The 115,343-nt window shown below is 35.6% G+C and carries 93 protein-coding genes, 16 tRNA genes, 3 rRNA genes, 3 pseudogenes and 2 riboswitches (2 of these 117 running past the window's edge); of the genes and pseudogenes, 20 read left to right on the forward strand and 95 right to left on the reverse strand.

Features of this window, described 5'->3' with window-relative positions; all coding sequences use genetic code 11:
- Positions 1-93, forward strand: the 3' portion of a protein-coding gene (locus AC5LWL_RS19600; RefSeq protein ID WP_493435886.1) for an RluA family pseudouridine synthase. It extends 828 nt beyond the left edge of the window; 93 of the gene's 921 nt are visible here — the last part of the coding sequence; its start codon lies off the left edge, out of view; the stop codon is at positions 91-93.
- A gap of 552 nt (positions 94-645) precedes the next feature.
- Here AC5LWL_RS19600 and AC5LWL_RS19605 read toward each other — a convergent pair.
- The 5 genes from AC5LWL_RS19605 to AC5LWL_RS19625 form a co-directional block, all read right to left on the reverse strand.
- Positions 646-900, reverse strand: coding sequence for a GlsB/YeaQ/YmgE family stress response membrane protein (locus AC5LWL_RS19605; protein WP_493435887.1), 255 nt, complete (start codon positions 898-900; stop codon positions 646-648).
- Between the two features lie 350 nt (positions 901-1,250).
- A complete protein-coding gene (locus tag AC5LWL_RS19610) occupies positions 1,251-1,658 on the reverse strand; it encodes a DoxX family protein (protein ID WP_493435888.1) in 408 nt (135 codons plus the stop codon).
- A 435-nt stretch (positions 1,659-2,093) separates the two neighbouring features.
- The gene (locus AC5LWL_RS19615) at positions 2,094-2,924 is read right to left on the reverse strand and encodes an aldo/keto reductase (protein ID WP_493435889.1); all 831 of its coding nucleotides are present in this window, start codon (positions 2,922-2,924) and stop codon (positions 2,094-2,096) included.
- 130 nt (positions 2,925-3,054) lie between these two features.
- Positions 3,055-3,894: an SDR family oxidoreductase gene (locus tag AC5LWL_RS19620; protein WP_493435890.1), complete on the reverse strand. Its 840-nt coding sequence runs from the start codon at positions 3,892-3,894 to the stop codon at positions 3,055-3,057.
- 18 nt (positions 3,895-3,912) lie between these two features.
- A complete protein-coding gene (locus AC5LWL_RS19625; RefSeq protein ID WP_493435891.1) occupies positions 3,913-4,416 on the reverse strand; it encodes a GNAT family N-acetyltransferase in 504 nt (167 codons plus the stop codon).
- A 299-nt stretch (positions 4,417-4,715) separates the two neighbouring features.
- Between AC5LWL_RS19625 and AC5LWL_RS19630 the strand changes: the two genes are divergently transcribed.
- Complete coding sequence (locus AC5LWL_RS19630) at positions 4,716-5,333, forward strand: DUF47 domain-containing protein (protein WP_493435892.1); 618 nt, start codon at positions 4,716-4,718, stop codon at positions 5,331-5,333.
- Positions 5,334-5,346: 13 nt separating this feature from the next.
- Entirely contained in the window at positions 5,347-6,348 is a 1,002-nt protein-coding gene (locus AC5LWL_RS19635) for an inorganic phosphate transporter (protein WP_493435893.1), read from the forward strand.
- Positions 6,349-6,445: 97 nt separating this feature from the next.
- Here AC5LWL_RS19635 and AC5LWL_RS19640 read toward each other — a convergent pair whose 3' ends face one another.
- A complete protein-coding gene (locus AC5LWL_RS19640) occupies positions 6,446-8,101 on the reverse strand; it encodes a M20/M25/M40 family metallo-hydrolase (RefSeq protein ID WP_493435894.1) in 1,656 nt (551 codons plus the stop codon).
- 238 nt (positions 8,102-8,339) lie between these two features.
- Between AC5LWL_RS19640 and AC5LWL_RS19645 the strand changes: the two genes are divergently transcribed.
- Positions 8,340-8,900 (forward strand): YitT family protein, encoded by a 561-nt coding sequence (locus AC5LWL_RS19645; protein ID WP_493436668.1) that lies wholly within the window; start codon positions 8,340-8,342, stop codon positions 8,898-8,900.
- Positions 8,901-9,006: 106 nt separating this feature from the next.
- On the opposite strand, the gene AC5LWL_RS19650 is transcribed toward AC5LWL_RS19645, so the two are convergent.
- The 7 genes from AC5LWL_RS19650 to AC5LWL_RS19680 form a co-directional block, all read right to left on the reverse strand.
- A complete protein-coding gene (locus AC5LWL_RS19650) occupies positions 9,007-11,877 on the reverse strand; it encodes an ATP-binding protein (RefSeq protein ID WP_493435895.1) in 2,871 nt (956 codons plus the stop codon).
- Complete coding sequence (locus tag AC5LWL_RS19655) at positions 11,867-12,235, reverse strand: response regulator transcription factor (protein ID WP_493435896.1); 369 nt, start codon at positions 12,233-12,235, stop codon at positions 11,867-11,869. The genes AC5LWL_RS19650 and AC5LWL_RS19655 overlap by 11 nt, the downstream gene beginning before the upstream one ends.
- Before the next feature lie 502 nt (positions 12,236-12,737).
- Positions 12,738-14,357 (reverse strand): GGDEF domain-containing response regulator, encoded by a 1,620-nt coding sequence (locus AC5LWL_RS19660; RefSeq protein WP_493435897.1) that lies wholly within the window; start codon positions 14,355-14,357, stop codon positions 12,738-12,740.
- 146 nt (positions 14,358-14,503) lie between these two features.
- Positions 14,504-15,793 carry a group II intron reverse transcriptase/maturase gene (gene ltrA / locus AC5LWL_RS19665; RefSeq protein WP_493433353.1) on the reverse strand — a complete coding sequence of 430 codons (1,290 nt, stop codon included), beginning with the start codon at positions 15,791-15,793 and terminating at the stop codon, positions 14,504-14,506.
- Positions 15,794-16,870: 1,077 nt separating this feature from the next.
- Entirely contained in the window at positions 16,871-17,680 is an 810-nt protein-coding gene (proC, locus tag AC5LWL_RS19670; RefSeq protein WP_493435898.1) for a pyrroline-5-carboxylate reductase, read from the reverse strand.
- Between the two features lie 117 nt (positions 17,681-17,797).
- A complete protein-coding gene (locus AC5LWL_RS19675; protein WP_493435899.1) occupies positions 17,798-18,943 on the reverse strand; it encodes a cation:proton antiporter in 1,146 nt (381 codons plus the stop codon).
- A gap of 127 nt (positions 18,944-19,070) precedes the next feature.
- On the reverse strand, positions 19,071-19,289 hold the full coding sequence (locus AC5LWL_RS19680) for a helix-turn-helix transcriptional regulator (protein ID WP_493435900.1): 219 nt from the start codon (positions 19,287-19,289) through the stop codon (positions 19,071-19,073).
- A gap of 325 nt (positions 19,290-19,614) precedes the next feature.
- Here AC5LWL_RS19680 and AC5LWL_RS19685 point away from each other — a divergent pair, with 325 nt between their 5' ends.
- Positions 19,615-20,001 carry a helix-turn-helix domain-containing protein gene (locus AC5LWL_RS19685; protein WP_493435901.1) on the forward strand — a complete coding sequence of 129 codons (387 nt, stop codon included), beginning with the start codon at positions 19,615-19,617 and terminating at the stop codon, positions 19,999-20,001.
- A 42-nt stretch (positions 20,002-20,043) separates the two neighbouring features.
- Here the strand turns inward: AC5LWL_RS19685 and AC5LWL_RS19690 are convergent, their stop codons facing one another.
- Both AC5LWL_RS19690 and AC5LWL_RS19695 read right to left on the reverse strand, forming a co-directional pair.
- Positions 20,044-20,397, reverse strand: a complete 354-nt coding sequence (locus AC5LWL_RS19690; protein ID WP_493435902.1) for a hypothetical protein — start codon at positions 20,395-20,397, stop codon at positions 20,044-20,046.
- A gap of 15 nt (positions 20,398-20,412) precedes the next feature.
- Positions 20,413-21,414, reverse strand: coding sequence for a 3-oxoacyl-[acyl-carrier-protein] synthase III C-terminal domain-containing protein (locus AC5LWL_RS19695; RefSeq protein WP_493435903.1), 1,002 nt, complete (start codon positions 21,412-21,414; stop codon positions 20,413-20,415).
- Between the two features lie 143 nt (positions 21,415-21,557).
- Positions 21,558-21,644, reverse strand: a riboswitch (cyclic di-GMP riboswitch).
- Between the two features lie 193 nt (positions 21,645-21,837).
- Between AC5LWL_RS19695 and AC5LWL_RS19700 the strand changes: the two genes are divergently transcribed.
- Entirely contained in the window at positions 21,838-22,263 is a 426-nt protein-coding gene (locus tag AC5LWL_RS19700; protein WP_493435904.1) for a DUF4395 domain-containing protein, read from the forward strand.
- Between the two features lie 110 nt (positions 22,264-22,373).
- On the opposite strand, the gene AC5LWL_RS19705 is transcribed toward AC5LWL_RS19700, so the two are convergent.
- Positions 22,374-22,817 carry a DUF6376 family protein gene (locus tag AC5LWL_RS19705; RefSeq protein ID WP_493435905.1) on the reverse strand — a complete coding sequence of 148 codons (444 nt, stop codon included), beginning with the start codon at positions 22,815-22,817 and terminating at the stop codon, positions 22,374-22,376.
- A gap of 1,022 nt (positions 22,818-23,839) precedes the next feature.
- Here AC5LWL_RS19705 and AC5LWL_RS19710 point away from each other — a divergent pair.
- Positions 23,840-24,211 carry a DUF5412 domain-containing protein gene (locus tag AC5LWL_RS19710; protein ID WP_493435906.1) on the forward strand — a complete coding sequence of 124 codons (372 nt, stop codon included), beginning with the start codon at positions 23,840-23,842 and terminating at the stop codon, positions 24,209-24,211.
- Positions 24,212-24,247: 36 nt separating this feature from the next.
- On the opposite strand, the gene AC5LWL_RS19715 is transcribed toward AC5LWL_RS19710, so the two are convergent.
- The 11 genes from AC5LWL_RS19715 to queG all read right to left on the reverse strand — a co-directional run bounded on the left by AC5LWL_RS19715 (position 24,248) and on the right by queG (position 38,769).
- A complete protein-coding gene (locus AC5LWL_RS19715) occupies positions 24,248-24,727 on the reverse strand; it encodes a VOC family protein (protein WP_493435907.1) in 480 nt (159 codons plus the stop codon).
- Between the two features lie 345 nt (positions 24,728-25,072).
- A complete protein-coding gene (locus tag AC5LWL_RS19720; protein ID WP_493435908.1) occupies positions 25,073-26,206 on the reverse strand; it encodes a zinc-dependent alcohol dehydrogenase in 1,134 nt (377 codons plus the stop codon).
- 249 nt (positions 26,207-26,455) lie between these two features.
- Complete coding sequence (locus AC5LWL_RS19725) at positions 26,456-26,824, reverse strand: YbaN family protein (protein WP_493435909.1); 369 nt, start codon at positions 26,822-26,824, stop codon at positions 26,456-26,458.
- Between the two features lie 175 nt (positions 26,825-26,999).
- Complete coding sequence (locus AC5LWL_RS19730; protein ID WP_493435910.1) at positions 27,000-28,124, reverse strand: IS4 family transposase; 1,125 nt, start codon at positions 28,122-28,124, stop codon at positions 27,000-27,002.
- A gap of 1,243 nt (positions 28,125-29,367) precedes the next feature.
- A complete protein-coding gene (locus AC5LWL_RS19735) occupies positions 29,368-30,015 on the reverse strand; it encodes a pentapeptide repeat-containing protein (RefSeq protein ID WP_493435911.1) in 648 nt (215 codons plus the stop codon).
- A gap of 409 nt (positions 30,016-30,424) precedes the next feature.
- A complete protein-coding gene (gene yhbH, locus AC5LWL_RS19740; RefSeq protein WP_493435912.1) occupies positions 30,425-31,600 on the reverse strand; it encodes a sporulation protein YhbH in 1,176 nt (391 codons plus the stop codon).
- A gap of 248 nt (positions 31,601-31,848) precedes the next feature.
- Positions 31,849-33,744, reverse strand: a complete 1,896-nt coding sequence (locus tag AC5LWL_RS19745; RefSeq protein WP_493435913.1) for a PrkA family serine protein kinase — start codon at positions 33,742-33,744, stop codon at positions 31,849-31,851.
- Positions 33,745-34,294: 550 nt separating this feature from the next.
- Positions 34,295-35,044 (reverse strand): oxygen-insensitive NADPH nitroreductase, encoded by a 750-nt coding sequence (gene nfsA, locus AC5LWL_RS19750; RefSeq protein WP_493435914.1) that lies wholly within the window; start codon positions 35,042-35,044, stop codon positions 34,295-34,297.
- A gap of 932 nt (positions 35,045-35,976) precedes the next feature.
- Positions 35,977-36,453, reverse strand: a complete 477-nt coding sequence (trmL, locus tag AC5LWL_RS19755; RefSeq protein WP_493435915.1) for a tRNA (uridine(34)/cytosine(34)/5-carboxymethylaminomethyluridine(34)-2'-O)-methyltransferase TrmL — start codon at positions 36,451-36,453, stop codon at positions 35,977-35,979.
- A gap of 91 nt (positions 36,454-36,544) precedes the next feature.
- Positions 36,545-37,420, reverse strand: coding sequence for an amidase domain-containing protein (locus AC5LWL_RS19760; protein WP_493435916.1), 876 nt, complete (start codon positions 37,418-37,420; stop codon positions 36,545-36,547).
- Between the two features lie 194 nt (positions 37,421-37,614).
- Positions 37,615-38,769: a tRNA epoxyqueuosine(34) reductase QueG gene (gene queG, locus AC5LWL_RS19765; protein ID WP_493435917.1), complete on the reverse strand. Its 1,155-nt coding sequence runs from the start codon at positions 38,767-38,769 to the stop codon at positions 37,615-37,617.
- Between the two features lie 120 nt (positions 38,770-38,889).
- Here queG and AC5LWL_RS19770 point away from each other — a divergent pair, with 120 nt between their 5' ends.
- Entirely contained in the window at positions 38,890-39,555 is a 666-nt protein-coding gene (locus AC5LWL_RS19770; protein WP_493435918.1) for a B3/B4 domain-containing protein, read from the forward strand.
- A 149-nt stretch (positions 39,556-39,704) separates the two neighbouring features.
- Here the strand turns inward: AC5LWL_RS19770 and AC5LWL_RS19775 are convergent.
- Positions 39,705-39,778 (reverse strand) — tRNA-Gly (locus AC5LWL_RS19775).
- A 481-nt stretch (positions 39,779-40,259) separates the two neighbouring features.
- A riboswitch (SAM riboswitch) is annotated at positions 40,260-40,369 on the forward strand.
- Positions 40,370-40,473: 104 nt separating this feature from the next.
- Here AC5LWL_RS19775 and AC5LWL_RS19780 point away from each other — a divergent pair.
- Genes AC5LWL_RS19780 through AC5LWL_RS19790 form a run of 3 tightly spaced genes read left to right on the forward strand, consistent with a single transcriptional unit; the run spans position 40,474 to position 42,982 of the window.
- Complete coding sequence (locus AC5LWL_RS19780; RefSeq protein ID WP_493435919.1) at positions 40,474-41,292, forward strand: MetQ/NlpA family ABC transporter substrate-binding protein; 819 nt, start codon at positions 40,474-40,476, stop codon at positions 41,290-41,292.
- Between the two features lie 12 nt (positions 41,293-41,304).
- Entirely contained in the window at positions 41,305-42,318 is a 1,014-nt protein-coding gene (locus AC5LWL_RS19785; protein WP_493435920.1) for a methionine ABC transporter ATP-binding protein, read from the forward strand.
- A 1-nt stretch (position 42,319) separates the two neighbouring features.
- Positions 42,320-42,982: a methionine ABC transporter permease gene (locus tag AC5LWL_RS19790; protein WP_493435921.1), complete on the forward strand. Its 663-nt coding sequence runs from the start codon at positions 42,320-42,322 to the stop codon at positions 42,980-42,982.
- A gap of 462 nt (positions 42,983-43,444) precedes the next feature.
- Here AC5LWL_RS19790 and AC5LWL_RS19795 read toward each other — a convergent pair whose 3' ends face one another.
- Positions 43,445-44,929: an MFS transporter gene (locus AC5LWL_RS19795; protein ID WP_493435922.1), complete on the reverse strand. Its 1,485-nt coding sequence runs from the start codon at positions 44,927-44,929 to the stop codon at positions 43,445-43,447.
- Between the two features lie 619 nt (positions 44,930-45,548).
- Between AC5LWL_RS19795 and AC5LWL_RS19800 the strand changes: the two genes are divergently transcribed.
- Positions 45,549-46,349, forward strand: a complete 801-nt coding sequence (locus AC5LWL_RS19800) for a formate/nitrite transporter family protein (RefSeq protein WP_493435923.1) — start codon at positions 45,549-45,551, stop codon at positions 46,347-46,349.
- Between the two features lie 611 nt (positions 46,350-46,960).
- Here AC5LWL_RS19800 and AC5LWL_RS19805 read toward each other — a convergent pair.
- Positions 46,961-48,994: pseudogene (locus AC5LWL_RS19805) on the reverse strand (glycoside hydrolase family 32 protein); the annotation flags it as partial.
- 649 nt (positions 48,995-49,643) lie between these two features.
- Here AC5LWL_RS19805 and AC5LWL_RS19810 point away from each other — a divergent pair.
- The gene (locus tag AC5LWL_RS19810; RefSeq protein WP_493435924.1) at positions 49,644-51,395 is read left to right on the forward strand and encodes a SulP family inorganic anion transporter; all 1,752 of its coding nucleotides are present in this window, start codon (positions 49,644-49,646) and stop codon (positions 51,393-51,395) included.
- 25 nt (positions 51,396-51,420) lie between these two features.
- Positions 51,421-51,777 (forward strand): ArsR/SmtB family transcription factor, encoded by a 357-nt coding sequence (locus AC5LWL_RS19815; protein ID WP_493435925.1) that lies wholly within the window; start codon positions 51,421-51,423, stop codon positions 51,775-51,777.
- 293 nt (positions 51,778-52,070) lie between these two features.
- On the opposite strand, the gene AC5LWL_RS19820 is transcribed toward AC5LWL_RS19815, so the two are convergent.
- The 9 genes and pseudogenes from AC5LWL_RS19820 to AC5LWL_RS19860 form a co-directional block, all read right to left on the reverse strand.
- The gene (locus tag AC5LWL_RS19820; protein ID WP_493435926.1) at positions 52,071-53,507 is read right to left on the reverse strand and encodes an aldehyde dehydrogenase family protein; all 1,437 of its coding nucleotides are present in this window, start codon (positions 53,505-53,507) and stop codon (positions 52,071-52,073) included.
- 9 nt (positions 53,508-53,516) lie between these two features.
- The gene (locus AC5LWL_RS19825) at positions 53,517-54,257 is read right to left on the reverse strand and encodes an amino acid ABC transporter ATP-binding protein (RefSeq protein ID WP_493436669.1); all 741 of its coding nucleotides are present in this window, start codon (positions 54,255-54,257) and stop codon (positions 53,517-53,519) included.
- A 4-nt stretch (positions 54,258-54,261) separates the two neighbouring features.
- Complete coding sequence (locus tag AC5LWL_RS19830) at positions 54,262-54,969, reverse strand: amino acid ABC transporter permease (protein ID WP_493435927.1); 708 nt, start codon at positions 54,967-54,969, stop codon at positions 54,262-54,264.
- A gap of 51 nt (positions 54,970-55,020) precedes the next feature.
- Positions 55,021-55,863: a substrate-binding periplasmic protein gene (locus AC5LWL_RS19835; RefSeq protein WP_493435928.1), complete on the reverse strand. Its 843-nt coding sequence runs from the start codon at positions 55,861-55,863 to the stop codon at positions 55,021-55,023.
- Positions 55,864-55,911: 48 nt separating this feature from the next.
- Positions 55,912-57,264, reverse strand: a complete 1,353-nt coding sequence (gabT, locus tag AC5LWL_RS19840) for a 4-aminobutyrate--2-oxoglutarate transaminase (RefSeq protein ID WP_493435929.1) — start codon at positions 57,262-57,264, stop codon at positions 55,912-55,914.
- Positions 57,265-57,331: 67 nt separating this feature from the next.
- Positions 57,332-58,018 (reverse strand): GntR family transcriptional regulator, encoded by a 687-nt coding sequence (locus AC5LWL_RS19845; RefSeq protein ID WP_493435930.1) that lies wholly within the window; start codon positions 58,016-58,018, stop codon positions 57,332-57,334.
- Positions 58,019-58,504: 486 nt separating this feature from the next.
- Positions 58,505-58,745 (reverse strand): annotated as a pseudogene (locus AC5LWL_RS19850) (hypothetical protein); the annotation flags it as partial.
- Between the two features lie 257 nt (positions 58,746-59,002).
- Positions 59,003-59,902, reverse strand: a complete 900-nt coding sequence (locus AC5LWL_RS19855) for an SH3 domain-containing protein (protein WP_493435931.1) — start codon at positions 59,900-59,902, stop codon at positions 59,003-59,005.
- 155 nt (positions 59,903-60,057) lie between these two features.
- Positions 60,058-60,966 (reverse strand): DMT family transporter, encoded by a 909-nt coding sequence (locus AC5LWL_RS19860; protein ID WP_493435932.1) that lies wholly within the window; start codon positions 60,964-60,966, stop codon positions 60,058-60,060.
- Positions 60,967-61,093: 127 nt separating this feature from the next.
- Between AC5LWL_RS19860 and AC5LWL_RS19865 the strand changes: the two genes are divergently transcribed.
- Positions 61,094-61,957, forward strand: a complete 864-nt coding sequence (locus tag AC5LWL_RS19865; protein WP_493435933.1) for a LysR family transcriptional regulator — start codon at positions 61,094-61,096, stop codon at positions 61,955-61,957.
- Positions 61,958-62,175: 218 nt separating this feature from the next.
- Here AC5LWL_RS19865 and AC5LWL_RS19870 read toward each other — a convergent pair whose 3' ends face one another.
- Together AC5LWL_RS19870 and AC5LWL_RS19875 are read right to left on the reverse strand one after the other, a co-directional pair.
- Positions 62,176-62,334 (reverse strand): hypothetical protein, encoded by a 159-nt coding sequence (locus AC5LWL_RS19870; RefSeq protein ID WP_493435934.1) that lies wholly within the window; start codon positions 62,332-62,334, stop codon positions 62,176-62,178.
- A gap of 58 nt (positions 62,335-62,392) precedes the next feature.
- A pseudogene (locus AC5LWL_RS19875) lies at positions 62,393-62,796 on the reverse strand (SMI1/KNR4 family protein).
- Positions 62,797-63,089: 293 nt separating this feature from the next.
- Here AC5LWL_RS19875 and AC5LWL_RS19880 point away from each other — a divergent pair.
- Complete coding sequence (locus tag AC5LWL_RS19880) at positions 63,090-63,725, forward strand: VOC family protein (protein ID WP_493436670.1); 636 nt, start codon at positions 63,090-63,092, stop codon at positions 63,723-63,725.
- A gap of 244 nt (positions 63,726-63,969) precedes the next feature.
- On the opposite strand, the gene AC5LWL_RS19885 is transcribed toward AC5LWL_RS19880, so the two are convergent.
- From AC5LWL_RS19885 to AC5LWL_RS20075, 39 genes are all read right to left on the reverse strand, one after another.
- Positions 63,970-64,092: a hypothetical protein gene (locus AC5LWL_RS19885; RefSeq protein WP_493435935.1), complete on the reverse strand. Its 123-nt coding sequence runs from the start codon at positions 64,090-64,092 to the stop codon at positions 63,970-63,972.
- A complete protein-coding gene (locus AC5LWL_RS19890; protein ID WP_493435936.1) occupies positions 64,093-64,533 on the reverse strand; it encodes a hypothetical protein in 441 nt (146 codons plus the stop codon).
- A gap of 1,378 nt (positions 64,534-65,911) precedes the next feature.
- Positions 65,912-66,163 (reverse strand): hypothetical protein, encoded by a 252-nt coding sequence (locus AC5LWL_RS19895; RefSeq protein ID WP_493435937.1) that lies wholly within the window; start codon positions 66,161-66,163, stop codon positions 65,912-65,914.
- 181 nt (positions 66,164-66,344) lie between these two features.
- Positions 66,345-67,544, reverse strand: a complete 1,200-nt coding sequence (locus AC5LWL_RS19900) for a GIY-YIG nuclease family protein (RefSeq protein WP_493435938.1) — start codon at positions 67,542-67,544, stop codon at positions 66,345-66,347.
- Complete coding sequence (locus AC5LWL_RS19905) at positions 67,541-69,466, reverse strand: DEAD/DEAH box helicase (protein ID WP_493435939.1); 1,926 nt, start codon at positions 69,464-69,466, stop codon at positions 67,541-67,543. Before AC5LWL_RS19905 ends, AC5LWL_RS19900 begins: the two co-directional genes overlap by 4 nt.
- 2 nt (positions 69,467-69,468) lie before the next feature.
- Entirely contained in the window at positions 69,469-72,093 is a 2,625-nt protein-coding gene (locus tag AC5LWL_RS19910; protein WP_493435940.1) for a DNA methyltransferase, read from the reverse strand.
- Positions 72,065-73,003 carry a DNA cytosine methyltransferase gene (locus tag AC5LWL_RS19915; RefSeq protein WP_493435941.1) on the reverse strand — a complete coding sequence of 313 codons (939 nt, stop codon included), beginning with the start codon at positions 73,001-73,003 and terminating at the stop codon, positions 72,065-72,067. The genes AC5LWL_RS19910 and AC5LWL_RS19915 overlap by 29 nt, the downstream gene beginning before the upstream one ends.
- Positions 73,000-73,944, reverse strand: coding sequence for a DNA cytosine methyltransferase (locus AC5LWL_RS19920; RefSeq protein ID WP_493435942.1), 945 nt, complete (start codon positions 73,942-73,944; stop codon positions 73,000-73,002). Before AC5LWL_RS19920 ends, AC5LWL_RS19915 begins: the two co-directional genes overlap by 4 nt.
- A gap of 478 nt (positions 73,945-74,422) precedes the next feature.
- Positions 74,423-74,548 (reverse strand): hypothetical protein, encoded by a 126-nt coding sequence (locus AC5LWL_RS19925; RefSeq protein WP_493435943.1) that lies wholly within the window; start codon positions 74,546-74,548, stop codon positions 74,423-74,425.
- A 146-nt stretch (positions 74,549-74,694) separates the two neighbouring features.
- The gene (locus AC5LWL_RS19930; RefSeq protein ID WP_493435944.1) at positions 74,695-74,883 is read right to left on the reverse strand and encodes a hypothetical protein; all 189 of its coding nucleotides are present in this window, start codon (positions 74,881-74,883) and stop codon (positions 74,695-74,697) included.
- A gap of 80 nt (positions 74,884-74,963) precedes the next feature.
- Positions 74,964-75,512, reverse strand: coding sequence for a hypothetical protein (locus AC5LWL_RS19935; RefSeq protein ID WP_493435945.1), 549 nt, complete (start codon positions 75,510-75,512; stop codon positions 74,964-74,966).
- 99 nt (positions 75,513-75,611) lie between these two features.
- Complete coding sequence (locus AC5LWL_RS19940) at positions 75,612-75,812, reverse strand: hypothetical protein (RefSeq protein WP_493435946.1); 201 nt, start codon at positions 75,810-75,812, stop codon at positions 75,612-75,614.
- 179 nt (positions 75,813-75,991) lie between these two features.
- Positions 75,992-76,438: a hypothetical protein gene (locus AC5LWL_RS19945; protein ID WP_493435947.1), complete on the reverse strand. Its 447-nt coding sequence runs from the start codon at positions 76,436-76,438 to the stop codon at positions 75,992-75,994.
- A 75-nt stretch (positions 76,439-76,513) separates the two neighbouring features.
- On the reverse strand, positions 76,514-77,065 hold the full coding sequence (locus tag AC5LWL_RS19950; RefSeq protein ID WP_493435948.1) for a PDDEXK family nuclease: 552 nt from the start codon (positions 77,063-77,065) through the stop codon (positions 76,514-76,516).
- A 51-nt stretch (positions 77,066-77,116) separates the two neighbouring features.
- Positions 77,117-78,985 carry a DnaB-like helicase C-terminal domain-containing protein gene (locus tag AC5LWL_RS19955; RefSeq protein ID WP_493435949.1) on the reverse strand — a complete coding sequence of 623 codons (1,869 nt, stop codon included), beginning with the start codon at positions 78,983-78,985 and terminating at the stop codon, positions 77,117-77,119.
- Positions 78,986-79,241: 256 nt separating this feature from the next.
- Positions 79,242-80,237 (reverse strand): hypothetical protein, encoded by a 996-nt coding sequence (locus AC5LWL_RS19960; protein ID WP_493435950.1) that lies wholly within the window; start codon positions 80,235-80,237, stop codon positions 79,242-79,244.
- 213 nt (positions 80,238-80,450) lie between these two features.
- Positions 80,451-81,404 (reverse strand): tyrosine-type recombinase/integrase, encoded by a 954-nt coding sequence (locus AC5LWL_RS19965; RefSeq protein WP_493435951.1) that lies wholly within the window; start codon positions 81,402-81,404, stop codon positions 80,451-80,453.
- Between the two features lie 161 nt (positions 81,405-81,565).
- Positions 81,566-81,647, reverse strand: a tRNA-Leu gene (locus AC5LWL_RS19970).
- A 21-nt stretch (positions 81,648-81,668) separates the two neighbouring features.
- Positions 81,669-81,754 (reverse strand) — tRNA-Leu (locus AC5LWL_RS19975).
- Between the two features lie 36 nt (positions 81,755-81,790).
- Positions 81,791-81,864 (reverse strand) — tRNA-Cys (locus tag AC5LWL_RS19980).
- 12 nt (positions 81,865-81,876) lie between these two features.
- Positions 81,877-81,951 (reverse strand) — tRNA-Gly (locus AC5LWL_RS19985).
- 4 nt (positions 81,952-81,955) lie between these two features.
- Positions 81,956-82,030, reverse strand: a tRNA-Gln gene (locus AC5LWL_RS19990).
- A gap of 41 nt (positions 82,031-82,071) precedes the next feature.
- Positions 82,072-82,147 (reverse strand) — tRNA-His (locus AC5LWL_RS19995).
- Positions 82,148-82,157: 10 nt separating this feature from the next.
- A tRNA-Trp gene (locus tag AC5LWL_RS20000) sits at positions 82,158-82,231 on the reverse strand.
- Between the two features lie 10 nt (positions 82,232-82,241).
- Positions 82,242-82,325: transfer RNA gene (locus AC5LWL_RS20005), tRNA-Tyr, on the reverse strand.
- Between the two features lie 12 nt (positions 82,326-82,337).
- Positions 82,338-82,410: transfer RNA gene (locus AC5LWL_RS20010), tRNA-Phe, on the reverse strand.
- Positions 82,411-82,568: 158 nt separating this feature from the next.
- Positions 82,569-82,645: transfer RNA gene (locus AC5LWL_RS20015), tRNA-Asp, on the reverse strand.
- 3 nt (positions 82,646-82,648) lie between these two features.
- A tRNA-Met gene (locus AC5LWL_RS20020) sits at positions 82,649-82,722 on the reverse strand.
- A gap of 25 nt (positions 82,723-82,747) precedes the next feature.
- Positions 82,748-82,823, reverse strand: a tRNA-Val gene (locus tag AC5LWL_RS20025).
- Positions 82,824-82,891: 68 nt separating this feature from the next.
- Positions 82,892-82,966, reverse strand: a tRNA-Glu gene (locus AC5LWL_RS20030).
- 25 nt (positions 82,967-82,991) lie between these two features.
- A tRNA-Ser gene (locus tag AC5LWL_RS20035) sits at positions 82,992-83,083 on the reverse strand.
- A 4-nt stretch (positions 83,084-83,087) separates the two neighbouring features.
- A tRNA-Asn gene (locus tag AC5LWL_RS20040) sits at positions 83,088-83,162 on the reverse strand.
- A gap of 10 nt (positions 83,163-83,172) precedes the next feature.
- A 5S ribosomal RNA gene (gene rrf / locus AC5LWL_RS20045) occupies positions 83,173-83,289 on the reverse strand.
- A 274-nt stretch (positions 83,290-83,563) separates the two neighbouring features.
- A 23S ribosomal RNA gene (locus AC5LWL_RS20050) occupies positions 83,564-86,500 on the reverse strand.
- A 476-nt stretch (positions 86,501-86,976) separates the two neighbouring features.
- Positions 86,977-88,527: ribosomal RNA gene (locus AC5LWL_RS20055) — 16S ribosomal RNA — on the reverse strand.
- The 16S, 23S and 5S rRNA genes sit together here with 15 tRNA genes alongside, the layout of an rRNA operon.
- A 287-nt stretch (positions 88,528-88,814) precedes the next feature.
- On the reverse strand, positions 88,815-89,690 hold the full coding sequence (locus AC5LWL_RS20060) for a nucleotidyltransferase-like protein (protein ID WP_493436671.1): 876 nt from the start codon (positions 89,688-89,690) through the stop codon (positions 88,815-88,817).
- 437 nt (positions 89,691-90,127) lie between these two features.
- On the reverse strand, positions 90,128-90,565 hold the full coding sequence (gene perR, locus AC5LWL_RS20065) for a peroxide-responsive transcriptional repressor PerR (protein ID WP_493435952.1): 438 nt from the start codon (positions 90,563-90,565) through the stop codon (positions 90,128-90,130).
- A gap of 385 nt (positions 90,566-90,950) precedes the next feature.
- On the reverse strand, positions 90,951-91,409 hold the full coding sequence (gene bcp / locus AC5LWL_RS20070) for a thioredoxin-dependent thiol peroxidase (protein WP_493435953.1): 459 nt from the start codon (positions 91,407-91,409) through the stop codon (positions 90,951-90,953).
- A 234-nt stretch (positions 91,410-91,643) separates the two neighbouring features.
- Positions 91,644-92,051 carry an ion channel gene (locus AC5LWL_RS20075; RefSeq protein ID WP_493435954.1) on the reverse strand — a complete coding sequence of 136 codons (408 nt, stop codon included), beginning with the start codon at positions 92,049-92,051 and terminating at the stop codon, positions 91,644-91,646.
- 433 nt (positions 92,052-92,484) lie between these two features.
- Here AC5LWL_RS20075 and AC5LWL_RS20080 point away from each other — a divergent pair, with 433 nt between their 5' ends.
- The gene (locus AC5LWL_RS20080; protein WP_493435955.1) at positions 92,485-93,786 is read left to right on the forward strand and encodes a glutamate-1-semialdehyde 2,1-aminomutase; all 1,302 of its coding nucleotides are present in this window, start codon (positions 92,485-92,487) and stop codon (positions 93,784-93,786) included.
- A gap of 156 nt (positions 93,787-93,942) precedes the next feature.
- Here the strand turns inward: AC5LWL_RS20080 and AC5LWL_RS20085 are convergent, their stop codons facing one another.
- Together AC5LWL_RS20085 and AC5LWL_RS20090 are read right to left on the reverse strand one after the other, a co-directional pair.
- Complete coding sequence (locus AC5LWL_RS20085) at positions 93,943-95,013, reverse strand: sensor histidine kinase (protein WP_493435956.1); 1,071 nt, start codon at positions 95,011-95,013, stop codon at positions 93,943-93,945.
- Entirely contained in the window at positions 95,010-95,690 is a 681-nt protein-coding gene (locus AC5LWL_RS20090) for a response regulator transcription factor (protein ID WP_493435957.1), read from the reverse strand. The genes AC5LWL_RS20085 and AC5LWL_RS20090 overlap by 4 nt, the downstream gene beginning before the upstream one ends.
- Before the next feature lie 447 nt (positions 95,691-96,137).
- Between AC5LWL_RS20090 and AC5LWL_RS20095 the strand changes: the two genes are divergently transcribed.
- Positions 96,138-97,208, forward strand: coding sequence for an FUSC family protein (locus AC5LWL_RS20095; RefSeq protein ID WP_493435958.1), 1,071 nt, complete (start codon positions 96,138-96,140; stop codon positions 97,206-97,208).
- A 102-nt stretch (positions 97,209-97,310) separates the two neighbouring features.
- Here AC5LWL_RS20095 and AC5LWL_RS20100 read toward each other — a convergent pair whose 3' ends face one another.
- From AC5LWL_RS20100 to fabL, 11 genes are all read right to left on the reverse strand, one after another.
- A complete protein-coding gene (locus AC5LWL_RS20100) occupies positions 97,311-99,254 on the reverse strand; it encodes an ABC transporter ATP-binding protein/permease (RefSeq protein ID WP_493435959.1) in 1,944 nt (647 codons plus the stop codon).
- 982 nt (positions 99,255-100,236) lie between these two features.
- Positions 100,237-101,130 carry an ABC transporter permease gene (locus AC5LWL_RS20105; protein WP_493435960.1) on the reverse strand — a complete coding sequence of 298 codons (894 nt, stop codon included), beginning with the start codon at positions 101,128-101,130 and terminating at the stop codon, positions 100,237-100,239.
- A 13-nt stretch (positions 101,131-101,143) separates the two neighbouring features.
- Positions 101,144-102,148: an ABC transporter permease gene (locus AC5LWL_RS20110; protein ID WP_493435961.1), complete on the reverse strand. Its 1,005-nt coding sequence runs from the start codon at positions 102,146-102,148 to the stop codon at positions 101,144-101,146.
- A 239-nt stretch (positions 102,149-102,387) separates the two neighbouring features.
- The gene (locus AC5LWL_RS20115) at positions 102,388-103,959 is read right to left on the reverse strand and encodes an ABC transporter substrate-binding protein (protein ID WP_493435962.1); all 1,572 of its coding nucleotides are present in this window, start codon (positions 103,957-103,959) and stop codon (positions 102,388-102,390) included.
- Positions 103,960-104,011: 52 nt separating this feature from the next.
- Entirely contained in the window at positions 104,012-104,992 is a 981-nt protein-coding gene (locus tag AC5LWL_RS20120; protein ID WP_493435963.1) for an ABC transporter ATP-binding protein, read from the reverse strand.
- Entirely contained in the window at positions 104,989-105,981 is a 993-nt protein-coding gene (locus AC5LWL_RS20125) for an ABC transporter ATP-binding protein (RefSeq protein WP_493435964.1), read from the reverse strand. The genes AC5LWL_RS20120 and AC5LWL_RS20125 overlap by 4 nt, the downstream gene beginning before the upstream one ends.
- A 347-nt stretch (positions 105,982-106,328) precedes the next feature.
- The gene (locus AC5LWL_RS20130; RefSeq protein ID WP_493435965.1) at positions 106,329-108,077 is read right to left on the reverse strand and encodes an ABC transporter ATP-binding protein; all 1,749 of its coding nucleotides are present in this window, start codon (positions 108,075-108,077) and stop codon (positions 106,329-106,331) included.
- Positions 108,078-108,439: 362 nt separating this feature from the next.
- Positions 108,440-108,970, reverse strand: a complete 531-nt coding sequence (ntdP, locus tag AC5LWL_RS20135; RefSeq protein WP_493435966.1) for a nucleoside tri-diphosphate phosphatase — start codon at positions 108,968-108,970, stop codon at positions 108,440-108,442.
- Between the two features lie 283 nt (positions 108,971-109,253).
- Positions 109,254-109,526 carry a YgaB family protein gene (locus AC5LWL_RS20140; RefSeq protein ID WP_493435967.1) on the reverse strand — a complete coding sequence of 91 codons (273 nt, stop codon included), beginning with the start codon at positions 109,524-109,526 and terminating at the stop codon, positions 109,254-109,256.
- Between the two features lie 488 nt (positions 109,527-110,014).
- Positions 110,015-110,197, reverse strand: coding sequence for a gamma-type small acid-soluble spore protein (locus tag AC5LWL_RS20145; protein ID WP_493435968.1), 183 nt, complete (start codon positions 110,195-110,197; stop codon positions 110,015-110,017).
- Between the two features lie 549 nt (positions 110,198-110,746).
- Positions 110,747-111,490 carry an enoyl-[acyl-carrier-protein] reductase FabL gene (gene fabL / locus AC5LWL_RS20150; protein WP_493435969.1) on the reverse strand — a complete coding sequence of 248 codons (744 nt, stop codon included), beginning with the start codon at positions 111,488-111,490 and terminating at the stop codon, positions 110,747-110,749.
- Between the two features lie 115 nt (positions 111,491-111,605).
- On the opposite strand from fabL, the gene yfhS reads away from it, so the two are divergent.
- Positions 111,606-111,830 (forward strand): mother cell protein YfhS, encoded by a 225-nt coding sequence (yfhS, locus tag AC5LWL_RS20155; protein ID WP_493435970.1) that lies wholly within the window; start codon positions 111,606-111,608, stop codon positions 111,828-111,830.
- Between the two features lie 174 nt (positions 111,831-112,004).
- Here the strand turns inward: yfhS and mutY are convergent, their stop codons facing one another.
- Positions 112,005-113,105, reverse strand: a complete 1,101-nt coding sequence (gene mutY, locus AC5LWL_RS20160; RefSeq protein WP_493435971.1) for an A/G-specific adenine glycosylase — start codon at positions 113,103-113,105, stop codon at positions 112,005-112,007.
- A 411-nt stretch (positions 113,106-113,516) separates the two neighbouring features.
- Here mutY and AC5LWL_RS20165 point away from each other — a divergent pair, with 411 nt between their 5' ends.
- A complete protein-coding gene (locus AC5LWL_RS20165; RefSeq protein WP_493435972.1) occupies positions 113,517-114,497 on the forward strand; it encodes a metal-dependent hydrolase in 981 nt (326 codons plus the stop codon).
- A gap of 808 nt (positions 114,498-115,305) precedes the next feature.
- On the opposite strand, the gene AC5LWL_RS20170 is transcribed toward AC5LWL_RS20165, so the two are convergent.
- A protein-coding gene (locus tag AC5LWL_RS20170) for a YfhJ family protein (protein ID WP_493436672.1) crosses the window boundary here: on the reverse strand, positions 115,306-115,343 show its end. 232 nt of this gene lie beyond the right edge of the window; the window shows 38 of its 270 coding nt (coding positions 233-270); its start codon lies beyond the right edge, outside the window; it ends in the stop codon at positions 115,306-115,308.

The following is a 115,343-nucleotide window of genomic DNA, read 5'->3' on the forward strand; positions in this document are numbered from 1 at the left end:
AAGCATCCAATAACAGAAGAAAATATAGAATGTTATGCTCCTTTTTTAGATGAACCGCCTATTTTTCCTTCTATTGATATATATTCCATATAAAAATTTTTGCAAAGTTACTTTTTTTCTATAGAAAAAGTGCAAGCACCTTGTTTAGCCCCGAAGAAAATGTTCTCCTGACTCAAAAAGTGAGAGGGAGGAGGCAAGACGCACTGGGGCTAGGCGCTGGCCGGCTAAATAAGCGTGAAAGAGGAAAACCGACTAAATACGCAACATCGATTGACTCGCATCCTGCGAGTCTTATGTCTTCGCCTCTGTTGTTTTGGTCCTGATTGCCCTTTTATCGGACAAAAAAATGACAGGATGATATTGGTGACTATTATAATTGAAGCTTTAAAAGACTATTTACAAAAGAATTTGGACAATAAACAAAAAACCCATTACATGTTGGGATAATAATGAGCAGTTCGTTATATTTAACGATTATGAATGAAGCGTCTATTTATAATCAAATTGGACTAAACACTACCACAGATGATGACGTAAACACAATTTTAAATGATAGTTTAAAAAAATCGACTTCAGAAAACTTATACTTTCTTACCTTATTAGAAAAGGACGAAGCAGATGCTTCGTCCTTTGATTGTATAATAATTATGTTGTTTTGCGCATGCCTCTCATGATTAAGCTTAATACAAACACAAGAATTACAGCACCAATGATACTTGGAATAATAGCAAAATCAGCAATCGATGGTCCCCAGTCTCCAAGAATCATGGATCCTAACCAAGCTCCCACAAATCCAGCAATAATATTACCAATTACTCCACCAGGAATATCTCTTCCAACAATTAATCCTGCAATCCAACCGATAATTCCACCAATAATTAATGACCATAAAAATCCCATATATAACACTCCTTTGTAATTTAAGTTCTATAAATATAACCTATAAGATAGTTCTAACCCATTAATGCTGCAGCATATCAATGTAAATCCGTACGGTTAGTTTTCCCTATCTGCTTGTACTTTATATTTACCACGATTTATTCTTTTTAAACCAAAGGGTGTAATTTGCTGATAAAGATTAAATATTCTTACAATGACACTAACAAAAAAGAAGCTGATTCCAATCTTTTTAACAGGAAGCAGCCGGAATACATAAAAACTCCTATGGGATTTGCGAGACAGCCGAGACCACAGAAAAACGAAGTATATTTTACTGCGCACTTATTCCAAATGAACAACATTTAATCTAATCAAAAGAATAACGCATCAAGACTATAAGCACCAGCGCCAGTAAATGCTCCAGCTAATGCAGCTACTAAATATAATAAATTTAATTCATATCCATTTGAAGTAGCCCAAAACCCATTTGATCCATGTACTTTTACAATTGCCATTACCATTGTGACAATTATCAATAAAGAACCTATTGGCGTTAACAAGCCTAATAAAAATAATAATCCACCAACAAATTCACTTAACCCCGCAATCAACGCCATTGTTTTTCCTGGTTTAATACCAATTGATTCAAAAAAACCTCCCGTTCCTTCTAAACCGTGACCACCAAAAGAACCAAATAATTTTTGTGCTCCATGCCCAATAAAGGACAATCCTATAAGAATACGAATAAGTAAAATTCCGATGCTTGCTAAAATACTCATTTCTTTTCATCCCCTTTATAATAATAGTTTGAATTCGAGATATATGAACAAAAAAATACTCGTAAATAAAATGTCTTGAATTCGAGATAATTATATAACAAATTGATTTCTCTCGTCAACCTCCTAATGGAAATTTTTTAGAAATAAACTGACTATGCTTCCCTTTCTTATTTTTTTGTTTTCAACGCATAATAGAATATATGTAAAAACAAAATCTAACATGCCTTTTTTAAGAAAAGCGCAAGCGCCCTTGCTCAGCCCCGAAGAAAAATGTTCTCCTGACTCAAAAAGTGTTCTTTACTTTTAGAGGCAGGAGGTTATCTTTCACAGGGGCTAGGCGCTGGAGCTAGACACTAATCTAGTTTGAAAACTTTATACTTTCTTACCTTTTAAATAAAAAAGCATGTTAGATTTTATTGCCGATTTGTTCATCATTTAAAACAAGACTTCGTCAGGATTCTTTCCTGTCCGCTCGTTCATATTTAATTGATCAATTTGATTCATTTCCTCCATGCTTAATTGAAAGTTAAAAATATCTGCATTTTCTTTTAACCTTTTAGGAGAAACAGATTTCGGAATTACGATGATATCATTCTGCAAATGCCATCTTAAGATGATTTGTGCAGCTGATTTACCATGTTTATTTGCAATATAGTTGATTGTTGGTTCATTTAGAATTCTCCCTCGTGCAAGCGGAGACCATGCTTCTACCTTTATATCATTCGTTTTACAGTACTCTCTTAACTCTTCTTGTGCTAGTCTAGGGTGCAGCTCTACCTGATTGACAGTTGGCTTCTCATTCGCATTCGCTAATAAACGGTCTAAGTGATGTTCGTGAAAATTGCTTACACCAATTGCCTTAACCAATCCTTCCTCATATAATCTTTCGAATGCTCTCCAAGATTCAAGATATTGGTCTTTTCCAGGCCAATGAATTAAATAGAGATCGATATAATCGGAGTCAAGCTTTTTTAAACTTGTTTCAAATGCTTTAAGAGTGGCATCATAACCATGGTCATCGTTCCAAAGCTTTGTTGTTATAAAAAGCTCTTCTCTTGAGATAACGCTTTCTTTTATTGCTTGACCAACGCCCTCTTCATTTGCATAAAAAGCCGCCGTATCAATTGCCCGATACCCTAAATTAATGGCTGCGTTTATCGTGTCCACTACTGTTTTTCCTTCGTCCACTTTATAAACGCCCAATCCAAATTGCGGGATTTCCACCCCATTATGTAGCTTAACTTTATTTTCGATGCTTTTAATCACAAAAAAACACCTCCAAATTTTGAATTATCTATATATTATCATCTTTTCATAAAGATAATCCAATAAAAAGCGCTATTAATACTGTAGACATATTGTTTTACTACAGCAACTATTCATTGCTTCTATATTATTAATTTTTCAGCAGAAATAGAACAGCTTTTTCCCACCATTTCCATGGAAGAATCGTTTTTAAAAATATGGTTTGCTTCACTCCTTTTCCAATGGCGTAACGAAAGGTGGGATTTCTTTTTTTAGCAATTTGCAATAATTTTTTTGCTACCTCCAATGGATTTCCATAATCTTTACTACTTTTTTCTAAATATCCTTCCAATTGCTTCATATTTATATAATAGGGTGAAAGATTTGATTGCGATTTTTCTGTTATCTTTTTTCCAGTGTTCCAAATATTTGTTTGATATGAACCCGGCTCCACTATGGAAACGTAAATAGAAAATGGGAGCAACTCTAATCGTAGTGACTCACTCCATCCTTCCAATGCAAATTTAGAAGAAACATATGGTGAAAGCCCGGGAAATCCAATTTTCCCACTAATGCTGCTCATCATAATAATTTTTCCAAATCCCTGCTCTCTCATGTATGGTAATACAGTTTGGGTAACCCCTATTGCTCCAAAATAATTTGTATCTAACTGATTTTTATATTCTTCAATCGGAATTTCCTCTGCAAACCCAGCTCCTGCATATCCAGCATTGTTGATAAGAACATCTACTCTTCCCAATCCTTGCACATATTTCTGGAAATTTTTTAAGCTTTCCTTGCAAGTAACATCAAGAGGAAATAGGGCTATAAAGGAATCTATTCCTTTTAATTTTGCATTTTCTACTAATAAGGAGCCCTTACTTACATTTCGCATTGTTGCAATCACTTGATAGCCATCTGCTGCAAATTCTAGGGCTGTTAATAAACCAAACCCGCTATTTGCTCCTGTTATGATTACTACTTTATTCACTTGATTTTTCTCCTTGCATTAATTTTTAAAGTATTCTCTTTTTAATATGGACATTAAATAAATGGATTCAAAATGATGATTAATTTTTACAGCTTCTCTTTGCAATCCTTCTTCTATAAATCCTTCTGATTCATACAAATTTTTTGCTCTTTTGTTATGATCTACTACATCCAACCAAAAACGATTTGCTTTTTTTTCTGTAAATACCCATTTTTTCATTAATTTTAGCATTTGACGGCCATAACCTTTTCCTTTATCAGAAAAAGCAGTTCTTTTTAGTTCAATGCTTTCATTGCTGTCATTTACTCCATTAATAAGCAAATAACCTACTGGCTTATTTTGTTTTTTTTCTATTACAATTAAATGAATTAAATTTTTATCATGATGAATTGCATGTAAATGTTCTTCCATTGACCATTGAATTATATATGGCAGGTTATCTTTATGTGATTCTGTGGTAATGATATAAGAAAGATCACTTTCCAACGTTTTTCTAATCAAAATGGAACTATTCTCGATCACTGCTTTCACCCCATATTAGCTTTTATTTCTAATTTATTCTATTATAGAAAAATAGTCACAACAACTTTTCTGACACATACACAAACAAAAAAAAGGCAGGCTAATTAAGAAAAGCGTGGGGCACGTTGAACAGTTCAGAAGGAAAATGTTCACATGGTTTAAAAACAAAATCAAGTTGTTTTTAAAGTTTGTAAACGAAATATTAATTTTTTGTAAATTTTTCGATAAAATACTATTAACTTCGACAATGTTCCGCTACAATATGAAAGGCTTAGTTTATAAAATGGGGGTAACAAAAAATGGTTTTTAAAAGACAAGATAAATTTGCAGTACTTTTAAATAATATTGCAACTAACTTAAAAGAAGGTGCAGATTATTTTGCTGATTTCAAAATTAAAAATGTCAGTGACTTAAAAACATTTTCTGAAACAATTAAGGAAATTGAAACAAAAGGCGATACATATGTTCATGATGTTATTACAGAATTGAATAAAGCCTTTATTACACCTATTGAAAGAGAAGACATTCTCGCTTTAACGATGAGCATGGATGATGTATTAGATGGAATAGAACATTGTTCTGCATTGCTTGAAATGTATAATATTATCAGCGCAGACGAGTTTATGCTTCGTTTTGTAGAAGCAATTAAAAGCTGTGCCATTGAAATTCAAAAATCGGTGGAGCTATTATCCACAAAAAAATTACCAAAAATCAGAGAATATGCGATTCGCATCAAAGATACTGAATCAAAATGCGATGGTATTCTTCGCCAATCCATCAAACATTTATTTTCTGTTGAAAAGGATCCTATTCGTATTATTCAATATAAAGAAATCTATGAAAATCTAGAAGAAATCGCCGATTACTGTCAAAGTGTTGCAAACACACTTGAAAGTATCATTATGAAAAACGCTTAAGGAGCATCTACTAATGAATACAATTCTAATCATTACTGTTTTGATTGTGGTTTGTGCCTTAGCATTCGATTTTATCAATGGTTTTCATGATACTGCCAATGCCATTGCAACTGCAGTCTCAACAAAAGCATTAAAACCTAGACATGCCATCATTATGGCAGCTATTATGAATTTTATAGGGGCAATGACTTTTACTGGTGTTGCTAAAGCAATCACAAAAGATATTGTTAATCCATTTAATTTAGATAACGGTTCACTTGTTATATTAGCAGCTCTTATTGCTGCGATTTTTTGGAATCTATTAACATGGTATTTTGGAATTCCAAGTAGTTCTTCCCATGCTATTATTGGTTCGATTGCTGGAGCGGCTATTGCCTCTTCAGGGTTCTCAGCATTAAACTACAATGGATTCACCAAAATAATTGAAGCACTTATTTTATCACCGATTATTGCTTTTGTTATTGGGTATCTTGTTTACACTATCTTTAAGTTGATTTTTAAAGATTTAAATTTAACCAAAACGAACCGACGATTTCGTATATTCCAAATTTTCACTGCAGCACTACAAGCCTATACACATGGTACGAATGATGCGCAAAAAGCAATGGGGATCATCACAATGGCTTTGATGGCAAATGGGTATGTTTCCCAAAATGCTGGTATTCCTTTTTGGGTTCAATTTTCCTGTGCGGCAGCAATGGGGCTTGGTACGTCTGTAGGCGGCTGGAAAATCATTAAAACCGTTGGGGGCAATATAATGAAAATTCGTCCTGTTAATGGTGTAGCTGCAGATATCACTGGTTCGATGATTATTTTCGGTGCAACATTTATTCATCTTCCAGTTAGTACAACACATGTTATTTCTTCTTCTATTTTAGGAGTAGGTGCTTCTCATCGTTTGAAAGGTGTAAAATGGGGAACAGCTCAAAGAATGTTAATTACTTGGGTTATTACCTTGCCTATTTCTGCAGCATGTGCAGCAATTTGTTATTATATATTAAACTTTTTCTTTTAAAAGAACTGCACGTAACATCCTGTTTCAACATCGACTCGGCAAAAAAAGCATTCCATATTTCCTATGGAATGCTTTTTTTATTCTAGCTGTAGGAAAATCAAGTTCTTTTTAATAAATTTTCTGTCACTTCTCTTATAATGAGAGGCAATGTATGAAACGTATATGGCTTATAAACTCGTTCTGTCCATTTATGTCCTCCTTTTCCATATACCCCAATATTGAATGCTGGAATATTTAGTTCTTTCATTTCTTCTAAGGCTAAAGGAAATAGTTGGTCCATGCCTGGAAAATTGGCTTTGACAGCTTCTATTTCTGCATTATTTCCATGAAAAGCTAAAAAACTTCCATCACATAAATAGGGGAAGTACTTTCTCAAAGAAAAATTTTCTTTGTATTTGTTGCCCATGTTTTGTAGTACCTCTGCAATAATCTGCTTCAATTGATTAGACTGTTTATCATTTTGTAATGTGTTAGATGGTAAAAAAGGTGGTGCAAAAAAGATAATAATTCTCGGCTTTTTTTCTGGGTCTAGATACTGCAGGGCTTCTACCATCTCAAACGTAATCAAACGATCATCCATTTTTTCATTTTTCGCTTGAATCAGTATTTCTTTCATCCTCTTTTCCGGATCCACTTTTTTCGCTTTTAACTGTATGATATATTCTTCTAAAGTAAGAACCTCTGTTTTCCAATTCAAGCTTTGTGTTGGGAGTTTATTAGCCAAACAGTATGCTTGATAATAATTCGTTAATTCTGTTTCAATTTTACCTGATGCCTCTACAGCTATCTCCTTCAGTTTCCTTAAAACCTCACTTGGAGATGCTTTATAGATAAAATAATTAAAATACATTCTTAAGCTTACTGGTGTCTGCACATCATAACTGCTTTTATTTTCTTTAAGATACAAACAGCTTGGCGGTAGTACAAGTTCATTCTCTAAGTGTTCAGCAAGGGAAAAGTTTTGGTTAATAGCACGATTTATTTCAGAGCCAATTAAGGTAGGATCTAATCCTACAAGACTCTCTCCAACATGAGCCTCTCTTCCAAATACTGAAAAGCATGGGAGAAGCTTGCCGGCACCACCGCAATAAATATATTTAGTTGAATCCCCTTCATATAGTGGGGATATAAAATCATTATTTATTGCTGCTATATACTGTAAATTTTTTTCTTTCTTTAATCTTGTTAATTCATTTAATGCACCTCTAATGCCTATATGCTGATTTTCCTCATCTGCATTAAAAAGTACTAATATATTCCCTTCCAATTGTTCCTTGTTATTAGAATAATATAAAAGATTAGCTAAATGAATGCTAATCCCACTTTGCATATCAAGGGCTCCCCTGCCAAACAGCCACTCTCCTGATAGAGCATCTTGCTGTACTTGGGGATCCGCTTCATAGGTGGAAAAATAGGCTTGTAGCTTTTCAGGATTATGTGCTATTGCTTTGATGCTTCCATAATCATCAATTCCTACTGTATCAATATGTGCATGAAAAATAACCGTTTTTTTCGCTTTTTTTTCACCTTCTATAAAAGCAAATACATTAATTCTTTTTCCCTCTTCCACTGTTTGTTTCCATATTTTTTCTGGGTTATTTTGAAAATAAGGAAATGACTGAATTGTTTTATATAAAAATTCGCCCTTTTCTCTTTCAGCTTCTGTTCCATTATAACTTTTCATTTGGACAAGTGTATTCGTTAAATAGTCAATCTGTTTATGTAATGCTAATTCCTTTAGATGTTCGTACATATCTCTTCATCCCCTGACTTAACGCGATTATCTTAAGTTTAGCGGTTCTGTAGCTGGTCTTACAATAGTTTTTCAGTTAATTCAAAAAAATAACGAAAAATGATGCATCGCTTGTGCACAAAAATAAATACACACTTATCCACTGTCTTTTTATATGCACTAAGTCTAATTTTTTTCATGTGAACATACATATAAACTAGCATGGACAAGTTAGGGTGATGCGGTTATCGTAGAAAAAATAGCAGTTGTTTTTATCGGAAGTATGCTTGTTGGAATCGGAGTCAATGGCTTTTTAGTTCCTCATCATCTTTTGGACGGCGGTATTATCGGAATTGGTTTAATACTCCATTATCATTATTCTATTCCTACAGGCATGACAATGATTCTAATTAGTATTCCTCTTTATTTATTTGTATGGTTTTATAATAAACAATATTTCTTCTTTGGAATATTCGGCTTCCTTACTTCTTCTTTTATGATAGATAGTTTATCCTTTTTAAGAGATTCCTTTTCTTTATCAATGGTTTTAAGTTCTATTATTGGAGGAATCATTATCGGAGTTGGCATTGGAATTATGCTACGATTTGAGACAAGTACAGGAGGCACAGATTTATTAGCACAAATCATTTCTAATTTTGCTTCTATTCATATTGGTGTGATTATTTTTGTTCTTGATGGACTTGTTTTAGTATGTGGAATTAGTATTGTAGGGGCTGATAAACTATCTGCTTCTTTTATAGCTATTGTATTTGTTGCTATTTTTACTACGTTGATGACTGGAAAAAAACAGGTGGAGTAGACTCTCCACCTTTGGGCTGCCTCAAAAACGTTCGCTCTCATCGTTGATGGACTCTCATCATACGACCTTGAAATTCCCAATCTTTCTTTTTTTCCTTCTATTAGGATTATGATTCTTTAAAATTTGGAATTAACACTTGTCCTTTCTTTCCTATTTTTAATAAAGTCTGCATGATGGTTCTTGATAATTCACTAGGTCGATATGGCTTAACTAAATAATCCATCGCTCCTAAAGAATACCCTTTTTCTCTTTCATCTAAGGCCGTTGAAACAACAATCGGTATATTTTTTATAGTCTCTTTCTTTTTTAACTGTTCTATGACATCCCAGCCATTCATATTCTCATCTTCTAACATAATATCAAGCACGATGGCATCAGGCATCTGTTGATCAATTTCTTGTAAAGCTTTTTTCCCGCTCTTATAGTATTGTACTTGAAAACCATACTCTTTAAGTTCATGAATAATCAATTCGGCTAAACTATAATCATCTTCAACTACCATAATTTTGTACGCTGTTTTTCTATCTGCATGAGCTTCCACATGGAAATCAGTTAATGGAATAGTCACTTTTGGAAAGGACAAAATAAAAGTACTTCCTTTTCCTAATTGTGATTGAACGGTTACTTCTCCTTCATGTGCAGTCATGATTTCTTGGACAATGGCCAACCCAAGACCTGTTCCGCCGATCTTCCGTCTATCTGTATTATCCACACGATAAAATTTAGTAAATAGCTTACTTATTTCTCCCTCTGGTATTCCCAAGCCTTTATCCATTACAGCAAGATTTAATTTATCATTTTCTTCATATATGTGTATATCAATAAGACCGCCTTCTGGAGAATATTTTATTGCATTACTTAAAATATTTGTAAATGCTTGCTCTAATTTTAATTTATCTCCAATTATATACGTATTGTCTAATGATGAATGCATGTTTATTACATGATTTGTTGCATTTATTCGTTGAACTTCTATTATTTTTTCCATAATCGGAGATATTTCAACATATTTTTTTTCATATGTCTGTTTACCAGCTTCCATTCTTTGAACATCTAAAAAGTCGTTAATTAATGCTGTTAACCTTTTCGCTTCCCCGTATATAGTAGATAAATATTTCTTCTGTTTATCAGGTTTTAAATCACGATTAATCATTAACTCAGTGAACCCTAATATACTCGCTAAAGGAGTTCGAAGTTCATGACTTACCGTACTTACGAATTCTGATTTCATTTTATCGACTTCAAACTCTTTTGTTATATCACGATAAACAAAAACTGTGCCAAACTTTGCTTTTCCGCGATATAAACCTTCAGCATATACATTTATCACTTTGTTTCCGTTTTTGATAGGATAAGCATTGGAACTATTTGAATTCTTTTCAAGAGAACCTTGTATAAAATTAATTACGGAAGTATCACCATCTAAAAATTTTGCTAATTGAGTTGTCCAGTTATCCCAACTCTGTCCGACTAATGAATCTACATTTTCATCATAGCCCATTATTTCACAAAACTTTCTATTTACTTGCATAATTTCTCCGTTTGTACCAACAAGTTGTATTCCTTCTTGCACATTGTTTAATATATCTTGTTTTAATATCTTATCTTTTTCGGTTTGCTCAAATAAATTAATTTTGTCCAAAGAAATCCCTATTTGTTTTGCTAAAGCCATAAATTCTTCCATTTTAAATTGAATAAAGCCATCACTATAACGGCTAAACATCATAATAGCAATAATCTCTTTATTTGCTGATAATACAGGAATGTACAGATCATAAACATATGCTATTTCTTCATGATATCCTTTTTCTTGCGATGCTAACTGTCTTTTAATAATAATGGGGATCTGCTGTTCTTTTAAACGATAGTACATTCCCGTATAGATATACTCTTTGAATTGCTTTGCCCCATTTTCTGAAATCCCAAATCCAGCATATGCTTCTTCCCCCATCATCGCAATGATTCCTTTATCTGCTTTAATAAGATCACACATATTTTGAATTATACTTTTTAATACTTGTTTCTTATCAAATGAACTAGATAAATTATTGATTAAAAGATTTCTTCGATATAAAGTTTCCTCATTATATTTTATTTTTTTTAATATTTCTTCTAACTGTGACTGTTGAGCATATAATTCATCTTGTTGAGCAATTAACTCTTCATTTTGAGTTAATAAATCCTGTTCTTTTTCCTGAATGCTTTGATACATGCGAGAAAAAGCAACAGAAAGTGTTGCCAGCTCGTCTTTTCTTTTTATTTCTATCTTTATTTCCGTATCGTTTCCTTTGGCTATTTCATTTGCAGCAATCGCAAAATCTGAAAGCGGTTTTCCTATTCTAATTACCATAATTCTTCCAATAACCATAACAATTATTAATAAAATACTTGCATAAAACAGAAACCATAACTGCACGTTTGCTAGTGAATTAGACAACTTTGTTACTTCCTGATTTAATATTTTATTTAAGTCATCAAGATAGGTTTTTATTTCTGATTGAAAATTTTCAACCGTTTCTGTTCCACCATTATTCGCAATTTCCTTCACTTCTTTATCATTTCTCTTTTCATATAAAGCAATGACAACAGGTAAAGTTTCCTCGAAATAATAGGAATAAAATCCAGTTATTTCTTCCAAAAAAAGCTGATCTGCTTCTGTTTTTTGATAGTTATTAAACTGTTGAATAAGTACTTTCACATCATCTTGTTCATTTAAAGCATTTTCTTTTAATGCTTTATTGTTAAAAGCATAATATCCTCTTGCATTAAACATAGCATTGTTAAAATGCGTCTCAATTTCTTGGACCAATGTTCGTTTTTCAATTAACTTTTCTCGATTATTAATATAGCTTTCGTTTAAACTATTTTGCAAGCTAATTAGTATAATAGATCCAATAACAAATAATAGAATGAAAAAGCATATTAAGGCTACGAATTGCCTTGATATGCTTTTTTTTATATAAGAATTAATTTTCATTTAGTATTTCCTCAACTTTTTTTAACAATTCTAATGGACTAAAGGGTTTCGCCATAAAATAATCTGCACCAGCATTTAAAATATTCTCTTGTTCAGAAGCTTGGCTTTTTGCGGTAAGCATTAATATTTTTAAATGCTTATCCATCCTTTCATTACGTACCTTTTCAATAACTTCCAAACCTGTTAAGATAGGCATCATATAGTCTAAAATAAGGAGATCATACTTATTTTGGCTAATGAGCGTAAGCGCCTCTTCACCATCCTGTGCTTCATCGACAATAAACTCTTCATCTTCTAGGGTATCAATAATTAACATTCTTAATATATCTTCATCGTCTGCTAATAATATTTTCTTCATTTTGTCTCCCAAGATTCATTTATAGTATAGGTAGTTATCGTTTGCTAGTACTATTATTTATATCGGCTAAACAGATACAAGTTTTCACTGGATGAATCATAAGAATTAAATAAAATTCTAATTTTTTGTTATGAGGATATTGGTACTGACTTATTAAGAGTGCCGTTAAAGAATTCTTAACTAACATCGAAACTTCTCAACATCTTTTTATTTTTTCTTAGGTTGTATTGGATCTTATAGTGCGTGTTCAAAAAGGAGAATCAAGGCGGATTAGCTTTGAGCTTCGGCCTTCCACAGGATGTGGTGACTTTCACATTGCTCACTGGACGTGAGAAGCGGTGAAGCAAACCAACGAAGAAATTCGACGTGTCATTTTTACCGGAATTTTTGAACAACCTCTTATAAGCTTTCTATACCATCATACTAAAAATTCTTTAAGTTGGAGTGAGCCAATTAGCTAAGGGATATACTTTCTAAAATAATAAGAATAAATAAACTTTTTTTATTGAACCATTCGCTTGATTAAGCGCATAATTCGTCCTTCTAATTCCGTTATATTAAAAGGCTTGGTTAAGTAATCATCTGCTCCATATTTTAAGGCCTGTGCAATATCCGTGTTGCTTTTTCTACCTGTCAGCATTAACACATGCACTTCACGGTTATTATTGTTTTGTTTTACTTGCTGTAAAATATCTAGTCCATCCATAACCGGCATAATTCCATCCAATATTAAAAAATGCAATCCTTGATGTGCCAGCCGATCAGATGATAAAAATTGCAAACCATCCTCATACGCTTGAACATTAACAGCTAAATTGTCAAATGACATACCATTAATTGTCGTCATTAAAATCGATCGTATCAATGTATCATCATCAACAATTGATATATTTAGAATCTTTTTTGTCGGGGTAATATGCATTTTATTTGCACTTTCAATTCTTGCTCGCCCGCTATCTTTTGCCAAGTACAATGCTTCGTCTGCTGTTTTTATTGCTGTTTGCAAATCAATTTCCGGATGCTCAATACTATATATTCCAGCTGAAAAAGTTAACGAAAACGATTCATTTCCGTCACTAAATTGAATAGTAGAAAATCCTGCTAACATTCTATTTAATACTTCTTTTACTTCTGCTTCTGTCGCTCTTTGAAAAAGTATCACAAACTCTTCTCCACCATAACGAAAAAGGATGTCTGTATTTCGAATGCTTTTTTTCATATATTGAGCAAATTCAACTAATACTTTATCACCAATGATATGTCCATACGTATCATTAACTTTTTTGAAATAATCTAAGTCGATAATGGCAAGTGTGCCAGGCGTGTGTGTTCTTGTCATATCCCCTATAAAACGGTTATAGGAATCCTGCAAAAACTTGCGGTTGTATACTTGTGTAAGCTCATCAATAATAACGGACTGATCAAAAATCCGTTTTCTTTCTAAATGACGTTCTACTCGAATTAAAAATTCTTCTATATCAATTGGCTTGCTAATAAAGTCATCTGCTCCCATTCTGTAAGCATTTAAACGTGTATCTCGGTCCTTTTTAATGCTGCACATAATTTTTGGAACAAAAAACCTATTAGAGTGTTGTTGTATATCATAAAGAACATCAAATCCAGATTTTTTAGGCAAATTCACATCAATAATAATACAATCGGGATGCATATTATAATATTGATCAATTGCTTTATCTGCTTCGGTGCTGGCAACTACCATCCACCCTTTACTTTCTAATTTGTCTTTTAAATAAATTAGGATAGAGATATCATCATCAATAATTTGAATTAATGGTTCATTTATGACTCGTTCTCTTGCATGATTTTGTGTGTTTAAAGTAAATTCCTCATAATCAAAACTTATTTCCATCAATTCATAAAAAAACTCTCTTAACTCCTCAATTGGCCAATCTTCCGTTCTATTTTCTGCTTGAAGAAGTATTTTTGAAGATAATGCATATATTAAATCTAATCCAAGCGTTCCAGATGTACCTTTTATAGAATGAAGAAATTGGTACACATCTAAGCTGTCCACTGTTTGTTTTTCCTCATTTTCCAACCAATTTACCATTTGTTCTTTCATTTTTTTTATCAGTAAGCTTCTATATTTTCCTAAAGACATTTTATAGCACCTCTTTATGTAAATACTTCCACAGATTAATTCCCTTTACTTTATACCTTATTGCATCTAATCGAGTAGGAGGCACATTTCCGTGCCGACCTCTCACACCACCGTACGTACCGTTCGGTATACGGCGGTTCGAAAGTTTATGAAATCACCTTCGATAAGGATTTTAAACCTTGATCTTGCCAATATTGATTATTTAATGCAAGATGTAATATAGGGTTGTTTGATAGGCGCCAATATCCCTTACGGGAGTTGGCGTTCTTTTTAGCTTCTTCCTTATATATCCCAAGTTTTACAAGGTTCTTATATTTCGTTTTAACCTTCTTCCACTCTTTCCACCTACACGCTCTTAACCTACGTCTCGTATGACTATCGATTTTATGTGCGTATTGCTTGATATCCGCGATTTTAAAGTAATTTCCCCAACCTTGTATCAGTTGGTTTATTTTCTTCACACGGAATTCCATGCTTACTCCCCAATTTCGGTTGGTCCATTTCTTTAATTTTTCTTCGAACCTTTTCTTCCGCTCTTTTGGCACAAATACTCTAGTTTTCCTTCCTCTTTGGTAGAAGCTTACTCCTAAGAATATCCGTGCTATCGGCTTTCCCACCGCACTTTTCTCCTGATTCACCTTCAACTTCAATTTTCTCTCGATAAATTGAGTGATGCTTTCTTTTATTCGTTCTCCTGCTTTCCTGCTTTTAACGAAAATATTACAATCATCTGCATACCTCACAAATTTGTGCCCACGCTTCTCTAATTCTTTATCTAATTCGTGAAGCATGATGTTGCTCAGTAACGGACTTAATGGGCCACCCTGTGGTGTTCCTTCTGTATTCGGTTTAATTAACCCATTGTCCATCACTCCTGCTTGGAGATATCTTCTGATTAGTTTCAAGGTTGGTTTATCAGTGATCGTTTTCGCGATAAGCGACATGAGTTTGTCATGGTTAACACGGTCGAAGAATTTCTCTAGGTCTATGTCTACGACAAAATTGTAGCCATCTTCGATATATTGTCTTGCTTGTTCTATCGCTTGATGTGCGCTTCTATTTGGTCTAAATCCATAACTATACGAACTAAATTGTTTTTCAAAGATGGGGGTAAGTTTCTGCACAATTGCTTGTTGAATGACTCTGTCTGTCACGGTAGGGATTCCAAGTTTCCTTGTTCCCCCGTTCGGTTTGGGGATATCCACCCTTCTTACTGCTTTTGGTTTATACTTTCCTTCTCTAATAAGTTCTCTAATTTGTTGACCTTCTTCTTTCAAATAAAGGCGAGTAGCTTCTATATCTTTCGCATCGACTCCTGCTGCTCCTTTATTCCTTTCCACCTTCTTGAAAGCATGGTTCAAATTATCTAGTTCTGTTATCTTTATAATTAGACTTACCGTTGATTTCATATTGTTCCCATGCTGTTGAGGTTGCATAAGGCTAACTCCACTCTATCCGAGAAACTCCGGTTTTCCGAACCTTCTTTTCTCGTATAGTCATTTTGTTTCTGTTTCCTCGTTTCCTTATCAATAACTCTAGCACGGTCGCTCCTTTCGTTCCGTCCTTCTCAAATCCTAGATTTGATACTATGACTTCGGCTGACTTCTCTTGATTCAGCTATCTATCACTAGATAGGTTCCCAATAGGATATTCAAGAGACCTCCCGGGGTAAGTTCACTCGCTTTCTCCTCATCTATCTGCCACATTTATTCTCATTTCATCCGGGGATATTTAGGACTTCATTTTGTTTAGCAAACTCGTCCTGAAATGAAAACCTCTAATGTGATTCGTATACCTCAGACCAAGGATTTGTCTAGGGCTTCCTTCAGATTCCGCGTCACCACGGACACCCTTGCCTTCGACTAATGGTTCGCATATCCCAACGCCCATAGCGGACTTGCACCGCCTAGCTAGTGAACATGCCCGGCACACTAAAGATATGTGATAAAAAAACTTATTTATCACATGAGATCTGATTTCCATGGGAGCTAGCTTATTCTAAAATTCCTATATTTCTATAGTTTGCTATTACTCCTATAAAAATATAGCCTTTCACACACTTTTTTTATTATATGTAACTTTCTTAGTTGAAAATGAAATTTCCCCGCACAAAAAAACCAGCCTAAAAAACTTATGGCCGGTTGCACCCATCGTTTGAAATTAACTTCACATGCAAAATAGTTTCTCGCTTTATCTAAATTATTAGAAAGCTGTGATTATTAGGAGATTAACGCCTAAATCATTTCTCACTATACAATACTTTTTTCTCTAAAAAAATGCAATACTTTTTGTAAATTTATCGATTGTTCTAAGAGGATAATGCAGAACAAATATCTTAGTAGCATATTGCGTTCTTTCCCATTATAACAGTAGAAAAGAAAGGTTTTTCAGATTTCTTTCATAACATATTTTAGTGAATGAAAGAATTTCTGGCCTTAAGGTAAGATAGAAAGGATACGGCATAATTAATAATCCAGTTTCTCAAACGATAAGTTAGCAGCCAAGAGCTTTTCTTATTTATTATTTAGAGCAATATTCTTAAGGTCACAGCTTTCCATTGCATCAAGAATCGTTCCTCTAAATTGCTTTCTTTCTAATGTTGCAATTGCTTCAATAGTTGCGCCGCCGGGTGTACAGACTTCATCCTTTAAAACCCCTGGGTGCTTGCCTGTTTCTAAAACCATCTTTGCTGCTCCAAGTACTGCTTGTGCCGCAAGTTTATAAGCAGCCTCGCGAGGAATACCACTTCTCACCCCTCCATCAGCAAGCGCCTCAATAAATAAATATACATATGCAGGAGAAGAACCACTAATTGCAGGAATATAATCCATTATTTTCTCTTCCATTACTTCCACTGCTCCAAATGAAGAGAATAATTGTTTCATATAGTTCAATTCTTCTTCTACTACGGTTTGACTGGAACAAAATACAGTCATTCCTTCACCAACTAATGAAGGAGTATTTGGCATAGACCGAATTATTTTCGCTTCTTTGCCTAATTTTCCAGTCATATAAGTAAGATCAATACCTGCTGCAATCGTTACAACAATCGTATTTTTGCTTAATTCTCCCTTTATTTCTTCCATAACATCTGCGTATAAATGCGGTTTGACTGCCAATATGATAATATCTGCAAAGTCTGCCACTTTTTTATTATCCAGTGTATAGAAAACTTTATATGTTTTATGCACATATTTGCAGGTTTCCAGCGTTTTAGAACTAACGATAATATCATCGCTCTGCAAAAAGGATGATTGTATCATGCCTGCAATCATCGCCTGTGCCATTTTTCCACATCCAATAAATCCTATCTTCTTACTCATATTCATCTCCCTTTCAGCCATACCTTATACTGTTGCATAGCTAAAAAAAAAAATCAAATAAAAGTTTAAAAAACTCCTTTATATCATACTTCGAAAGCTTATCAGATAGACAAAACATTAATACATCCTATCTTTTTGAAGTTTTTTTGCTGTAATATATTTAACACTTATATGAGAAATAAGAAAACCAATTAATGCAGCTAAAAGTACATACATACTTGAGAATATTCGTAACGCCCCTGCAGTAAGGCCAGCAATAATAACCGAAAATTCCCCTCTTTGTGTCAAAATCATCCCAGCTTTTAAAGAAAGATCTTTTTCTACACCATACCATTGTCCACCAACATACCCTACAGCAATTTTATATAAAACAGACCATATTAAAATAACAATCAATAGCCCAAAGTTAGGTATATGCATCGTAAACTCCATTGAAAGACCGAAATAAAGAAAGTAGAAAGGAAGAAATAAATTGCGTACTGGGATTATTTTTTTACTAATTTTATCTTTCCATTCCGTATCTGCAAGCATCATGCCTCCGAGAAAGCCACCGATTACTTCTGATAAACCTAAATATATGGCTAATCCTCCATATGCTAACGCCATCCCAATAATTAGAAATATAAATACATCTTCTTCTATTATAAGTTTTATTTTCTCCTGATAGTGTTTTACCGTTTTTGTAAGTATAAATGCTATTATCGCTAAGCCAAAAATTTTTATAAATAATAAAGAAAATTTTGCTATTGAGAGTCCCTCACCTGTTAGACCAACTAATAGCGTTATGAGAATTGGCGTAACTAAATCTTCAAAAATTAATAAAGCCAATATAAATTTTGATTCTTTATTTTCTAGTATATTGTGATGTTCCATAAACTTTACCGCTATGGAGGAGCTTGTAGCAAACACCAATCCACCTACAAATAAAGAGGAAACAAAGGATAATCCTAATAAATAGCAAATTACAGTTGTTGCACCTATTCCTAAAACAATATTTAGTAAACCAGGCTTCCAGATTTTTTTTCCATTCTTATTTAACTCTTTGAGAGAATATTTCATGCCTAGCATAAAAAATAATAAAACAAGCCCCATTTCACCAATTTGTTTTATTACTTCTGTTTCCATATTCCATCCTGTTAAACTTACCACTACACCTAAAAGAATATAAATAATAATATCTGGTATATTAAATGTTTTTACTGAGGTGGCGCCGATTAAAAATAATATAAGCAGGATAATTCCTACTAATAACATGCTATTCATTCCAAGACCTCGTTTCTCCATCTTTTCCTTTTTCTTCCCTAATTTCTAAAAAAAAAAACACCTATATAGAAAAAATGGTGGAATCCTTAGAGATGTTTGACTGTATATAGCACATTTTAAAAGTTGATTATTCGGAAGGATTGTTGGAATCTTTTTTTGGAAGAAAAACCTCATCTGGTTTTTTCTGAAAGATGCTTGCTATTTTTACCGCTTGTTCATAAGAAAGTCCTCTTTTTTCGTTTTCTATTTGCCAATAGTAAGACTTTGTAATCCCTAATTTATCTGCCATTTTTTGATAGGTATACCCATTTTTCGTTCGTAACTCCCTCAGCTTTTCTCGATACATCTCTCCCACCTCTTCTTATTCTTTTTTAGGTTCTTTTAAACGACAATATTGATATTAACGAGAATACAATATGTTTAGCGAACGAACTGCCGAGCCGTCTCCTTTCACAACAAATGATCTTCGCAGTACCTTTTTTTAGCGGAGACTCACGGATTCCTATTAACATTAAGATACAACAGAGCGTTTTTCTTAGTTACGATTATACGTAAACTCAGAGTTAACTTCAATATCTTAATTACTATTTAGTTAACTTTTTTATATAAATTTACTGTTAGCTAAAAGTTAACTTATAATAGTTTTAAAGCAATAACAGGAGTTGATTAAAATGGGATTTCCTCAGAGGTTAAGAAAGCTGCGAAAAGATGCGAAACTTTCCCAATCAAAGCTTGGAGAAAGTATGAATGTTACAAAAGTTTCGATTTCTGGTTATGAAACAGGCAATCGGAGACCAGATACTGAAACCTTGCAAAGATTGGCAGATTTTTTTAATGTTTCTACAGATTATTTACTTGGCAGATCCGCAGTTACAGAGAATACAGCATCTTACTCAATAGAACCTAGACAAGAACAATTTATTGAAGATGATTATATTTTATTAGCTGAATTAAAAAAATACCCATACTTATACAGTGAAATAAGAAAAGATCCAACGATGAGTATTAAAAAATTAAATAAAATGTGGAGTTTTCTGCAAGAAGAGGGGAAAAAATAAAAAAGCTTGTAAATGCATTACTTACAAGCTTTTGTTTATTTATTAACTATTTTTTGCTTCAGCAAGCGAATCGATAAAAATACCAGTATAGTTGATGCTTTTTGCTAATTTTTGCATTTGTGACTTTGCGATAACCGACTTTGGGTTAATCATTAAAATTCGTTTAAATCCATTTGACATATACAATTTAAAACAGCCTTCTAAAACAGGCAGCATATCCGCTTTTGATACAGAAAGATTAGTAGAATCTATAATCAAAGTATAGGCAGAAGGAGTAATCTGCTTCATATGTTGTTGGTATTCTGTTAAAAATGCTTCTCCCTCTGATTCTTTTATAAATCCGCTAACCTTAATAAATAATTCTTTTTTTGCTTCATTTTTTTCAAATATAAACATTTGATACTCGCTCCTTTAAAATTGATATAATAGTGCCGCCATACTATAGCCAATTGCTACAGAACATAACACTACCTTATCTCCTGGTTTAATATTTTCTTTTATTAAAGCATCTTCTAATGCAAACAGCGGACTTGTAACTCCCGTATATCCATATTCTTCGCCAACAAACGTATAATGGTCTAGACCAACCTCCAGTTTCGTTAACGTTTCCTCTATCTCAGGGCGTGAGAATTGAGAAAATATCCAGTGATTTATCTGATGTGGATCTAATTCTTGTTTTTCCAGCATTTCAACAATCAGCCTCTTCCAATCATCCGAAAAATAACTAACATCATGTGGAACAAAAGTTAATTTCTTTTCCTCCAATGCGGTAGCAGCCGTTTCATCATATAAAGCAGAAAATCCGCCTGATGGATACATCACCGTTTCAAATAGTTTAGAATCTGTATAATAATTGGATGATATTACCCCAATCTTTTCCTCTGTTTTTTCTAAAATAACTGCCCCTGCCCCATCTGCAAAATTTGGAAAAGTTATCGTGTCATCTTTTTTGGCAATATTACTTATATTAACACTGCTTATAATTAATGCTTTCTGTACGGAAGGTTGTATTTTTACATAGGTGCTAACTTGATCAATTGCTGAAAGAATACCAATACAATTTGCATTCATGTCATACACAATATGGGCATTTTTAGTTCCTAACTGCTGATGAAGAAACAAAGCATTACTAGGATAGGTGTATTCAGGAGTATCAGAAACAAATACAACCATACCAATCTCTTCAGGTGCTGTATTCGTTTGTTGAAGCACTTTTTCAGCAGCATTTACAGCCATACTGATGGTACTTTCTTTCTCCGGATTTACGAGATATCTAGTTTTTCTACCTAAATGCTTCATTAACCCGTCTGCTTCTAATCCAAGGTTGCTAAAGTGCTGGACAAAAAAATCATTATCATATGCTTGTTCTGGATGAAATGTGCTGACTCCACTGATTTTTACATTTACTAGCAATTTAGGTTCACTTCTTTCTAAGATTCTATAGACTCCAAATATTACGCGGCATCTACGAGCTATCCATTATTTCATTTCAATTTCCTGGACGAAAAAAAATCTACCCTAATAAAGGTAGATTACTTATTAATATAATCTCCTTTTTCGGTAACCTGGCAATCATTGCAGTACACTGCTTTAGACCCATGGCTTTGCGTCCCCATTTTTCAATGGGTTTGCTATTATCGAAAGAAATTTCGCATATATGATACTATTTATTTTAGTCTATTAGAACTAAAATATCTATAATCTTTTAAGCATTTATAACTATTTTTTTATAATTGCTTATTTTATATATTTTTTGCTAGTACTAATAAAACACTTAACATTCTTACTATTTGAGCGTAATATATATAACAATCCACATAAGAAAGGTTGGTTTAAATGACAAACAAAATGAAAACGATTCCTCGTCCTCTCGTTCGCACAAATCAATGGGTAATTTTTTCTGCTGTTCTGATAAGCATTTTTACAGCTCATTATTGGGTTTTAGCTATTCCTTTAATTGCTGGTTTGGCAGGTCTTCTTTTTCATTGGAATCCAATTATGAACATTGCCAAAATTTTTCTAAAGAAAAATCCACAAACTTATGTACAGGAAGATTTCGATCAACAGCAGTTTAATCAATTAATTGCTGTAATCTGCTTAGGAGGAGGACTTTTTTCGTTTATAATCGGTTGGTCTATTTTAGGCTATATATTTACTTTAATGGTTGGTCTTGCGTCCATTATCGCTATTTCAGGTTTCTGTATAGGCTGCTATATTCGGTTTCAATGGAAACAATATCAATATCGCAGCAAACAAAATTAAAAAAACATCCGTGAAAGCTTTATTCTCACGGATGTTTTTGGGTATATTTTATGTTTTCTGAGTTTCGGTTATATAAGGGAAAACATACTATCGTCACTGTTTACAGGATGTTATTCCCCTAATTCCTGTATTTGTTTGTATATACTTTGAATCTCTTGAATAGATTGCAGCAATTCATTATTCTCCAGGACTTCTTTATTTAATTTTCCATTTTCGATATTCTCTAAATAAAGGGAAATACCATTTTCCAGCTTATCATTTTGTGCCACAATTTGATCGTGTAAGTCTTGCATCATACCGGGTGCTTCTAATTCATTAAAGTTTTGAATACTTTCTTGAAAATCTTTCAATTTGGTTTCTAGCTCTTGAGCTGCTTGCTTATCTGTTACTGCTTCTTGAGCTAATGATGGAATTTCATTTGCGAACTGGTTTGCTTTGTCTACATATCCTGTTGACTCATTGATATAAGTTAGTGTATTTTTTGTATCTTCAATGGGCGAACATGCAGATACTAATAAAATAATCATTGGAATAGCAAGTAACCACTTTTTCATGAACTGTACCTCCATTATTTTTTGCCTTTTCTTTTTGCTAATTCTTTTTTTATGAGTGGTAGTCCTTTTTCCTTTAATAACTTTACTCCCTCTTTTTTTATAAGCTGTTGGACTTTTCTTTTTAATGACATATTCATCTTCCCTTCTTAATTTTTGTGGTAATTCTTTTTGGGTGGCTACCCTGAAAATAGGCTTTGGCTCTCTCAAATAGTCCGCAATCTGAATACACTTCACACTTCGCTTTCCACGGGAGTCTTCGTGTATTCCGGCTGCTCCCTACTTATAAACCTTAAGAATTAAGAAAGCTGCTTCTTTTTATGTGGCATGGTGCGAATTGTATGAGTGTCTGTGCTGTCTAGTTAAAACAATAACAAAAAGACCTCACCAAATAAATGGTAAAGGTCTCACAAACAACGTATGTTGCCAATAAAGCCGAGGCTACTGTGCCTGTATTGACGACTTTATTGTACTGTTACTCCCCTTTAAACAAAGGTAGTGTTATATAGTTTTTGGTAATTTCCAATGATTTATTTCTAATTGTTATTACTATTATAAAATCTAAAGCGCTTTCGGTCAAGTTTTTTCCCTTTATCATCTATTAATATAAACGGAAGGTTTTTCGTATTGAAGTTGACTTAGTTTAATAAAGAATAAATTATTCTGGCAATGTATACATTAAATTGTTTTTTGCATCTTTGTATAAATCTATATCGTTTTTGCATGCAGAAGCTTTTCTTCGCCTTTTTCGCTTACCTATAGGAATATTCGTGCGTGCATATAAACACACTCGTTATTTTGAAAATACTAATATAGTACATAGCTATTCTTTGTAAGTTATAGTATAGTAAAAAACAAGTTCTTCTGCATCCATTTCAACTCATATTTATCAAATATTAGGATATATATTTGATAAATATGAGTTCTTCTAAAAAAGAGGTTTATAGAAATAGAAACAACTAAAGGCAATATTTAATAATAAAACTAGTAGAAAAAAGACATATGTTAAGGGAGAGTATGCAACTTTGAATAAAAAGAAAAAACATTTAAAACGTTTCGCGCCATTGGGTATTATCTTTGTCGGCTTGATTGGTTATGGCGTATATTGGGCATTTTTTGATATGGGAAGGCTGCCAAAAGGAGAATTTCTTACAGAGGAGACTTCGCCTGATGGCAAATATACAATCAAAGCTTATGTAGTAAATGGTGGGGCTACTACTTCTTACTCCATTCGCGGAGAATTGCATTTTAATGAAAAACGTAACAAAACAAAAACTATTTATTGGAATTATCACGAAAAAACAGCGACAATTACATGGATTAATAAGGATAACGTCAATATTAATGAACACACACTCCATCTTCCAACAGATCATTTCGACTTTAGACATCCATAATTTTCTCTTCTACTTATGGTTGTAAATAAAAGCGATTTACTTGTCTTTATTTCCATACATTAATTCTGTACTTTTGGAATATAATTCAATGATGTTGCCGAATGGATCTTCACAATATACTAAATAATATGGTTTCCCTTCCCAAGTATTCCATACCTTGCTTCTTATTTTTCCGCCATTATGTAGTATCTGTTGAGCCTTTTCTTCCACGTTATCCGCTATTAAACAAATATGAAAGAAACCTGAAGAATATATTTTATGTTGTGCCTCTTCTGTTTGCGGCTCTACAAACTCAAATAATTCAATGCCCACTTGATTACATCCCATTAAGTGAGCATTCCTCATTTTTCGAATATCACTTCCTAATAAATCATTTGTCATATTATCAGGATTTTCCTTGCTTGCATCAAATGAATATGGTCCAGCAATCACTTGAAATCCTAACACCTTTTCATACCAATGGATCGCATATTCTAAATCTGGTACCGCTAAACCAATATGAGTAATTGCAGCCATGCCTCATTCCTCCGTTTCTCTTACTATTTTTTTACCCAGACTAAAAAAAGAAAAACATATGATTCTACATTCACCTTATAATGAATCTTTTTCCTTCAGAAGCATTCTCTACTAAGAAAAGCGCAAGCGCCTTGTTTAGCCCCGATGAAAAATGTTCTCCTGACTCAAAAAAATATTTTTTACTTTTAGAGGCAGGAGGTTATCTAACTATGCAAAAAATGCCCCAAAATTAGTTTCAGGACATTTAAAAGCTATTTCTTATTAAACTTAGACCAGTTTCCACTTAACGCTTCGCTCATTCTTTGTTGATGTTTAGGTCGAGGAATTAGAATCCATATGAGTTTTCTATGGCTTCAACACCACTTTTATCGCATTATCTTCATGATTGTTAAAAATTTTGTAAGCATGACTCGCATCGTCCAGTGAAACTTTATGGGTAATGATATCCTGTGGATCAAATTTTTTATTGATAATCATATCATACAGTTTTGGCATAATCGGAATAACTGGTGCTTGCCCCATTTTTAAGGTAATATTCCGTGCAAAAAATGCGCCTAATGGAAAATTGTTATAATTAGCTCCATAAACTCCAGTGAGTTGAACAATTCCTGATTTCCTAACCGCTTTAGTAGCGATTTGAATAGGTCCAAGTGTACCACCTTGTAGCTTTAACTTCTGTTCCAAAAATTCAAGAGTCGATTTTTTTCCATCCATGCCGACACAGTCAATCACACAATCTGCACCACCACTTGTTATTTCTTTTAAATGTTCGCCCATATCGTCAAATTCGGTAAAGTCGTATACTTCAACCTTATTGGTTGTTTTTGCATGCTGCAGGCGATATTTTTCATAGTCAACAGCAATAACTCGCTTTGCCCCCTTCATCCAAGCAAATTTCTGCGCCATTAATCCAACAGGACCACACCCTAATACAATGACCGTATCCCCTTTTTTCACTTCTGCATGTTCAACACTCCAGTAGGCGGTTGGAATAACATCGGATAAAAACACGAATGATTCATCTTCCAATTCAGCTGAATCTGGTATAACAAATGGAGTAAAATTGCCATAAGGAACGCGTAGATATTCAGCCTGTCCACCAGGATAATCCCCGAATTTTTCCGTGTAGCCAAAATATCCTCCTGAATCATAATGAGGGTTGGCATTATCGCATTGACTTGTTTCGCCATGTTCACAATAAATACAATGGCCGCATGCCACGTTAAATGGAATAACAACTCGATCCCCTTTTTTCACTTTTGTTACTTCTGGTCCGACTTCTTCGACAATGCCCATCGGTTCATGTCCAATCACATACCCTTTAGGCAGAGGCATACTGCCTTGATATAAATGCAAGTCGGAGCCGCAAATGGCAGTTGTTGTAATGCGAATAAGAATATCATCTTTTTTTTCTAATCGTGGATCTTCTACGTTTGTTACTTCTACATGCTTGGCTCCTTGATAGGTAACAGCTTTCATATTGATTCTCACTCCTGTTTAATTTGGATAATAATCATTATTTTCTGCACTCTTGCTGACATTCATACTCTGTTTATAAAATAAAAAAACTGATAGGCAGCTCGTAGCTAACGAGTTACTATCAGTTTTTTTATTTTGGAGGATTTCTATATTAATAATTGGCGATAAGATTGCACGGTGACACACGAGGATTGAGTAGTACTTTGTATGTCCTTGGTAAGTAAGTAGATGCTCAAATTAACAGTGAATTTAATTCAGCCTTGTTTTAATAATAAACATGGAAACAAGCTGTCCGATTGCAATACACCCTAAAAAAATTCGTGCATATAAATGATCCACAAAGTAGGCGCTTATTGCTAAGCATGTATAGCCAGTTAGAAGGATTTTTATTTTTTGCTTTTTTGTTAACCCTCCTCTTTTAAAACCTTTTACATATTGTTGGTAAAATCTAGTGGATAGAAACCAATTATTGACTCTATCCGATCCTCTTGTATAAAAATAAGATGTTAACAAAAGAAACGGAGTTGTTGGCAACAGCGGCAAAAATATTCCGGCGATGCCGATTCCTAAAAAAATAGTACCTAATGTGATATTTATCCATTTATATAAAGGCTTCAAAGATAAGCTCCTTTCATATATACCTTAAATCACTATCGTCGCATAAATAATGATTGAATTTTCTGTTTTTATTTTTGTTGCATTAAAGTAAAAAGAAAGACAATTAACTAGAGGTAGTGAACATCCATTTTTTTACTATAACCTTTGACGAGTACAACTGGCGATGTTGAAAGCATTATGGAACGCTATTACCTTCGATTTTGCGCAACCATGTGTGTGCAGACTTCCATAAAGCTGCTTTCAAATAACGACTAATTTGTAAGTATGTTCGCTTACTTTTTGTATGCAGCTGGGCCAGTACATTTAAACAGTACACGATCATTGCAACATAAACTTGGTTATGTACAGCTTGTTCACTCTGACCATAGAATTTTTTGATATTCAAATGTTGTTTCATCCATTTGAAAAACAATTCAATGGCCCAGCGTGATTTGTAAAGTTCAGCGATTTCACCTGCACTTAAATCAAAGCGATTCGTTAATAAATGTAACGGATTGCCTTTAGTATCTAGTACTTTGATCAAACGGAATACATTCTCAGAACGGTTTTGAGTTGTCCCTATGACGACCATTTCATCAGATAAAATGGAAGAATCTTCTGGTAACGAAAATGTTTCAAGGGTACGTACAACCGCATTTTTTCTCAATCGGGAAACGAAGAAATACCCTTCATCTGTCATGCGATCGAATCGTTCATAGTCCAAGTATCCTCGGTCAAACACATACATGCATTCTTTATCGTCGACAAGTATTTCAAGCTGGCCACGATCATGTTCGTTCGCGTTCGTAAGCACCGATTGATCCGGATAGGAACAACCTTTTTCCATAAACACAAGACGGAGATGGAGCTTCACACCAGATTTTGATTTTCGGAATTTGGCCCATTTATGATTGTTCAAGTTCAATGGTAATGTACTTGAATCAATGATTTTAAGTGGAGTTGTTGTTTTTCGTCTCGCTTGAAAATCAGTCTTCGTGTGAATTTGCGTGACTAAATCAAGAAAAATAGTTTGGAAAAACGCTGTTGGTACCTGATTTAATCGTCTACCCAGTTGAGAAAAACTAATGGAATCAAGTTGAGTTGCGTTCTGCAATTCTTCTGAAAACACGCAATCACTTAATGCACGCAAACTCTCCGTTTCATGCAGTTGTGCATAAAGTAGTAATTTCAAAAAGGAGGTCATATTCAGCTTCTTCGTATAGTGATTTAGCTGATAAGCCTTCACCTGTTCTTCAAACAAATTGTTGGAAATAGGCGAAAGCCATTGTTCAAATGATGTTTTTCGTGTAAACTTATCCATGCGATTGTCCTTTATTTTGGATTTGGATAGGTTACTACCACCAAACCATTATAAAGGATTTTTTTATGGATAAATCAATTGACAGAAAAGACAATTAATTGTTTGTTGTAAAATTATTTTAATGCAACGCTAGTGACCTTAAATTTAATCTTAATATATAAAAGCATAGATTGAAAAGAGTGAAATCTAGATATTGTAACAGATATACCGAAAGTTGTTACCAATAGATCATCGAGGGAGACGTAAGAGACCCAAACCAAGTTTGGACCTGGGATATTACCTGGTTAAAAGGACCAGTGAAAGGCATTTTTATCGCCACTATTTGGTTATTAGTAGAAAGATAGTAGGATGGGAGGTCTGGGAAAACACAAATCAGTAGCTTTAAAACAAATGAAAGAAGCAAGGAAACCGAAACAAAATGCATAAAATGACCGTTGTGCTGACATTCCCCTTTCCCTCTTCCAAATGAAGCTGGGACATAAGTATTCCAACCGAAGATAAAAAAAAGGTTTGTGGTAATCACCCGCAGCCTGCATACACTTCGCTTTCCGTGGGGCTCGCGCTAAGCCGCTTCGGCCCTTGGCTGCAGGGTCTCAGCTGTCTCGCTAATCCCACAGGAGTCTTCGTGTATGCAGACTGCTCCATTTTCCAATCTATTTCATTTTTTTCTTGGTAAAAGAATTAGGTTTTAGAAAATAACCTTTAAAAACGAAGTGGAATAGAGCGGAAGACACTCGACTCCTGCGGGAAGTAGAGGAAAGGCTGAGCCCCCGCGGAAAGCGAGTGTCTGTAGCGCAATGGAACAACCTAGTTTTCTACTTAACTCTATTAAAAACATAAATAACCAGTAAAGGGAAGTAACCATTTACGTGCTAAATTAGAGAATGTTCGTCTTTACCTATTATCTATTTAGTTATGTCTCAGCCTCATTTGAAAAGGCCAGCAAGGGAGGCGTAATAGCTATACTTTATTTAAGACACTAGCAAACGTGATCATAGAGGAGAGTTTTGTCCCAGCCTCATTGTTATTTTTTACTATTTTTTTCTTTTTGCTTCAAGTATTTACACGTGTAGCTACTTGAGTTCCATAAAGAGATGATAATATATAATTATAATCATCAAATGAATCCCATCCAATAGCTATAATATCATTAAGTCTATTCTTAGGTACGATTATACAATCCATTTTTTCACTTAATAAAAAGGTACTACTAGTTAATTTTTTTATTTTTACTCACAACAAGCTATTCTATAACTTTTAGTCCTAATAATTTTGAAAAACCAATCGCTTGATTAGAGGAAACCACACACCCCTTCAAACTTTCAATTGATACATTAATTTGCTCAAAATAACAAGTACTTATATCTATTTCATTGAGTTGTGTCTGTGTAAAATCTACATCATTAAGATTACATCTATTTAGATAAACTTTTGCTAATTTAGAATTAAAAAAATTAGCGCTATTCAAAGGAGTATTCTCGAAACAAACCTTCTTTAAGCGAGCCTCCGCAAAGCTACTCAAATTTAATTCACAGTTCTCAAAAAGAACATTCCCAAGATTAGCAGTTGATAAATCTATCCCTAATAATTTACAGTCTTTAAATTCAACTCTATGTATATTACCTTCACACATACGTGTATTAGATAGATTGCAATTTTCGAAAATCACATCAGTCATATCTATATTCATAAAGGAACTATTAATAAAAGTAATATTTTTAAAGATAACTTTTGACAGAATTAGTCTATCTATTTGCTCATTATTTATTTGGGAATTTATAATCATACAGTTTACTAATTCTGGATCTTCTTCATAAAAAACATCATGAAAATTAGCACTTTTTAAATGCAATGATATTTTTGGGGACTCAATCTTTTTTACATTTGACATAATACACCTCTATCTTCCTGTAAGCTTCATTAATACTATACAAGAAAAAAAGATATTTATTAGTCTTTATTTTTCACAAATCTTGTGTGCAATTTAAAATAACAAGTTATAGACATTACTGATAGTTAGTTAACCAATCGGACATTTACGGGCAGTTATCCTCCTTCTCCTAGCTTTCACGATTTCACATCATTCCGAGGTAAAACTTACTCTCCACAAAGAATGGAATAAAAAACACCCCACTCCGAAGAGCAGGGATTATGTTACATTTTATATCTTTCTCGAATAAAAAAATTGATTTATTAATGAAATAATCCTGTGTTTAAAAGGTTTTTCTACTAATAAATCACACTGGTATTAATGTTAACAGCAAATTCTTATACGCTTTGAACTAAAATTAGAAAAGGTTTCATGCATACATCTGTCCCTCTTCTTCTTTCCGAAAAAAGCTCGTCATGGCGTTAAAGACATCGGATTTCTGTCTTAATAAATAATAGCGGAATTTTTCATCTTGAATATTTTTGTAGGCTGACATTAATGTACTGTGGCGGTTGTACTGGTTGACTTCTCCGTATCCAAACATATTCGATACTTTCATCAGCTCTTCGACAAGCTTTACACATCTTGCATTATCTGATGTTAAATTGTCGCCATCGGAAAAATGAAATGGATAGATATTAAAACGCCCTGGATCATATTTGCTGTCTATTAATTCAAGCGCTTTCCGGTATACGGATGAACAAATCGTTCCACCGCTTTCCCCTTTTGAAAAGAAGTCTTCCTCTGCTACTACTTTCGCCTCTGTATGATGGGCAATAAATTCAATTTCAACTGTTTCATATTTCGTTCTTAAGAATCTGGTCATCCAGAAAAAGAAGCTTCTCGCCATATACTTTTCCCATATTCCCATTGAGCCGCTCGTGTCCATCATTGCAAGAACAACTGCTTTTGATTCTGGTTTGATTACTTCATTCCAAGTTTTAAACTTTAGATCTTCGGGATAAATTGGATAAAAACCGGCTTTACCAGTCATCGCATTTCGTTTAAATGCAGACATCATTGTTCTTTTTTTATCAATATTCCCCATCAATCCTGTTTTACGAATATCATTAAATTCGATGTTTTCGACAACGATTTGATCTTGTTCTTTCTTTTTTAAATTCGGAAGCTCTAATTGTTTAAATAACGCTTCCTCTAATTCCATCAAGGAAACCTCTGCTTCAAAATAGTCTTCCCCAGGCTGATCCCCTGCACCTTGCCCTTTTCCTGGTCCTTTTTGTCCTCCCGATCCATCTCTTGCCACGACATCACCAACTTGGCTATCACCATTGCCTTGCCCAACATGTTTGTTTTTGTCATAGTTATATCGAATTTTATATTCATCTAATGACCGAATTGGAATTTTTACTACTTCTCTTCCATTTGACATCACAATATTTTCTTCCGTTATTAAATCTGGCAGATTATTGCGAATAGCCTCCTGCACTTTTTCTTGGTGACGTTGTTGGTCATCATGACCTTTTCGGTGGAGGGACCAATCTTCTTGGGAAATTACAAATTGATGATTATCCTCATGCTTCGTCAATACTTACCCCTCCTATAAACATTTTTTGAAATTTTATTGCACCTATTAGTCTTTCACCGCATACACTAATTCGGGTAACATCCATTTAAAAAAATAGTGATTACTCTATCTTATGCCATACAGAAAAAATATTTACTAATTATTTCGATAATTAATAATTCTTTTTGAAATAGACAAGTTCCTTTTTCTTATAAAAAGAGGGAAACGACATTCTTAGCTCGTTCCCCCTTCGTTCTATAGTTTAGACTTTATCGATTTAATAGACTTCCGACATAACGTAATAATTCATTGGCAGAAGTGGAATTATAGCCATGTTCATCAATAAGACGGGCGACTACTTCATTTACCTTTTTCAGCTGCTGCTCATCAGGTGTTTTTGTTGATGTTGTAATTTTCACGACATCTTTTAAATCAGCAAATAATTTCTTTTGGATGGCTTCACGAAGACGGTCATGGGAGTTATAATCAAATCTTTTTCCTTTTCGTGCATAAGCAGAAATTCGGATTAATATTTCTTCACGGAATGATTTTTTGGCATTTTCTGAAATGCCGATTTGTTCTTCAATAGAACGCATCAACTTTTCATCCGGATTTATCTCTTCACCTGTTAATGGATCACGAAGTTTATTTTTATTGCAATAAGCTTCCACATTATCTAAGTAATTATCCATTAGCGTTTTCGCACTTTCTTCATACGAATAAACAAATGCTTTTTGCACTTCCTTCTTCGCAATTTCATCATATTCTTTCCGAGCAAGAGAAATGCAGTTTAAATATTTATCCTTCAATTCGTTCGTAATGGAAGAATGCTGATCCAATCCATCCTTTAAGGAGCGAAGAACATCCAGTGCATTAATACTTGTAATATCTTTACGAATAATAGTAGATGAAATTCGGTTAATCACATAACGAGGATCTATTCCACTCATGCCTTCATCTGCGTATTCATTTTGCAGCTCTTTTACATCTGCTGAACTGAATCCTTCTACATTTTCCCCATCATAAAGGCGCATTTTCTTCACTAAATCAATATCACCTTTTTTCGGTTCTTTTAAGCGTGTTAGTATGGTAAAAATCGCCGCTACCTTTAATGTATGTGGCGCGATGTGAACATCTGAAACATCGCTTTCAAAAATCATTTTTTCATAAATTCTTTCTTCTTCCGTCACTTTTAAATTATAAGGAACAGGCATCACGATAATCCGAGAATGCAATGCTTCATTCTTTTTATTAGAAATAAAAGAGCGATACTCTGTTTCATTCGTATGGGCAACAATTAGTTCATCTGCCGAAATAAGAGCAAATCTTCCAGCTTTGAAATTTCCTTCTTGTGTTAGAGAAAGTAAATGCCAAAGGAATTTTTCATCACATTTCAGCATCTCTTGAAACTCCATCATTCCTCTATTTGCTTTATTTAACTCCCCGTCAAAACGATAGGCTCTTGGATCGGACTCGGATCCATATTCAGCAATCGTCGAGAAATCAATACTTCCAGTTAAATCTGCAATATCCTGAGATTTTGGATCAGATGGACTGAATGTTCCAATCCCAGTACGTTTATCTTCTGAGAAGAATATTCTTTCTACAAGCACATCTTCAATTCTTCCACCATATTCTTCTTGTAATCTCATTAAATTAAGTGGTGATAAGTTTCCTTCAATTCGAATTCCATATTCATCATAAAAATCTTTACGCAGATTATGTGGAATCATATGAAGAGGATCTTCGTGCATCGGGCAGCCTTTTATCGCATAAACTGCTCCTTTTTCTGTATAGGTATAAGCTTCTAATCCCCTTTTTAACATGGTTACAAGTGTTGATTTACCGCCACTGACTGGACCCATAAGAAGCAAGATACGTTTTCTGACATCTAGACGCTTTGCAGCAGGATGAAAATATTCTTCTACTAATCTTTCTAACGGTTCCTCTAGACCAAATAGCTGATCTGAGAAAAATTTATACATCTTTTTCCCGCCAACTTCATCGACACCTGCGTCATTAATCATATTGTATACTCGTGAATGCGCAGATTGAGCTACCCAAGGCTTCTCTTTTAAAATCTCCAAATACTCACCAAATGTCCCTTCCCATTTAAGCAACTCTTCTTCTTGTCTATACATCTCGATTTTCTTTAATATATTCATATGGACCTCCCCTGTCACATTATCAGAGACGATTAATATAATGTATGCACTACTGTGTACGAACATGCTGAAAAGAAAGAATAGTTTTTTCTATCACCCTGGGACGTTTAGAAAAATCCTTTCTAATAAAAAGCATCACTCCTTGGCAAAACGTTGCTAGTTTTTAAAGAAGATGGATAAGCCTTTGATTTAGCTTATGCGGCTGCTTTCTAGATTATTAGAGTTATTTTGAAATTTTTCGAAATTCCTATAATTACAGGTTCAGAAACAAATGAAATAATAGTACGAGCAATCAAGAGATTTTCAACTTCTCATCATTTCTATATAAATAAATTCAAGAATTTCCCCTTAATTTATGTGCTGATACACTTCAATTACCTTAATTTTCTTTAGGGAAGGTCTTACTTGTTAAGAGTGGGATAAAGAATTGAGTTTTTTGTCTTTAGGAGAGATACTTTGAAATGAAATTATTATAGAAAATGACTTTTTTCATCATGGAGTAATCTTTGGAAATAAAAAAAAAGCAGGGGTTCTCATTCCCCTGCTTTTCTTAACGCAAATTCATCTTCTTGCTTTTCACAAATTCATTCATGTATAAGCGGGATTTTCCTTCTAACATGTTTGCCATTTGTGCTGTCCATGTATCACTTCTTGTATTCCCGGTTCTTTCTTTGTAATAAGCAGAAATTACTTCATTATAGTCTGCAAGTTCTTTTTTATAGACACTAGCATCTTGCTCATACTCATTTTCATGATAAATATGGTTAAATGGCACTCTTGGTTTTTTTTCAGTCTGTTGATCTGGATAACCAACAACAAGTCCAAATAATGGGATAATATATTCCGGTGTTTTTAACTCATTGCACACTTCTGAAAGATTGTTGCGCAATCCTCCAATATAGCAGATGCCCATCCCCATAGATTCTGCTGCAATGCTGGCATTTTGAGCTGCTAGTGCCGCATCAATAACACTAACCATAAATTTCTCCGTTGTCTGAAGGGATGCTGAAACATTTTTCCCTTCCATTTCTGCAGCAACCTGATGGCGATATAAGTCTGCACAAAAGATAAATAAATGACCGTTGTTTTCTACATAGGATTGATTGCCTGCAAGTTCTGCAAGGTGTTTCTTTTTTTCTTTATCTGTCACGCCAATAATGCTGTATGCTTGAATAAAGCTTGAAGTAGATGCACTTTGCGCTGCTGCTACTATTTGCTTAATTTGATCTTTCGTTAATTCTTTGCTTGTGAATTTACGAACAGATCGATGTTCTAGCATGGTTTTTATTACTTCGTTCATCTTTTCCACTCCTTTTTATTCAAGGGGTTCCGCTCTCTCAATGAGTCCGCAGCCGGAATACACTTCGCTTTCCATAGGGGTTCACCTGACTCACATTTTCACGGTAGTCTTCGTGTATTCCACACCTGCTCCCTGCTTCAAACTTAAACCATAAAACAATAGGGAGAATTTGTTTGATTGGTTGTCTATCCATATTATAGTCAAAAAGGCAGAATATTTTTAGTAATTTGCTTTGTAACTGTTACTATGTTTTTCAAATGATGCTTATTCACTCCAAAAGAAAAAAGTTAATCAGAAAAGCGCAAGCGTCTTGTTTAGCTCTGAAGAAAAATGTTCACATGACTATTTATGCTTTCATACCTTTTAAAAGAGAAGCTGGGACATAAGTATTCCAGCCGAAGATAAACCCGAACCATGATATGAAGATGTAAAAAATATTTCGTATCATGGTTCGGGTTTTTTATTTATGTAAAAAAGAAGGTTTGTGGTAATCACCCGCAGCCTGCATACACTTCGCTTTCCGTGGGGCTCGCGCTGAGCCGCTTCGGCCTGCAGGGGTCTCAGCTGTCTCGCTAATCCCACAGGAGTCTACGTATATGCAGGCTGCTCCATTTTCCAATCTATTTTATTTTTTTCTTGGTAAAAGAATTAGGTTTTAGAAAATAGTCTTTAAAACGAAGTGGAATGGAGCGGAAGAGACACTCGACTCCTGCGGGAATTAGAGGAAAGCGAGTGTCTGTAGCACAATGGACAACACAGTTTTTCTACTGAACTATATTAAAAAACATAAATAACCAATATAGGAAAGTAACCATTTACGTGCTAAATTAGAAAATGTTCGTCTTTACCTATTATCTATTTAGTTATGTCTCAGCCTCTTAAAAAAAACCATCCAAAGATTGGATGGTTTAGTATGCAGTCGAAAAGACCAGTTATTTCAATAACTCCCGATAATCCTGCTGGCGCAATGCCTCATATACAAGGATTGCCGCCGTATTAGAAAGGTTTAGAGACCGAACATTATCGTTCATAGGAATACGCAATGCACGTTCCATATTCGCCTTCCTAATTTCTTCAGGCAGCCCCGTTGTTTCTCTTCCGAAAATAAAATAATAATCTTTGTTTTTGTCACTGTAATCAAAAGAAGAATATGTTTTCTTTCCGAATTTTGTTAAAAAGAAGAATTCTCCACCTTTATTTTCTGTGAAAAAATCCTCGATTGAATCATGATAATGAATATTTACGAATTCCCAATAATCAAGGCCTGCACGTTTTAACATTTTATCATCTGTAGAAAATCCTAAAGGACGAATTAAATGAAGAATAGTATCTGTTGCTGCACATGTTCGTGCAATATTTCCTGTATTTGATGGAATTTGTGGTTGATATAGTACAATATGTATTGCCAAAACTTTCGTCACCTCTATATAAAATACATTTCAGTGATTATTATACACTTTGTTTACAAAAAACAATAATCTAATACGTGAAAACTATTCCTTATCCATCAACAATAGTAAAAAACTTATACTTCATATTTGGTGTATACGCAGTAGAATCTTCATAAGCCCAATACCTATTTCTACTATTATAAGTATGAGCATTAACAAGTGGTTCACCGTTCTCATCTTTCCCAGTTACGATAGTTGTATGATCATACTTTCCATCTCCTTGAAAATCGTAGCAAATAACATCTCCTAACAATAAATCTGTAGCTTTTGATACTTGCTTTGCTCTTAGACCTTTTGTAGAAGTAGCTAAATATTTAGGAAATGCGTTTGCCACAGACCAGCTGTAGCTCCAATTATTATTTTGCATCCACCAGCCGTTATTTCTGTTAGGATATCCTCTCATTGGTGCTCCCCCTGCACGCACACATTGTGAAATATAATTAGTACAATCCACTTCAAATGTTTTGTATGCTGGGTTATAGCTGTTCCACCATTTTTCAGCATATTGAACGGCCTTTAAGCGATTATACGTATAACCTCTGCCCATTTCATCAGAAAATTTTTCTTCTGTATCCTCTAGAAAACACTCATCTTCTGCTGGAAAAGAAATAGGCAATTCCTTATCTTCAATAAGTACCCCTTTGTAGAACACCGCTTTTCTTTTTTCTATTTCTTCTTCTAAATAAAAAAACTCCTGTTGTTTAATAAAATATTGCAAATGTGCTTCATAATTCACTTCTGCTGTTTCATTCCATTTATCCACCGATAGTATATTGCCTTTTGCCCTTACTTTTACGATTTCAGCTTTTCTTTTTTGAAATAAATTCTTTTTTCTTTCCATTTTATCTTCTAACAACGGACTTCTTTTCGATGAAACATATTGCTGCATTCGCTTCTCTAATAATTCTAGTAGCTGCTGTTTCATGTCATCCTCTCCCTGCATTGTGCTACTTTTTTTGATCAAGCAACATTTCCTCTTATTATAGGTATGTAGAAGCAGTGATTTTCTGTACAAAAAAAAGAAGGATAGCTTATCCTTCTTAGGCTGTTGAAAATTATAGCAGTAAGATTCAAAGTTAGTTATCAAACAAACAGTCTTTTGAAAAAAGCTTCTTTCATTTACAATTTGTCTGTTGTTTCTATTGATGAAAGCCTCTCTAACGCATCTGTTATTTCGGTTTGGACTTCTTCATCCGATTCCTTTATCAAACTATTATTTAATGCCTCTTTCGCAGCTTCTCCACCAATTTTCCCCAACGCCCAAGCTGCTGTCCCTCTTAATACAGGTCTTGGATCTTTATTCATTACATCAATAATATCATCCACAGCACCCTCTTCTTTAAAATGTGCAAGTGCTATAAGTGCATTCCGTTGTATTGGTTTCTTCCCACGCCAAGAACCTGATATATATCCGTATTTTTCTTTAAATTCTTTGTTGCTGATCTTTAGTAAAGGTAGAAGCAAAGGCTTCGCAATTTCTGGATCTGGCTCCATTTCTTCGTGATTATGAAAATCCATGCCTTTATTTTTTGGACAAACAGTTTGACATGTATCACAACCATATAATCTATTCCCTATTTTTTCTCTAAATTCTTCTGATAAGAAACCCTTCGTCTGGGTTTGAAATGCAATACAGCGTTGAGCATTTAATTGCCCTCCTTGTATTAATGCACCAGTTGGACAAACTTCCACACATTTATTACAAGTTCCGCATTGATCTTCCATTGGCGTATCAGGTGTTATCGGAAGATTGGTAATCATTTCTCCCAAGTAAACATAGGAACCAAATTCTGGTGTAATAATGGCACAGTTTTTCCCCGACCAGCCGATTCCAGCCCTTTGCGCAACTGCTCGGTCTACTAGTTCACCCGTATCTACCATTGATTTACATCTTGCATCCGGTACTTTTTCGAGAATATACTTTTCTAACTTTTGCAATCTGTCTCGCAGCACAACATGATAATCCGTTCCCCATGAAGCCCTGCAGAAGATCCCTCTTCTTGCTCCTTTTTTACTTGTCACTCTTTCCTTCATTTTCGAAGGATATGCTAAAGCAATCGAAATGATTGATTTTGGTTTATCCAATAAAAGGGAGGGATTTACACGTTTTTCAATGTCCTTTTCTTCAAAACCAGACTGGTAATTTAATTCTTGCTGCTGAATTAATCTTATTTTCATTTCTTCAAATGTGCTAGCATTCGTAAAACCAATTTTATCAATTCCAATTGTTTTACTATATTGGATAATATCCTGCTTTAACTGATGATAATTCATAGGTTTCCCTCCTTAAATATTGGATTTCAAAATCATATAAGATAAACTATTACATAAATAACAACGCCATGCAGCATAGCCTAAGTTGGTATGGAATTATAATGATTGGAGGTTTATATAGTGGAGCTTTCTATTCAAAAAGAACTAAAAAGCATTATTCCTGATTTAAAAATTGGATTTATTACATATAAAAACATAGAGGTGATCCCTTCGCCGCAAATGATAAAAGGCAGGCTTCAGTTATTTCAAGAAGCGATCTATTTTGATTTAGAAGATGCTAATGTGAATGATATTCCTTCCATTAAAGAGTGGCGTCAAATTTTTAAAGCAGCAGGAAAAGATCCAAATAGGTATCGTCACTCAGCAGAAGCCTTATTTAGACGCATAAAAAAGCAGAATTATCTGCAGCCGATTAATAGCAGTATTGACCTTAACAACTTCTTTTCTCTTCAATTTGGCGTGCCAATCGGTATTTATGATTGTGCCAATCTTGCCGGCAATTTAAACATGCGCATTGGGAAAAGTGATGAACAATACACTGGATTAAACGGAAGAAGTAATTCACTGGAAGATCTGATCATCAGTGAAGATTCACTTGGTCCATTCGGCAGCCCTTTTGTGGATTCTATTCGAACTCCAGTTACATTCAATACACATAATGCTGTACAAATCATTTATTTACAGCCTTCTACCAAAATGAAAACAGCCAATAAAATGATTGAGTCACTAATGAACATGTTTGTCCAAATTCATGGTGGAGAAAGCAGCTTTAAAATAATTACATAATGTATTCTTCTTTTTCTGCTCATATAGAGCAGAAAGGGATTGTAAGAATATAAACTACCTTGAATGATTCTAACATAATTTACTGCACAATAAAAAACGCAATGCTTCGTTCTTTTTGAACCGAAACACTGCGTTGTGACCATTATGTATGGAGCGGGTGATGGGAATCGAACCCACGACATCAGCTTGGAAGGCTGAGGTTTTACCATTAAACTACACCCGCATATTTAATTTTTTTAATGTTTTTTTAACACGTTTTTAATTATATATCGATTATTTAAAAAAAGCAACTATATTTCGACATTTTTTTCTTTTTGATTACAAAGTTCTTCAAATTTATACGATGGATCGATAAATGGATTCCGTAAACCCCAAACTTTCTTCTATTAAAGGTTCGCATTCCATCTCGTCTTTTTGATATAACGAGTCGTTTTACTCTTCTTTTTTTTGTTTGATAATTATCTTATTAAAAATAATTAATCTTATTCCATCTTCTTTTAACAATTTTCTTATTTTTCTATAATTTATCCAGTCAATGTTTTCCCTTTTTTTTCGGTAAATATAGGAAAAATAAAATTACAAAACGGCCTTCCACTCAATAGGGACCCTATATTTCACCAATCATTCTGAAAAAAAAGAATTGACTTTTTATTATAAGCAATATATATTTTAACTAATCGTTTAACTTAAACTTTATAGAATAATTCTTATCCAGAGTGGCGGAGGGAAAGGCCCTGTGAAGCCCGGCAACCAAATTAATTCTTAATTCAGGTGCTAATTCCGACAAAACTAATAGGTTTTGTTAAGATAAGGGAAGATACTACATTAAGTACCACTTCTCTTATTAGGGAAGTGGTTTTTCGTATAAGTTTAAGCAGAACTACACATAGGTTAATTATAAATAAGGGGGAAATAAAGTTGAAAAAATCATTTGCACTATTTGCAGTATTATTATCATTAGTTCTTGCATTGGCAGCCTGCGGAAAAGATAAAGATGAATCTGCAGCACTTAATACGAAAGAAGTATTAGTTGGAGTTACTGGTGGTCCACATGAACAAGTTATGGAAAAGGTTGCAGAAATAGCGAAAAAAGATGGACTTGAAATTAAACTAAAAGTTTTCAATGATTACAATACACCAAATACTGCATTAGCTGATGGAGACCTTGATATCAACAGCTATCAAACAAAACAATTTTTAGATGCACAAAAAGCGGATAAAGGCTATAAAATTGGCGAGGCATTTAAAACATTAACTTTCCCAATGGGGATTTATTCTAAATCTGTAAAAAATCTTGATGATATTAAAAAAGGCGATAAAATTGCTGTTCCAAACGATCCAAGTAACGAGTATCGTGCTTTAAAACTTTTTGAAGAAGCTGGTTTAATTAAATTAAAAGAAGGCACTGGAGAAAAAGCAACAAAAAGAGATGTTGTTGAAAATAAATTAAATTTAGAAATTCTTGAGTTAGATTCTGCACAGCTTCCTTCCCAATTAGGAGAAGTTGCAGCTGCTGCAATCAACACGAACTTCGCTATGGGTGCTGGATTAACAATTAAAAAGGATGCAATTTTCCATGAAGAGGCAGAAAACAATCCTTATTCCAACTATTTAGTAGTACGCAATGCTAATAAAAATGATGAAGTAGTAAAAAAAATACAAGAGTATTACCAAAATGACGAAGTAAAACAGTTTATTGAAGAAACATTTAACGGATCAATTGTTCCTAGCTGGTAAGGAGGTTCTAGCATGATAAGTCTACAACATGTGTCAAAAACATTTAGTGTTGGAAAGAAAAAAGTGGAAGCATTAAAAGATGTTTCCCTTACTATCCAAAAGGGTGAAATTGTTGGAGTTATTGGATACAGTGGTGCAGGAAAAAGTACCCTAATCCGTTGCGTAAATTTATTGGAAAAGCCTACAACTGGAAAGGTTCTTATTAATGATGTAGATATCACATCCCTTAAGAAAAAGGACTTGCAAAAGGTACGTCAAAAAATTGGAATGATTTTCCAGGGTTATAACCTTTTAAAAACAGCAACTGTTTATGAGAATATTACGATTCCTCTAAAACTTGAAGGTGTGCCAAAAGAAGAAATAAAAAAACGAGCAGATAAATATTTGCATATTGTCGGTTTAGAAGATAAGCATCATGTATATCCTGGACAATTGTCTGGTGGCCAAAAACAAAGAGTGGCTATAGCACGAGCCCTCTCCCATGAGCCGGAGATTTTATTAAGTGATGAAGCAACAAGTGCACTTGATCCAAATACAACAGAATCGATTCTTGATTTATTACTTCAAGTAAATAAAGAACTGGGCATCACTATCTTTTTAATCACCCATGAATTAGATGTAATCCAACGCATATGTGATCGTGTAGCAGTCATGCAAAATGGCGAAATTGTCGAAGAAGGAAAAGTTCTTACGATATTCTCCAATCCTAAACATTTACGAACAAAACAATTTGTATATGGTGAAGCTGGAATTAAAGTTCCCGATCATTTGGTTGGAACTTTGCCAAAAAGCGGAAAAATTGTTTCATTAACCTTTATTGGCGAATCTTCAAAAGATCCCTTTTTAGCTTTAATCTCTAAACAGTTCAACGTACTGCCAAGTATTCTTGCTGGTGGTATTGACCAATTAAAAGATCAATCTGTTGGAAAGTTGATTGTTCACATTGATGGCGAAGAATCTGAAGTCGAAAAATCCATTCACTTCCTTACCGAGAAAAATATATTAGTAGAAGAGGTGAATCAATAATATGGCTACATTTTGGACAGATTGGGGAGAAGTAATTCAAGAAGCGTTTTGGCAAACAGTGCAAATGACAAGCATCTCTCTTTTGATCTCAATTATTATTGGTTTGCCTTTAGGTGTTTTGCTTGTGCTGACTCGTAAAGGCGGCCAAGCAGAAAATATTGTTTTTTACACGATAATGAATACTTTAATAAATGTTATTCGTTCGATTCCATTTATTATTTTATTATTTTTTATTCTTCCATTTACAAAGCTTGTTGCGGGAACAACCATTGGTGTAGAAGGTGTTATCGTACCACTTGTTGTCTATACGGCACCGTATATTGCTAGGTTAATGGAATCTTCTATCCTTGGAGTAGATCGTGGTGTTATTGAGGCTTATCAATCAATGGGGATCTCTACATTCAAAATTATTTGGAGTGTATTAATCAGAGAGGCCCGTTCTTCTATTGTTTTAGGTCTTACCATTGCAACGATTGGCTTAATTGGTGCAACTGCAATGGCTGGTTTGGTTGGGGCTGGCGGCTTAGGTGATGTTGCTTATCAATACGGTCATTTACGTTTTGAGCCAACTGTAATGTATACCACTATTCTTATTCTTGTGATAATCGTGCAATCTATTCAATCATTTGGAAATGTGCTAGCACGTAAATTGAATAAAGATTAATAAAAAAATTCAACCCCGAAGAAAAATGTTCTCCTGCCTCCAAAAGTGTTTTTAACTTTTAGAGGCAGGAGTTTATACTCACTGGGGCTAGACGCTGGTCGGCTAAATACACGTAAAAGATACATAAATAAAAAGGATGCTCATATGGGCATCCTTTTATTTATGTATCTTTTATTATTTGGCTACCCTGAAAAAAAGTTCTGCAAGAATCGAGTGTCTTCTGCTCTATTCCCCTTCGTTTTCAAGGCTTTTCTAAAACCTAATTCTTTTACCAAGAAAAAATAAAATAGATTGGAAAATGGAGCAACCTGCATACACGTAGACTCCAGTGAGATTAGCGAGACAGCTTCGGCTGGAATACTTATATCCCAGCTTTTTTGTGCTTTTATTCTCGTATTTCTGTTATGGTTTGCTTTTTTCCTTAGTGGATTACGATTGTAGCGGCAAGTTCTTTTTTTATTATTATTTTATAAATATATTTTTTTGTTCTTTTATTCCATAAATTACAATGAACGTAATAATGACTCCAAGCAGTGCTACATAACTATTAACTGCAGCTGAAACTCCAATTGCTTGAGATAAAAAACCTAAACCAATTACGGGAATACTAACTCCTAAGTACGTAAAAACAAAGAATGTAGAAATGATGTTCCCTTTTATGTGATTTGGTGCTACTTCATTTAGTAAAGCAAGGCTTCCAGCATATGCAGGACCATTTCCTGCACCTATTAGAACAGCGGACAACAGCAATAAAATTAATGATTTGGTGCTTAGTGTAACCACGAGCAAAATAAGTCCAAGTACCATTAAAATATAGCCAATGCTGATCATTGTTTTTAAAGATAGCTGTTTTACAAGTATTTGATTGGCTGCAGCTGCAATAAGACCTAATGCAACCACTAATCCTGATATTGTTAAACTATGCACGCTCGTAAAGCTTGATAAATTGGAAGGAATTATGGACATAAACATGCTGATAATAGACCACGCTAAGAAAGATGTTCCCGTCGCTAATAAAAATGGCTTCATAATTGATTTTGGTACATATGGTTTTTTGAGCTGAACCGGCCGTAAGCCAGGGCGAACATTTTCATTTAAGAAGAATAATCCAGCAAAACATGGGAGAATAAAAAGTAGATGTACATAATATGACAATCTTATTGGAAATGGCGCGTAATCTCCTAACACACCTGATAAAATAGGTCCGATTGCATTTCCTAATGTTACAGCTAGAGCACAAATTAATGCCGTTTTCTTTTTATTTCTTTTCTCATCGAGCTCCGTAAGCGCCGCAACAGCAACTCCATTTAAAACGCCAACGGATAAGCCTTGAAATAATCTTCCTATAAGAAGCATTCCTACACCATTTGCCAGTGTAAAACAGGCTGTGCCGATAATAGCAAAGAAAATACCTGGAATAAGTACTTTCTTTCTGCCTATTTGATCTGATAATTGACCAGCTATAATAATTGCGGGAATTACAGTAAATGCATAAAAAGCAAAAACTAATGTGATCATCCCTGAAGAAAGAGCCCATTCTTGACGATACAGCGTATAGAGAGATGCTGGTATATTGGTTCCAAAGAGCGTAAGAAACAAGCTGCAGGCAACAAGCCAAAAAGATACCTTTCTACTTAAAGTTTTCTTCTCTCGTAGTTCTTGAATAGCATCTGCTTTAAGGAGTAGCTTTTGCTGAAAGGCAGATCGCTGAACAGCGGTTGTATCTATCTCCATAACTTCCATCAACCCCTGCAGACCGACGACAAGATTTTGCACTTGCCCCTCCTCTGCACAGCTTGCTATTCGTATTCTTGATATTTCTTCTTTTTTATATTTTTTTGTAGTGATCTGTTCGATATTTATTTCATGCGCAACAAACAAATTAGAAATTCGCGCTAATACTCCCGGCCCATCTTTCACTAGCATCGAGATACGATAAACTGACATGAAGAGCTCCACTCCCTTTTTTAGACAAAAAAGTACTTATATACATTGTAAAATTGAATAATTATAAAGTCTATACATTTGTAAGAAAATATAACATGAAAAATAACTTTTTTTATTTCCAGTTTAAAAACCTGATAAAATAAACATTTGTCCAAAAGACTTTTTATCAATAAATGAGTAAACAATTTTATTTATCAGAAAATTAATGCATATAATTATGCATATTTTCTCATAATTCCGTCATTTTCGTTTCAATAAAATAATTAGTTTAATAACGACATTTATAAGGAATATTACATCATATAAACATTTATCAACTTTTGTTCAATTATCCTACCTCTTTATCTGAAAAAAAGTAAAATACAGGAAGCAAACTTAGTAACAGCACCCTTTCATGGTAGTCTACCTAAAAACAGACATAATTTTGTCATAATATAATAGTTTTTTTAAACTTTACATAGCTAAATTCATAGAGATTTTGTACACTATATAAGACCTAATTCAATTTCATTTTTTACTGGTTAAAGTCCATATCCTTATACAAGGATATTTTTATGTAAAAAAATCGGTGTATATATATATGGCTACAGCCAGTCTATATTTTTAGGAGGGTATTGTATTGGAAGTAAAATATTTAACAGAAGTTGAAGCATTAGCATTAAAGAAACTGAAAATCTTTAAACAAAGCCGCCTCCGCTCTATTCTGCGGTCAATGGTTGCTAGTATGTTTATAGGTTTTGGCGTAATTGTGGCATTTAAAACTGGGAATTTCTTTTTTATGGTAGATTCTCCAATGGCCTATCCTATGGCTGCACTTGTTTTTGGAGCAGCTATCATTTTAATTGCATACGGTGGCGGAGATTTATTTACCGGGAATACCTTTTACTTTACTTACGCTGCACTGCGGAAAAAAATAAGTTGGAACGAAGTATTTAAAGTTTGGGGGACAAGCTATTTAGGAAATATACTGGGTGCTGTTTGTTTTGCACTTTTAATCTATCTAACCGGGTTATTTAATTCACCAGATGTAAATAAATTTTTATTATACGTAGCAGAACATAAAGTAAATGCTCCAGTATCAGAACTTTTTTTCCGAGCAATTCTTTGTAACTGGCTTGTATGTTTAGCATTCTTTATCCCTATGACACTAAAAGGAGACGGACCAAAATTATTTGCAATGGTATTGTTTGTATTCTGTTTCTTTATCTCTGGGTATGAGCATAGCATTGCCAATATGTGTACATTTGCTATTGCGTTAGTGCTTGATCAAGAACCAGCAATCAATTTTGTTAGTGTGATCCGCAACCTTATCCCAGTAACAATCGGAAACTTAATTGGTGGGGTATTCTTTATGGGCGTGATGTATCATTTCATCAACAAACCATTTATGGATTTAGATGAAGAAGAGGAACAACAATAAAACAGCTATTTTTATACAAAAAAAGGGCTTTCCAATGGGTCAATTTATTGACAATTGGATGCCCTTTTTTCTGCTTAATCTTCCAGTATTAACTGTCACTCTAAAGACCTGTGATCAGCTGCTCCTTTTTCATCTTATTATTTCAGACTTTGCACGGGAACATTTACGTCATCAAGGTTGATATGCCCCCAGCTGCCTAATCCATTGTCTACCACTTTTATATAGCATTCTGTACCAATATAAGCAGATGCATTCCAATATTTTCTTGAATAAGTTTCCGTGTTTCCCCCTGTTTCTTTGAAGAGCTCTTTCCCATCCGATGCTCTTACTAATGAAACATATAATTTGCTGCTGTCATTTCCCCCAGCAACCAACAAGTCAATTTGTCCATCATCTCCTAAAATAAAATTTTGAGATTTAAGTGTTCCCGTTTGATCATCTCCTCCTTCTTTATAGCCCCAGAGATGAAACTTGCCATTTTGATTAAAGTCTCCACCCCAAAAGGTAGTATCTGCTGCAACATCTCCAGCACTAAATGCGTTACCATTAACAATTGTCCATCCATTTAAATTACCGCTTTCAAAATCATGATTCGTTAATTCTAGAGTAGAGCTTTTTTGCTTTGTATTTTGGAATATTGCGGTAGCATCCCATACATTTAACCCGAATTTTCCTGATTGGAAAGAGGAGTCATTTTTATCTATTACTAAAAGATCATCTACATATACTTTGAAGTTATCCCCTACTGCCACAACCTTCAAATGATACTTTTTATTTACATCTATAGTTGTGGGATATTCGGCTAACACTGTTGCTGATCCATTCACGAATTTAAACAATTTCACCAAATCATTTTTCGCATCCACATTGGCAAGATAGCTATTCTTCGCATCATCACTTGAACGGAAAACAAGTGCTCCTGCCCCTTTTCCATTGCCATCTTTCACCGTTATATCTGATTCATAGGTGAAGTTATCCGCAGTTTTTGAAGATAAAATAAAGGAATCTCCATCAGAACGTCCTTGTTTTCCTTCTATTGTATCAGCCCATAAACCGTTCACTGTTGTCCATCCAGATAGATTAGACTGAAATGGCGTGGCACCCCATACTTTATTTAATTTGTGAACAGTAAGAGTATTGATTTTTGTATTGCCGCCAACTGTATACACTTCCAGATTCGTACTTGATAGATTTGGAAGGATAATATCTGTCAGCACCTTTTGTCCATCATTTCCAAACACTTCAACAGATGAACGATCTACAAAGATGCGTAGCTTTATTTTTCCATTCACTGGCTGCATTGGTGCACTATGTTTTCCATTAAAAGTTGGGTTAAAATTCACATTGCCTGAATTCGTTCGATCAATAGATAACTGTGCTGTAGTTTTATCATAAGCTATTTTCGTGTACTGATTTCCCCCTTTACGAACAGTAAACCCAAACTCTGTTGCCGAAGTAGCATTGACATCAAATTCTGCATTGATCTCGACTGCATCCCCTGTGACACCACTTAATAGATTGCTGCTGGTAGGTGTTATCGTTTTATTTGTCCATGTATTTACTGCTCCTCGAATCGATTGCAGCTCCGTTATCGGCGTTTGCACCAGTCTAATTCCTTCCGAAAGTGTCTTTAGTTCTAATGTTCTTGGAATAGTCATCGCACTTCTCCATGGGCTGGTAGGTACGTCATTCGCATATTGCCAATTGCTCATCCATCCTAGCCAAATTCTGCGTCCATCGGCAGCTGGAATATCCGACCAAGAAACTGCAGCATAGAAATCTTTCCCATAATCCGTCCAAAGAACTTTACTTGCTTCGTTATCATTTACAAAGGTTGTGCCATTAAAGCTTCCTACAAAATATTGCATGCCAGACCCTCCAGAAGCTGCTCCATTTCCTAAGCTAATCTGCAGCACCCATTTCTTTTGAGTGGAGTTTCCGTCAACGGGAAGTTGGAATAAATCCGGACATTCCCATACTCCCCCATGACTTCCCTGCCCTTGACCAAAGTCACTCGCAAATGTCCATTGCTTTAAGTTTGTTGAGGTATATATTTTGATTCTGTCACTTGCCGCAAGCACCATTACCCATTTTTTTGTATCTTCATGCCAAAAAACTTTCGGGTCGCGGAAATCACTTAGTCCCGGGTTAGGAATGACTGGATTGCCAGTATATTTCGTCCACGTTCTGCCTTTATCGTTGCTGTATGCAATACTCTGAACCTGCGTTCCATTTTTATCTTGTGTGTACATTGCTACTAATGGTTTCTCTGCACCTGTTTGAAAGCCGCTTGTATTATTCCAGTCAACTACTGCACTACCTGAAAAAATAGTGCCATTATCATCTGGCGCTAATGCTGTCGGCAGCTGCTCCCAATGAACCAAATCTTTGCTGACCGCATGTCCCCAATGCATTGGACCCCATTGCAAGCCATATGGATAGTATTGATAAAACAAATGATATTCTCCAGCATAATAGACCATTCCGTTAGGGTCATTCATCCAATTTGCTTCTGGTGTGTAATGATACTGTGGTCGAAATTCTTCGTTATAATAATCTGCATCAGCTGCCTTTACTGATGCAGCCATAGGTAATAGTAGTAAAAAAAGAAACAATACACTTATTAATACTGATTTCTTTTTCATCTTTTTCCCTCACTTTTTCGTTCAATTTATTCGTTCCATCTTGAGGAGAATAGCGTACATGCTTTTTTCTCTGCCAAATTATTCTATATAATGAATAAAAGACTAAGCTTTTAAAGAAATTTAAATGTCGCGTGCTACAAAAAGAGCCTGTTTTAACTATTTTATCGCTCCATTTTCTACTGATATTTTTCTTTTTGCCGAAAGAAATTCTATCAGGATAATGCAGCTCAAAAAAGGTTAAGCAACAGCCGGTTAAGTTTTACATATGTTAATTGTTTCACTTATTGTGAATTTTTATTACAAATATGAAAGTTGTTCACTTTCCCTCCTTTCTAACGTAAAGGCAAACTGCTCTTATTTAAAAAAGCAGCAAAATCGTCCTTTCTACAATGATGAAATACTCTGCATAGATACAATAATAGTGTATAATACAATAAATGAAAACGCTATCATACTTTTCACCTAATCATTCAATTATTTTCAACTTTCATCTTCCCCACAAATTATGTGATACTTTATACCGCCTTACTTAAACCTTCATAAATAATTCATAAAAAACACTTTGACTAAACTGGAATATGGGTGTACTTTTAATTTAGTATATTCAAATAATCAAATATACTAATATTCAAATAAAAGAAGGGTTTATATGAAAAAATGGAAATTATTCGATTCTCGATTTAGAAATTATTCAATGTCTTCCTTTCAAAAGGATCTTTCCTCTGGAATTATTGTCGGCATTATCGCTATTCCTTTAGGCATGGCTTTCGCAATAGCTTCAGGAGTAAAGCCAGAGTTCGGTATTTACACCACCATTATTGCTGGATTGCTTATCTCTTTATTAGGTGGCTCTAAATATCAAATAGGTGGACCAACAGGTGCCTTTATTCCAATCATTCTTGGAATTGTTATCTCCTATGGATTTGAAAACCTATTAATTGCTGGTTTTATGGCAGGTATTATCTTAATTTTAATGGGAGTTTTGAAACTTGGCGCTTTTATTAAATATATTCCTAAACCTGTTACGATCGGTTTTACGTCTGGGATTGCTGTCATTATCTTTACTGGACAAATAGCCAATTTTTTCGGTTTAGAAGGTGTTAAAAAGCATGAAGCATTTATTGCTAACATGCATGAACTTTTTATCCATCTAGATACCATTAATATGTATAGTGTTTTTATAGCTATTTTTTGTTTTATTATTGTCCTTTTTTCACCAAAGTTCTTACCAAAAGTACCTGGTCCTTTACTCGCTTTGGTGTTGTCCACGATTGTGGCAGCATTTATCTTTCCAGATAAAGTGGCTACAATTGAATCGACATATGGCGGAATTCCCAGCAGTCTGCCTCAATTTCATTTTCCAGCTATAACAATTGAGCGGGTAATGTTATTAATAAAACCAGCATTTATTATTGCGATTCTTGGCTCGATTGAATCCTTATTATCTGCCGTTGTTGCAGACGGGATGACAAACAGTAAGCATAATAGCAATAAAGAATTAATTGGCCAGGGAATTGCCAATATGATCGCTCCATTATTTGGTGGTATTCCAGCGACTGGTGCGATTGCCAGAACAGCCACTAATATTAAAAATGGCGCCGTTTCTCCATTCTCTGGTATTATCCATGCGGGAACAGTGCTGCTTGTATTACTTGTTTTTGCACCGTTCGCTGGGAAAATCCCGTTAGCAAGTATGGCTCCAATTTTAATGGTTGTCGCTTGGAATATGAGTGAACATCGTATTTTTCGTTCTATTTTAAAAACAAAAACAGGAGATTCTCTTGTTTTAGCTGTTACCTTTTTATTAACTGTATTCTTTAATTTAACGACTGCTGTTGAAGTCGGCCTTATTTTAGCTGTTGTTATTTTCACAAAGCGTATGAGTGATATAATGAAAACATCGAAACTGGCACCAAACCAGCAGGAAAAATTGGAAATTATCGAAGAGAAAATGGCAAATGGATGTCCACAAATTAGTATTTTTGACATCGAAGGGCCATTGTTTTTTGGGGCTGCTCAAACATTTGAACAAACAATCTTAAAAACGATTCACTACAAACCAAGTATTCTTATTTTGCGAATGGGAAAAGTTCCTCTCATGGATATTACTGGGGAAGCTTATTTCTCCAATATTATTAAAAGCTTTACTCAACATGGAACGGTCATTATTTGCGGAATAAATCCACAGCCAAAAAACATTTTGAAGAAAACCGGTTTGTATCAGTTGATTGGGGAAGAATGTTTTTTTGAACATACTGGAGATGGAATAAACTACGCACTTCAGCAAATAAATCAAAAAAAATGCGCTGGATGTAAACAGTTAGCATTTCGTGAATGTGCAAACCTAGCAGCTTCTTCTTTACAAGAAAAAGAACAATTTCCTACTATTGCTACGAATTAAAGAAATAAGAAGGGGAGGAAATGATTTGAATTTAGACATACAACAATTTAAAGCGGACTTTTTTAAAGCACTTGCCCATCCTTTGCGAATTCGTATATTAGAGTTATTGTCTGAAGGCGATAAAAATGTGAATGAAATTTTAAGTCTTTTAGAAATGGAAGGATCGGCTGTCTCTCAGCAGTTGACCATACTTCGTTCTAAAAATATTGTGACTGGCACAAAGGATGGCAACCGGGTTATCTATTCATTACGGGATCCTGTCATTATTGAGCTTTTGTCTGTGGCAAAGAAAATCTTTAACAATCATTTGGTTGATGCGATTACAATGTTGGATAAGGTGGCGGAAACGGAGAAGGACAGACTGACAAAACTCCAGAATTAATTTTGGAGTTTTATTCTAGTTTGTCGAGAAAGTAAGATTACAAAATTTCAGACTGTTTAAAACGTTTATCTATCAAGGAATGACCCTTTTTGAGGCGGCCAACAGGATGATGGTCAGAACGGCGTTGTCACCGAACGTGACGTACTTAGCCGTTCTTCATCGTGATGAGCACCGCAAAAAACGAGGAGTTACGAAGAGAGTGAACGTTTTTCGGGCAGCCTGATTCTTATGTGGCTTGTTGCCATTCGTCTCTTGCGGTATTCTTTCATTTAGGCATTGCTTCTTATCATTCCTTAGCCAATATTAAAACCAAGAAATTTCACTTTCATCATTTCCTCCATTGTATAATGGACCCCTTCTAAGACGATACCGCTCTTCTTTACGCCACCATATGGAATATTGTCTTGACGGTATGTTGATACATCATTGATCCAAACCCCACCTGTTTCCAGTTTTTCAAACATACGGTAAGCTCTGTTAATATCATTTGTAAACACACCTGCCTGCAAACCGTAATCTGAATCATTTGCTGCCTCCAACACTTCTTCCTCCGTTTGAAAAGGAAGAAGTGTTACAATCGGAGCAAAAACTTCCTTACAAACAACTTTCATGGTTGCTGTGACATTTTCTAATATCGTCGGCTCTATTACTGAATTTATGCGTTTTCCACCTGTTAAACAGACGGCTCCCTCTGCCACTGCTTCTTGTATCCATTCTTCTGCCCGCCATGCTGCATCTTCCGTAATGAGCGGGCCAACATCGGTGGTTTCCTTTGCAGGGTCTCCGACTATTAGTGCTTTAACTGCTGAAACAAGTTCTTCTTTTACCTCTTTATATATTTCTTTCTGAACATATAAACGTTGGACTGAAATACATGCTTGGCCAGCAAATGCAAAACCACCTTTTACTACTGCAGCTACTACCTTTTTTATATCCGCATCTTGAAAAACAATGGTCGGAGAATTTGAGCCAAGTTCTAAAGTTACTTTTTTATTCCCCGCCATTTCCTTAATTTTCAAACCAATTTCTCCACTCCCTGTAAAGGTTACATATTTTATATCCTTATGTTTCACAAGTGGAGGAACTAATAATTCGCCCTCACCATTTACAACAGAAACAACTCCTTTTGGTAGGCCTGCTTCTTGCATTAGTATAACAAGTTTCATAGCAGAAAAAGGAGTTTTCTCTGCTGGTTTTAATACAACCGTACAACCGGCTGCAATAGCAGGAGCGATTTTATGGAGCACTAAGTTTAAAGGAAAATTAAACGGGGTGATGGCAGCAATAACCCCTACTGGTTTTTTTACTGCTAGGCCAATTCTTCCTACTCCAGCTTGAGCTGCATCCATCTTAATCAATTCACCATTATTTTTTAACGCCTCCTCTGCCGCAAATCGTAATACTTCGATTGCCCGCCTTACTTCTCCTTGTGCGTCACGGATCGGTTTCCCCGCCTCTTTTGATAGAAGTTCAACAAAGGATTGTGCCTGTATTTCTAATAAATCAGCTGATTTACGCAGTATTTCAGATCGTTTATATGCTGGCATTGTTTTCATTATTTGATGGAATGTTGTATTTGCTGTTTGAACCGCTTGTTCCATATCCTCTACTGTACCGAAATGAACTACACCAACTAAATCTTCATTAAAGGGATTCCTCACCTTAAGTAATTTGCGATTTTCTCCTTTTAAACAAATACCATCAATAAGAGACCCAATTTCCTCCATCATCATTTCCTCCTAATGCCCTACTTTTTTAATGAAACTTTTAGTTCTTTCGTTTTTTGGAAAATGAAAAAATTCCTTCGGAAGCCCTTCCTCCACAATGACACCACCATCCATAAAAATAACTCTGTCTCCAACTTCTTCTGCAAATTTCATCTCATGTGTCACAAGTACCATTGTCATCCCTTCGTTAGCTAATTCTCTAATGACCTCCAAGACTTCATTCACCAATTCCGGATCAAGTGCAGATGTTGCTTCATCAAAAAGCATAATATTCGGCTCCATCGCCAGTGCTCTTGCAATGGCAACACGTTGCTGTTGGCCACCGGAAAGCTGGCTCGGATAATGATTCATTCTTTCTCCTAAACCTACTTTTTCCAAATATATTTCTGCACTTTTTTTCGCTTCCACTTTTGATTTTTTTCGTATTTTTATTTGAGCAGCCATGACATTTTCCATTGCCGTCATAGTTGGAAATAAGTTAAATCGCTGAAACACCATACCAACCTCTGTTCGTAATCCAGCAACATGTTTTTCATTATATTTCTTAGTTGGCTCTACGAAATAATCTCCTTCTATTTTCACCGTTCCAGAAGTCGGTATTTCGAGAAAATTCAAGCATCTTAACAAAGTAGATTTCCCCGATCCAGATGGACCAATGATTACCACTTTTTCTCCTTGCATAATAGTCAGATCTATTCCTTTTAAGATTTCATTTTCTCCAAAAGATTTATGAAGATGATTTACTTCAATCATTGTTTTACACATGGCGCATTAGTCTCCTTTCAAGTAAGCGAACAAATTGAGCAAGAGGCAGACTTAATATTAAATAAGCACCTGCTAATATCGTATAGGATTCTATTGTTAAAAATGTTTGAGAGGCATACGCCTGTGTTCGCAGAAGCAACTCACTAACCGTTATAAATGCTAATAAAGAGGTATCTTTTATCATCATAATTATATAGTTTCCTAGCGTTGGAAGAGCAACTCTTGCTGCTTGAGGGATAACAATGCTCCATAATGCTTGTCTATGCGTGTAGCCTAATGCTAAAGCAACCTCCGTCTGTCCTCGATCGATGGAACTGATAGCAGAGCGAATTACTTCCGACAAATAGCAGCCATAGTTTATTCCGAGGCCGATTGCACCAGCTAAAAAAGGACTTAGATTAAACTGATAATCTGCTATCCAAATTTGTCCGATTAAAGAAATTAATAATGGCATTACATAGTACATGTAAACAAGCTGAACGAGCAACGGTGTTCCACGAATAATTTCCAGAAAAATCACTAAAATAAAATTGACCCATTTTATTTTCAGCATTCTTCCTAATGCAATAACTGTGCCTAAAATCAGTGCTAGAGTAAAACCACATACGGTTGCTCCTACAACCGTTCCTATCCCTTCCAAGAGTAATGGACTAATCTCTCGAAATGCTGTTAAGAAATCTAAATTCTGTACGATATTCATTTGCTCACCTCTTATTAGAGAAAGAGGCAATAACTGCCTCTTTCCACTTTATTATTCGACTTCTGTTAAGTTATCTTCATTCAACCCATATTTTTGTAAAACTTTAAGAATAAAACCTTCCTTTTTTAAGTTTTCTAATTCTTTATTTACCGCATCCAACAGCTCTGATTCTCCTTTTCTAACAGCCGCTGCGATATTTCCAGCACTTTCTGGTTTATATGGTGATACTAATTTAAGATTTAATGATGCATCTTTTGTAATCGTATAACCAGCAACTGCACTATCTGTAATTACGGCATCGATTTTTCCAGTATTAAGAGCTAACAATAGTTCTGCTTGTGATCCAAATACCGTTACTTGTTTAAGTTTTCCTTCTTTATTCAGTTTTTGAGCAAATTCTAGAAATGCAGTTCCCTTTTGTCCTCCAACTGTTTTGTCCTTTAAGTCATCAATTCCTGCAATAGTCGAATTTTTGTGAACAACGAGTGCTTCTCCTTCTGAATACCAGATTCCTGTGAAATCAACTAATTTCTCTCGTTCTGGTTTTATATACATTCCATCTGTAACCATATCTATTTTTTTATTATTTAATTCCAATAGTAGGTTTTCAAATTTTATCTCTTTCATTTCGACTTTTGCTATACCTAATCTTTTTGCTACTTCTTGCATAATCTCAGCATCGATTCCTGAGAATTTTTTTGTATCTTTATCTATAAAAGCGAAAGGAGCATCGTTCGAAGATCCTACTACTAATACTCCCTTTTCTTTTGCTGACTCTAGTGTATTTTTAGAAGAATTGTTATTTGCTGCTGTGTTATTTGTAGTGCTTGAGCAACCTGTTAAAATCATTAAGAATACTGCGATAAATAGAAAAAGACCGATTGTTTTTTTCATGTAAACACTCCTCGTATATTCGATTTAATAATCAAAAAATTCAGTATTTTATAAAGAGATTATTGCATTTTCTAATATCTCTTTTAAGACATTTTCCAATACATCCAGTCCTTCTTCTAATTGTTCATCTGTTATAACAAGCGGTACTAATATTCGAATACAGCTGCTATATATACCTGCATTTAAAAGAATCAACCCCCTTTGCTGAGCAAGCGAAATAATTTTATTAACCACTTCTTTATCCGGCTCTTTTGTTATTGGATTCTTGACAAATTCCATTGCAATCATAGACCCTAATCCTCTTATATCTCCAATTTGCGGATAGCTTTTTTGCCAATCCTGAAATCTCTCTTTAATCCGATTACCAATTATTTTTGAGCGTTTGTTTAAATCCTCAGATTCAATTATTTTAATTACTTCTAGTGCTGCTACACAGCCAAGTGGACTACCACCATATGTTCCGCCAATTTCCCCAGGGCTTGGTGCATCCATTATTTCCGATTTGCCTACAACAGCTGATATCGGGAGTCCAGCACCGAGAGACTTAGAAATCGTAATAAGGTCAGGAATCACATCAAATTGTTCTATTGCAAACATTGTTCCTGTTCTTCCAAAACCAGACTGAATTTCATCAGCAATAAATAATATTGCATGTTTTTCACAAATTGCTTTTAATCCTTTCATAAAAGCTTTGGATGGAACAATAAATCCGCCCTCCCCTTGGACAGGTTCGATAACGATTGCAGCAATTTCTTCGGATGGAACTTCTGTTATAAAGAAATCCTCCAGCCTTTTTAACAACTCCCGATCTACTTGTTCATCTGTCATGCCTTCTGGATTACGGTAATAATATGGATGGCTTATACGATAGGTTTCTGGTGCAAATGGACCAAATTGGAATTTATATGGCTTTACTTTGCTTGTTAAAGACATGGTAAGAAGCGTACGTCCGTGATACCCTCTCTCAAAAGAAATTATTCCTTTTTTTTTCGTATATTTACGGGCTATTTTTATCGCATTTTCGACTGCTTCTGCTCCGCTGTTTGCAAAAAATACTTTTTTATCATGCTTTCCTGGCGTAATTCTTGCTAATTGTTCTGCAAGTTCTATATAAGGTTCATACATCATGACATTAAAACAGGTATGAATATATTTATCCATTTGCTCTTTTAGACGATCCACCACTTGTTGTGGACGGTGGCCGACATTTAATGTGCCAATTGCTCCGGCAAAATCTAAAAATGTATTGCCATCAACATCTGTTAACAATGCCCCTTCCCCATAATCCGCAAAAGCAGGTACTGTATTAAATGGCCCTCTTGGCACAACCTTCTCCTTTCTTGCCAACATACTTTGGGATTTTGGACCTGGAATGCTCGTTTTCATTTGAATAGATACCATAATTTTCATCCTCCATTGTATTTTAAAATTGTATTTTAAAATTGTATACAATCTTACCCAAAAAAAATTACATGTATTTCGTAATAATTTGACTGATAGAAAGTGAGGTATTAAATTGTTTGGAAAAATCAATATCCTTTACAATTGAGGGGATATGCAAATAGGCCATCCTTTTTGCCTCTTCCTCCTCACCATTAGCAATAGCATTGTATATAGCAGTATGTTCCTTTAGTACATCGTAACAGTGGTTTTCCGATACATCATAAAAGGTTAAGATAATATGGCTTAAGGAAATGATTTTCCGTAAAGATTCAACGAGATAAGGATTTCCTGAAGCTTCTATGATGACCATATGAAATTTTTCAATAACAGGCAATGCTTTTTCCGGCATATTCTTTTTATAGCATTCTTCCTCCTTCTGTAAATACCCCTTCATCTCTTGCAGCTGATTTTCTGTAACGAATTTGCTTGCAAGGGCAGCTGCTTCTGGTTCTAAAACCTGTCTTACAAAAAAAATCTGCTCGGCCTCTTTAGGACTTGGACAATAAACAAAAGCCCCCCTTTTTGGAATTATTTCAACTAGTGATTCATATTTTAACCGTTGAAGAACAGTCCGAATCGGTGTTCTACTAACCCCAAATGAATCAGCTAGTGAACTTTCTATTAATTGTATTCCTGGTGGAAGATCTGTATTAAAAATAGCATTTCTTAATACATGATAAATCATGTCTTCCCTGTTCTTTAATTTAGACAATTAGGTGCCTCCTCCGATTTTCTGGATGTATACAGCAGGCTTAACTCTGTTTCTATAAAATAACATAAACTATTTAAATAATCTGAATTTTCGTCATATAATCTAACATGGTTTTTTTAAATATATTGACTCTTTTTTTAAAATAATTATCTAATACTCTTCAAATAATTATATCAAACTATTATTAGTATATTCGCTTTTTCGAACTTGCACTATAATTACAAGAAAAAACAAAACTACGAATAGACAGAAGTATTTTAAACAATTTTCAAGTGATAAGAAAAAGAGCAGGGCGCCTTGTTTTACCCCGAAGAAAAATGTTCTCTTGAATCAAAAAGTGTTTTTTACTTTTAGAGGCATGAGGTAATACTCACAGGGGCTAGGCCGCCGGAGCTAGACACTAATCTAAGTTGAAAAATTTTATACTTTCTTACCTTTTAAAAAAACGGAAGAAAATATCATTACATATTTTCTTCCGCTTTTTCTTTATCCCAATAATTTCTCTCTGAAGTATTCTCCTGGGACTAATCCTCCTTGGCAGGCAAATAAGGCACTTCCAATCGGAATGGTGTATTCATTTAATTTATCCATTTTTCCCTTTTCTTCCATAAGGAGCTCCTGTTTGTTTTGTTCGGCCAAATGTATCCTCTTGATCCATTAAAGAAGAACGATTCCAACTCTCAATCAACATTTGAATTTTCCTGTAGCCTAAATAAGAACCATTTTTCTACTAAATTGTCATGTGCCTTATGTGGATTTTTTTCTAAATATTTAGGGCGCTTTTCTTTAATTAAAAATGTTTTAAGAATTAAGACCTCCACCTCAAAGCAAAGGTGGGATATTTCACCAGGTAGAACAGAGTCTCCCGAATTTTCAGCTTGATGAAACTAGTTCACTGGTTGAGGGGTTGATAGATATTCCAATATAACTAAAGGCGGAAAAATCCTCTTTGCCAATAAGAGGATTTTCCGCCTTCTAATTTATTTAGTATTTATGCAAATCCTTTTCCACTGCTTGAATGATTACTGGCTTCTTATTAGGATCAAGCCATTTTAGAATCGATACAATCTTGTCTTTGGAAACTGCTGTACATCCTAATGTGTAATTTCCTTTGGCTATATGAAAGAAGATAGCACTTCCCTTTCCTTTTACTTTCTTTGTATTATAGTCTATTACAAATCCATAATCATACTGGGGAATATTCATGCTTTCACTTTTTTCACCTGTTTTTTTCTTCGATTGCAATGTATTGTAGTACTTGGATTTCACATTATCCACCCATACATCATCACTCGTAATTCGGCGATAAGGAAGTTTTGTCCCTGGATTCTTTTGTCTGCCAAACGCTTGCGTAATCGTATATTTCCCAGCGGGCGTACTCTGTGATCCTTCCGAAATCTGCGGTTGTATTCCTTTTTTTCCCACAATGCCATTTACAGATAAAACACGGTTCCATTTCCCATTTTTCTCTTTAGAAAATGTTTGAATCAATGCATTCGTTTCATTATTTCCTATCGCAGTGACCAATATCAGCTGCTGATTTTCACCTATCTTCTTCAACTTATTTACAGCTTTTTCACTTTCAGTTTTTGAAGTTAGTCTACTGATTTTTTTTATGTATTTGGCAGAAACATATCCATAACCCTTTTTATAGATTATTTTAAACCAGCTTCCTTCTTTTACTATCTCCACCTTAGAACCTTTTATTAAAGTTCCGATTACTTTATATTGCGTTCCAGGCGATTTTCTAACATTTAAATTGCTTGCCGTTGTTTCCCCTTTATATAACACATTTTCCTGTGCCATTACGACTGACTTATCAGAACATAGTGTGAAAAACGAAATGATAACCATAAAGAGTATCCACATTGATTTTTTATTCATAATGCCTCCATATGCATTCGGGTCTATTTTTATGCTTTTTTCCAAACAGTAGCATATTTCTTTTTATACTTTGCATCTTCTTCTTTTTCTATTAAATCCTCCGCAAGCTTCTTAATTTTTTCATCCTTTATTGCATCAGATTCTTCAGCACAAAATCATTGTCCCTTCAATACCTTAACTTGCGTTTTTTCATTAGCAATCGAAACTTCCATATGCTTTTTAGTCGTCTTGTTCGCTATTAATACGCCCGCTAAAATGATTAAAGCACCACCATATCCTTTTAACCCCATATTCTCATGTAGAAAAATATAGGCAAAGATAGATGAAAAAATCGGCTCTAGTGAAAAAAGGAAACCCGTAGTCTCAGGTGATGTATACTTTTGAGCAATTGACTGCATAACAAAGCCATAAGCTGAGCAGATGAGTGCCAGACCAAGTATCGCAAACCAATGAATTGTTCGTTTAGGTAATTCGAAATTTTCAAAAAATAAAATTCCGATAAATGCGTATAAACTGACAAATCCTAATTGATAGATGCCCAACTGCAATGCATCCACCTCTCGAGCAAAATGATTAGTCACTATAATGTGTATAGCATTAAGTAAGGCAGCAGCCAAGCAATATAAAGACCCTAGCTCCAACGAAAATTTATCACCAAACGTAAGCAGTGCTAAACCGATAGTCACGATTATGATTCCAATAATTATTCTTTTACTAGGTAATTTCCTTGTGATAAATGTCTGCAAAATTGGCACTAAAATAACTGTAGTGCTAGTGAGAAAACCTGCTGTAGAAGCTGTCGTATTTTTTATCCCATAAGAAATAGCCATAAAAATACCAAATAGCAGCGCACCAACTATTGCACTGTATTTTAATGTCTGAGTATCAACACGAATTATTTTCCTGTAAAATATTACTAGCATCACAATAAATGAAATGCCAAATCGTAATGCTACCATGGTTAATGGAGACATCACATCTACACAAACTTTCATAAAAATATAAGAGGTTCCCCAGCCCATAGAAACAGTGGCTAAAATCAAGTTTGCCTGTTTTGGTGTCATAATCGCAAGACCTAACCTTTCCTTTATTTACTTAATATTGGCTTTATACTATCACCAGCATTTACATTAGTAAAACGAATATTTATAATGTAATTATTAGAAAATCTAATGAAAGAGAGCCAATTAAATGAACGCTTATTATGCTTTTATCAAAGTTATTGAAACAGGAAGTTTTACAAAAGCTGCAGAAGAACTTGGCTATACACAATCTGCTATTAGTCAGATGGTACATTCACTGGAGTCTGACCTTTCTACTACTCTTATTTTACGCTCTCGAATGGGTATTACACTAACACCAGATGGTGAGGAATTTTTGCCATTTATAAAAAAAATTTGCAACTCACATAGAGAATTAATTGAAAAACGCAAAGAAATGGAAGGTCTACATAGTGGGCTAATTCGAATTGGTACATTTTCTAGTGTTTCCTGTCACCGGCTACCAGAATTAATGAAAGGTTTTAAGGAACAATTTTCAGCCGTTCACTTCGAATTACATCAAGGGGATTATACAGATATTTCTAACTGGATTAAAGAAGGAAGCGTAGATTTTGGTTTTGTGAATCCTAATGCTGTCGCAAATCTAACGACAATTCCATTACAAACAGATGAAATGCTTGCAGCACTACCAGCAAATCACCCTTTAACTGCTCACACCAAAATCCCATTAAAAAAATTAACGGATGGACCTTTTATACTGTTAGATGAAGGAGAAATCAGTGAAACCTTAACTATTTTTAAACAAAATGAATATGAACCTAATATTCATTTTCGAGTATATGATGACTATTCCATCATGTCCATGATTGAACAAGGGCTTGGTTTTTCTATTTTACCAAAACTTGTCCTAAATAGATGTCCGTATAATATTGTTACGAGAGCAATCTCCCCATCTGTGGTTCGTACAATCAGCATTTGCTACAAGGACAAAAGAGTACTGCCAATAGCAAGCAGGTATTTTATCGATTTCATCATTGAAAGGTATAACAAATGATGATATGCAACCCTTTCATTCTTATTACACATATTACTCATCATCTCACACTTAATTACTCTATTACAATACTCTCAGCCAGCAGATATAAATAAGAGAAAGGAAGTAATAGGATTATTTCCTTTCTCTTATTTACTCTTCATATAATAATTATCTATTAATAAGTTTATTTAGCGCACAATTCATACGTCATTAATTTCCTTTCCCAGTGCCTGCAATTAATCCCTCCTGCTTATTCCCGTAACAATAACAGCAATATAAATCAGCAGCCCAAAAATCCCGCCAACAAGGCAGACAAGAGCAAACTGAATGGTCATTATAGCGACAAGTCCAATTGCCACCAGTACTCCAATGATGATAAATAAAAAAATATTCATTCTCGCTGTTCCTCCAACACCGTTGTTATTATAAGTCTATTTTACTCTTTTCTTGCTCTCAAGCATCTATAAGAATAAACTCCTTTAAAGAAGAAGCATACTTATCTACTTCTGCAGTTTCATGATTCCATTTATAGATTATATCTTCCATCACTCCATTACATTTCTTAAAACATAATAAATCGCCAGAACCATCTTCTCCTATAACAATATATGTTTCAGGAATCCGTTCGTCTCTTACTGGACCATTTTGCCGGACAATATCATCCCACGTCTTTTTTAGATTTCCCTTCGTTTTAATAGGAAAAAAGTCCATTCTCCAATCTCAGGATTATTAACTACTAGCATAAGCTCTTTATATTGTTTAGGGAACGCAAATCCAAAGTTTTCTTCAGCCTGCCTAATATCCGTTTCTGTACATCCAGGTTTTTTCGTTGCGATTAAATGCCTGATATTTTTCATACCCTACTCCTTTCATTTCTCTTTCCTATTATATTAGACGTTTCCTTTGCTAGTTGAAAACAAAAATATGGTGTAAAACACAGATTTTAATATAATTTTAAGAGGAGGATTTTTTATGTAAATAAATAAAGTAGAAATATATATAGCAAACTTAAGAAAAGCGCAAGCGCCTTGTTTAGCCCCGAAGAAAAATGTTCTCCTAACTCAAAAAGTGTTTTTTTACTTTTAGAGGCAGGAGGTTATCTTTCACAGGGGCTAGGCGCTGGAGCTAGACAGAATTCATATTTCAAAAAATTTATACTTTCTTACCTTATAAAAAAACGGTTGAATTTTATGAACAAACACTTCAATTTAAGCTAATTTCATCTACAAATAATAGTGCATCCTTTCAAATCGGAGAAAGTGTCCTAGAATTGCATCAAAATGAAGAGAATAAGCACTATTATCACTTTGCATTTAATATACACAGCAACTTATTTAAGCAGGCAAAAGAATGGCTGTTAGAACGTCTAGAACTGCTAGAGGAAGACGGAGAGGATGAAGTATACTTTGCTGGTTTAACAAATGCTGACGCTTGTTATTTTGAAGATCCAGCTGGAAATATCGTCGAGTATATTTCCAGAAGAAAAACTTCCCCTCCATCACCTAATAAAACATTCTCTGCCAATAATGTACTATCCATAAGCGAAATTGGCTTCTCTACCAATGAATTAAAAAAATACGCCCAACAAATGCAAGCACTCGGAATACCAGTCCGCCATAACAAACAGTTGTATCAGGACACCTATTTAAATTTTATGGGTGAATACGAAGATGGAGCCTTTATTATATTGGGGCCAATCGGAAGAAGATGGATATTTTCTGATAAAGCTTCTATAGCAGCTCCTGTTGTTGTGCATACGGATAGAGGAATTGTTGGTAATTTATAAAGTTGTTGTGCTAACATTTCATTCACATGCTTATACACAAACAACCCATTTTAATAGGGAATGGGTTGTTTTATAGTGAGTGGGGACGACTAAACGATATTCCCACATCCTACAACGAAAGATTCGTACAAATCATAAGTTCCATTCTAATTTACTTTTAGAGTGTTCCCCGACAATAAAAGAAACGGAAATTCGTGCGAAAATGCATAATTCCCCCTACACAATGTTATCTATTCTTTTCCTACTAATTTACGAAAAAAGAATGAACTTCTGCAAGTTCAGTTTTTAATCGTTCACTCAATTGTTTCGCTTCTCCTTCATTGGCAGCATTATGAACAATGCTCGCTATGGCTTGAAGTTCTTTCAATCAAATCTCTTTTTCGCCAGTGACACTTCCATTATTAACAAAATGATTAACATAAACAATGATTGAATCTGAATAATACTTTTCTTTTTCGAATTTTGAATCCCAACGAACTCTATCTGCAGTGTTTTCGTTCAATAAGTTGTCCAAGTCAGCAACAAATGCTTTGGCACTGGTATATTCAGACTTATCAACTACAACCGAATTAATTCCGTTTCCTTCATAATGAGTAACAGTTTCATGTCCATATTCCCCTTTTAGAGTCTCCTTTAGGTTAACGGTTACTTCTTCTTCGGTTGGCAATTGATTATCTGAAGTAAATTCTTCTTGTTCCTTCGCTTTCGCAATTTGTGGTTGTGGGCCGGCAACCATAATAAAAGCAACAACAAAAGCCGCAATTCCTATCATAAAAATCGAAGTTATCCCAACAAAAGACCAAGCCATAATTCTCTTCTAAGCCTATCAAATACCGGTAAACCTTACTGTATAATTCCAATCGCTCGAAGAACTTTAATAATCCATTTTTGTAATATCGAAAAGTATCTTCGGAAATATTTCGTATCCTACAAAGATTATAGAGATATTCGAAAGAATCAACGTCGCTTTTGGACGCTTTAAGAATATTCGAGAATAGTTTGTTATTACGTCGACTCATTATCGAAAACTCCTTTCGGTTGATTTTCGAACCGAACAATGGACGCTTTTACTTCGTTTTTGTAGTTCGCACGATTAAAAAAGCCGTAAAAAAACGAAAAGCGACCTTCCCATTTGGAAAAGTCGCTTTGAATCAAAGTTCTTTGATACCGGTGGCCGGGGTCGAACCGGCACTCCAGAAGGAACACGATTTTGAGTCGTGCGCGTCTGCCAATTCCGTGGAATAGGCACGGGCATAAGTTTTTAAGCCTTTATTTCAATGCTTTAGTTGTAATTGTCCATACGATTATTAAATACCTGCTTTTTAATGATAATTTGGTTTGAAGCATACGTCAATTCCTTTTCATTTCCATTTAATGACATAACTCCCCAATAGAACCTTCCATTTCAAACTTGATTAATTTTGAATAAAATGGCATGAAATGAAATATGAAAAAGTCGGTTAAACCATTGACCTAAGGCCATTTCTTCAAATAGATTAAAATGCAAAATAAATTCGATTCGGCACGATTTCGGCACAAAATCTGCATACATTTGTCAAAATGACTATAGATAATTTCTCACGTATTTTTTCAATACCAAAAGAAAAATTTAGAATCTAATAAAAATTATATCAAATTTTGTTATATAATGATTTGTATGCGGTGGGTGGGGAGAGTATTTTGCTTGTCCAGCGTCTCTCGTTCTGGGACTTGGAGGTCATTGTGCCAGAATTTATTCAAAAACTTATAAGTTTCATTAAAGGTGCCGACGCGATTAAAAAATGTCGTACATTGATAAGAAAGGCAAGAATTGCATTAAGAAGGTTTTTTCGCCGTCCTTTAATCAAATGGCTTTCACGTTTGCTAGTTGTGAGAATTATCAAGGAAGTCGTACGTGAGCTTGTTAGGCTACTATTTTAGAAACACCTTATTAAGAAACATGTCCCTGAAAAGGGACCTCTGTTTCTTTTTTTCGTTCAAATAAAGGGAAACGCTGCAAGACAAATATCGCCGAAAATTTATATTTCATAATTACAAATTTCTAAGCACTTTTTTCCTCTGGGGATTATTAATGTATAACCTAACATTCATGATAAAATCATCCTTACATAAGGAACATTCCTTGATAATAAAGGAGGCAATTCTAATTATTTCTCTTTTCACATTTAAGTGATTATTTAGCTAGTTTACCCATTGTGTTCCTCTATAAACTCTTTATACAACTTAATCGCGCGTTTTATTTGTGGTTTAACATATTCATTAAAATTACTAAACTCATCATTGTTATACAAAGTTTCAATAATTTTCTCAAAAGGAATATCAACATTTACATCAAGCTTCTCCACTCGCCTTATCCTAGATAAAACGTCACTTACTGACTCTCTTTTTAAACCTTTACTATTTTCTAGCCATCCCTTGAATAATTCTCCTTCTTGCATATTCCTGTATTTTCTCCTTTCTACTATGTAAATTATAAAATTATTTATTTAAATTTTTGTAATCACTATCGAGTTTAACACTTTTATTAATATTTGTGAAAAAAAAGCCATTGATACATCATTTTGCATCAATAGCTTTAAATAAAATAATGAAATTAATTAAGATTTTCCCATAGCATATTCAACTTTCTCGCAGGATAATCTTTCCAAATAATTGGTTATATTTATAACTTTGTATTTTTTCTTCAACAACCAATTGAATTGCCTCTTCTATTATTTCAAGGGGAGCAACGAACCATTCTCTTGGCTTATGAATTTTCCCTTGTCTATCTGTTACTTCAAAAGTAACATTTACCTCATTGAAAAATTCATGAAGACTTGTTTCTAGATATTTAACATCCAAGTTAAAGCATCTGACTGTTAATAGTAATTCAACAGCACTCATTAAGTAAGTCGGCTCATTTGGTGCATTTTTTATCCTGTTCGTAACATCTCCTGAGGAATATCCAACCTTGTACAAATTTGGGTAACTTGCAATTTCAGGTTTATTGCTTAAACTTCTTAATACATAAATGTAGCCATTTTGAACATCATTTTCATCTATGGTTACTTCACGTATTACAGAATCTAATCTTTCACTAATTCCGAATCCATCTATGTTTAACGCCTTGTTCAATGATCTTAAGAGCAGGGTTGACTCAGTACCGTTATCGAAAATACAACGAGTTCTTCCATCTAGTCTTATTCTGTTCCCAGTACTAAACTGTTTCTCTTGATATTCTGAATCAATCTTTTCTAAATATAGTACAACCCCTCGTAAGACGTAAAAATTACCTGGAGTAACATTTTTTTCATTAAATTCAACTAGTTTTCTCTTTCCATCTTTAAGTTCTTGGTGAATTAATGAAAACATAGGTTCATACTTATCGAAATCTTTACATTTAGTTCGCCGTGAAATATTTTCTGGTCTTATCCTCTCTGTTTTTTTAACATGTTTTAATTTAAAAATACTCTCATCGTCTTCACCCATACTTAATAGGTTTAGTGGATCATCCATTAGGATTTCTTCTACCGAAACTGACATTGTTTCTTGTGACTGTAGCAGGTTATAAAAATCATAAGGCAATAAAGCCTTTACCTTTTTAGGATTGCTTCTTATCCCAACTAACCTAGACTTTAATATATGTTCACCTAAGCCATTTTCAGAACTAGGTTCCCTGCTGTGTTCCTCGAAAAATTCTGATATCTCAGCGAAACTCTCAATAAGCCGTTGCTCTTCCGTTTTACTTTTTCCATATGACTTGTTTTCAACATTTAACAAACCAAGGGGGTCATCGTTAATAAGTTCTTTTAGTTTATCGCTTCTAACTTTTTTATTCATCTTACTTCTTCTCTTTTTACTTGTTTTAGATAAACTAATGCTTCAGCAAGTCTTCGCTCCATAGGATCAAGTGCATCTAGAGAAGGAATTCTGCGCGTTGCTTTAACAAAATCATTTATTTTTGGCCATAAGTATGCCGCTTCGTCATCAGTCATATTAACTTTAAATGCTGCTATACAATTCTGAATAGCTTTTAATACCTTTGGGGTTATCGATTTTGATAAAACTTCAAACGCTTGTTGAAATGGATTTATTTGATCGATTAAATCAACGCTTATTTCCTCAATATTGATGAAATTATTACCCATTTCAATAAACCGTTTATTTCCTTTCGTTTCAGTTTTTGCGTGTTTTAATACCATATCAGCAACTAAATGCTCCCTAACTTCTTCAACTTCCTCAGAATTTAGATGTGGATATTTTGTCATAATAATCTTCGGAATCATAACTTTGTTAATTACTTCTGGGTCAACTACTCCAGAAATGGATTTGATTATATCAGGGTCTTGTAATACTGACGCCTTTAGTTCTGTCAAATCATTATCTATTACATTTTTAACAGTAGTTGAACTAGGTTCCTTAAATCCCTTTATAGAAATCCTATTGCTTGAATCAGAACCATCATCGTTAGGTCTCTTTGCTTTAAAAGTAAAATTAGGAGCTAATACTTGTTCCATTAATAAAGAAGCTGTTATTGCTTTTAGCATATTATTTACAGATTCAATAACTGCTTCATCTTCAGCATCTGGTTCAGCGATAAGATTAGTAAATTGAGCATGACTCTTATTAAAGCTATCCCTCGTACATCTACCTATTATTTGAATTATTTCTGTAAGAGACCCACGATATCCCACAGTTAGTGCGTGTTCACAAAATGGCCAGTCGAAACCCTCTTTAGCCATCCCGAGTGCAATAATCAAATCAACATCATCTACATCTTTAACGTTGCGTAAATATTCTATTGTTTTCTCTCTTTCAGAAGGGATATCATTTACTAGGTCAGCAATTTTAATAATTTTACCATCAGGTCTTTTTACATGGATGATATTTGTTTCCCTATCAACTTTAATTACTTCACCAATACTATCTATTATTAAATCTACCTCTGCATATTTACCCTCTTTAGTCGAATCCCCAGAATTTACATTAGGAATATGAAGTATTGTTTTCTTATCAGTATCAAGGACCTCTCCTATAGCAGATGTGTATTTACCGTTGTAAAAATGGAATCCTATCCCCAACGATTTGAGGAATTTGTACCCGTTTAACTGTTCGTAATAATTATAGGTGACCTTATGAAACTTTGCCTCATCCTCTTGCAAAAGGACTGGGATGCCGTCACCTCGAAAATACGATCCAGTCATTGCTAAGATATTTGCATTTGTTTCTGCCATTAATGATCTAACAAGTTCCCCTAATTTACTTTCATAATCTGCTGAAACGTGGTGAAACTCATCAATTGCAACAAGGCAATTATTGAATCTACTTGGCTCTACTTTATTAAAAGCAAATCGAAGGGTAGAATGAGTGCAAAGAAGAATTCGCTCTTCAGAACTTAAAAATTCCTCAAGTGTAGAGACCTTACTTTTTTCCCCACCAGGAACACAAAGGTTATATTTTTCAGGTAAAATCCAATCACTATGGAAGCCAGATGACTTGAGTTCTGTTGAGAAAAAGGATTTTCCAATTGAACGTTCAGGAACAGCCACTATAACCTTGGTTACTTTATGATTTAATAATTTATCTAAGGCGATAAACATCAGGGCCCGAGACTTGCCCGAAGCTGGTGGGGCTTTTATTAGAAGATACTGGGCGTTACGTCCATTATATGCCCTCTCTTGCATTTCACGCATTCCTAGGTTATTGGTATTTGTGCTCTTCCCAGTTGCCTGATACTGAACATTAACGATATTATTATTCACGTTCAATCGCCCCCTCTGTTATATAAATCAAATAGAAATTCAAGTCTTTCCTGATCTGAAAGGAATGGCTCTTCTCGGTAACAGCGTTCTATAGTAGCGTCCAAAATCATGTGGTTATAAAGTAAACCCTCACTCATATTATCTGAATCATACATTTGAGCAATCGACTTCTCCGATTGATTTTCCCTTTCAGCAATAATATCGTATACACAACGCTCAATAGACTCTTTTTGACCATTTGAAATGTCTGGAAATGGGAATGTATTATACCCAAGCTGTGAAGAATATCTTATTCGGGATTCGTGACGGCCACAAACAGTACGAATCCAAAGATTATGCATCCTTGATGAAATTACTCCAAAAACCCAGGGGTCACAATTATAAATAACAAACCCCAGATTTGTTATTATCGTATTTTTATTAACAAATCCTATAGGAATATACGTCCTCCGTTCTGATGACACAGCAGGAATTATCAAAGAGTATGATGTTGTAAAATTAGTCTCACGAAATCGATGAGGACGCTGAGCTAATTTTCTTGCCGCCTTATCAGTACTTTTTAATCTAACTTTCTCAACTAAAGCAATCCTTTCTTTTATTGGAGGAATTAATAAAGCCTCACCCAAGTCATCATCATCTAACCAAATACACCATCGTTCAATATCTTTTATAAATTCATCAGACCCCATTACTCGCTTTAGAAACTTCTTGGATGTTGGGTATTGATTAACTAATTCGACCATCTCATGTGGTTCTAATAATAAATGTCCCCCATCGTACGGCATATTTCCTTTTGGCATTGCTGGTAAATTACTAATTGGTTTTCTTTGTTTAGTTACAATAACTTTAGCAGTAGTTAGATACGGGTTAATCCAAGGAACCTCATATGCAGATGTCTGGGTGAAGATGAACTTTCTTGAAGGGTACTTATCAGGCCGTATTCCAATTATTACAACTGTAACAGCCGTATTATTCCTACCACTATTTTTCCATTTGAATTCCGTATGAGCAAAGGATATATGTACATTTTTTTCAAATATTTTGGGCCATAACAATCCCACTAGCTGACCTTGTGTGAGCGAATTTGTGGTAACAAAAGCAAATGCACTTTTTGAATTACCTACGAACTCAGAAGCAAGGTAAAACCAACATGCCGCATAGTCCATATCTTTAAAATTTTTATGGTTTCTAAAAACAAATGCAACATCTGCTTTTTGTTCTTTAGATTGTTTACGAGCCCCCTTGTAAGGAGGATTGCCTACAACAAAAATTTCGTTATCACCACTATTTGGGCATATGTCATTCCAAGAAATTCTTGTTGCATTTTCTTGAATAATGTTATTTCGATTCAAATCTTTGAGAAGATGGTCTGCAGATGTAAGTCTTCCATTTTGCATAATAGATATTTGACATTCAGTAAAAAAAAGACCAAGGCGTGTAACAATACAAGCAAACTCATTCATTTCAATCCCATAAAATTGAGAAATGTTTAAAGAAGGTTTAATCACTTCTTTGTGGTTTGGCAAGTTACGAATTGATTGGACTATTTTAGATTCCAGTTCCTTGAGTTCTTTATATATTACAATTAGAAAATTCCCAGTAAAACATGCGGGATCAAATATTTTAATCTTGGATATCCTGTTTAACAGATTAAGACACTCTTGATAGTCATTCTTTGAACTCTCGTATGCTTCGTACAATTCGTCTAAAAACAAAGGGCCAATCAATTTATATATATTCGGCACAGAAGTAAAGTTATAGTTGATATTGTTTTTGTCGGTAGAAACAATAGATTGGATTAATGAACCTAATATGTCAGGGTTAACATCAGACCAATCAAGCTCACTAATTTCTAAAATGAGCTTACGTGTTCGTTTATTGAAACGGGGTAACTCTATCGGTGTGTTAAATATATATATATCCAAAAATGGAAGCTCCATTAAGTACTCAGGTAAACCATTTCTATCTTTTATAAAAATGGCATTAAACATACTTTCAAGTAAATAACTTAAATTAGTACCTGACTCTTCAGAAAAATTATGAATATATTTATTAATCGCTCCCCTTGAGATTAAACCTACACTATCTGCAAAGAAACAAAATAACAAACGAGACATAAGGTTGCTAACATTTTTATCAACGTCATTTGTACCTTTGTTAGCGATTACAAGTTCGTTATAGAGTTCCGCGAACTTTTCAGCTGCTTTAATATTAACAGTTACATGGGAAGCGATTACTTTTTTTTCTCTCCCTATTAAAGGAAAGAAAAAATCGAAACTCTTATAAAGTTCATTTTTGGATGATGTAAGAATTTCTTCTGTTTTCATGTCATATGCCAAAATATTATCTTTATTAGCTAAAATGATAAATCTAGCCTTAATATTATTTAAATTATCTCTTTTTAATAAATTAAAAAGAGATAATAAATTAGACTTGGATGTAAACTGATAATATATTTTTTTAGGTACATGCACAGGGGAGTGCTCTGCCCCTTTAATGGTTAACCTTAATCGAGCTATTGTGGCTTTTGGTATGCCATAAGCTAATAAAAACCTGTAAATAAAATCAGGTCCATTATCAGCTCCTATTTCTTTAACATCAGATTGTAACTGCTCTAAGTTCATCATGGTTTATACCTCTATTCCCAATTTCGGCTTTGTATTCCAAAATCCGCTTCGCAACGAATTCAGCCATTTTAACTGGAACTGCATTCCCAATTGCTTGCTCCATCGCAGTTTTACTTCCAACAAGTTGGAACCATTCAGGAAATGTTTGAATATAACTCCGCTCTTTTGTAGTGAGTGCTTTTACATTCTCAAAAATCTCAGCTTTATCTGCGGGATGCTTTTTATATCCTTCTGGAATAGGTCTGTTTACTCCTCTTATCGTTGAACTCGGCTCATGAATGCTGAACACTGCCCTTCTATTATAACTTCTAGGGTGCATATAATAGAATTCAGTACCGAGCGAGTTTCCTAGGTAATCGTAGACAGTCATTTGTTTATTAGAAAGGTTGCCGTCAATTTTTCCGTTTAGAAATCCATCTTCAGAGTTCAAATGTCCAATCATAAAAAATCTTTTTCTAGCCTGTGGAACACCAAGATAACTAGCGTCTAATACGCGTTTTGTCAATCCGTAACCAGCTTCTTTTAATATTATTTCCGCCTCAGGTAAGACTGGGCTTTTTTCAATATTATATACATTTTCCATAACGAACCATTCAGGTTTCACATCAGCAATAATACTTGCAAATGTAATTGTTAAATTAGCTCTTTGTGACTTGTAATCTCGGTTTCCTGCTATTGAGAAATCTTGACATGGCGGGCCACCAATTATTATGTCAGACGGGAACTGCTTGATATGCTCAACTACCTTTTCATCGCCAAGATTCATTTTATAAATTTTGTGAGAAAAATTCTCTTTATATATATTAACGGCAGCCTCCCAATTATCGTATGCTGATAAAATTTCAAATCCAGCGTTTTGAAATCCTAAGGACATACCACCGCAACCAGAGAATAAGTCTATTGTTTTCATTTCTTTCCCTCCCCGGAACTTATACTATTAGCGTAATTTTGGATTGCATTACCCACAAATTCTGCAAGTCTAACAGGGACGGCATTTCCTATCATTTGATTCAAATTGGTTTTTACACCTTCAAAAATGAAACCCTTAGGGAAGGTTTGCATATAGCTTCTTTCAATAACAGTGAGTGCTCTAACCTCTGGTCCTATTTCGACTAAGTCACCTGGGTGCTTTTTATAGCCTTTTGGAATTGGCCTGTCCACACCACGAATAGTCACACAAGGTTCATAGATGCTAAATACTGCCCTTCTATTATAGCTTCTTGGGATTCTGAAATAATATTCCACCCCAAGAGAGTCTCCAAGGTAATCATGAATGGACATAGGATTTTCAGCAAGATTCTCTTCAAGAAATTCAGTAAGAAAACCGTCGGACGAATTGAGGTGTCCTACTAATATATATCTTTTTCTTTTTTGAGGAACTCCACAATAACTCGCATCTAGTACTTTTTCAGTGAGTCCATACCCAGCATCCTTAAATAACTTGATTGCATGCTTAAGAACATTACTTTTTTGTATTCGTGAAACATTCTCCATCACAAAATATTGTGGTTTTGACCTTGCAACTATTTCAGCATATGCTATGGTCAAATGAGCTCTACCTAAACTTTCATCCCTGTGACCAGCGCTCGAGAAATCTTGACACGGAGGACCTCCAATAATTACATCTGGTTTAAGCTGCTCGATCTCTCTTTTGACTTCTTCGTCACCTATGTCTGCCTGATGTATGGGGTGTTTAAAGTTCTTCTTATAAACATTTACGGCTGGTTCCCAGTTATCATAGGCTGAAATTATTTTAAATCCAGCATTTTGAAAACCTAATGACATACCACCACAACCACTAAACAAATCTACTGTATTAAAAGTTGTTTCACCTAATTTTAATTTTTCCATATTTTAACTCCAATTACTAGTATAATTTTTAGAATATGCAGTGTTATATATGATCCCGTATTGTAAAATTATCTTCCTAAAGTAATTTTAAGTTACTATTGATATTGATGCATTGGTAACTTATTGTCATAAAGGAATTTCCATCCCTGAATTATTTGCTTAAACTCTCTAGAAATATAGAAAACCCAACTAAGGGACACTTTTATTTGTTGTCCTTTAATCAGGTACATTATTTTTAAGTATTCCATTCTAGTTTCTTTACAAGTTTGTTAATACGGAATGATAGCTTTATTTTATTAATCAACATAACATTATCGCACACTTTAATCATAACATATATGGCTGTTATATTCTCGGTCAATTTATCTTCAACAAATAAAAAAGAGCAGCTATACTATATAGCTACTAAAAGATTGAAGGGTTGTTAAACAATTAAAAATAGCAAAAATCTATTGATTGTAAACGAAAGAATCTTGGCTTAAGTCTTTCCGCCTAACTTCTCAAGCCTTTTGAACAAACCACTTTTCCTTTTATTGATATCGTTTAATTTGGATTTTCGATATTCCAGATAATCGGCAGAACGAAAAATTTGATAGGACAACATTTGTTAACCTCCTTTTTCATTAGGTTTACAAAAAAAACTTTTCAGAATTTCTGCTTGGTCGGAAATAGTTCCCTTGCCGCCGTTTGTCCCAAAATCACAGATTAAAATTGCGACCTAGGGGGATTAAAAATAATCCTAAACCCGAATTACTCCGAATCCTCTGTGTTATTTTTTTCTTGTTCCATTCTAATAACTATATCCTTAGCGTAATTCAACCCACTTGCAAAACCGTTTTTATATAAAGTCATGGGGACTGAATCTGATATTTTTTCATCCAAAGATTGAAGTTTTTCATCCAGTTGTGACAATAATATTTTTACTTCTTCATGAGTCATTACTCTTTTTCACCTTTTCTATAGATAATATATCAACTATGGGAGAAACCTTTAGGTGGCTTCTCCAAGTCAGGAACATTTTATTTCAACGTAGCAAGCCATTCCCCTACATCCGTTTGCACTGCATTCATTAATTCTTTATCACTCAATTTCCCATACCTTTTATAAAGCTTTTCCCGATCATCTGGATACACTGATTTTGTAAAAGAAAGGACCCGATTATCATGCTTGATTTTAGCTTGCCTTTCACGTTTTAATTTCTCTTCATTTATTATCTTTTGGTTAAGACTATAAATGATTCCGCGAATATAATCCGATGGTTCAAGTCCTAATTTATTTGCTTCTCTTAATAACGTTTTCCTTACACCCTTTTCAAGCCAAACTGTTCCTTGATGATTATATCGTTCTGTCTTTGAGAGTGTTACTTCTTTAAGGCTATTTCGCTCATCAATCGCTCTTCTTATAGTTTCACCATAAGAATCTGCTTTACCGTGTAAGTTCCAATGTCGGATTAAACTCCTTAACGCCAGAACATCTTGATAACTTAGATTGAGTCCGATTAGGTTCTCTTCTGGAGGTCTTACAAATCCTTGAACTTTTTCAAGTACATTCATATTATTGATTTTCACGTTTCCACCTTGCCCTTTTCATTTCTTTAAAATTATATTTTGTTTTCAATGCTGTAATTTTCTTCGATGGCTCACCTATAATTTTATAAATATACTCACTCATGGGCTTTTCTCTTCCAATAACTTTTTACTCGCTGTGTCATCTTTGGCATCTAACTGCTCCAAACCCACTTTAAGAAAAAAGTTATCCCGATATTGTCGAGCTTTCTTCTTATTTTCAGGTTTCTGTCGATATTGACGATAATATGCTTTCCGTCCTTCATCAATAAGTGCTTGAACCTCGATATCTTTTTTCAACATTTCACCACATTTCTTGTCATTTTCCATTTATTTTATTTTGCATAATTTGTGTGGTTTTTATGCATACTATGTAATTTTATATACAATATTAAAAACCCCTAGTAAATAGTATCTAGGGGTTCTAAAGGCTGTCATAAACGTCCTAACTGCAAAAAAAGGTGGAAGGTTTACCCGTACGGTTATTCAAAACATTTATTACAAACGTTTAAGTTACAACCAAAATTTCCTTCATTAGTTGGAATGAAAGCCATTTCACCATCTTCACCTAAAACTGGAACACCGATAAGACTACTAAACATATCATTACGATCAACTAAAAATACTGTTCCACAATTACAACATTTACAACTTTTTATAGACGATTGATTCATCTCTCTTTCAATAATAACAAAAACTACATTGCCTTCAAGTGTGTAATTTGATTGAATATCCTTTTCACCGTAATTTATAATTTCTTCATAGATTATTATTTCTACCTCGTATTGATTGCCAAAATCGCCGTATAAATGTCTTACTATTAAATCATTGATTTCCTCCTGCCCTAATATTTCAATAGTTGCTGGGGATAACTTTAATTGCCCCATTTCGAGCAAAGGCTTACGATCATCTTCTTTAAATTCAAACATGTACATTACTCCTTTTCATGGCTTCTGTTATATTTTTTTTACTTTGAAGGGAAATTTAAAAAGATTCCCCTTGTTTCAAAAACGTGCCTGCCGTGCTTTATTTAATGCTCTTTCTACTTTTCTAGAGTCATCCATTACCCAATTTGTTCTCATTAAAGTTGTTCCTAATTCAGGCTGATCATCCCATACTCCGTAAAAAAATTTACCTTTAGTTTCTGGCAGAAATTTGTATGCTTTTATACCTTTAATGTTGTTTAATATCGCCCCATATTGTCTAAGGTTTGATTTATTTTTTACCAAAGAGTCAAGCAATCCAAAATCACAAGTTGCTTCTGGGATATCTCCTACTAACAATCTGAAATCTATATTATTTTTTAATTGTTGTTCGGCAAATGCTTCATATTTCCTTAAATCTTCGGCACTTGGTGTTTTACTGCTTATTTCTATCCATGCTTTTCTTTCAGGAAGATAAAAATCAGGCAAATATTTACGATTAGGTTCTACTCTTTTAGGTTTAATATATTCCCATACAAAACCCATTGCATCGAAAAAAACCGCCCATCTTGCTTCAAGCCTTGACCGAAAATTATTACATTTGTATTCTGTTTCATTTACTTCTAAATTCATTTCTTTTTCACCTTTCTTCATTTATTATCGCTTATCAGTTTGTATGCAACCTTATATCGTTTTCACATTATCAACCTTAAAAAGGTTATAAAAATTAGGCTCGAAAAAGTCATATTTAGCATGATAAAAAAAGCCACAACTAAAAGAAGGTGTCCCATTTCGGTTTTTTAAACATACGAGTTCGATTTCTCTTGGGTCTGTATTTTTTGCCGTCTTGATTTTTTCACGTTTTTCTATCACATTTTTATCTTTATAGAAAAATGGATCATTAATGGCTTCTAACTGTAGGCCCCAAACAACATCCGCAGTATATTCAATTCCGCCTGATTCCTTAAAACTTTCAAAATCGATAGGAGAAAGATAGTTTCCACGGTTCAAACTTGATATAACAAAAACAGGTAAGGAAAAATCACGACTCATTCGCTTTAATTCTGTAACATTTGCATCAATTCGCTGTTTATCGCTCATCCTATCGTTAATACTCGGCATAATCTGTAAGTAATCCACAACAACAATTGGATTTACTTTATTTACTTTTCGATATGCAATCACATATTCACGAATCGTTTTAACATCTGTGTTAAAATTGCCTTCAATGATATTGACATTTTCAGCCGTCTTTCTGTATTTATCTATCGCTTCTTTAACGATAATTGATGTTTCTCCACTTCGGATAAAAACCGATGGAACAGCATCATCTATATTTATTTTTGCTGTCATCCTTGCTATGCTTTTGCTAACCATTTCAAGTCGGCTTTGTTCCAAGCTGAAATAAATAACATGGCTCCCCTCTTCGGCTAATTGGTCACATAATTGGTGTGTAAAGGTTGTTTTCCCAACTGAGGAAATTCCGCCTATGACATAAAGCCCTGGGTACAAGCCTTTCATTTGTAAATCAAGATTTTCAAATCCAGTTCGCTTGTCCCTATGGCATAAAAATTCTTTAATATCTGAATGAAAATTACCGTCTAAATAGACGCTCACGACATCAGGCTGCCTTGCTTTGTCAAGTTGCGCTTCTATATTTAGAATGCTGTTAGAATCATTCTGTACGTTCTGAAGGCTGCTCACATACCATTCATTGATATCTTTAAATTGCTTTGGTATTTCAATTGCCCTATAAGGAAATTTATCTTTGCATTCTTGACCCGCCACATCATTATCAAAGGCAGTTAAGAAAACAGCATTACAATTGGTTCTTTTTATATCTTCTTTCAGTTTTTCTGTGTGTTGAACTCCCCCTATTGCAATCGCACTATATCCCATTGCTTCCAATGATAAAGCATCAAAAATGCCTTCTGTTAAGAAAACGATTGATTTTTCAGCGTCGTACAAATAATCGATATTAAATATTTGTGCCGTTCCTGAAGCATTTTTGTATTTTGGTTCTTTATCATCTAAAAAGCGTGCAGTATAATAAACTGCTTTCCCTTTTTCCCATATCGGCAAAATCATGCATTCTCGATTATCTATTTGCCCAATACTTAATTTGTATTTTTCAATCAGTTCATGTGGAATCCCACGATTGATAAAACGCTGTTTGTCTTTTTCTGTTGTTTTTTGATACAATGAACCAATCCATTCCGTGTAATCCATATCGTCATTATCCTCTTTCACAGCAGGAGTATGTGAAGGGGTTTTTTCATTCTCAACACCTAATAATTTCTGATATTCCTTAAAAGCATCATCTTGTGATAATCCTTCAACTTCCATTAAATACTCAAAAACAGAACCTCCTTTACAACAACCGCTGAAACTATGGTAACTATTCGTGTCAGCATAAACAGTGAAATGGTCAAAGCGTCCGCATACTGGACATGGATTGACACGGTATTGGTTCTTTCCGACCTTTTTTAAATGATGTTTTTTTGCAATTAAAGAAATCAAATCGACTTGTTTTTGTAATTCTGGCTTTGTCATTTTTTCGCCTCCTTTCAAAATGAAGCATAACCAAAAGAAAACCAGCGTTATTCAAAACGCTGGTTTTCGTATACAGTACTTATAATACTTATAAGTACTTATCATCTTTTTTATGAAATCCTTTAACCCTTAGGAGAGTATGTATGACGGCACTTTTCTTAATGGTTCAGTGTACCCATTTTTACACCTTAGTGTTACCACTTTCACACCCTAGTGTACCCACTTTTACACCCTTGTGTTGCCACTTTTGGACCCTCTATTTGATAATCTGAATGCTGATTTTCTCATTATGTTTCCCTGTATTTTCTTTATATCCTTTAATCATTTTCTTCTCAACGAAATCATCAAGAATCCTTTTAGCTGCTTTTCTAATCGTATTTCGTTTTTTTCGTAAAGACGATTCAGTTCCTTCTTTAATACCTAATTTTTCATAAATGGTATCATATCGAATGATATTGCTCATTCCTTTTGCTTTAATCCGATATAATAGGTATTCTTGTAAAGCACGTGTTTCTTTTGTTCTGTTAATTGGTACCTTCAGTTCTTTTATAAGTAAATTTGCAATTTGCTTTTTGTTGTGGGCATAATCATACAAAACTGGTTGTTCCATAACATATATCATTTCTTTTTTTTCACCTTTATGTAGGACATCCATTCTTTTGGTGTAAATAAGGTTTCCATGATAAATGGCTTTGTCTAAACCATAGGCTTTCATTTCAGCCGTGGCATCAATTCTTATTCGTGCTGATGATAGGATTTCAATGCTTTTTTCTATACTGTCTTTTTGTTTTTCTGTCATACTAGCCCTAGAATCCCCAACCATTACTCTATGGATCATCAAAGGAGTAATATACTTATTCCCATCGACATATAAGGACACTACAGCATTATGAACAATTCTGTCATCCCAGGATAAATTTCGGCTAATTGTAACCCCAGGGAGATTTGTGAAATCCAAATCTACTTCTGCAAATAGGTTTTTGTTTTTTCTAGAATTTTGAACCTTCACTTTTTCTGTCGATAACATTCCTTCAAATGCGGCATGACTTATTTTATCTATAGTCATAAGATACTGTTCAGGAAATGTTGTTTCGGATACCACTAAAAGATTAAATAAATTGTTTTTGACAACAAGTTCTACGACTCCATTTAATTCCCTCTCCTCCATTTCTTCTAGGCTCAATCCAGTAAGAGCGTGCCATAGCAGCTTTTGTTTTTCTTCCAGTGATAATTGCTCGATCATTTTATTCAATTAATAAAGCCTCCAATATTTTTATTTATTAATAGCATTGACATATTCCGAGCAAAACAAAAAGGGTAAGCCTATAAAAAATATGTTTAGAAGTCTTAATATCAATCGATAAAATCCACACCATAAAGGTTCAAAAAGAAAAGCAGCTACTGAAAGTGGCTGCTTGAAATATATTATTAAAATAAAAAATGGAATAATTGCGATTGCTTACTATTATGATTTTTTTCCCCTTTTCATTCTTGGGTTCTCAGTAAAATTCGATACAATACTATGTTTGTTAAATCCATCTTTTAAATCTTTTGAATACAAATTTACATAGTTTAATGTAACATCAAGTGTCGAATGACCTAATAAGCGTTGCAGCTTGAACGCATCCCCACCACTAGTAATATAGTATTTTGCAAAGGTATGCCTAAAAGCATGAATAGAAGTCTTTTCTACTCCTCTATTTTTGTTATATCGTGCAATTGTATGCTGAACAGAATTTCTTGTCATCTGTTCTCCTAATTCATTAATTAACAAGAAATCTTCCTTTTCAAATTGATACATTCTAAAATATTCTTTTAATGTTTTAACTAAATGTTCGCTAATCGGATTAAACTGTGCTTTTCTATTTTTGGTTGTCGTTAAAACGACCATTCCATTTTCCAAATCAATATCAGCTACTTTTATGTTAAGAATAGTATTGAGCCTGTTTCCTGTCTCAAGTAGGTAATTAATTAGCACCCAATTTCTATGCTCGACAAATCCACATTCCTTTAAATTCGGCTTTTTAATAAGTTTCTTAATTTCAACTTCTGTGTAAGGCTCTTTTTGTTCCTTATCAGCTTTTATTAAATTAATGTCAAATTTGTTTAAATGCTCCTCACGCATTGCATAATATAACAATGCCCTAGTGGCTCTGAGATAGGTATTAATCGTTGTTGCCTTAAGGCCTTTTTCCTTCAAGAACAAAATAAATTCATCTATATCATCCTTTTCAATGGATTTAACAAGATGAATACCTTCGTCATCTAGGAATCGCATGAAGTGAATTACATTTTGGTCATAGAATCTAATGGTCATTTCTGATAAGTTTTTAATTTTGTTATCCATCTGAAAATCTTTAAAAAGTTCTTCTACCGTTTTCTCCAACTTAACTTTTTTCTTTCGATTAATTACAGCCACAAAAAATCTCTCCTTTAAGAAAATTGGTCTTAAAGGTACTTAATAATCGAAAATTGTTGTCCACACGATTTGGAAATCACTTTAGCAAAATAAAGCACAAAAAAAGTCAATGCCTCGATTGCTCAAAGCATTGACTTATAAAGGTTTATACCTTTTACGGATACCGGTGGTCGGGGTCGAACCGACACTCCTTGCGGAACACGATTTTGAGTCGTGCGCGTCTGCCAATTCCGCCACACCGGCGTGCTTATAAATTTTGTAAAATGCCGAGGACCGGAATCGAACCGGTACGGTAGTCACCTACCGCAGGATTTTAAGTCCTGTGCGTCTGCCAGTTCCGCCACCCCGGCGTAATATTATGTAAAATTAATTTTATAAGCATCATATGGAGGCGGCAACCGGATTCGAACCGGTGGTAAAGGTTTTGCAGACCTCTGCCTTACCACTTGGCTATGCCGCCATAAATATTAGTTGGAGCGGAAGACGGGATTCGAACCCGCGACCCCCACCTTGGCAAGGTGATGTTCTACCACTGAACTACTTCCGCAAAATGGCTGGGCTAGCTGGATTCGAACCAACGCGTGACGGAGTCAAAGTCCGTTGCCTTACCGCTTGGCTATAGCCCACTAATAATATATTCAAATGTTGAAATAATGTGAAAAATAAATGGGGCGAATAATGGGAATCGAACCCACGAGTGTCGGAGCCACAATCCGATGCGTTAACCACTTCGCCATATCCGCCATAATTTTTTGGCAGGGGTAGTAGGAATCGAACCCACACTGGAGGTTTTGGAGACCTCTGTTCTACCTTTAAACTATACCCCTGTATTAAGAATGGTGGAGGGGGACGGATTCGAACCGCCGAACCCAAAGGAGCGGATTTACAGTCCGCCGCGTTTAGCCACTTCGCTACCCCTCCAGCTTTAAAAGGTGGCTCAGGACGGAATCGAACCGCCGACACAAGGATTTTCAGTCCTTTGCTCTACCGACTGAGCTACTGAGCCTTAATATACAAATTTCGCTAAGCATTAATAAATTTCTTCGTCAGCTCTTTCACTCACATACTCGCGTATTTATATACGCTTCGATGTTCACTCAATCGCTTCCTTAAACTTTTTGCTTTTCAAAACCCTACTAATTCAAGTTTTTATTTAATCAATAATGGCGGTCCGGACGGGACTCGAACCCGCGACCTCCTGCGTGACAGGCAGGCATTCTAACCAACTGAACTACCGGACCAGATTGCGGGGACAGGATTTGAACCTGCGACCTTCGGGTTATGAGCCCGACGAGCTACCAGACTGCTCCACCCCGCGACGATAAGATATTAATAAATATTTATGGTGGAGGATGACGGGATCGAACCGCCGACCCTCTGCTTGTAAGGCAGATGCTCTCCCAGCTGAGCTAATCCTCCGAAGTACAGTATGTACGATTGCATGTGTTGCGACAGGATGTCGCGCATTTAACATGCCTTCCTTTTAATGGTGACCCATACGGGATTCGAACCCGTGTTACCGCCGTGAAAGGGCGGTGTCTTAACCGCTTGACCAATGGGCCATACAAATTATGGTGAGTGCATAAATGGCGGAGAGCAAGGGATTTGAACCCTTGAGACAGGGGTACCCGCCTACACGATTTCCAATCGTGCTCCTTCGGCCACTCGGACAGCTCTCCAATATGGCTCCGCAGGTAGGACTCGAACCTACGACCGTTCGGTTAACAGCCGAATGCTCTACCACTGAGCTACTGCGGAATAATTATATGCCTGGCGACGTCCTACTCTCACAGGAGGAGAACCTCCAACTACCATCGGCGCTGAGAAGCTTAACTTCCGTGTTCGGTACGGGAACGGGTGTGACATTCTCGCTATCGCCACCAGACTTTTTTCGAAGACATATTTTATTATATCGTCTTCTCAAAATTTTTCAAGGATTTTTTTAAAATTATTCCCTGAAAACTAGATTATGTGTAAGAAGAAAGAACCGAATTAATCATTTTTTGTCTAGCTACAACGCCTATCGTCTATCAAACTTCCGATCTTCTCCCTACGATAAGTCAACATCAGTTCACTTTCGTTCACTGTGTTTCCTTTATCTCAGTCGACGCTCTTCCAGCTTGTACGCCGATAAACAGGCGTTTTTCGCTTTTCATTTTTTAGTTAAGTCCTCGATCTATTAGTATTTGTCAGCTCCACATGTCGCCATGCTTCCACCTCAAACCTATCAACCTGATCATCTTTCAGGGATCTTACTAGCTTACGCTATGGGAAATCTCATCTCGAGGGGGGCTTCATGCTTAGATGCTTTCAGCACTTATCCCTTCCGCACATAGCTACCCAGCTATGCCTTTGGCAAGACAACTGGTACACCAGCGGTGCGTCCATCCCGGTCCTCTCGTACTAAGGACAGCTCCTCTCAAATTTCCTACGCCCACGACGGATAGGGACCGAACTGTCTCACGACGTTCTGAACCCAGCTCGCGTACCGCTTTAATGGGCGAACAGCCCAACCCTTGGGACCGACTACAGCCCCAGGATGCGATGAGCCGACATCGAGGTGCCAAACCTCCCCGTCGATGTGGACTCTTGGGGGAGATAAGCCTGTTATCCCCGGGGTAGCTTTTATCCGTTGAGCGATGGCCCTTCCATGCGGAACCACCGGATCACTAAGCCCGACTTTCGTCCCTGCTCGACTTGTAGGTCTCGCAGTCAAGCTCCCTTGTGCCTTTACACTCTACGAATGATTTCCAACCATTCTGAGGGAACCTTTGGGCGCCTCCGTTACTTTTTAGGAGGCGACCGCCCCAGTCAAACTGCCCACCTGACACTGTCTCCCACCCCGATAAGGGGTGCGGGTTAGAATGTCAATACAGCCAGGGTAGTATCCCACCAATGCCTCCACCGAAGCTAGCGCTCCGGCTTCCAAGGCTCCTACCTATCCTGTACAAGCTGTACCAAAATTCAATATCAGGCTACAGTAAAGCTCCACGGGGTCTTTCCGTCCTGTCGCGGGTAACCTGCATCTTCACAGGTACTATAATTTCACCGAGTCTCTCGTTGAGACAGTGCCCAGATCGTTACACCTTTCGTGCGGGTCGGAACTTACCCGACAAGGAATTTCGCTACCTTAGGACCGTTATAGTTACGGCCGCCGTTTACTGGGGCTTCAATTCAGAGCTTCGCATTGCTGCTAACCCCTCCTCTTAACCTTCCAGCACCGGGCAGGTGTCAGCCCCTATACTTCGCCTTACGGCTTCGCAGAGACCTGTGTTTTTGCTAAACAGTCGCCTGGGCCTATTCACTGCGGCTCTCTCGGGCTTTAACACCCAAAAGAGCACCCCTTCTCCCGAAGTTACGGGGTCATTTTGCCGAGTTCCTTAACGAGAGTTCTCTCGCTCACCTTAGGATTCTCTCCTCGCCTACCTGTGTCGGTTTGCGGTACGGGCACCTTGAACCTCGCTAGAGGCTTTTCTTGGCAGTGTGGAATCAGGAACTTCGGTACTATATTTCCCTCGCCGTCACAGCTCAGCCTTTATGGTAACGGGATTTTCCTCATTACCAGCCTAACTGCTTGGACGTGCTAATCCAACAGCACGCTTACCCTATCCTCCTGCGTCCCCCCATTACTCAAACGGTTCATAAGGTGGTACAGGAATATCAACCTGTTGTCCATCGCCTACGCTCTTCAGCCTCGGCTTAGGTCCCGACTAACCCTGAGTGGACGAGCCTTCCTCAGGAAACCTTAGGCATTCGGTGGATGAGATTCTCACTCATCTTTCGCTACTCATACCGGCATTCTCACTTCTAAGCGCTCCACCAGTCCTTACGGTCTAGCTTCAACGCCCTTAGAACGCTCTCCTACCACTGACATCTAATGATGTCAATCCACAGCTTCGGTGATACGTTTAGCCCCGGTACATTTTCGGCGCAGAGTCACTCGACCAGTGAGCTATTACGCACTCTTTAAATGGTGGCTGCTTCTAAGCCAACATCCTGGTTGTCTAAGCAACTCCACATCCTTTTCCACTTAACGTATACTTTGGGACCTTAGCTGGTGGTCTGGGCTGTTTCCCTCTTGACTACGGATCTTATCACTCGCAGTCTGACTCCCAAGGATAAGTATTTGGCATTCGGAGTTTGTCTGAATTCGGTAACCCGATGGGGGCCCCTAGTCCAAACAGTGCTCTACCTCCAATACTCTTACCTTGAGGCTAGCCCTAAAGCTATTTCGGAGAGAACCAGCTATCTCCAAGTTCGATTGGAATTTCTCCGCTACCCACACCTCATCCCCGCACTTTTCAACGTGCGTGGGTTCGGGCCTCCATCCAGTGTTACCTGGACTTCACCCTGGACATAGGTAGATCACCTGGTTTCGGGTCTACGACCACATACTTATTCGCCCTATTCAGACTCGCTTTCGCTGCGGCTCCGTCTTCTCAACTTAACCTCGCATGTAATCGTAACTCGCCGGTTCATTCTACAAAAGGCACGCTATCACCCATTAATGGGCTCTAACTACTTGTAGGCACACGGTTTCAGGATCTATTTCACTCCCCTTCCGGGGTGCTTTTCACCTTTCCCTCACGGTACTGGTTCACTATCGGTCACTAGGGAGTATTTAGCCTTGGGAGATGGTCCTCCCTGCTTCCGACGGGATTTCTCGTGTCCCGCCGTACTCAGGATCCACTCAGGAGGGAACGAAGTTTCAACTACAGGGTTTTTACCTTCTATGACTGGCCTTTCCAGACCTATTCATTTACCCCGTTCCTTTGTAACTCCATGTTGAGTGTCCTACAACCCCAAGAGGCAAGCCTCTTGGTTTGGGCTAATCCCGTTTCGCTCGCCGCTACTCAGGGAATCGCGTTTGCTTTCTCTTCCTCCGGGTACTTAGATGTTTCAGTTCCCCGGGTCTGCCTTCAGTACCCTATGTATTCAGGTAAAGATTCTATCCCATTACGGATAGAGGGTTTCCCCATTCGGAAATCTCCGGATCAAAGCTTACTTACAGCTCCCCGAAGCATATCGGTGTTAGTCCCGTCCTTCATCGGCTCCTAGTGCCAAGGCATTCACCGTGCGCCCTTTCTAACTTAACTTACTTCGAACAACGATAAGCTTCGTATCTCTGCGTCAGCTCTCTTACTCTGCTCCTCACGTACTGTTGTACGCTCCGGTGCTCGTTCGGTCGCTTCCTTGATCTACTCGCTTTTCCTTGTTCTCATGGTTTCTGCTATTTGGTAGATGGTATTTGACTACTATCTACTATTAATAGAGAATCTAAGATGGCGATTACTCGGTTTCTTTCTTGGTTCTTACTATACATAATCTAGTTTTCAAGGAACAATTACGGCTGAAAATAAACTTCACATCTCTTCGTCAGCTCTCTCACTCTGCTCCTCACGTACCTTTGTACGCTCCGGTGCTCGTTCGGTCGCTTCCTTGACCTGTTCGTTTCTTTCCACCCTATAACGGCTGAAAATAACTTCAACCTACTTTGAGGAATTGCTCCCTCAAAACTGAACAACAAACTCGTCAACAATCTGTGATGGAATGTAAATTCCATTTTCCTTAGAAAGGAGGTGATCCAGCCGCACCTTCCGATACGGCTACCTTGTTACGACTTCACCCCAATCATCTATCCCACCTTAGGCGGCTGGCTCACATAAAGTGTTACCCCACCGACTTCGGGTGTTACAAACTCTCGTGGTGTGACGGGCGGTGTGTACAAGGCCCGGGAACGTATTCACCGCGGCATGCTGATCCGCGATTACTAGCGATTCCAGCTTCATGTAGGCGAGTTGCAGCCTACAATCCGAACTGAGAATGGTTTTATGGGATTGGCTTGACCTCGCGGTTTTGCTGCCCTTTGTACCATCCATTGTAGCACGTGTGTAGCCCAGGTCATAAGGGGCATGATGATTTGACGTCATCCCCACCTTCCTCCGGTTTGTCACCGGCAGTCACCTTAGAGTGCCCAACTAAATGCTGGCAACTAAGATCAAGGGTTGCGCTCGTTGCGGGACTTAACCCAACATCTCACGACACGAGCTGACGACAACCATGCACCACCTGTCACTCTGTCCCCCGAAGGGGAACGTCCTATCTCTAGGAGTGTCAGAGGATGTCAAGACCTGGTAAGGTTCTTCGCGTTGCTTCGAATTAAACCACATGCTCCACCGCTTGTGCGGGCCCCCGTCAATTCCTTTGAGTTTCAGCCTTGCGGCCGTACTCCCCAGGCGGAGTGCTTAATGCGTTTGCTGCAGCACTAAAGGGCGGAAACCCTCTAACACTTAGCACTCATCGTTTACGGCGTGGACTACCAGGGTATCTAATCCTGTTTGCTCCCCACGCTTTCGCGCCTCAGCGTCAGTTACAGACCAAAGAGTCGCCTTCGCCACTGGTGTTCCTCCACATCTCTACGCATTTCACCGCTACACGTGGAATTCCACTCTTCTCTTCTGCACTCAAGTCCCCCAGTTTCCAATGACCCTCCACGGTTGAGCCGTGGGCTTTCACATCAGACTTAAAGGACCGCCTGCGCGCGCTTTACGCCCAATAATTCCGGACAACGCTTGCCACCTACGTATTACCGCGGCTGCTGGCACGTAGTTAGCCGTGGCTTTCTGGTTAGGTACCGTCAAGGTACGAGCAGTTACTCTCCTACTTGTTCTTCCCTAACAACAGAGTTTTACGATCCGAAAACCTTCATCACTCACGCGGCGTTGCTCCGTCAGACTTTCGTCCATTGCGGAAGATTCCCTACTGCTGCCTCCCGTAGGAGTCTGGGCCGTGTCTCAGTCCCAGTGTGGCCGATCACCCTCTCAGGTCGGCTACGCATCGTTGCCTTGGTGAGCCGTTACCTCACCAACTAGCTAATGCGCCGCGGGCCCATCTGTAAGTGACAGCGTAAACCGTCTTTCAGCTTTCCTACATGAGTAGAAAAGGATTATCCGGTATTAGCTCCGGTTTCCCGAAGTTATCCCAGTCTTACAGGCAGGTTGCCCACGTGTTACTCACCCGTCCGCCGCTAACTTAAAAAGCAAGCTTTTTAAGTCCGCTCGACTTGCATGTATTAGGCACGCCGCCAGCGTTCGTCCTGAGCCAGGATCAAACTCTCCATATAAGAGTAAGATTAGCTCCGAAGCTAAACTCTAGCTTTTTTGTTACTTGTTGTGTTTATAACTTAGTTATAAACGTTTATTGTTGACGTTTTGTTTGTTCAGTTTTCAAAGAGCAATTTGTTTCGTTCGCTTCAGAAGCGACTTTATTAGAATAACATTTTGTTAATATTATTGTCAACATGTTTTTCTAAAAAATATTTCCGTCGTTGTTTCAACATTTCGTGTTGTTTCAGCGACGGATATAAATATAACAAGTTTTTTAAAGATGGTCAATACTTTTTCTAAAAAATTATATATTTTTTTCTGGAACCTTATAATAACGATGAAAAACTCCTGGACTTTTCGTTTCCACATTGATTACCTCTACCTTATTTTTTTCAATAAGATACTCAAATAACATTCCTAAATCAACTGAATAGATAGAAAGCTCCTCGTTTTGCATTAACTCATTAAAAGACCAGTAATCCTTTTGCAGCAGAATATCTATAATTTGCTGAATACTTTTCTGCGTTCTGGAATGAATTAAAAATTCACTTGCCAAGAATAACAGTTCGAGTCTTTTTTCAATCGTCTCTTCGCTATTAACTAATTCAACATAGAGTTTATAAATCTCCGGTTCTATCTGCTTTACTTGACTCCACACCGTAACTTCAGGGTGAAAACCTTTTTCTATAACAGCAAGTCTGGCTAAATGATGCAATGAATGCACAATATCATTATATGCATCCAAATAATGTTTATTTTCAAAAAATGCTTTCCCATCCATATATCTTTTTATTAACTTCGCAAACTCTAAAGCCATCTTCTGTTTTCTCTGTGCTACTGGAAATTCTTTAAGTTCCCTTTTTAATTTATCGACAAATTCATTGCGATCAAAAAGAACACGGCCATTATATAACCATTCAAAAATTCTTTTATTATTGCCAAGTAGAATCCACTCTTTCAATTGACTTTCTGTGACAATATGTAAAGCTGCTTTTTTTCCGGAATACGTATAATGTTTAACAAAAACAGATTGTTCCGCTTCTTGTACGATAATAAGCATTACACTGTCAAAAGTGTCGGTTACCGTCATTTCTTTTTGCTTTTTTTCGATCATTAAAACACCCAAGGTATTCGTTTGGCTGGCTCGCTCTTGATATATAGGACGAAGGATGTCTTCCATCATTTATTCCTCCCTCTTAGAGGTTGTTCAAAAAGTCCGGTAAAAATGACGCGTCGAATTTCCTCGTTGGCTTCACTTTTCCGCTTCTCACGTATTAACTAGAGGATCTTCCACTAAAAACGCTCACGTCCTGTGAGCAACGTGGAAGTCATCACATCCTGTGAAAGGGCGATGCTCAAAGTAAAACCGCCTCGAACTTCTTGGTCCTTTTTATTCTCCTTTTTGAACACGCACTCTTAGTAATTATAGTAATAAATTCATTTCGTAACAATTCGACATATATGGGCAAAATCCTGCATAGCTGTCATTAACTTTCTTGTTACTGCAAAAAAATGAAAACAAAAAAAAAGGCTGCCCTGAGAATAAGTTTTTTCTCTTCACATGCAACTAATTGCAGTAAAGCAAAATAACTTATCGGGTAGTCTCTTTTCCATCAATTAGTGTACATCTTTTTTTCCACAATCAGGACAAACACCATAAATCTCTAAACGGTGGTTGCTAATCTTAAATCCTGATACATGGCTGGCAAACTGTTCAACTTCATCAAGTCCTGGATAATGAAAATCTACTATTTTACCGCATTCTTCACAAATAATATGATAATGCTGGGAAGTAATGAAATCAAATCGACTGGAAGAATCACCATATGTCAATTCTTTTACTAAATTCACTTCACGAAAAACTCTTAAATTATTATAAACAGTTGCTACACTCATATTCGGAAATTTGCCTTCCAAGGCTTTATAAATCTCATCTGCAGTCGGATGTGACATTGAGCTTATTAAATATTCAAGTATCGCATGACGCTGCGGGGTAATGCGCACTCCTGTTTCTTTTAATTTATCAAGAGCTTCTTTTAACTCATTATGTTCCACAGATATGCACCCCTTTTCTAAAAAAAATTCTTATTTTATAATCTTTATAAATAGTGTACTAACATTTCGTTACTTTTGTCAATATAATTGCGATTTTATCCACTTTATCGACACTTTTTATTCAAAATTTTCCTTATATTTAAAACGGGCATTATCATTCAAGATTAATTCTATTTTAATAATAAGTTTTTCCTATTTCTAAAACCTCTCTTAGAAAAATACTTATCAACAAGCCTCCTATACCTCTCTGCTTACAAAAAGGCAGACCGATAAAGTTTCGATCTGCAACTATATACATATGAGGAGGTATGCCCTAATATAATGTATTCACAACTTGTTTATCGGAATGGACAAATGCCTTTTTATCGTCAAATTAGGCAGCCCTTTAATGAATTGTCTTTAATACTTCTTCCACATGTCCTGCTACTTTTACTTTTCGCCACTCTTTTACCAATTTTCCGCCTTTATCAATGAGAAAAGTTGATCTCTCAATTCCCATATATTCTTTGCCGAAGTTTTTCTTTAATTTCCATACATCATACAACTCTGCTGCCTTATGGTCTTCATCTGCCAAAAGTAAAAAAGGCAAACCATGCTTTTGAATAAATTTTTCATGTTTTCCAACAGGATCTGGACTAATTCCAATTATAACAGCATCCAGATTTTCAAATTCGCTATGATTATCGCGGAAGTCACATGCTTCCGTTGTGCATCCAGGTGTCATATCTTTTGGATAGAAATAAAGAACTACATACTTCCCTTGAAAATCAGATAATTTAATATGGTCTCCTGTATTACTAGGTAATTCGAAATTCGGTGCAGTTTCCCCTATATTTAATGCCACTTCTAATTCAACCCTTTCTTTTTTTGCTTCTTTGTACTACAAGACTAACGAATCAACAAGAGATTTTCAACAACCATGATTTTAAGAAAAGCGCAAGCGCCTTGAACAACTCTGAAGAAAAATGTTCACATGACTCAAAAAGTGCTTTTTACTTTTAGAGGCATGGGGCAATACTCACTAGAGCTAGACATTACACTTGGTTCAAAAGGTTATACTTTCTCACCTTTTAACAGCTTAATTCTCCATATCCAACACGGCACGTGCCACAAATGCTGCCGGAATGGTGTAGCCAATTAATGCCTCAACCACTACAATAATTCTCCCTAAGCCAACCGGGACTAAATCGCCAAACCCAACGGAAAAAAGGGTAACACCGCTAAAGTACACTCCTGTCAGCAGCGTATCAAAAAAATTAAGAGGTGAGGTAATTGCTTGCCCATCATGGAAAACCCGGAGACCATTTAGCTGAAACAATGTATAAATTAACCCAAAACCTATCATAATCGTTATATATACAAAAAACAGATAAATAAAATTTTCAAATGAAACCCATTTTTCCTTTAAACGATAGGGAACAAATAACGTTCGCAAGCTCATCATAATAAAAAATATAATCAAAGCTAACAAAAAATAAAAAAACACGCATCTTCCCCCCTATTTAGAAAAGCACAAGCGCCTTGTTTAGCTCCGAAGAAAAATGTTCACATGACTCAAAAAGTGTTCTTTACTTTTAGAGGCAGGAGACAATACTCACAGAGTCTAGGCGCTGGCCGGCTAAATATGCCACATCCTGTGGCGACACCGGCACTTGTACATCCTGTACATCGGATCTAGACAAACTTCACATTTTAAAAATTTCTTTCTTATCTTTTTTAAAAAAAAATCATGAATGTACTAATATGTATGCTTGTCTCCTGCAATTATGATTGTTATTCTATCTCATTCACACACTCTGTAAGTTTCTAAAAAATACAGACATTTATTATAGAAAATGTTTTTTCGTTTACGTTCTATTAAAAAGTGCTAAAATTATAGAAGATGTCTTTTGAATATGCGAGTTTTTAGGAGGAATAAAATGCAACATATTAATTCAGAAAGAATACATGAAGAAGCATTAGATATTATTGTAGGCGGGGTCAATAGTCCTTCTCGCTCTTATAAAGCTGTCGGCGGCGGTGCACCTGTTATTATGGAAAGAGGTCAAGGGGCATACTTCTTTGATGTGGATGGAAATCAATATATTGATTATCTTGCAGCATTTGGTCCGATTATTACCGGGCATGCCCATCCACATATTACAAAAGCTATTACAAGAGCGGCAGAAACTGGATTGTTGCTTGGAACATCCACGCCTCATGAAGTGAAATTTGCGAAAATGCTTCAAGAAGCTATTCCATCTTTAGAAAAGATACGTTTTATGAATTCAGGAACGGAAGCTGTTATGACAACAATCCGTGTTGCAAGAGCATATACAGGCAGAAATAAAGTCATTAAATTTGCTGGCTGCTATCATGGTCATTCCGATTCGATGCTAGTTGCTGCCGGGTCCGGGCCTTCTACACTTGGAACACCCGACTCAGCTGGGGTTCCAAGTGTTATTGCTGAGGATGTTATTACCGTACCATTTAATAATATAGAAGCATATAAAGAGGCATTAAAAAAATGGGGCGATCAAGTTGCCGCTGTATTAGTGGAGCCGATCGTAGGGAATTTTGGAATTGTAGAGCCTGTTGAAGGATTTTTACAAAGCGTCAATGAACTTACCCATAAAGCAGGAGCTCTTGTAATTTATGATGAAGTAATTACAGCTTTTCGTTTTACATATGGCGGCGCTCAAGATTTACTTGGAGTGAAACCAGACTTAACTGCGCTTGGAAAAATTATTGGCGGCGGTCTTCCTATAGGTGCTTATGGCGGCAAAAAAGAAATTATGGATAAAGTAGCTCCAGTTGGTCCTGCTTACCAGGCAGGTACTCATGCCGGAAATCCTGCGTCTATCCTTTGTGGAATTGCTTGTTTAGAAGTGTTAAAACAAGAAGGCGTATATACTCATCTTGATCAATTAGGTTCATTATTAGAAGCAGGAATATTAGAAGCTGCCGAAAAATATAATATTCCAATTACATTGAATCGCTTAAAAGGAGCACTAACTGTTTACTTTACAAAAGAAAAAGTAATCAACTATAAACAAGCTGAAAATACGGATGGAGAAATGTTCGGAAGATTTTTCAAGAAGCTGATAAAACAAGGAGTTATGCTTGCACCTTCTAAATACGAAGCTTGGTTTATTACAATTGCTCATACAGAAGAAGATATTGAAGCAACCATTCATGCTGTTGAACAGGCATTCTCAGAATTGGCTGAAGAGCAAAACTAACTATTTGAATAAAAGAAGCTAACTCCAGTCACTCTAGAGTTAGCTTCTTTCTATTACCTATTATTTTTTCTAAACTGCCTCTTCCATCTTAAAGAGGTTCCTTTTCGAACACGCACTTAAATGAATTATTATTGTGAACTTCTATCTCTCCCCTGTTTAACTTATTTGTTTTTCCGGCAATAAAATAGCCATGGAAGTGCCTTCATTCGGATTGCTTGCTAATTTAATATCGCCATGATGAATATCAATAATTTTTTTCACAATCGAAAGTCCTAACCCATTGCCAGTATTCATACGGCTTCTGGATGAATCTGCTTTATAAAACCGTTCAAATATATGGATTTGAACATCTTCTGGTATTCCAATGCCTGTATCTTTAACAATAACGGAAATGTCACCCGCTAGACTTTTTTCTAATACAATAGTGATTTTTCCACCCTTTGGAGTAAATTTAATACTATTATGAATAATATTAACCCAAACTTGATCCAGCAGTTCTTCATCTGCCTGTACCATCGTCTGTTCCAAAGAAATCTCCATCTCCAAATTTTTATCTGTCCATAATGGTTCACAGGTTAGAACAACCCTCCGCAATTGCTGATCCAATCGATATTCATGCACTTCAAAAGGATGATTTTCCGATTCTAAAGATGTTAGTTTTAATAAATTTTCACTTAGCTTGGATAGCCTCATACTTTCGGTTTCGATAATTTGCAAATAGTGAATTCTATCCCCATTAGAAATCTCCTTATTTTGTAAAGCACTTGCAAAACCTCTAATAGATGTTAAAGGTGTTTGAAATTCATGGGAAACGTTTGAAATAAATTCTTGTCTAAGCTGTTCCATCTCCCCAAGTTTTTCTGCCGTATGCTCAATGCTAGTCACCACTTTATAAAGGATATGGTTTTTCGCATGTGCCAACTCTCTATGTGTAGAAAGATCAATATTAAATTTCCCCTGTGCCATAGTCTCCATTGCTTCAATAAGAGGGAAAAAAAATTTGTCTCTACCTCCATTTCTTTTTCCAATATATGCGACAATAGCCATCATACATCCAAAGAGAAAAAAGCCTAAAAATGAGTTTATAATTTGTTTAGAATAAACACTTAATGATTCCTCTAGGTTCCCATAAAACCAAGCTGTTAAATGAAAAGCTGCTGTCCAGCATAAAAATAATAAGGCTCCTACCAGAACAACCCCTGCTATATGTTTCAGTATATCCCTCATGCTATCCCCTCTAATCGATAGCCCAACCCTCGGATTGTCGTAATCTTAAATGGATATTCATCTTCTGGAAAACGCTCGCGCAGTCTTTTAATATGCACATCAACGGTACGCTCGTCGCCTTCATAGTCATATCCCCAAATATCTTCAATCAACTGTTCTCTCGTAAATGTTTTTCCTGGATGGGCAATAAACTTAAATAATAATTCAAACAGCTTAAGAGGGAGTGTAATTTCCTTCTTGCCATCAAATATTTGGAAAGTAGAACGATCTAACACTAAATTCTTCATCTTAACTTTATTCGATACAAGTATTTGATAACGCTTGAGCAGTGCTTTTACTCTAGCAATCAGTTCGGCAGGTTCAAAGGGTTTAACCAAATAATCATCCGATCCCAGTTGAAATCCTTTTACCTTTTGAGCTGTTTCTCCTTTAGCGGTCAACATTAAAATGGGAAGAGCAGGAGAATAATAGGTTCTTACTTCACGACAAAGCTCCCAGCCATTCATATTAGGCATCATAATGTCCATCACAATCAAATCTACTTTCTCCCTCTTTAAGAATTCCAAGGCGGAAAGACCATCAGAAGCTTCCACTATCGATAATCCTTCTTTAGAAAGAAGCATGTTTATCAATTCACGAATATATGGATCATCATCAACAATCAAGACTTTTGCCATAAATGGAACATCCTTTCAAATTTAATAACGACGGTTAAAAAACTGCTTCCTCATCTAATTAACTTTTATTGCACAAAAGATTAAAATTAAGTTTAATAAAAACGAATAATAAATTTAATACTTACAATTATATACAAACACCCTTTTATAACAAGAAAAGACTGCGACTTATAACACAACAAACATACGAAATGAACCATTTCAATAAATTTTTATAGAAGTTGTTCAAAGAAGTCTGGTAAAAAGGACACGCACTTATCATAAAACCTATTTATGAACTGAATATGAACTTTTTTAAAAGAGAGAGAAATTCTTTAATTGCCTATTGAAGTTAGCAACTAATCACTGTATAGTACATTATTGATTGTTTAGTTTTGACATTTTTCGTTTAAAGTAAGGGTATATGAAAATATTATTAAAACTGTAATAGAAGGGAATAATATATATATGACTTTAGGGGCGCGTGTTCTTAAAACAGGAATCGCCATTGTATTAGCCTTATTACTAGCACAATTATTGCATGCTCCTTCTCCTGTATTTGCGGGAATTTCCGCAATCTTTGCGATACAACCAACCATTTACCGATCTTATTTATCAATTGTTGAGCAAATACAAGGGAACATTATTGGAGCTATTATTGCCGTGATATTTGTTCTAAGCTTCGGAAATAACGTTTTTATTATCGGTTTAGCAGCCATAATCGTCATTACCATTAATTTAAAGCTTAAATTAGAGAAAACCATCATTCTTTCAATGGTTACTTTAATTGCTATTATGGAGACTCCAACCGATAACTTTATATCTTTTGCCATCATCCGGTTTTCGACGATAATCCTGGGAATAGGTTCATCTTTTCTTGTCAACCTTGTATTCTTACCGCCTAAATATGAAAACAAGCTATACAATAGTATTTCGGATATAAGTACAGAAATTACTAAATGGATACGGCTAACAATTCGACATGCATCCGAACACCATCTATTGAAGAATGATATTGAAAGATTACAAGACCGCATTATAAAGGTAGATCAGCTTTATCTTATGTATAAAGAGGAACGAAATTATTTTAAAAGAACAACCTTATTAAAAGCAAGAAAGCTTGTTATTTACAGACAAATGATCACTACATTAAAGCGATCGTTTTATACATTAAAAAAACTTCATCGATTTGAAAATGATATAGTGGCATTACCTGATGATTTTCAAAATATTATTCAGCAGCAACTAGATTGCTTAATTCATCATCATGAACATGTTATGTTAAAATTTATCGGAAAAGTAAAACCAACCGTGACATTTGAAGAAGGAGATATTTCTGTTAATCGGAAGGAGCTCTTTACACTATTGCTCGATCATTATAACAAGAAACAGTTTGAAGACGAAAACCTTCAATACCATGCCATGCAAATTATCTCGGCATTGATTGAATACGATGAAAACGTAGATCATCTAGATACACTAATTACTACCATACAAATTCATCATAAACACGAAGTAGAAGTAAAAATAGAAGAATAATCAAAAGCGTGGAATAAAAAGAAGGAAGCAAAGGATGTTACGAGCCCTTTAGCTTCCTTCTTTTTTTAAAGAGAACAAGATTTACATCTGCTTTCCTTTTTGTTATTCATACCTTAATGCGTCAACAGCATTTAATTTAGCTGCTCTTCTTGCGGGAATAAATCCAGCTACCATACTTATGCATGTACTGAAAATAATACAAAATGCTGCTAAGTATCCTGGTACAACAAATGCAGTAAATGCATTTTCTTTTAAAATAGCTTTTAAAATCTCATTTCCTGCTAGGCCAAGTAAGTATCCGCCAATCACACCGAATAATCCTCCTAAAACTCCAATGACTGCTGCTTCTGATAGAAAAATCCTTCTAATATCTTTGCCCCGTGCTCCTAAAGCTTTCATCGTTCCAATTTCTCTTGTTCTTTCTAATACACTAACATACATAACAATGGCAATCATAATGGCAGAAACAATAAGCGAGATTCCTGCAAATGCGCCTAGAGCTGCTTGAATCATCACAAAATACGAATTGACTTGATCCAACTGTTCACTGCTCGTTTTTGCAAATAACCCTTCCTTCTCTGCAGCTTTTTTTACTTTATCCACCACTTGTGTATTTTTAGCCACTATATTTGCTTGCAGCATTCCTTTTTCACCTGTTGACTCTTTATATATTTTTTCTGCAAACTCATACGGAATGTAACAAAGAGAAAGACCGAATGATCCGTTCTTCACTACTCCCAGAACTGGCATTTCCACATCAACTGTTTTAAATATACGCTGTACACCGTCCAATTGAGAAGAAACAGTCATATTGATTTTTTTGCCAATCACCTCTTTATAAGAGGCATTTTTTCCAAATAAGCTGTCTACATCCTTTTCTGTAATAAAAATGCCCTTTTCTCCATCTTTTGGATATTTTCCTTCCACAATATTATTTTTTTCAAAATCTCCTTTTTGTTTAGACGGGTTTAATCCAGAGAGAATAAGGCTGACTGGTGCATTATTCGGATCTGTATTGTTTACACTACCATAAAAAGCATAAATTCCTGTAACTGCTTCTATATTTGAATCATCCCTTAAATGTTGAATTTTTTCATCTGAGATGACCTTTGGATTTTTTTCATCTGTTTGTATCGTTACACTTCTCTGGTCTGTTAGCTTTTCCAATTCACTATTCACTTTTTCTTGTGCGCCAATACCTAATCCCACCATTAAAGCAATACCGCCAATTCCAATAGATGCCCCAAGTGCGGTTAAGAGCGTTCGCCATTTTTTCTGTTTTAAGTTCTGTCCCGCAAGCTTTACACTGGAAAGAAAACTAAGCCTTCCTCCTTTTTTTGCCTCTTTTATATTTTCCTGCTTTGCAATACGTTGCTTTTCTTCATTTGAAAGAACCTCGCCATCTTTTAAACGAATAATTCGATTTCCCCATTCAGCCAGTTCCAAAGAATGAGTAACCAAAATAATTAATTTGCCTTGTTCCGACAACCCTTTAAGTATCTCCATAATTTGAATGGCGGTTTTCGAATCAAGCGCACCGGTCGGCTCGTCCGCTACAATAATATCTGGATCATTCGCTAACGCTCTTGCAATTGCCACACGCTGTTTTTGCCCGCCGCTTAATCGGTTCGGTTCATATTTCAGCTTATCCCCCAACCCAACCATCTCAAGAAGTTCCTTTGCTCGCTCCTGCCGCTGTTGTTTCGACTGACCGTCCAACGTCATTACAAGTTCTACATTTTCTTGCACTGATAAATGAGGAACAAGATTAAAGCTTTGAAATATGTACCCAATATTATTTTTTCGATATTGAGCCCATTCATTTTGGTTAAACTTTGTGATTTTTTGATCATAAAAGTATATTTCTCCACCTGTTAACACATCAAGCCCCGTAATAATATTTAATAACGTAGATTTACCACATCCTGATTCACCTACTAGCGAAACAAGCTCCCCTTTTTGAAACTCCAAATTAATGCCCTTTAAAACCGGAATTGGCTCATTGTCAATAAAATACGATTTTTCAATATTAACTAGCTTTAGCATCCCTTTACTCCTTTATTTTTTATTGTCTATCCATATATTATATCCCTAAATATAAGTACGTTTTGATAATTCAGAAGTTTCATTTTTAAAAAAAATAATAACACTGTTAAACGACGAGACCGACATTAAAACAATCATTAATACGAAAAATTTATAACACAGACAGGCTCACAGGAAAGCGAAGTGTATTCTGACTTCGGACTTATTGAAAGAGCCAACACCTCTTTTCAAGGTGACACCATTGCAACCAAATTTACACCATGCAGGTTGAAAATAGGCAGTTTTTTGATTAAGTTCGTTGATATACCGAAGCAGTGAGCAGCCGGAATACACGAAGACTCCTATGGGATTAGCGGGACAGACGAGACCCCGCAGCATAGCGAGGAGGCTCGGCGCACGCCCCATGGAAGCGAAGTGTATTCCGACTGCGGACTCATTGAGAGAGCCAACACCTTTTTTCAGGGTAGACCATCCATGCTAATAAAAATTTGCACCATAGCGCATGAAAAGAAGCAGTATCCCTAAGTTTTTATTAGTTGAAGCAGGGAGCAGTCAGAATACACGCAGACTCCCTCGGGAATGCGAGAAAGACGAGACCCACAGCATAGCGAAGAGGTTCGACGCTCGCCCGCAGGAAAGCGAAGTGTATTCTGACTGCGGACTATTTGAGAGAGCCAGCGCTTTTTCAATGTAGACCATCCATGCTAATAAAAATTCAAACCATGGCGCATGATAAGAAGCAGTATCCCTAAGTTTTTAATTGTTGAAGCAGGGAGCAGCCGGAATACACGAAGACTCCTATGGGATTAGCGGGACAGACGAGACCCCGTAGCATATAGCGAGGAGGCTCGGCGCACGCCCCATGGAAAGCGAAGTGTATTCCGGCTGCGGACTCATTGAGAGAGCCAACACTTTTTTCAGGGTAGCCAAACCAAAAAAAGTGATCCAAAACCGCTAAACGATTATTTGAATCACCTCTTCTTTAATTTTTCATTTTCGGATCAATTGCATCACGCAATCCATCTCCCATCAGATTAAACCCTAGCACCGTTAACATAATAGCAAGACCTGGAAAAATCATCGTCCATGGAGCCTGCACTAAAAACGTTTTAGCATCTGACAGCATCTTACCCCATTCTGGATTCGGAGCCTCTGCACCAAGACCCAAAAAACCTAAAGCAGCCGCTTCAATAATAGCAGTGGCAATAGCAAGAGTTCCTTGAACAATAATCGGTGCAATACTATTTGGAAGTACATGAACAAACAAAATACGTTTATCACTCATGCCAATTGCTTTTGCCGCCATAATATACTCTTCTTCTTTTACACTTAACACCCTAGCTCTGATCAACCTTCCAAATGCAGGAATATTAATAATAGCAATCGCAATAAGTGCATTTTTTAAAGACGGACCAAGTACAGAAACAATGGCAATCGCTAATAAAATACTTGGAAAAGCCAACATAATATCAAACATTCTTGAAATAATACTATCAATCCATTTCCCATAATAACCAGCAACTATCCCTAAGAAACAACCAACTATAATAGAACCGCTAACGGAGAAAAAACCAATCCATAAGGAGATTCGTGCCCCATAAATGATTCTTGATAAAATATCTCTCCCAAAATCATCTGTCCCAAACCAATGTTCCGCAGAAGGAGACAGCAAACGCTCTTGCAATTTCTGTTCATTTATTCCTTCTGAAGCAATAAGCGGGGCAAACACAGCTAACAAAACAAAGAACAATACAATGCCTGTCCCAACAACTGCTAGTTTATTTCTTTTAAAGGTTTTCCATGCTTCCATCCAAGGAGAGATCACTTTCTCATCTTGGCTAGTTAATGAGGTATTTTTTTCCGTCGATAATTCCACATTTATCCCCCCTTTATCTGTATTTTATTCTTGGATCAATTGCTGCATATAATAAATCAACCACTAAATTAATTAATACAAAGATAACTGCAACAATTAATATTCCTGACTGAATCACAGGATAATCCCGATTGCTAATTGCTTCATATATATATCTACCTATTCCTGGCCAACTAAAAATAGTCTCTGTTAAAATAGCTCCCCCTAACAATAAGCCGGTTTGTAAACCAATAACTGTCAAAACAGGGATCGTTGCATTTTTCAAGGAATGTTTATATACAACCCAAAACATTCTTACTCCTTTTGCTCTTGCAGTGCGTATAAAATCCGACTTCATTACTTCTTGCATAGAAGATCTTGTAATTCTTGCAATAATCGCCATTGGGATAGTTGCAAGTGCAAGACTAGGCAGAATAAGATGCTTCACTACTTCCCATAATTGATCCATCCTTCCTTGCAATATCGTATCTATAATATACAAATTCGTTATTGCTGAAATCGGATTCCGCACCTCTTCTCTTCCAGAAGTAGGAAGCCAGTCTAAGTTTACGGAGAAAATCCACTGTTCCATTAACCCTAACCAAAAGATAGGAATCGAAACTCCTAATAAGGCAAATACCATTGCTACATAATCAAACCATGAGTTTTGAAACCATGCACTAATAATTCCTGCATTTACACCAATCACAATCGCAATAATCATTGCACACAAGGACAATTCTAAAGTAGCTGCCAAATATGGCCAAATTTCTGTACTTATTGGTGCTTTTGTTTTAATGGACATCCCTAAATCACCTGTAAATAATCCACCTAAGTATTTTATGTACTGGGTATACCATGGCTGATCAAGCCCCAGTTGTCTTGTTAAATCTGCAATAGCATCCTTTGTCGCCAGCTGACCTAAGATCAACTGTGCCGGATTACCAGGTATTGCTCTAATCATAAAAAATACAATTAAGGATAAACCGAATAACACAGGAACTAATGACAATAATCTTCTAATTGTGTAAGAAAACATCTATTCACCTCTGTTCAAACTATGTATAACATTACAAATCATGAATCAATAAGAAAAGCGGAGGGCGCCTTGTTTCGCCCCTAAGAAAAATATTCTCCAGCCTCAAAAAGTGTTTTTTCCTTTTAGAAGCTGGAGGCAATACTCACCGGAGCTAGACAGCCGTCAAACTTTAGAAAACTTATGCTTATCTTTTAATAGAAAAAGGAGTCTTTGTAAGAGCTCCCTTTTCTATTAGCTACTTATTCAAATTCAACCGTAGATAAAACATCTGAACCTGTTGGATGCGGCAAGAAGCCTTTAAGGTTCGCTTTACCTGCTAACGCTGGTTTAGAATGTACGAGCGGAATCCATGGTGCATCATCTTTTATAATTACTTGAGCTTGTTTATAAAGTTCTTCTCGTTTTGCTTGATCTGCTGTAGATTGAGCTTCCACCAACAAATCATGAACTTTAGAATTTTCGTAATAAGAGTAATTATTTGATCCAATGCTATCTTTATCTAGCAGTACATATAAGAAGTTATCTGCATCGCCATTATCACCTGTCCACCCTAAAAGGAAAGAGTCAGCTTCTCCTAGACGAGCTTTTTCTAAATATGTTCCCCACTCATAAGAAACAATTTTTGCTTTTACCCCAATATCGGCAAAATTCTTTTGAATTGCTTCAGCCACTTTTTGTCCATCTGGCATATATGGTCTCGGTACTGGCATAGCCCATAATTCCATAGAGAACCCATCTTCATATCCAGCTTCTTTTAGAAGTTCTTTTGCTTTTTCTGGATTATATTCATAGTCTTCCACTTCATCATTATAGCCTGCAACTACTGGAGGCATTGGATTTTTCGCAGGATCTGCTGCTCCTGCATAAAATGCATCAATAAGAGCATTTTTATCTACTGCATAGTTTAATGCTTGGCGAACTAATTTTTCTTTTAATGGTCCACGTGTTGCTGTTAACCCTAAATATCCTACATTTAAAGACGGGCGATAAAACACTTGTAAATCTTTATTAGATTCAATTGTTTTTACATCATTAAAGTTAACATCTGTAATTAAATCCACTTCTCCGGAATTTAACGCGTTTAACCTTGCTGAGTTATCTGGAATAGCTCGGAAAATAACAGAATCTAATTTTGGCAAAGCAGAATCCCAATAGTTTTTGTTTTTTTCTACTGTAATACGATCATTCTTCTTCCATTCTTTGAAGACAAATGGACCTGTTCCAACAGGATTTTCACCGAATTTATCTCCGTATTTTTCCAATGCAGCTGGTGAAGCGATTGCAAATGGAGACATTGCCAAGTTTTTATAAAACGGTGCTAATGGGCGTTTTAACGTAAATACTACTGTATGTTCATCTGAAGCTTTCACTTCTTTAATAACATCACCAAATTGTGAATTGTAATAATAGAATTGTTCTTTATCTCCAGCTGACCAACGTTTAAAGTTGTAAACAACTGCTTCTGCATTAAAGTCCGTACCATCAGAGAATTTAACCCCTTCACGAAGCTTTAAGGTATAGGTTAAACCATCATCTGTGTTGCTCCACTCAGTTGCAAGCCCTTCTTTCACTTCAGTATCTTGCTCGCCAAATTCCAGCAAGGTTTCAAAAATATTCTTTGTCACACTAAAAGATTCACCATCTGTAACAATAGCTGGATCCAATGATACTGAGTCTCCACTTCGTCCAAAAACTAATGTCGATTGTTTTTCATTTTTTTTAGTAGAATTTGATTTGCTACTGCATCCTGCGAGTGCCAATGAAAGCATTAATACAAACGCAAGAATTACGATGCTGCTTTTCTTTTTCATACTGTTCCCCCATTATCTTCTTGTTTATTTATCATTCATGCAGCAGTTTCCATCATTTCTGGACAGAAGGATAGAGATGACATGCTGCAAAGTGACCTGGTTCTAATTCGACCATCTCTGGTCTTGTTGTTTTACATATTTCCATACAACTTGTACATCTTGTATGAAAAGCACACCCTAAAGGAGGGTTAGAAGGACTCGGCAAATCTCCTTTAAGCAAGATCCTTTCTTGCTTTATATCTGGATCTGGGATAGGAATAGAAGACAATAATGCCTGAGTATATGGATGCAGTGGTTTATTATATAATTGATCAGATGTTGTCAACTCTACTAATCTCCCTAAATACATAACACCTATTCTGTCGCTAATATGTTTGACAACACCTAAATCATGTGCGATAAACAAATACGTTAACTGAAATTCTTTTTGTAAATCTTTCATTAAATTTAATACTTGTGATTGAATCGAAACATCTAATGCAGATACTGGTTCATCTGCAATAATTAATTTCGGGTTTGTCATAAGAGCTCTTGCAATCCCGATACGCTGTCTTTGACCACCACTGAATTGATGAGGATAACGTTTTGCATGAAAGCTGCTTAATCCTACTACTTCTAGCATTGCTTTCACTTTTTGCTTTCGCTCCTCTTTATTGCCCATCCCATGAACAATTAATGGCTCTTCTAAAATCCGCTCTACTGTCTGCCGCGGATTTAAAGAGGCGAACGGATCCTGAAAAACCATTTGCATCTCTTTGCGTGCCTTACGAATCTCTTTTTCACTTAATTTCGTAATATCATTTCCTTCAAATAATACTTGTCCAGCAGTTGGCTGAATTAATCGCATAAGCATGCGACCTGTAGTAGATTTACCACAGCCTGATTCTCCCACTAATCCGAGTGTTTCTCCCTTTCCAACAGAAAATGTTACACTATCTACTGCTTTTACTTCTCCTATTTGTTTTCCTAAAAGACCACCATTGATTGGAAAAGATTTCTTTAATTCCTTTACCTCTAATAATACCTCTGTCATCGTACACCTCCAGGCTCATGCAAGAAGCATCTAACCGTATGCTGTTGGGTATCCGCATTATACAAGGATGGATTATTCGATCTACAGCGTTCATGCACAAACTCACATCGATCAGCAAAAGCACAGCCTATCTTTATCGAACCAGGCTTCGGCACATTGCCTGGGATAGAATAAAGCTTATCCTGTTTATTTCGAATATCCGGTACAGAACGCAGCAGTCCGATTGTATAAGGATGTTTAGGATTTTTGTAAATTTCTCTAACTGGTGCCTCTTCCACCACTTTTCCAGCGTACATAACAATAACTCTTTGACAAATTTCTGCCACTACACCTAAATCATGGGTAATCATGATAATAGCAGTACCCAATTGTTCATTTAGGTCTTTCATTAAAGAAAGAATTTGCGCTTGTATCGTTACATCCAATGCAGTTGTCGGTTCGTCCGCTATTAAAAGTTTCGGCTGACAGGACAATGCCATCGCAATCATTACCCTTTGTCTCATCCCACCTGATAATTGGTGAGGGTATTCTTTCATTAGTTGTTCCGCTCGAGGCAAACCTACTAATTGAAGCATTTCTACCCCTTTTCGAAATGCTTGTTTTTTTCCAATTTTATTATGTAATGTTATGGCTTCTTGCAATTGGCTTCCTATCGTAAATAAAGGATTCAAGGAAGTCATCGGTTCCTGAAAAATCATCGCTAGTTCATTTCCGCGGATTTTTCTCATCTCATTTTCTGATGCATTAGCTAAATCTTTTCCATCCAGCCTAATTTCTCCTCTAACAATTTTTCCGGAAGGTTGAGGAACTAGCTGCATAATACTAAGGGATGTAACACTTTTCCCACAGCCAGACTCGCCTACAATTCCTAATACTTCTCCTCTTTTTACAGAAAAGCTCACGTTATTAACTGCCGCTACTTCTCCTCCATCAGATGAAAAGAATGATGTTTTTAAATCTTTTACTTCCAAAACGGGAGCTTGCTTCAATATGGTACTCCTTCCTAAAATAAGCAATATTTCAATTTTATTCTTATTTATAAAATATATTTTATTAGAAAAATTTTTATTAGTCTATAATTTTCTAAATATTTTTATAATATATTCCGAAAATTTTTTCGAAATATTCTTTTAAGGACTTTTTTACCATTATTATAGTAATAATAAGATTTTTTTATTTTATTACTATATCTTTTTGTTTTTTCACAAAAATCTCATTTTATATTTCACAAAATCTTTATTCCAGCTAAATAAAAAGATGATCATTAAAACGCTATACTTTATTCACCATCCTAATGGTTAAATAAAGTATAAAGCGCCTAACAATCATCTTTTTATTAGTTATCTAACTGCTGTATCTGAAATAAATTATAATATTGACCTTGCTTTTTCATTAATTCCTCATGGCTTCCATCTTCCATGATTCTTCCATTTTCCATTAACACAATGCGATCAGCATGCGTTATGGTTGATAAGCGATGGGCAACTATTAAAGTAGTTCGGTCTTTTGCAAGTATTTCTATTGCCTCTTGGATCAATTGCTCGCTTTCCAAATCTAACGCAGACGTTGCTTCATCTAATATGAGAATCGGCGGATTTTTTAAGAATACACGAGCGATAGCCACTCTTTGCTTTTGACCACCACTTAACTTCACGCCCCTCTCTCCAACTTTTGTATCATAACCTTCTGGTAATTCCATTATAAAATCATGCGCATTTGCTGCTTTTGCCGCAGCCATTACTTGTTCATCTGTTGCGCTCGGATTGCCAATCATAATATTTTCTTTAATGCTGTCACTAAATAAAAGATTCTCTTGCAGCACCATACCTATATTATCTCGCAATGAACGAACTTTAAAGGAACGAACATCTTGGCGATCCAATTCAATGCTGCCATTTACTACATCATAAAATCTCGGAATCAAGCTGATTAACGATGATTTTCCGCCCCCGCTCATTCCTACAAAAGCGATCGTTTCCCCTTCGTTAATTTTTAACGATATATCTTTCAAAATAAGTGCTTCATCCGAATAATAGGCAAAATCAACCTTTTTGAATTCTATTTCTCCTCTTACATTTACACAATCAACGGCATTATTTTTATCTTGAATATCATATTTTTCGTCAATTAATTCAAATACACGGTCCATAGAAGCAATCGATTGAGTTATCGTGGTAGAGGAATTGACCATCCTTCTTAATGGATTGTATAGCCGCTCAATATAAGCAAAAAAAGCAATCATTTCGCCTAAAGATAAATCCCCGTTAACCACCTGATACCCAGAGTAGGCAATAACAATTAATGGAGAAATGTCGGTTATTGTGTTCACTACGGCAAATGCCTTTGCATTCCATTTTGTATGATCAACTGCTTTTGCTAAAAATCGATTATTAAATTTTTTAAATAATTGCTGTTCGTGATTTTCTCTTGCAAAACTTTTTATGACTGCTATTCCTTGTACTCTTTCATGCAAAAAGCTTTGCACACCTGCCAAAGCCTGTGATCTTTCTCTTGTTAAAGTCCGTAAATTCCCAAAAAAGTACTTCACGGAAAGAGCATAAAAAGGGAGCAAAATAATGGAAATTATCGTTAACTTTATATTCATTGTAAACATAATCGCGATAGCAATTAAAATGGTCACACCATCCAACCATAAATTCATTAAGCCTGTTAAAATAAAGTTTTTTGTTTGCTCCACATCATTAATAACACGAGAAATAACTTCTCCTGCCCTTGTATTGGCATAATACTTAAGACTTAGTTTTTGCAGATGAGCAAATAACTGATCACGAATATCAAATAGTATCTTATTAGAAGTCCATTGTGCAAAATATTGACGATAATATTCAATCGGTGGTCTTACGACAACAAAGACAACAATCATAATTCCCATTGTAAAAAGTAAATGATGGATTTTTTCATCGCTGCTAATTCCGTTATTATTAATAATATCGTCGATAACATATTTTAATAACAGAGGAATTAAAAGGGGAATGGCAAATTTTATGATTCCAATAAAAATAGTTCCAATTATTTGCCTTTTGTATGGTTTCACAAACTGCAAATATCTCTTTATACTATCCACATGTATTTCCTCATTTCTAAAAAATAGGCCACCTTTAAAAGTGGTTTCGCAGGTGGAATACACTTCGCTTTCCATGGGGCGGGCGGCGAGCGCGATCCTCCTCGGAGCATGCTCCTGCGGGTTCTTCGCCTATCTCGCTAATCCCATAGGAGTCTTCGTGTATTCTAACTGCTCCTTGCATATAAACGTAAAAACCTGCTTTTTTTCATGTGCCTCTGTGCAAATTTGTTTCTTACATAACTCAAAGCTTCCAGCTATGTAAAGGGGAAGGATGACGAAAGTTTCACTTTATCATTATTACCTACTTAAGCAAAATAAAAAAGCCTGTCCAGTTAATCAACAAGCTTTTTTTGCAATTCGTATCAACTTCTGTACGTTAAATATCTTTCATACCATAAATCAATAAAATCTGGTGCAAAGGGACCCTTTCGTTGGCGAATCCAATGAATCAGTTGATTGACATGTGATTTTAATATGCTATCAATGGCTTCTGGATATTTCATTTCAATCCGGTGGCGTTCGTATTCATCCTCATCTAACAAATTAAAAGTCATATCTGGAAAAATCTTAATATCCAAATCATAATCAATATATTTTACTGCTTCACCGTCATAAATAAAAGGTGAACTGAGGTTACAGTAATAATGAATCCCGTCTTCTCTAAGCATACCGATAACGTTAAACCAATGCTGTGAATGAAAATAACAAATTGCTGGTTCACGAGTTACCCATGTTCTTCCATCAGATTCTGTAACAATAGTTCGATCATTACCACCAATTATTAGGTTTTGCGTCCCTTTAAGTATCGTTGTTTCGTCCCAGATTCGATGGATGTGCCCATTATGTTTGTAGCTATGAATTTGTATTGGTTCACCCTCGATAGGTACGACCATTTTTCTCCCCTACTTTCATTAGCGGACGCGCTTTGCAACCTGCTACACAAAAACATTATTTTCCCGACAAAGGCAACAAAGATCAATTCCTCTTTTTTCTATTTATATTATAACGGTTAAAAGGAAAATTTAAAACAAAAGAACCATTGAATTTATACAATGGTCTAGAAAAAACATGAAAATATAAATTTCAGCAAGAAAAATTTCTTTTTTCTACAAGTTAACCTACCGATAATAAGTAGAATTCACGGATAATTGGTCCATTTATTTGCAGTCAGCTATTTCAAAACACCTGACCGCCAGTGGATACTTTCATGTCTTTCTCCTGATACACCTTAATTACTTCCTCTGTCTGCAGTTCGAATATTTGATGAATATCCTGTAATTCTTCCTTCATTTTCTGAATATCCATCTGAATCTCTTTTAATTCTGTTTCCTTTTGCAACAGCTGAAGTTCCAGTTCTATTCCTTCACATCTTTCTAATTCTCCTTGTAAATATAATAGTTTATCCATTGTTTTCATTTGTTCCCCAACTAACCCGTTAAATAAATCCATGAAAAAACACATCCTAATTTAATATTTTATTCAAATGGTTTCTTTCTACAGTAAATATTTCGTTCTTCCCCTTCATATTCCTTTGACAACTTCTGTAGACTAAAAAGAAGTTTTGTCGAAAAAAAGAAAAGCGCAAGCGCCTTGGTAATCGCTGACATGCAAATGTTCTGAACGATAAAAGTGCTTTTTACTTTTAATCGTTCAGGTTATTTGACACGAAGCGATAGGCGCTGGAGCTAGACAATGAAAAGCGCAAGCGCCTTGTTAAGCTCTGAAGAAAAATGTTCCTTTGACTCAGAAAGTGTTTTTACTTTCAGACGCAAAGGGTTATTTTTTCACAAGAGCTAGGTTAGGCATGTTTTTTTATTTGTCTCTCTTTGTGAGGCATGTGAAATAACAGGAAGTTTTAGTGAAAGGAGTAAAGGAAGGATTATAGGAAAAACAAAAGGCACTTTTCTCGAAAAGAAAGTGCCTTTTGCTTTACTTAATTATTTGTTAGAGTTTTGAGATTTTTTTGCTTCTGCTTGTTGGTTGTATTTTTTAACTTCTGCTACGTTAGTTTCACTAGCAAATTCAGTACCATACTGACCTTGACCAGCAGATTGAGCGTTTTGTTGTTTTACTTCTTGAATGTTAGTTCCTGATTGTGTAACACCAGCTTTTTTAGCCATTACTATCACCTCCACGCTCATTAATTTGTCCCAGAATTTATGGTTCTATCCACATTAATTCATTACCAATTTAATCCATAAAACAGACAATTTTGAATGTTTTTTATCGGTTATATTTTGGGAAAAATATAAAAAACATCAGGCGTGTTGATTAACCAATAACTCCTAAAAAAGTTTTTTACATTCGGGAGCCTATCCCTCACTATGGTAATGCTTTCATGCACTAAGGTAGGGGACGGTATTCCCAATTTTAGATTTTGGTTCTGATTCATCCTTTTATCGGACACTTTCTTCTCTTTTTCGTTGGATTTTGGTCCTGATTCACCTTTTATCGGACACTTTCCCTTCTTTTTCGTTGGATTTTGGTCCTGATTCACCTTTTATCGGACACTTCCCCCTCTTTTTCGTTGGATTTTGGTCCTGATTCATCCTTTTTGAATCTAAACAGGTAAAATGACACTCTTGGAAAAACATATCAATAACTTTCATACCGTTCACACACAAAAAAAAAGAGGATCTCTCCTCTTTTTCAGCCAAAGCCTAACAATCTTATACTAATAAAGAAATGCCGCCATCTACAATAATCGTTTGTCCTCTTATCATACTAGAATCATCACTCACTAAGAACATAACTGCATTTACCATGTCATCAATTTCTACAATTCTGCCTGCAGGTGTTTTTACTGCTGCATCACCTAACAGCTCATCTCTATTCGGAAAATGTTTTAATGCCTCTGTATCAACAGCTCCGCCTGACACAGCATTCACAACGATATTTTTCGGAGCAAGCTCAACTGCTAAGTAGCGTGTTAATGCTTCTACTGCAGCTTTACTTACACCTACTGTAGTGTAATTTTTCAAGTAGCGGATTGAACCTAATGAACTGATGCTGACAATTTTTCCGCCGCCATCCATTAAATTAGCTGCTTCTTGTGCACAAAACAATAATGCCTTACTGTTTATATTCATTGTCCAGTTCCAATGAGATTCTTCCAATTCCATTATTGGCCTTAATACACCTGATGCTGCGTTGTTAATGAAAACATCCAGCCTGCCAAATTCCTTTTTTATTTCTTCAAACATATATTTAATTTTATCTACATCACCGACATTTGCTTTTACTAAAAGTACTTTTCTGCCTAATGCGGTAATTTCATTTGCAGTTTCTTCGGCTGCTTTTTTGCTTCTTGCATAATTTATAACAATATCATATCCTGCCTTCGCTAAGCGGATGGCTGTTGCCTTTCCAATCCCCCGGCTGCTTCCTGTTACTAACGCTACTTTTTGTGTCATTTTTTTAATTCCTTTCCCATCCGTTTATTCTCATTTTACTTCTTCCATGCATAGTTCGCAATCAACATAAACACAATACATATAGAAACTTTAGCGAATAGAAAGGATGCTTGTTATGTATGTAGGTAGAGATATGACTGATTTATCTATGGTAGAAAAAACAAAGTGGAAAAATAGCGAACTCGCTTTTTTTCACCATTCCTTACAGCAAATGACCCCTTATTTAAATATGGAAGGTCAAAGTATTCATCAAGATATTATTAAAGAAATTGAAAATCGTGGCGGGCTGCATCGAAATGAAGCAGACTACACCCATGGTACAGAAGTAAGCTATGATTAAATCAGCACCTCTTCGTTCAATTTTAAAGAAATAAGAGATACTTCAAAACAGATTAAAAAAAGATTTAGGCCTTAAGAAGTTTTTCTTAAGAGCCTTCTTCTTCCGTTTACCTGCTTTTATGCTTCCCTTATCTAGACAACATCTTAAATCGAGTGTATGTTGACAATAATTATTTTATTCCGTCTCCACATCCTCTAAGTACTTGAGCATTTTCTGGTGAGAAACTGGAAAAGGATATGGACTAATTTCTTTTTGAGTCACTCTCTTCAACCGATCCGTTTCTTCCTCTAAATCCAATAACACCCCAGAGTACACATTAATATTCCAAATAAGATGAGAAAAAACATGCTCTATTCTTGTTAACATATCGCCGACTTCTATTTTCGCTCCGTATTTTGTCAGCATTTCTTGTTTCAATTGTTCTTTTTCACTCTCAATGGTTTGAACAATTTCCATATTTGGGAATTCCCATAGATTCGCTAATAAACCAGCTTCTGGTCTTTTATGAATAAGCGTTCTTCCATCTGTATCTTTTAAAATAACTGCAGCAAGATTTAGTGATTTTTGCTTTTTATTTTTCGTTTTTATAGGCAACTCTGTTTGCGTTCCATCATGAAATGCCTGACAATGCTCCCTTACAGGGCATAATAAGCAAGAAGGAGATGTTGGTGTACAAATTAACGCACCCAACTCCATTAATGCCTGATTAAAGTAAGACGGATTTTCATAACAAATAAGTCCCCTTACTGCTTCCTCAAATATTTTGCGTGATTTAGGCTTCGCAATATCTTCCCATATGGATAAGATTCTTGATAATACCCGCATCACATTTCCATCTACAGCAGGTTCTGGTACACCATAAGCAATGCTTAAAATGGCTCCTGCTGTATATGGACCTACTCCTCTAAGTTTCGCAATTTCAACTGGAGTGTTCGGAACGACTCCTCCATACTTTTCATTCACTTCTTTAACTGCCGTATGCAAATTTCTTGCTCTCGAATAATATCCAAGCCCCTCCCAAGCTTTCAGCACTGTTTCTTCTTCTGCTTCTGAAAGTGCTTCTATGGTTGGAAACTGTTCGATAAAACGATTAAAATAAGGAATAACGGTATCTACCTTTGTTTGCTGCAGCATTATTTCTGAAACCCACACTTTGTATGGATCCTGATCTTGCCGCCATGGTAAAGTCCGTTGCTCTTCCGTAAACCAATTTAATAAATCGTCTCTAAACCCTTGGATATTTACACTTTTTAGCGTTTCATTGATACTTTTCACTTTCACCCTCCAAAAATGTTAATTTTATTAAAATTGGGGAATAACAAATGTATGTATTATCCTTTTCACTTGCATCTCAATGCATAGTATCTTAATGTTAATAACATCTTTGGGATAAAACCTATTTTTCATTTTGTCATTATCTTTTGTAACGATTCTCTAAAATAAGAATGAAATATATATTGTCGACTGTTTTTAAACGAATCGAAGTGTATTTCAGGCTGCAAATTAAGCAACAGAAAATAGCCTTATTAAAAGAAAGCTAACTAAATTTCATTATTGTCTTACTTATCCATTCTAACTTCAAAAGTGTATCTTTTGTTTTTGAAAAAAGAAAGTGATTTTTGATAGAAAATTTTAGAATTATTATCCAATCGACTTTTGCGTAACTTTTAGGGAGGTTTGTTATTTTTGGATACAGGTACACATATAGTCATGGGATTTGCATTAGGTGGTCTTGCAACGCTGGATCCTGTTGTTGCAGGTAGCCATGCAACAACAATCAGCGTAATGATTACTACATTGGTTGGATCACAGGCTCCCGATATTGATACCGTATTAAAATTAAGAAATAATGCTGTTTATATACGAAACCATCGTGGAGTTACGCATAGTATACCGGCGGTTTTATTATGGCCATTATTAATCACTGCTGTTGTTTATCCTTTTTTCCCTGAAGCAAATTTGCTTCATTTATGGTTATGGACTTTCTTAGCCGTATTTTTACATGTATTTGTAGATATTTTTAATGCATATGGAACACAAGCCTTAAGACCGTTCTCTTCTAGATGGGTTGCATTAGGATTTATCAATACATTTGATCCGATTATTTTTGCTTTTCATGTAGTTGGTTTATTTTTATGGGTATTTGGCACAAACCCTGGTTATACTTTTTTAACAATCTATATAATCTTAATTGGTTATTACTTTCTCCGCTACTTTGCCCAGCGAAAAGTCAAAAAGAAAGTAAAAGAAATAATTCCAAATGCATCAGCCATTATCTTATCTCCTACTATGAGGTATAACCATTGGCGTGTTGCTGTTATGACAAAGGAATCTTTTTATGTAGGTAGAGCACATAACTATCAGATAGAAATTTATGATAAATATGAGCGTATTCCTATTCCAATAACACCGGCATTAACTGCTGCTCAAATGGATAAAAATCTATCTGCTTTTTTATCTTTTTCACCTGTGTATCGCTGGGAAGTGCAGGAGCTGGAAGATCAACTTCAGGTTCGCTTCATTGACTTGCGTTATCGAAGCAACGGACATTACCCTTTTGTAGCAGTTGTTCATCTAGATAAGGATTATAATATTATTACATCTTACACTGGCTGGATCTTCAGTGAAGAGAAATTAAGAAAAAAGCTCGATATTTTAACTAATTAACAGTATTTTATGAGTCGTACCAGAAAAGAAGCTGGGACATAAGTATTCCAGCCAAAGATAAACCCGAACCATGATACGAAGAGGTAAAAAATATTTCGTATCATGGTTTGGGTTTTTTATTCGTGTAAAAAAGAAGGTTTGTGGTAATCACCCGCAGCCTGCATACACTTCGCTTTCCGTGGGGCTACGCTTGAGCCACTTCGGCCCTTGACCTGCAGGGTTTCAGCTTCTTCCCACATTTCCCGCAGGAGTCTTCGCACCCTCCGTTACAAGCAACCTGTTTTAGAATAAGTTCTTGTCTTCGAATTTCATTGCAAGGTATGACGACTAAACACTAGTAGTGTTGATTTTTTATGTTTATTATTCAACGCTGTTCTCCCAAAATGTGCATTTTTAGTCTATTTTTATAAGGTGGGTGTTTTTACCAATTCAACGACAGCAACTAATGGAGCAAAACGGCTTGATTGGAGTGGAAGGTGCGAGACTCCTGTGGGATTTGCGGGTTAGATGAGACCCCGCAGGCGCTTGCGCCGAGGAGGCTCATCACACGCCCCACGGAAAGCGAGCATCCTGAAACGAGAATCTTGCCCCTATTTATAAGGAAAAACACCCAAAAAGACGAATCAATCATCCTTTTCTAATTGCTCTAAACCAAGTTATGCTAATATATGAAGAGGAATTTATAACTGCGAAGTTTAAGTTAACTATATTAAAAAACATAACTAACCAGTATAGGGAAGTAGCCATTTAAGTGCTAAATTAGAAAATGTTCGTATCTTCCTAAACAGAATAATATGGTAAGTATTTTTTAATGAAACTTTCTTTTATCTTCTAAAAAGAAATCTT

It is taken from the genome of Niallia sp. WK069_GA_01, from assembly GCF_983173855.1.

Coding starts and splice junctions, on each gene's coding strand:
- AC5LWL_RS19605 (WP_493435887.1), bottom strand. CDS start 900: ATGGGATTTTTATGGTCATTAATTATTGGTGGAATTATCGGTTGGATT.
- AC5LWL_RS19610 (WP_493435888.1), bottom strand. CDS start 1,658: ATGAGTATTTTAGCAAGCATCGGAATTTTACTTATTCGTATTCTTATA.
- AC5LWL_RS19630 (WP_493435892.1), top strand. CDS start 4,716: ATGGTTTTTAAAAGACAAGATAAATTTGCAGTACTTTTAAATAATATT.
- AC5LWL_RS19635 (WP_493435893.1), top strand. CDS start 5,347: ATGAATACAATTCTAATCATTACTGTTTTGATTGTGGTTTGTGCCTTA.
- AC5LWL_RS19640 (WP_493435894.1), bottom strand. CDS start 8,101: ATGTACGAACATCTAAAGGAATTAGCATTACATAAACAGATTGACTAT.
- AC5LWL_RS19650 (WP_493435895.1), bottom strand. CDS start 11,877: ATGAAAATTAATTCTTATATAAAAAAAAGCATATCAAGGCAATTCGTA.
- AC5LWL_RS19655 (WP_493435896.1), bottom strand. CDS start 12,235: ATGAAGAAAATATTATTAGCAGACGATGAAGATATATTAAGAATGTTA.
- AC5LWL_RS19660 (WP_493435897.1), bottom strand. CDS start 14,357: ATGTCTTTAGGAAAATATAGAAGCTTACTGATAAAAAAAATGAAAGAA.
- ltrA (WP_493433353.1), bottom strand. CDS start 15,793: ATGCAACCTCAACAGCATGGGAACAATATGAAATCAACGGTAAGTCTA.
- proC (WP_493435898.1), bottom strand. CDS start 17,680: ATGAGTAAGAAGATAGGATTTATTGGATGTGGAAAAATGGCACAGGCG.
- AC5LWL_RS19675 (WP_493435899.1), bottom strand. CDS start 18,943: ATGAATAGCATGTTATTAGTAGGAATTATCCTGCTTATATTATTTTTA.
- AC5LWL_RS19680 (WP_493435900.1), bottom strand. CDS start 19,289: ATGTATCGAGAAAAGCTGAGGGAGTTACGAACGAAAAATGGGTATACC.
- AC5LWL_RS19685 (WP_493435901.1), top strand. CDS start 19,615: ATGGGATTTCCTCAGAGGTTAAGAAAGCTGCGAAAAGATGCGAAACTT.
- AC5LWL_RS19690 (WP_493435902.1), bottom strand. CDS start 20,397: ATGTTTATATTTGAAAAAAATGAAGCAAAAAAAGAATTATTTATTAAG.
- AC5LWL_RS19700 (WP_493435904.1), top strand. CDS start 21,838: ATGACAAACAAAATGAAAACGATTCCTCGTCCTCTCGTTCGCACAAAT.
- AC5LWL_RS19705 (WP_493435905.1), bottom strand. CDS start 22,817: ATGAAAAAGTGGTTACTTGCTATTCCAATGATTATTTTATTAGTATCT.
- AC5LWL_RS19715 (WP_493435907.1), bottom strand. CDS start 24,727: ATGGCTGCAATTACTCATATTGGTTTAGCGGTACCAGATTTAGAATAT.
- AC5LWL_RS19720 (WP_493435908.1), bottom strand. CDS start 26,206: ATGAAAGCTGTTACCTATCAAGGAGCCAAGCATGTAGAAGTAACAAAC.
- AC5LWL_RS19730 (WP_493435910.1), bottom strand. CDS start 28,124: ATGGATAAGTTTACACGAAAAACATCATTTGAACAATGGCTTTCGCCT.
- AC5LWL_RS19735 (WP_493435911.1), bottom strand. CDS start 30,015: ATGTCAAATGTAAAAAAGATTGAGTCCCCAAAAATATCATTGCATTTA.
- AC5LWL_RS19745 (WP_493435913.1), bottom strand. CDS start 33,744: ATGAATATATTAAAGAAAATCGAGATGTATAGACAAGAAGAAGAGTTG.
- nfsA (WP_493435914.1), bottom strand. CDS start 35,044: ATGAACGAAGTAATAAAAACCATGCTAGAACATCGATCTGTTCGTAAA.
- AC5LWL_RS19760 (WP_493435916.1), bottom strand. CDS start 37,420: ATGAAACAGCAGCTACTAGAATTATTAGAGAAGCGAATGCAGCAATAT.
- queG (WP_493435917.1), bottom strand. CDS start 38,769: ATGAATTATCATCAGTTAAAGCAGGATATTATCCAATATAGTAAAACA.
- AC5LWL_RS19785 (WP_493435920.1), top strand. CDS start 41,305: ATGATAAGTCTACAACATGTGTCAAAAACATTTAGTGTTGGAAAGAAA.
- AC5LWL_RS19790 (WP_493435921.1), top strand. CDS start 42,320: ATGGCTACATTTTGGACAGATTGGGGAGAAGTAATTCAAGAAGCGTTT.
- AC5LWL_RS19795 (WP_493435922.1), bottom strand. CDS start 44,929: ATGTCAGTTTATCGTATCTCGATGCTAGTGAAAGATGGGCCGGGAGTA.
- AC5LWL_RS19810 (WP_493435924.1), top strand. CDS start 49,644: ATGAAAAAATGGAAATTATTCGATTCTCGATTTAGAAATTATTCAATG.
- AC5LWL_RS19820 (WP_493435926.1), bottom strand. CDS start 53,507: ATGATGGAGGAAATTGGGTCTCTTATTGATGGTATTTGTTTAAAAGGA.
- AC5LWL_RS19825 (WP_493436669.1), bottom strand. CDS start 54,257: ATGATTGAAGTAAATCATCTTCATAAATCTTTTGGAGAAAATGAAATC.
- AC5LWL_RS19830 (WP_493435927.1), bottom strand. CDS start 54,969: ATGAATATCGTACAGAATTTAGATTTCTTAACAGCATTTCGAGAGATT.
- AC5LWL_RS19835 (WP_493435928.1), bottom strand. CDS start 55,863: ATGAAAAAAACAATCGGTCTTTTTCTATTTATCGCAGTATTCTTAATG.
- gabT (WP_493435929.1), bottom strand. CDS start 57,264: ATGGTATCTATTCAAATGAAAACGAGCATTCCAGGTCCAAAATCCCAA.
- AC5LWL_RS19855 (WP_493435931.1), bottom strand. CDS start 59,902: ATGAATAAAAAATCAATGTGGATACTCTTTATGGTTATCATTTCGTTT.
- AC5LWL_RS19860 (WP_493435932.1), bottom strand. CDS start 60,966: ATGACACCAAAACAGGCAAACTTGATTTTAGCCACTGTTTCTATGGGC.
- AC5LWL_RS19865 (WP_493435933.1), top strand. CDS start 61,094: ATGAACGCTTATTATGCTTTTATCAAAGTTATTGAAACAGGAAGTTTT.
- AC5LWL_RS19870 (WP_493435934.1), bottom strand. CDS start 62,334: ATGAATATTTTTTTATTTATCATCATTGGAGTACTGGTGGCAATTGGA.
- AC5LWL_RS19890 (WP_493435936.1), bottom strand. CDS start 64,533: ATGGCTTGGTCTTTTGTTGGGATAACTTCGATTTTTATGATAGGAATT.
- AC5LWL_RS19895 (WP_493435937.1), bottom strand. CDS start 66,163: ATGCAAGAAGGAGAATTATTCAAGGGATGGCTAGAAAATAGTAAAGGT.
- AC5LWL_RS19900 (WP_493435938.1), bottom strand. CDS start 67,544: ATGAATAAAAAAGTTAGAAGCGATAAACTAAAAGAACTTATTAACGAT.
- AC5LWL_RS19910 (WP_493435940.1), bottom strand. CDS start 72,093: ATGATGAACTTAGAGCAGTTACAATCTGATGTTAAAGAAATAGGAGCT.
- AC5LWL_RS19915 (WP_493435941.1), bottom strand. CDS start 73,003: ATGAAAACAATAGACTTATTCTCTGGTTGCGGTGGTATGTCCTTAGGA.
- AC5LWL_RS19920 (WP_493435942.1), bottom strand. CDS start 73,944: ATGGAAAAATTAAAATTAGGTGAAACAACTTTTAATACAGTAGATTTG.
- AC5LWL_RS19925 (WP_493435943.1), bottom strand. CDS start 74,548: ATGTTGTCCTATCAAATTTTTCGTTCTGCCGATTATCTGGAATATCGA.
- AC5LWL_RS19930 (WP_493435944.1), bottom strand. CDS start 74,883: ATGACTCATGAAGAAGTAAAAATATTATTGTCACAACTGGATGAAAAA.
- AC5LWL_RS19940 (WP_493435946.1), bottom strand. CDS start 75,812: ATGTTGAAAAAAGATATCGAGGTTCAAGCACTTATTGATGAAGGACGG.
- AC5LWL_RS19945 (WP_493435947.1), bottom strand. CDS start 76,438: ATGTTTGAATTTAAAGAAGATGATCGTAAGCCTTTGCTCGAAATGGGG.
- AC5LWL_RS19950 (WP_493435948.1), bottom strand. CDS start 77,065: ATGAATTTAGAAGTAAATGAAACAGAATACAAATGTAATAATTTTCGG.
- AC5LWL_RS19955 (WP_493435949.1), bottom strand. CDS start 78,985: ATGACAAAGCCAGAATTACAAAAACAAGTCGATTTGATTTCTTTAATT.
- AC5LWL_RS20060 (WP_493436671.1), bottom strand. CDS start 89,690: ATGGAAGACATCCTTCGTCCTATATATCAAGAGCGAGCCAGCCAAACG.
- AC5LWL_RS20080 (WP_493435955.1), top strand. CDS start 92,485: ATGCAACATATTAATTCAGAAAGAATACATGAAGAAGCATTAGATATT.
- AC5LWL_RS20085 (WP_493435956.1), bottom strand. CDS start 95,013: ATGAGGGATATACTGAAACATATAGCAGGGGTTGTTCTGGTAGGAGCC.
- AC5LWL_RS20090 (WP_493435957.1), bottom strand. CDS start 95,690: ATGGCAAAAGTCTTGATTGTTGATGATGATCCATATATTCGTGAATTG.
- AC5LWL_RS20095 (WP_493435958.1), top strand. CDS start 96,138: ATGACTTTAGGGGCGCGTGTTCTTAAAACAGGAATCGCCATTGTATTA.
- AC5LWL_RS20100 (WP_493435959.1), bottom strand. CDS start 99,254: ATGCTAAAGCTAGTTAATATTGAAAAATCGTATTTTATTGACAATGAG.
- AC5LWL_RS20110 (WP_493435961.1), bottom strand. CDS start 102,148: ATGTTTTCTTACACAATTAGAAGATTATTGTCATTAGTTCCTGTGTTA.
- AC5LWL_RS20115 (WP_493435962.1), bottom strand. CDS start 103,959: ATGAAAAAGAAAAGCAGCATCGTAATTCTTGCGTTTGTATTAATGCTT.
- AC5LWL_RS20120 (WP_493435963.1), bottom strand. CDS start 104,992: ATGACAGAGGTATTATTAGAGGTAAAGGAATTAAAGAAATCTTTTCCA.
- ntdP (WP_493435966.1), bottom strand. CDS start 108,970: ATGGTCGTACCTATCGAGGGTGAACCAATACAAATTCATAGCTACAAA.
- AC5LWL_RS20140 (WP_493435967.1), bottom strand. CDS start 109,526: ATGGATTTATTTAACGGGTTAGTTGGGGAACAAATGAAAACAATGGAT.
- AC5LWL_RS20145 (WP_493435968.1), bottom strand. CDS start 110,197: ATGGCTAAAAAAGCTGGTGTTACACAATCAGGAACTAACATTCAAGAA.
- fabL (WP_493435969.1), bottom strand. CDS start 111,490: ATGACACAAAAAGTAGCGTTAGTAACAGGAAGCAGCCGGGGGATTGGA.
- yfhS (WP_493435970.1), top strand. CDS start 111,606: ATGTATGTAGGTAGAGATATGACTGATTTATCTATGGTAGAAAAAACA.